Annotated in this window: 102 protein-coding genes, 1 tRNA gene, 1 pseudogene and 1 riboswitch (2 of these 105 cut by a window edge); of the genes and pseudogenes, 57 read left to right on the top strand and 47 right to left on the bottom strand. The window is 61.1% G+C overall.

Features of this window, described 5'->3' with window-relative positions:
* The 7 genes from OKC44_RS07340 to OKC44_RS07310 all read left to right on the top strand — a co-directional run.
* Positions 1 to 532: the 3' portion of a tetratricopeptide repeat protein gene (locus tag OKC44_RS07340; RefSeq protein ID WP_270811924.1), read on the top strand. The gene continues 383 nt to the left of window position 1, outside the view; 532 of the gene's 915 nt are visible here — the last part of the coding sequence; its start codon lies beyond the left edge, outside the window; the stop codon is at positions 530 to 532.
* 206 nt (positions 533 to 738) lie between these two features.
* The gene (locus OKC44_RS07335) at positions 739 to 1278 is read left to right on the top strand and encodes a YbjQ family protein (RefSeq protein ID WP_082189233.1); all 540 of its coding nucleotides are present in this window, start codon (positions 739 to 741) and stop codon (positions 1276 to 1278) included.
* Positions 1279 to 1555: 277 nt separating this feature from the next.
* The gene (locus OKC44_RS07330; RefSeq protein ID WP_100645641.1) at positions 1556 to 2320 is read left to right on the top strand and encodes a DUF4145 domain-containing protein; all 765 of its coding nucleotides are present in this window, start codon (positions 1556 to 1558) and stop codon (positions 2318 to 2320) included.
* A gap of 245 nt (positions 2321 to 2565) precedes the next feature.
* The gene (locus OKC44_RS07325; protein WP_100645640.1) at positions 2566 to 3417 is read left to right on the top strand and encodes a DUF5677 domain-containing protein; all 852 of its coding nucleotides are present in this window, start codon (positions 2566 to 2568) and stop codon (positions 3415 to 3417) included.
* Positions 3418 to 3521: 104 nt separating this feature from the next.
* A complete protein-coding gene (locus tag OKC44_RS07320) occupies positions 3522 to 3785 on the top strand; it encodes a hypothetical protein (protein ID WP_100645639.1) in 264 nt (87 codons plus the stop codon).
* A gap of 21 nt (positions 3786 to 3806) precedes the next feature.
* The gene (locus OKC44_RS07315; RefSeq protein WP_232097894.1) at positions 3807 to 4031 is read left to right on the top strand and encodes a hypothetical protein; all 225 of its coding nucleotides are present in this window, start codon (positions 3807 to 3809) and stop codon (positions 4029 to 4031) included.
* A gap of 145 nt (positions 4032 to 4176) precedes the next feature.
* Positions 4177 to 5235, top strand: a complete 1059-nt coding sequence (locus OKC44_RS07310; RefSeq protein ID WP_158653297.1) for a hypothetical protein — start codon at positions 4177 to 4179, stop codon at positions 5233 to 5235.
* 297 nt (positions 5236 to 5532) lie between these two features.
* Here the strand turns inward: OKC44_RS07310 and OKC44_RS07305 are convergent, their stop codons facing one another.
* From OKC44_RS07305 to OKC44_RS07285, 5 genes are all read right to left on the bottom strand, one after another.
* Positions 5533 to 6015 carry a hypothetical protein gene (locus tag OKC44_RS07305; protein WP_069784805.1) on the bottom strand — a complete coding sequence of 161 codons (483 nt, stop codon included), beginning with the start codon at positions 6013 to 6015 and terminating at the stop codon, positions 5533 to 5535.
* A 402-nt stretch (positions 6016 to 6417) separates the two neighbouring features.
* Positions 6418 to 6675 carry a hypothetical protein gene (locus tag OKC44_RS07300; RefSeq protein WP_069784804.1) on the bottom strand — a complete coding sequence of 86 codons (258 nt, stop codon included), beginning with the start codon at positions 6673 to 6675 and terminating at the stop codon, positions 6418 to 6420.
* Between the two features lie 61 nt (positions 6676 to 6736).
* Positions 6737 to 7765: an AAA family ATPase gene (locus OKC44_RS07295; RefSeq protein WP_100645638.1), complete on the bottom strand. Its 1029-nt coding sequence runs from the start codon at positions 7763 to 7765 to the stop codon at positions 6737 to 6739.
* A gap of 149 nt (positions 7766 to 7914) precedes the next feature.
* Positions 7915 to 8250: a hypothetical protein gene (locus tag OKC44_RS07290; protein ID WP_005301994.1), complete on the bottom strand. Its 336-nt coding sequence runs from the start codon at positions 8248 to 8250 to the stop codon at positions 7915 to 7917.
* Positions 8251 to 8423: 173 nt separating this feature from the next.
* Positions 8424 to 8627 (bottom strand): helix-turn-helix transcriptional regulator, encoded by a 204-nt coding sequence (locus OKC44_RS07285; protein ID WP_158197106.1) that lies wholly within the window; start codon positions 8625 to 8627, stop codon positions 8424 to 8426.
* 412 nt (positions 8628 to 9039) lie between these two features.
* Between OKC44_RS07285 and OKC44_RS07280 the strand changes: the two genes are divergently transcribed.
* The 8 genes from OKC44_RS07280 to OKC44_RS07245 all read left to right on the top strand — a co-directional run bounded on the left by OKC44_RS07280 (position 9040) and on the right by OKC44_RS07245 (position 18804).
* Positions 9040 to 9525 (top strand): YqhA family protein, encoded by a 486-nt coding sequence (locus OKC44_RS07280; protein ID WP_011706364.1) that lies wholly within the window; start codon positions 9040 to 9042, stop codon positions 9523 to 9525.
* A 117-nt stretch (positions 9526 to 9642) separates the two neighbouring features.
* Positions 9643 to 10092 carry a hypothetical protein gene (locus OKC44_RS07275; protein ID WP_024944945.1) on the top strand — a complete coding sequence of 150 codons (450 nt, stop codon included), beginning with the start codon at positions 9643 to 9645 and terminating at the stop codon, positions 10090 to 10092.
* A gap of 4 nt (positions 10093 to 10096) precedes the next feature.
* Positions 10097 to 13081: a YncE family protein gene (locus OKC44_RS07270; protein ID WP_270811891.1), complete on the top strand. Its 2985-nt coding sequence runs from the start codon at positions 10097 to 10099 to the stop codon at positions 13079 to 13081.
* A complete protein-coding gene (locus OKC44_RS07265) occupies positions 13081 to 13899 on the top strand; it encodes an FTR1 family iron permease (RefSeq protein ID WP_076360940.1) in 819 nt (272 codons plus the stop codon). The genes OKC44_RS07270 and OKC44_RS07265 overlap by 1 nt, the downstream gene beginning before the upstream one ends.
* 95 nt (positions 13900 to 13994) lie before the next feature.
* Complete coding sequence (locus OKC44_RS07260) at positions 13995 to 15419, top strand: FAD-dependent oxidoreductase (RefSeq protein ID WP_270811888.1); 1425 nt, start codon at positions 13995 to 13997, stop codon at positions 15417 to 15419.
* A gap of 131 nt (positions 15420 to 15550) precedes the next feature.
* Entirely contained in the window at positions 15551 to 16111 is a 561-nt protein-coding gene (locus OKC44_RS07255; RefSeq protein ID WP_270811884.1) for a hypothetical protein, read from the top strand.
* A 179-nt stretch (positions 16112 to 16290) separates the two neighbouring features.
* Positions 16291 to 17574: a hypothetical protein gene (locus OKC44_RS07250; protein WP_270811881.1), complete on the top strand. Its 1284-nt coding sequence runs from the start codon at positions 16291 to 16293 to the stop codon at positions 17572 to 17574.
* 51 nt (positions 17575 to 17625) lie between these two features.
* Positions 17626 to 18804 (top strand): Bcr/CflA family multidrug efflux MFS transporter, encoded by a 1179-nt coding sequence (locus tag OKC44_RS07245; RefSeq protein ID WP_206817891.1) that lies wholly within the window; start codon positions 17626 to 17628, stop codon positions 18802 to 18804.
* Positions 18805 to 18913: 109 nt separating this feature from the next.
* Here the strand turns inward: OKC44_RS07245 and OKC44_RS07240 are convergent, their stop codons facing one another.
* Positions 18914 to 19381 (bottom strand): DUF4357 domain-containing protein, encoded by a 468-nt coding sequence (locus OKC44_RS07240; protein ID WP_029300466.1) that lies wholly within the window; start codon positions 19379 to 19381, stop codon positions 18914 to 18916.
* 197 nt (positions 19382 to 19578) lie between these two features.
* On the opposite strand from OKC44_RS07240, the gene OKC44_RS07235 reads away from it, so the two are divergent.
* From OKC44_RS07235 to OKC44_RS07225, 3 genes are read left to right on the top strand one after another with little or no spacing between them, the layout of a single operon-like run.
* A complete protein-coding gene (locus tag OKC44_RS07235) occupies positions 19579 to 20259 on the top strand; it encodes an ABC transporter ATP-binding protein (RefSeq protein ID WP_029300465.1) in 681 nt (226 codons plus the stop codon).
* A 21-nt stretch (positions 20260 to 20280) separates the two neighbouring features.
* A complete protein-coding gene (locus OKC44_RS07230) occupies positions 20281 to 22728 on the top strand; it encodes an FtsX-like permease family protein (protein ID WP_270811873.1) in 2448 nt (815 codons plus the stop codon).
* Entirely contained in the window at positions 22725 to 23789 is a 1065-nt protein-coding gene (locus OKC44_RS07225) for a lipocalin-like domain-containing protein (RefSeq protein ID WP_270811870.1), read from the top strand. Before OKC44_RS07230 ends, OKC44_RS07225 begins: the two co-directional genes overlap by 4 nt.
* A 101-nt stretch (positions 23790 to 23890) precedes the next feature.
* Here the strand turns inward: OKC44_RS07225 and OKC44_RS07220 are convergent, their stop codons facing one another.
* Positions 23891 to 24835 (bottom strand): hypothetical protein, encoded by a 945-nt coding sequence (locus OKC44_RS07220; protein WP_333563241.1) that lies wholly within the window; start codon positions 24833 to 24835, stop codon positions 23891 to 23893.
* Between the two features lie 667 nt (positions 24836 to 25502).
* Here OKC44_RS07220 and OKC44_RS07215 point away from each other — a divergent pair.
* Positions 25503 to 25886: a hypothetical protein gene (locus tag OKC44_RS07215; protein ID WP_139348872.1), complete on the top strand. Its 384-nt coding sequence runs from the start codon at positions 25503 to 25505 to the stop codon at positions 25884 to 25886.
* Between the two features lie 190 nt (positions 25887 to 26076).
* On the opposite strand, the gene OKC44_RS07210 is transcribed toward OKC44_RS07215, so the two are convergent.
* Genes OKC44_RS07210 through OKC44_RS07190 form a run of 5 tightly spaced genes read right to left on the bottom strand, consistent with a single transcriptional unit; the run spans position 26077 to position 33431 of the window.
* The gene (locus OKC44_RS07210) at positions 26077 to 28869 is read right to left on the bottom strand and encodes an FAD-binding and (Fe-S)-binding domain-containing protein (protein ID WP_270811864.1); all 2793 of its coding nucleotides are present in this window, start codon (positions 28867 to 28869) and stop codon (positions 26077 to 26079) included.
* Positions 28869 to 29513: a LutC/YkgG family protein gene (locus OKC44_RS07205; protein WP_270811860.1), complete on the bottom strand. Its 645-nt coding sequence runs from the start codon at positions 29511 to 29513 to the stop codon at positions 28869 to 28871. The genes OKC44_RS07210 and OKC44_RS07205 overlap by 1 nt, the downstream gene beginning before the upstream one ends.
* Before the next feature lies 1 nt (position 29514).
* A complete protein-coding gene (locus OKC44_RS07200; RefSeq protein WP_270811858.1) occupies positions 29515 to 30951 on the bottom strand; it encodes a LutB/LldF family L-lactate oxidation iron-sulfur protein in 1437 nt (478 codons plus the stop codon).
* The gene (locus OKC44_RS07195; RefSeq protein ID WP_270812147.1) at positions 30944 to 31720 is read right to left on the bottom strand and encodes a (Fe-S)-binding protein; all 777 of its coding nucleotides are present in this window, start codon (positions 31718 to 31720) and stop codon (positions 30944 to 30946) included. Before OKC44_RS07195 ends, OKC44_RS07200 begins: the two co-directional genes overlap by 8 nt.
* A gap of 13 nt (positions 31721 to 31733) precedes the next feature.
* Positions 31734 to 33431 carry an L-lactate permease gene (locus OKC44_RS07190; RefSeq protein WP_270812144.1) on the bottom strand — a complete coding sequence of 566 codons (1698 nt, stop codon included), beginning with the start codon at positions 33429 to 33431 and terminating at the stop codon, positions 31734 to 31736.
* Positions 33432 to 33491: 60 nt separating this feature from the next.
* On the opposite strand from OKC44_RS07190, the gene OKC44_RS07185 reads away from it, so the two are divergent.
* Entirely contained in the window at positions 33492 to 34469 is a 978-nt protein-coding gene (locus OKC44_RS07185) for a LysR family transcriptional regulator (protein ID WP_270811856.1), read from the top strand.
* A gap of 66 nt (positions 34470 to 34535) precedes the next feature.
* A complete protein-coding gene (locus OKC44_RS07180) occupies positions 34536 to 34850 on the top strand; it encodes a ribbon-helix-helix domain-containing protein (RefSeq protein ID WP_270811853.1) in 315 nt (104 codons plus the stop codon).
* A 77-nt stretch (positions 34851 to 34927) separates the two neighbouring features.
* On the opposite strand, the gene OKC44_RS07175 is transcribed toward OKC44_RS07180, so the two are convergent.
* Positions 34928 to 35323 carry a VOC family protein gene (locus tag OKC44_RS07175; RefSeq protein ID WP_219313272.1) on the bottom strand — a complete coding sequence of 132 codons (396 nt, stop codon included), beginning with the start codon at positions 35321 to 35323 and terminating at the stop codon, positions 34928 to 34930.
* A gap of 153 nt (positions 35324 to 35476) precedes the next feature.
* The gene (locus tag OKC44_RS07170; RefSeq protein WP_005302068.1) at positions 35477 to 36259 is read right to left on the bottom strand and encodes an alpha/beta fold hydrolase; all 783 of its coding nucleotides are present in this window, start codon (positions 36257 to 36259) and stop codon (positions 35477 to 35479) included.
* A gap of 106 nt (positions 36260 to 36365) precedes the next feature.
* On the opposite strand from OKC44_RS07170, the gene OKC44_RS07165 reads away from it, so the two are divergent.
* The 3 genes from OKC44_RS07165 to OKC44_RS07155 are packed head-to-tail and all read left to right on the top strand — an operon-like array spanning position 36366 to position 37598.
* Positions 36366 to 36722 carry an MmcQ/YjbR family DNA-binding protein gene (locus OKC44_RS07165; RefSeq protein WP_016351046.1) on the top strand — a complete coding sequence of 119 codons (357 nt, stop codon included), beginning with the start codon at positions 36366 to 36368 and terminating at the stop codon, positions 36720 to 36722.
* Positions 36719 to 37207 carry a GNAT family N-acetyltransferase gene (locus OKC44_RS07160; protein WP_270811846.1) on the top strand — a complete coding sequence of 163 codons (489 nt, stop codon included), beginning with the start codon at positions 36719 to 36721 and terminating at the stop codon, positions 37205 to 37207. Before OKC44_RS07165 ends, OKC44_RS07160 begins: the two co-directional genes overlap by 4 nt.
* A 55-nt stretch (positions 37208 to 37262) precedes the next feature.
* Complete coding sequence (locus OKC44_RS07155; protein ID WP_024944925.1) at positions 37263 to 37598, top strand: DUF3802 family protein; 336 nt, start codon at positions 37263 to 37265, stop codon at positions 37596 to 37598.
* Between the two features lie 340 nt (positions 37599 to 37938).
* Here the strand turns inward: OKC44_RS07155 and msrA are convergent, their stop codons facing one another.
* A complete protein-coding gene (gene msrA, locus OKC44_RS07150; RefSeq protein WP_024944924.1) occupies positions 37939 to 38571 on the bottom strand; it encodes a peptide-methionine (S)-S-oxide reductase MsrA in 633 nt (210 codons plus the stop codon).
* A 259-nt stretch (positions 38572 to 38830) separates the two neighbouring features.
* On the opposite strand from msrA, the gene argA reads away from it, so the two are divergent.
* Both argA and lysC read left to right on the top strand, forming a co-directional pair.
* Positions 38831 to 40159: an amino-acid N-acetyltransferase gene (argA, locus tag OKC44_RS07145; RefSeq protein ID WP_011706389.1), complete on the top strand. Its 1329-nt coding sequence runs from the start codon at positions 38831 to 38833 to the stop codon at positions 40157 to 40159.
* Between the two features lie 107 nt (positions 40160 to 40266).
* Positions 40267 to 40491: riboswitch (Lysine riboswitch) on the top strand.
* Positions 40492 to 40580: 89 nt separating this feature from the next.
* Positions 40581 to 41933, top strand: a complete 1353-nt coding sequence (lysC, locus tag OKC44_RS07140; RefSeq protein WP_270811844.1) for a lysine-sensitive aspartokinase 3 — start codon at positions 40581 to 40583, stop codon at positions 41931 to 41933.
* Positions 41934 to 42026: 93 nt separating this feature from the next.
* Here the strand turns inward: lysC and OKC44_RS07135 are convergent, their stop codons facing one another.
* Entirely contained in the window at positions 42027 to 43115 is a 1089-nt protein-coding gene (locus OKC44_RS07135) for a hypothetical protein (RefSeq protein ID WP_270811843.1), read from the bottom strand.
* A 254-nt stretch (positions 43116 to 43369) separates the two neighbouring features.
* Between OKC44_RS07135 and OKC44_RS07130 the strand changes: the two genes are divergently transcribed.
* Entirely contained in the window at positions 43370 to 45631 is a 2262-nt protein-coding gene (locus tag OKC44_RS07130; RefSeq protein ID WP_270811842.1) for an LTA synthase family protein, read from the top strand.
* A gap of 89 nt (positions 45632 to 45720) precedes the next feature.
* On the opposite strand, the gene OKC44_RS07125 is transcribed toward OKC44_RS07130, so the two are convergent.
* Positions 45721 to 46734, bottom strand: a complete 1014-nt coding sequence (locus OKC44_RS07125; RefSeq protein WP_270811840.1) for a S66 family peptidase — start codon at positions 46732 to 46734, stop codon at positions 45721 to 45723.
* A gap of 265 nt (positions 46735 to 46999) precedes the next feature.
* Here OKC44_RS07125 and OKC44_RS07120 point away from each other — a divergent pair, with 265 nt between their 5' ends.
* Positions 47000 to 47842, top strand: coding sequence for a patatin-like phospholipase family protein (locus OKC44_RS07120; protein WP_270811837.1), 843 nt, complete (start codon positions 47000 to 47002; stop codon positions 47840 to 47842).
* A gap of 218 nt (positions 47843 to 48060) precedes the next feature.
* On the opposite strand, the gene OKC44_RS07115 is transcribed toward OKC44_RS07120, so the two are convergent.
* Positions 48061 to 48663 carry a hypothetical protein gene (locus OKC44_RS07115; protein ID WP_270811835.1) on the bottom strand — a complete coding sequence of 201 codons (603 nt, stop codon included), beginning with the start codon at positions 48661 to 48663 and terminating at the stop codon, positions 48061 to 48063.
* Between the two features lie 33 nt (positions 48664 to 48696).
* On the opposite strand from OKC44_RS07115, the gene OKC44_RS07110 reads away from it, so the two are divergent.
* The gene (locus OKC44_RS07110) at positions 48697 to 48849 is read left to right on the top strand and encodes a hypothetical protein (protein WP_270811833.1); all 153 of its coding nucleotides are present in this window, start codon (positions 48697 to 48699) and stop codon (positions 48847 to 48849) included.
* An 85-nt stretch (positions 48850 to 48934) separates the two neighbouring features.
* Here the strand turns inward: OKC44_RS07110 and OKC44_RS07105 are convergent, their stop codons facing one another.
* Positions 48935 to 49252: a heavy metal-binding domain-containing protein gene (locus OKC44_RS07105; RefSeq protein ID WP_011706400.1), complete on the bottom strand. Its 318-nt coding sequence runs from the start codon at positions 49250 to 49252 to the stop codon at positions 48935 to 48937.
* Between the two features lie 424 nt (positions 49253 to 49676).
* On the opposite strand from OKC44_RS07105, the gene OKC44_RS07100 reads away from it, so the two are divergent.
* The 3 genes from OKC44_RS07100 to OKC44_RS07090 are packed head-to-tail and all read left to right on the top strand — an operon-like array spanning position 49677 to position 52746.
* Complete coding sequence (locus OKC44_RS07100; RefSeq protein WP_270811830.1) at positions 49677 to 50795, top strand: hypothetical protein; 1119 nt, start codon at positions 49677 to 49679, stop codon at positions 50793 to 50795.
* A gap of 24 nt (positions 50796 to 50819) precedes the next feature.
* Positions 50820 to 51899: an HBL/NHE enterotoxin family protein gene (locus tag OKC44_RS07095; protein ID WP_017408109.1), complete on the top strand. Its 1080-nt coding sequence runs from the start codon at positions 50820 to 50822 to the stop codon at positions 51897 to 51899.
* 46 nt (positions 51900 to 51945) lie between these two features.
* Positions 51946 to 52746: a hypothetical protein gene (locus OKC44_RS07090; protein WP_270811827.1), complete on the top strand. Its 801-nt coding sequence runs from the start codon at positions 51946 to 51948 to the stop codon at positions 52744 to 52746.
* A gap of 105 nt (positions 52747 to 52851) precedes the next feature.
* On the opposite strand, the gene OKC44_RS07085 is transcribed toward OKC44_RS07090, so the two are convergent.
* Both OKC44_RS07085 and ycfP read right to left on the bottom strand, forming a co-directional pair.
* Positions 52852 to 54144 (bottom strand): NAD(P)/FAD-dependent oxidoreductase, encoded by a 1293-nt coding sequence (locus OKC44_RS07085; protein ID WP_044800224.1) that lies wholly within the window; start codon positions 54142 to 54144, stop codon positions 52852 to 52854.
* Positions 54145 to 54222: 78 nt separating this feature from the next.
* Complete coding sequence (gene ycfP / locus OKC44_RS07080; protein ID WP_016351064.1) at positions 54223 to 54762, bottom strand: alpha/beta hydrolase YcfP; 540 nt, start codon at positions 54760 to 54762, stop codon at positions 54223 to 54225.
* A gap of 469 nt (positions 54763 to 55231) precedes the next feature.
* On the opposite strand from ycfP, the gene OKC44_RS07075 reads away from it, so the two are divergent.
* Entirely contained in the window at positions 55232 to 56647 is a 1416-nt protein-coding gene (locus OKC44_RS07075) for a nucleobase:cation symporter-2 family protein (RefSeq protein WP_270811825.1), read from the top strand.
* 53 nt (positions 56648 to 56700) lie between these two features.
* On the opposite strand, the gene OKC44_RS07070 is transcribed toward OKC44_RS07075, so the two are convergent.
* The 3 genes from OKC44_RS07070 to OKC44_RS07060 form a co-directional block, all read right to left on the bottom strand.
* Complete coding sequence (locus OKC44_RS07070) at positions 56701 to 58509, bottom strand: M3 family oligoendopeptidase (protein ID WP_270811823.1); 1809 nt, start codon at positions 58507 to 58509, stop codon at positions 56701 to 56703.
* Between the two features lie 93 nt (positions 58510 to 58602).
* Positions 58603 to 60381, bottom strand: coding sequence for a M3 family oligoendopeptidase (locus tag OKC44_RS07065; protein WP_270811821.1), 1779 nt, complete (start codon positions 60379 to 60381; stop codon positions 58603 to 58605).
* 181 nt (positions 60382 to 60562) lie between these two features.
* The gene (locus OKC44_RS07060; RefSeq protein ID WP_049047786.1) at positions 60563 to 61480 is read right to left on the bottom strand and encodes a DUF808 domain-containing protein; all 918 of its coding nucleotides are present in this window, start codon (positions 61478 to 61480) and stop codon (positions 60563 to 60565) included.
* A 258-nt stretch (positions 61481 to 61738) separates the two neighbouring features.
* On the opposite strand from OKC44_RS07060, the gene OKC44_RS07055 reads away from it, so the two are divergent.
* On the top strand, positions 61739 to 62341 hold the full coding sequence (locus tag OKC44_RS07055) for a DUF924 family protein (RefSeq protein WP_270811817.1): 603 nt from the start codon (positions 61739 to 61741) through the stop codon (positions 62339 to 62341).
* A 64-nt stretch (positions 62342 to 62405) separates the two neighbouring features.
* On the opposite strand, the gene secF is transcribed toward OKC44_RS07055, so the two are convergent.
* The 9 genes from secF to hinT all read right to left on the bottom strand — a co-directional run bounded on the left by secF (position 62406) and on the right by hinT (position 70539).
* Positions 62406 to 63320: a protein translocase subunit SecF gene (secF, locus tag OKC44_RS07050; RefSeq protein ID WP_024944906.1), complete on the bottom strand. Its 915-nt coding sequence runs from the start codon at positions 63318 to 63320 to the stop codon at positions 62406 to 62408.
* A gap of 112 nt (positions 63321 to 63432) precedes the next feature.
* Positions 63433 to 65235 (bottom strand): protein translocase subunit SecD, encoded by a 1803-nt coding sequence (gene secD / locus OKC44_RS07045; protein WP_024944905.1) that lies wholly within the window; start codon positions 65233 to 65235, stop codon positions 63433 to 63435.
* 147 nt (positions 65236 to 65382) lie between these two features.
* Positions 65383 to 65889 (bottom strand): hypothetical protein, encoded by a 507-nt coding sequence (locus OKC44_RS07040; RefSeq protein ID WP_039214529.1) that lies wholly within the window; start codon positions 65887 to 65889, stop codon positions 65383 to 65385.
* Positions 65890 to 65941: 52 nt separating this feature from the next.
* Positions 65942 to 66799, bottom strand: a complete 858-nt coding sequence (locus OKC44_RS07035; RefSeq protein ID WP_043123699.1) for a DUF6279 family lipoprotein — start codon at positions 66797 to 66799, stop codon at positions 65942 to 65944.
* A gap of 61 nt (positions 66800 to 66860) precedes the next feature.
* On the bottom strand, positions 66861 to 67715 hold the full coding sequence (locus OKC44_RS07030; RefSeq protein ID WP_143238993.1) for a choline kinase family protein: 855 nt from the start codon (positions 67713 to 67715) through the stop codon (positions 66861 to 66863).
* Entirely contained in the window at positions 67705 to 68301 is a 597-nt protein-coding gene (gene lpoB, locus OKC44_RS07025; RefSeq protein WP_011706416.1) for a penicillin-binding protein activator LpoB, read from the bottom strand. The genes OKC44_RS07030 and lpoB overlap by 11 nt, the downstream gene beginning before the upstream one ends.
* Complete coding sequence (locus OKC44_RS07020; protein WP_010633660.1) at positions 68301 to 68699, bottom strand: YcfL family protein; 399 nt, start codon at positions 68697 to 68699, stop codon at positions 68301 to 68303. The genes lpoB and OKC44_RS07020 overlap by 1 nt, the downstream gene beginning before the upstream one ends.
* Before the next feature lie 68 nt (positions 68700 to 68767).
* Positions 68768 to 70189, bottom strand: coding sequence for a COG3014 family protein (locus OKC44_RS07015; RefSeq protein ID WP_164927671.1), 1422 nt, complete (start codon positions 70187 to 70189; stop codon positions 68768 to 68770).
* Positions 70189 to 70539 (bottom strand): purine nucleoside phosphoramidase, encoded by a 351-nt coding sequence (gene hinT / locus OKC44_RS07010; RefSeq protein ID WP_010633658.1) that lies wholly within the window; start codon positions 70537 to 70539, stop codon positions 70189 to 70191. The genes OKC44_RS07015 and hinT overlap by 1 nt, the downstream gene beginning before the upstream one ends.
* A 262-nt stretch (positions 70540 to 70801) precedes the next feature.
* Here hinT and OKC44_RS07005 point away from each other — a divergent pair, with 262 nt between their 5' ends.
* A complete protein-coding gene (locus OKC44_RS07005) occupies positions 70802 to 72802 on the top strand; it encodes a methyl-accepting chemotaxis protein (protein WP_270811807.1) in 2001 nt (666 codons plus the stop codon).
* A 75-nt stretch (positions 72803 to 72877) separates the two neighbouring features.
* Here OKC44_RS07005 and OKC44_RS07000 read toward each other — a convergent pair whose 3' ends face one another.
* Positions 72878 to 73762 (bottom strand): 6-carboxytetrahydropterin synthase, encoded by an 885-nt coding sequence (locus OKC44_RS07000; RefSeq protein ID WP_060390287.1) that lies wholly within the window; start codon positions 73760 to 73762, stop codon positions 72878 to 72880.
* A 79-nt stretch (positions 73763 to 73841) separates the two neighbouring features.
* Here OKC44_RS07000 and OKC44_RS06995 point away from each other — a divergent pair, with 79 nt between their 5' ends.
* From OKC44_RS06995 to OKC44_RS06980, 4 genes are all read left to right on the top strand, one after another.
* Positions 73842 to 75185, top strand: a complete 1344-nt coding sequence (locus tag OKC44_RS06995) for a dihydroorotase (protein WP_011706420.1) — start codon at positions 73842 to 73844, stop codon at positions 75183 to 75185.
* 231 nt (positions 75186 to 75416) lie between these two features.
* Positions 75417 to 75493 (top strand) — tRNA-Pro (locus tag OKC44_RS06990).
* Positions 75494 to 75626: 133 nt separating this feature from the next.
* A complete protein-coding gene (locus OKC44_RS06985; RefSeq protein WP_171280715.1) occupies positions 75627 to 76103 on the top strand; it encodes a CC0125/CC1285 family lipoprotein in 477 nt (158 codons plus the stop codon).
* 205 nt (positions 76104 to 76308) lie between these two features.
* On the top strand, positions 76309 to 77568 hold the full coding sequence (locus tag OKC44_RS06980) for a dicarboxylate/amino acid:cation symporter (protein ID WP_180345374.1): 1260 nt from the start codon (positions 76309 to 76311) through the stop codon (positions 77566 to 77568).
* A 75-nt stretch (positions 77569 to 77643) separates the two neighbouring features.
* On the opposite strand, the gene OKC44_RS06975 is transcribed toward OKC44_RS06980, so the two are convergent.
* A complete protein-coding gene (locus tag OKC44_RS06975) occupies positions 77644 to 78099 on the bottom strand; it encodes a methyltransferase family protein (RefSeq protein ID WP_270811798.1) in 456 nt (151 codons plus the stop codon).
* Positions 78100 to 78289: 190 nt separating this feature from the next.
* On the opposite strand from OKC44_RS06975, the gene alr reads away from it, so the two are divergent.
* A complete protein-coding gene (gene alr / locus OKC44_RS06970) occupies positions 78290 to 79516 on the top strand; it encodes an alanine racemase (RefSeq protein WP_011706424.1) in 1227 nt (408 codons plus the stop codon).
* 69 nt (positions 79517 to 79585) lie between these two features.
* Here the strand turns inward: alr and OKC44_RS06965 are convergent, their stop codons facing one another.
* From OKC44_RS06965 to OKC44_RS06935, 7 genes are all read right to left on the bottom strand, one after another.
* The gene (locus OKC44_RS06965; protein ID WP_011706425.1) at positions 79586 to 80530 is read right to left on the bottom strand and encodes a TerC family protein; all 945 of its coding nucleotides are present in this window, start codon (positions 80528 to 80530) and stop codon (positions 79586 to 79588) included.
* A gap of 294 nt (positions 80531 to 80824) precedes the next feature.
* Entirely contained in the window at positions 80825 to 81820 is a 996-nt protein-coding gene (gene oppF / locus OKC44_RS06960) for a murein tripeptide/oligopeptide ABC transporter ATP binding protein OppF (RefSeq protein ID WP_011706426.1), read from the bottom strand.
* On the bottom strand, positions 81821 to 82801 hold the full coding sequence (locus OKC44_RS06955; protein WP_017408089.1) for an ABC transporter ATP-binding protein: 981 nt from the start codon (positions 82799 to 82801) through the stop codon (positions 81821 to 81823).
* Between the two features lie 140 nt (positions 82802 to 82941).
* Positions 82942 to 83853 (bottom strand): oligopeptide ABC transporter permease OppC, encoded by a 912-nt coding sequence (oppC, locus tag OKC44_RS06950; protein WP_011706428.1) that lies wholly within the window; start codon positions 83851 to 83853, stop codon positions 82942 to 82944.
* A gap of 14 nt (positions 83854 to 83867) precedes the next feature.
* Positions 83868 to 84788 (bottom strand): oligopeptide ABC transporter permease OppB, encoded by a 921-nt coding sequence (oppB, locus tag OKC44_RS06945; RefSeq protein ID WP_011706429.1) that lies wholly within the window; start codon positions 84786 to 84788, stop codon positions 83868 to 83870.
* Between the two features lie 97 nt (positions 84789 to 84885).
* Positions 84886 to 86505, bottom strand: a complete 1620-nt coding sequence (locus OKC44_RS06940; protein WP_011706430.1) for an ABC transporter substrate-binding protein — start codon at positions 86503 to 86505, stop codon at positions 84886 to 84888.
* 279 nt (positions 86506 to 86784) lie between these two features.
* Positions 86785 to 87420 carry a YchE family NAAT transporter gene (locus OKC44_RS06935; protein ID WP_270811795.1) on the bottom strand — a complete coding sequence of 212 codons (636 nt, stop codon included), beginning with the start codon at positions 87418 to 87420 and terminating at the stop codon, positions 86785 to 86787.
* Positions 87421 to 87689: 269 nt separating this feature from the next.
* Between OKC44_RS06935 and OKC44_RS06930 the strand changes: the two genes are divergently transcribed.
* The 11 genes from OKC44_RS06930 (at position 87690) to OKC44_RS06880 (ending at position 102494) form a co-directional block, all read left to right on the top strand.
* Positions 87690 to 88322: a 2OG-Fe dioxygenase family protein gene (locus OKC44_RS06930; RefSeq protein ID WP_270811793.1), complete on the top strand. Its 633-nt coding sequence runs from the start codon at positions 87690 to 87692 to the stop codon at positions 88320 to 88322.
* A gap of 295 nt (positions 88323 to 88617) precedes the next feature.
* Entirely contained in the window at positions 88618 to 91281 is a 2664-nt protein-coding gene (adhE, locus tag OKC44_RS06925) for a bifunctional acetaldehyde-CoA/alcohol dehydrogenase (RefSeq protein WP_016351087.1), read from the top strand.
* A 109-nt stretch (positions 91282 to 91390) separates the two neighbouring features.
* Complete coding sequence (locus OKC44_RS06920) at positions 91391 to 92626, top strand: HD-GYP domain-containing protein (protein WP_011706434.1); 1236 nt, start codon at positions 91391 to 91393, stop codon at positions 92624 to 92626.
* Positions 92627 to 92979: 353 nt separating this feature from the next.
* Positions 92980 to 94650 (top strand): sensor histidine kinase, encoded by a 1671-nt coding sequence (locus tag OKC44_RS06915; RefSeq protein ID WP_270811788.1) that lies wholly within the window; start codon positions 92980 to 92982, stop codon positions 94648 to 94650.
* Positions 94651 to 94707: 57 nt separating this feature from the next.
* Positions 94708 to 95412 carry a two-component system response regulator BtsR gene (gene btsR, locus OKC44_RS06910; protein WP_270811786.1) on the top strand — a complete coding sequence of 235 codons (705 nt, stop codon included), beginning with the start codon at positions 94708 to 94710 and terminating at the stop codon, positions 95410 to 95412.
* Between the two features lie 140 nt (positions 95413 to 95552).
* Positions 95553 to 96974 (top strand): carbon starvation CstA family protein, encoded by a 1422-nt coding sequence (locus OKC44_RS06905; protein ID WP_011706437.1) that lies wholly within the window; start codon positions 95553 to 95555, stop codon positions 96972 to 96974.
* Between the two features lie 289 nt (positions 96975 to 97263).
* Positions 97264 to 97602 (top strand): DUF3302 domain-containing protein, encoded by a 339-nt coding sequence (locus tag OKC44_RS06900; protein WP_011706438.1) that lies wholly within the window; start codon positions 97264 to 97266, stop codon positions 97600 to 97602.
* A gap of 3 nt (positions 97603 to 97605) precedes the next feature.
* Positions 97606 to 98643 carry an HlyD family secretion protein gene (locus OKC44_RS06895; RefSeq protein WP_011706439.1) on the top strand — a complete coding sequence of 346 codons (1038 nt, stop codon included), beginning with the start codon at positions 97606 to 97608 and terminating at the stop codon, positions 98641 to 98643.
* A gap of 114 nt (positions 98644 to 98757) precedes the next feature.
* Positions 98758 to 100518, top strand: coding sequence for a DEAD/DEAH box helicase (locus OKC44_RS06890; RefSeq protein WP_270811783.1), 1761 nt, complete (start codon positions 98758 to 98760; stop codon positions 100516 to 100518).
* A gap of 132 nt (positions 100519 to 100650) precedes the next feature.
* On the top strand, positions 100651 to 102087 hold the full coding sequence (gene dacB / locus OKC44_RS06885) for a D-alanyl-D-alanine carboxypeptidase/D-alanyl-D-alanine endopeptidase (protein WP_270811781.1): 1437 nt from the start codon (positions 100651 to 100653) through the stop codon (positions 102085 to 102087).
* Positions 102088 to 102230: 143 nt separating this feature from the next.
* Positions 102231 to 102494, top strand: coding sequence for a GrxA family glutaredoxin (locus OKC44_RS06880; RefSeq protein ID WP_010633640.1), 264 nt, complete (start codon positions 102231 to 102233; stop codon positions 102492 to 102494).
* 57 nt (positions 102495 to 102551) lie between these two features.
* Here OKC44_RS06880 and OKC44_RS06875 read toward each other — a convergent pair whose 3' ends face one another.
* The gene (locus OKC44_RS06875) at positions 102552 to 102764 is read right to left on the bottom strand and encodes a DUF1653 domain-containing protein (RefSeq protein ID WP_017408079.1); all 213 of its coding nucleotides are present in this window, start codon (positions 102762 to 102764) and stop codon (positions 102552 to 102554) included.
* Positions 102765 to 103143: 379 nt separating this feature from the next.
* Between OKC44_RS06875 and OKC44_RS06870 the strand changes: the two genes are divergently transcribed.
* Entirely contained in the window at positions 103144 to 104358 is a 1215-nt protein-coding gene (locus tag OKC44_RS06870) for a pyridoxal phosphate-dependent aminotransferase (protein WP_011706443.1), read from the top strand.
* Between the two features lie 65 nt (positions 104359 to 104423).
* On the opposite strand, the gene OKC44_RS06865 is transcribed toward OKC44_RS06870, so the two are convergent.
* Together OKC44_RS06865 and fabV are read right to left on the bottom strand one after the other, a co-directional pair.
* Positions 104424 to 105899: a YfcC family protein gene (locus tag OKC44_RS06865; RefSeq protein ID WP_011706444.1), complete on the bottom strand. Its 1476-nt coding sequence runs from the start codon at positions 105897 to 105899 to the stop codon at positions 104424 to 104426.
* Between the two features lie 163 nt (positions 105900 to 106062).
* Positions 106063 to 107256, bottom strand: coding sequence for an enoyl-ACP reductase FabV (fabV, locus tag OKC44_RS06860; protein WP_029300362.1), 1194 nt, complete (start codon positions 107254 to 107256; stop codon positions 106063 to 106065).
* 230 nt (positions 107257 to 107486) lie between these two features.
* Here fabV and OKC44_RS22200 point away from each other — a divergent pair.
* A pseudogene (locus OKC44_RS22200) lies at positions 107487 to 108341 on the top strand (PAS domain-containing protein); the annotation flags it as partial.
* A gap of 6 nt (positions 108342 to 108347) precedes the next feature.
* A complete protein-coding gene (locus OKC44_RS22195; RefSeq protein WP_442865710.1) occupies positions 108348 to 108881 on the top strand; it encodes a methyl-accepting chemotaxis protein in 534 nt (177 codons plus the stop codon).
* A 61-nt stretch (positions 108882 to 108942) separates the two neighbouring features.
* Here the strand turns inward: OKC44_RS22195 and OKC44_RS06850 are convergent, their stop codons facing one another.
* Both OKC44_RS06850 and OKC44_RS06845 read right to left on the bottom strand, forming a co-directional pair.
* Positions 108943 to 109140, bottom strand: a complete 198-nt coding sequence (locus OKC44_RS06850; RefSeq protein WP_270811774.1) for a hypothetical protein — start codon at positions 109138 to 109140, stop codon at positions 108943 to 108945.
* A 50-nt stretch (positions 109141 to 109190) separates the two neighbouring features.
* On the bottom strand, positions 109191 to 110087 hold the full coding sequence (locus OKC44_RS06845) for a DMT family transporter (protein ID WP_270811773.1): 897 nt from the start codon (positions 110085 to 110087) through the stop codon (positions 109191 to 109193).
* Between the two features lie 112 nt (positions 110088 to 110199).
* Between OKC44_RS06845 and rsxA the strand changes: the two genes are divergently transcribed.
* The 3 genes in view from rsxA to rsxC are tightly spaced (at most 6 nt apart) and all read left to right on the top strand, a layout consistent with a single transcriptional unit that may run on beyond the window.
* The gene (gene rsxA, locus OKC44_RS06840; protein WP_005302262.1) at positions 110200 to 110781 is read left to right on the top strand and encodes an electron transport complex subunit RsxA; all 582 of its coding nucleotides are present in this window, start codon (positions 110200 to 110202) and stop codon (positions 110779 to 110781) included.
* Positions 110782 to 110785: 4 nt separating this feature from the next.
* A complete protein-coding gene (rsxB, locus tag OKC44_RS06835) occupies positions 110786 to 111349 on the top strand; it encodes an electron transport complex subunit RsxB (protein ID WP_011706450.1) in 564 nt (187 codons plus the stop codon).
* 6 nt (positions 111350 to 111355) lie between these two features.
* A protein-coding gene (gene rsxC, locus OKC44_RS06830) for an electron transport complex subunit RsxC (RefSeq protein WP_270811772.1) crosses the window boundary here: on the top strand, positions 111356 to 113842 show its 5' portion. 69 nt of this gene lie beyond the right edge of the window; 2487 of the gene's 2556 nt are visible here — the first part of the coding sequence; its start codon is at positions 111356 to 111358; its stop codon lies off the right edge, out of view.

Below are 113842 nucleotides of genomic sequence, written 5' to 3'. Positions count from 1 at the left end.
CCTTGGATGGATGTACAACCAAGGCCAAGGTGTTGTGCAAGACCATCAACAAGCCGTGGCATGGTATCGCAAGGCGGCCGAGCAAGGGACTGCCGCAGCGCAATTCTTCCTTGGCCTGATGTACAACCAAGGCCAAGGTGTTGCGCAAGACCATCAACAAGCCGTGGCATGGTATCGAAAAGCAGCAGAGCAAGGAGATGCAGCTGCGCAATTTCGTCTTGGGGGGATGTACGAGATAGGCCTAGGCGTAGGGCAAGACTATAAACAAGCCTTGGCTTGGTATCGTAAAGCGGCAGAGCAAGGGGATGCCGAGGCACAGCGCGCGCTTGGACTGATGTACGCCACAGGCGATGGCGTGGCGCAAGACTATCAACAAGCCTATGCATGGGCCTCATCCGCAGTTGCGAATGATGGTAATGCCGATACGGTGAAGTTGCGTGATTTGATTGCTAAAAAGCTAACACCGAGTGCTTTAGCTCAGGCACAGGCGTTAGGTGGTGAGTATTTTAAAAAATATCGACCTCGAAATTAAGGCTGGACAGCAGTGGCAAACCGTCGCCAAACTCGCCGCAACCGGTGTCCTGATGTGGTTACTACTAGGGAGGGTGCGAATAAGTACCCTCTACAACGAAACTGAACTTTTTAGTTGATTTAATTCAGATAGTTACAGAAGCATGTTTTGATGTTTAGTGACTTATTCGCACCCTCCCTAGGTAATCCTGACAAGTAAGAGAAAAAATGAACAATTACATCATTCTAGTTGGCAAAGGGATACCCGTAGCTGTTGACCTCTTGTCTGAGTCTGCATCCAGCGAAATAGCATCTCTACAGGAACAAGGATTTATTATCGCTTATGACTCTTGCCGAGCTGAAAGTATTGAACATGCATTGAAAACGTGGAAACAGCAGAGGGATGGCACCTATGGCTATGAACACATAATCACTTCTACAACCAACGTACTAGCACAAGATACCAGAGTCATCGAGGTAAAAGGGGTTACTACTGCGACAATTGTGGCCGGAATGAATTTTCTAAGAGACTTCATGGCCTCGATCCGAGACTTCACTGGTGGTAATTCAGGCACCTACATGTCAAAGCTCGATGACCTCAAAACTCAAGCATTGGTACAGCTAAGAAAGCAAGCTGACGAATTAGGTTGCAATGCTCTAATTGGCGTATCAATTGATGTTGACGAGATTTCTGGTGGCGGCAAATCGATGATGATGGTCACTGCAACCGGTACAGCAATTGTTGCGGAAAATAATCAGCATGAGTAATAAAAATCACCAGTTATTCACCACTGAGCAGATCCGCCAACGCCTTGAGGAAAGCTGCGAGTCAGCCCTCTGGTTGGCTCAGGCAGTTGTGTCCTACAATCGGCCAGCAGCACCAGCCCCCAGCCTGTTTGCCTTTTCAACAAAGCTGGACGAAGAAGTTTAGGGGATGTTTTTCAACTGCTGTTGATCCGCAGCAAGCCGGATTGGTCTGATTACCACCTATGAGCCCTGGTGCGCGAGTGCGAGCAGTACCTCACTAATTGATCGGAGAAAATTGATGGATCGTTCATTATACAAATATTCGTTCTCTAGAGAAAATACCCCTGACTGGACGTGCCCAACATGCAAGAAAGGGATTCTTCGTATCATTGATGACTCCTTTAAAAATGTTGAGACACGAGACTCGTTAAGGAATCGAGATCACCCTGAATGGGACCCTTCCGGCGTTGAGTATATTTACTCATGTGTACTCCGATGCAACAACGATAAGTGCCTAGAGATTGTTTCCAGCACGGGCGTAGGTGGTGCTGACATTGAAGGTTTTTACAACAAACATGGCTATCCAGATCAACATTGGGTAGATTATTTCCGCCCAACCTTTTTTGAACCACCTCTTACAATCATTGATATCCCGGAGAACTGCCCCATCGAAGTCGCAGAACAACTGCAAGAGTCATTTCGTCTTTTCTTCTGCTCTCCAGCATCTGCCGCCAATAACGCAAGAGCATCCATTGAGTCCCTTCTAACTGTGCTTGGCGTACCCACTCACGACATGAAATCGCAACGCCTCTCCCTGAAAGCCCGCCTTTCACACCTTCCGGCTGAACATTCCGAATTTAACACTCTATTTGACGCCATTAGACTGTTTGGCAACGATGGTAGTCATCCAGACAGCAAGATTACTACCGATGATGTGATGGATGCTTATGAACTCATAGAACACGTTCTACAAGTGCTTTATAAACCTGCTCCAAAGTTACCCACTGAAATTGTTGAAAAAATGGCAAAAAAATTTGATGTTTGTGCAAAGCGGCAGGTTTAGGCCCCACCCAAGTTAGCCGGATAGCCAAGTAGGCCCCCCCTTGGTGTGACGATTTTTGGGGGGCTGTGTAAGGTTCACTATGATTTGACGATGGTGGTAGCAATGGGTAACCACCCACATGAGCCAGCGCTTAACCTCCACCGAACTCTACTTCGGCGATACAGGCCAGAACATACGACGAGTTGAGGGATAGCGCCCTGCTCAAGCAGGGTTACACTGCACATTTATCTCATGAGGATATTACGTTGGAAGATGAATATATAGGCTACTCGACAGAAGATTTTCACCTTGCACTAAATGCTTTTGATAAAGCTGTATGCGAAGCTTGTGCTGTTAGTAACTTCACTGGTAATCGCTTCGTGGAGCACTATAAGGGATACTCATCCCATGTATTTACCAGAATGTGCCTTCATGCTCATGCCTTAATTTCTGCATTGCCAAAAACAAGATGGGCAAAGCGAGACTATGAGTGCTGGGACTTTAGTCTTATAGCTGCTCATGTGAGAGCCCTGATGGAAGGTTACCTTCTATTTTTTTATTTATCTGAAACACCAACGAGTGAAGATGAGTGGTACGTCAAGCTTAACGTTATGCATCTTAATGATTGCACTCGAAGAGTTAGACTTCACCAAAATATTAGGAGTTCAGAAAATGAGGCTGGCTTTTTAGAACAACAAACTGAAATTAAAGATAGGCTTAACAAAACAAAATATTTTATAGACCTACCATCACCACTTCAGAAGCAGTTGTTGAGTGGTAAATCCCTAATGATACCCTCTCGTGATGAGTTACTTGAAAAACTCAATGTAGACATTGGAGAGTTTAATGCATTTTATGATGTCGTCTCGAACTATACACATATATTACCAATATCATATTATCGAAGTGAAGCTAATGGACGTGGTACGGGCGTTAAAAATAGAACTGACTTATCTTACATCACGCTTTCACTTCTCAAGTCAGAATATTGGTTGAAATGCTCGACTGACAGGATGCTTGAGTTATTTCCTGATGCAGAAGGAGTGAGGAAAGGAAGGAAGTCAAAATTTTCTTTAGGACCTAAAGAAAATACTAAAAATAGAAGCCAACGATTTTAAGAGCGTTGAATTGCCCAAATACCAAGCTGCAATAAACTCCAGTGCATGCAGATGGTCTCTGTTCCTAGGGGCTCCGGTAAAATCCAACAGTTAAGGGAAAAAACATGCCAACGAAAGCACACCAGCATCCCATGAGGGCAAGTGAATTGGATAGGTTTGAACGTAATCTAGAACAATTGTTGAAGCTGGATCCGAAAGAAGCCGCGTATCACAGACTCCAAGGCGGTTTAGAAAGCCAAATTGTGACATTGCAAATTTGTGGCGTGATCACGAGCCAGGGGGCGGTGACGCTTCACACCCGTATGAGCGAAGCTATGCGAGATAAAAACGCCTTTGATGACGCTCAACAGCTGAAAAGTTTAAGCTGATCTGATGTACGAGGAAAAGCGATGAACGGATTAGCCCGAAATACCAAGGGTCACTGGATAGCCACCCACATGGGGCAGCGCGTAACTTTCACCAAACAGCGCTTCGGCGAGGCTGCCGAATTACTGGCCCGCCGTGTTCTGCTGGCAATGCAGGCAGGCACATACGACGAGTTGAGAGATAACGCCCTGCTCAAACAGAGTTACAGCAGGGAACTTGTTGGGTATCCACGTAGGCGAGCTGAATGAATGGCTTCTTAGCGGTGTATTGCGAGGTCAAGAGATATCCCCTCCCCGCCCAGACGACCGGAGAGGGGCACGGAAAATTAGCGGCTATGAACTGGCTATCGTGCAAGATCGCATGAAGGAAAACCGAGTTAATTAAGGAAAAGCTATGTCTGATTTTTGGGATACTCCCTCAGCCCGAGAATGGGCATGTGATGCAGTTAGTCGTTACTCAAACAAGATCTTTGGTAAAGTAACGTATGGGGTTGTTTGGTCAGACGCGCGGGACGCTGATGGTAATCTTCTGGTTCCTCTAGAACCATCAGAGTTGGTTGCAGGAATAAACCGTGAACCCTTTATTCTGACGGATGGTCACGACATCGGAAAACCTAAAGGGCAAGTACTTGAAAGTAAAATGTTTATTAGTGAAGGGGGAAGACGGTTCGTAATCGCCATATTTGGGTATTATGCTGAGGGGGACGTGCTGCTATTTGATAATCTAAATTTCGACACGAGAGCATCTGCACCGACACCACAAAGACTGCCGGAACTACCTGCGGATATGATAATCCAACTTGCAATTGATCCAAGGGAGGTGGATTCACAGTGGCTGGAAAAAATTACAGTCAATTCTGAAGTTCCGATAAAAGTCCTGCCACGTTCAAACAATGCAGCAAACGCTGTATTAGAATGCATAACAGTAGGTTTACCGTACTTAATACTTGTCTGGAATCCATTCGTTACAGCAATCGCCAGTGAGGCAGGAAAATCCACTTATGCAGCTCTTGATAGGTGGCTCTGTAGCCTTCTATGTGCATTAGAATATCGAAAAAATCCCGTTCTTGAGATCCAAGCTCATCATTATGGCTGCCAAGTTTCATTTCTTTTTCGTGGAAAGAGTGTATCAAAACACCTTGTTGCTCATGAATCTCTGAAAAAAGCGTCCGTAAGTGCGGCGCAATTGATTACTAATTTAAATAAACGAGACATGCAGGCACAGAAATTGATCTATGAGTTCGACGATGAAGGACAGTGTTGGTATCCATCTTATGCAATATTGAATGACAAGCGAGTTATCACAAGTAGTGCTGAGCTAATCGCCATTGATAAATTACCGTCTGGGCTGAGTCTTGGCTTTATCGAAGGAAACTTAGTCTCTCCGTTATCTGAGCTGACCGACAACAGCACTATACCTGCCGTTCGCCCCCCAGAACGGTCTGTCAACTGATGGAGAATAAATCATGTTGTTAGCATCAGAAGATGATCTCAAGCATCTCCGTTATTTAATTAATGGGCAAAGCTCAGACAAGCCAGTTAGCAGTGATAACGCATCTAACTTCTATAAGATGCTTTTCCCTCATTGCGCAATGATCTCCCCTTATGATCTCCGACGCTATGCAAACGGCGAAGATCCAATGCCAAAAAGCACCTATGACATGTTAGTTAATCTGAGACTAGGGCTTTGTGACTGATAAGCAAGACACCGGCTTGTTGCCGGTGTCTTGTGATATGTCGAACAGTACACTCAATCAGTTGAAATTTCCTTCATAGCTCTTTCAAGCAATTTTATAGCTTCAACATAATCACCAGGAATGTATTTATAATATTCTTTTTCATCCACTCCCATACTCATAAGAAATTCTTGAGGTGATTTAAATCCAGAGTTTTTATCATATTGTGCTGCATTGCTTTCACACCAGCGCTGATAGATGATTTCAAAGTTTGCCTCAACCCCATCCTCATGCATCTGAGAAATGCTATCCTCATCATACGAGCTCATCAAAGATACATCGTTTAGAGCCTCTGCAATCAACTCAGCATACTCTTTTTTCACGACAATATATTTAGGATAACCATAATTATCATAATCTGCATTGTGATTTTCAATGACCACACACAAATCAAAATCATCTGTATCTACACAGAGTCCTGCTTTCAATGCTTTGAGCGCAATCTCCAATTTATTAATTTCAAGATCGAAAAATTTGCGCTTTTCAAATGCTGACATAATTACTCCTTGAGGTGTATTTTAAAAAACTTGATACAACAATAGACATCACAACATATATAGATGAATCATCATATTAATTATGGCGTCTGCAACAAATTTATATATGCTGTGAATCTACTCTTTTACCAAATGTAAATCAATGCATATCAATAAAAACAATAAACTTAATTTCCCTTGTCATTTTAATTAAAAATCCCCCTGAGGCTATACCCAATCACACCTAATAATAAGATTATAATGGCCGTATATCTAAAGTGAGAGCAAAGGCATTGAACTAATAACCTTAGGTGCAACCATAAATATAAAATGTCATATCTTACAAGATATGTTCACGTTCCAAGTTATGACGGCCAAAACAAGTGAAAATTAAGTGAACAGCAAGAGACTAATTATCCTCATTCAATTGATGAAACCGAGCGCACGAAGCCGCTGAAGAGCCTGATCTTGTGCTTTATTCGAATAGTCAAACTCCTGAGTGAGTCGAGCCAGACGATCAACCAACCTCCTGCCGTTATCATCGAGTTTCACAGACACATCAAGCAATGACACTGCGTAATGAGAGTTACAAGCAGACGCCATAGCGGCTGCAAGTACCCCGCTAGATCCAGTCTGAGGGTGGCTTTCTATCATCGCAAAAATTTCGTTAAAAACTTTCATTTTCTTTCCTTATATAGATAAGTGGAGCGGTATCATCTCGCTCTCATTACGAATCAATCAATTAAACATTTTGAGGATTAACGATGTAAATTTTTTTCGCATCTTCGTCGTCATGGATCAAGCCCTTGCTAGCGAGTTTTTTTAAATCTCGTCCAAAATTTGACGATGCATATTCATTACGCACAGCTATTCTACAGGCCACACCAGAGTCATCATAACGACTAATTATATCCATCAGTTTCCTCATATTACCGATGAGTTTAACTTGGGACTCACGAGAACATCGATTTGTAACAAGAGTGTTTATGGTCTCACCATCCTCATCATATCCTATAAATTCAATTTCATGTTCAAATACCAATTCTTTTTTTTCAGGCCCATCTTTGAATTTTGTACACGTTAAAAGGACGCTATAATCATCCTCATCACCAAATTCCCGCCTAAGATAATACTCGGCATCAAGAGCGGCGTGAAATGAGCTAGAACCACGAGGCCCCTTCGAAGCGTCTTTCCCTGTATGATGAATTAACAGGATTGTTGCCCCAGTCCTTTTACGTATTGTATCAGCCCCTCTAATGAACCCTCCCATGTCCTTCGCTGAGCTTTCATCTCCATCGAGACAGCGAGCAACGGTATCTACAACAATCAATACAACAGGCAGTCCTGTATCATGCCTCGCTCTTTCACACATGAGCCAAATTTGTTCCTGATCCTCCTCATCTGATAAAATGACCCCATCAGTTAAAATCATCATATTACTCAGTGCTATACCGTCATTGTGCCTCGTCTCCCATCCCCTGATACGACCATGGATACCATTTCCACCCTCAGCGGAAATATACAGGACTGCGCCTTTTTTTGTTTTTTGATTATTAAAGTCTTTACCTGCTGCGATATGCGCCGCAGCACTCAGTGCAAGAAATGATTTACAGTGGCCTGACGGGCCATAAATTGCGACTAACGAATCAGCAGGAATGAAATTCTTAATAATATATTGAGTCTGTAAATTGAGGCTGCTCGAACCATAACTCCATGGCATACGAATCCGTCCAAAATCAATAGGCTCACTAGCCAGAACATTATTCTCCATATATTATTTCCTTGTATAAATGTAATAGTAATCCACTACGCTAACGGTTAGTCAACGTTAAATTTTATTTGTTTATAATTTATTGATGGCATAGCGTAGCCATCCATATAATAAATATTTGGATAACCTATTATAAAAAATATAATTATCTATGTTGTTTTACGGCGAGTCTGGGGGAATTGGAGAATATTAGTTTTTTCAGCCGCAATTTGTTCCTGTGAGATCATTAGCATCGAATCCTCGAAGGCATCGATCTCTCCCTGGAGCATCGCAATATTTTCGTCAGTTAGTGAGCCACCACGAATGAGGGTTCGCCGCTTATTAAGCTCACTCAGCAGGGATAGCACAAATGCGGCACGATCCATTAGGGATAGCACAGACAGGGCTGGAACATCGCCTGTGCGGTTTATCTCAATCCCCAGAGACCTGAAAGTTGTGACAAGATTTTTTTTGCTACTAATTTGCTGCCAGTCGTGAAATTTCATCACAATTTCGTCCTACCCGTTGCCTGAACGAGAACGACAATAACAGCTACCCCACGAAAAAGGCAATAGAAATTTCAACATTTTATCATAGCATAGATAATATCAAAAACGAACTATTTTTTTCAAGCATAAAAATAGCCCCATATGCATCCACACATGAGGCCATTTACGAGTCAAGCAGCAAATTTCGAGCAAATCCACTCGTCAACCTGAGAGCTGAGCCAACCGGTTTTTTGCGCAGTTATACGAGTTCCTCGCGGAAATCGTCCCTCACCGATCATGTTATAGATCGTTGATTTTCCTATGCCCAGTTTTTCAGTTAAATCTCTCATCGAAAGGATGCGAATTTCAACTCGATTTTGTTCTACTGTCATCATTACGCTCCTACAGTCGTCCGAAATTGGACATCGATTCGGAGCCATACGCACCCCTTCAAGTGGTGCTATTAACTGCATAGTTGCATTGATTGGTACAATGCGAGGCGCAAAATACCAAACTTTTTCCTGATTACGAAAAAATTTTTGACCGCCTGATGTGACCAAAAAAAATTAGGTACATCATTAGGCCCATCAGGCAGCCGACACAAACAAAAATCATGCATTTACTGGGCTTTAGTTGAGAATATCAAGTCCTGTCGAGGGAGCCACATTCGAAAGCCCAGCCTTATGGCTGGGCTTTTTTCGTTTCCGCTTGCTCTGCCGCCATCAGCCCTCTGTGCGCAAACAGGGATGCCCTCGATGGCGGATCCGCGCCATAATCAGCGCAACCTCACCCTCTTCAGGAGTTTTCATGCGCCGTTTCAACTTCATGCTCAATGGCAGCCGGTTGATGATGTTCCCCTTCTATGTCTGCATTCTGGTCTGCGTGGCCCTGCTGATGGTGAAATTCGCCATGCTGCTTTATGCCCTGTGCATCGACATCGTGGGCATTCACTACATGGACCTCATCACCGGCGTGCTCACCCTGGTGGACTTCGTACTGGTGGCCCAGATGCTGATACTGGTCTCCATCTGCGGCTATGTGCAGTTCATCCAGACCCAGGAGCAGCGCGAGGCGCTCGGCAACAACTGGCTCAGCAAGATCAACTTCGCCTCCCTCAAGCTCATCGTCATCAACTCCCTGGTCACCATTGCCGGGATTGAAGTGCTCAAGGCCTTCCTGGATGACGGGGTCGGCAACGAGGTAGAGATGAAGTGGTCGGTGATCGTGTTCCTCGCCTTCTCCACCGCGGCGCTTATCTACGCGGTGACCGAGCGGCTGGCGGACCACAAATAGCGCCGGTTTTCATTCAGCCTTTATTCATCAAGAGCGGAATTGATAACTCTTTTCATTACCTTTCCTGCATTGTAAACTTGCTCCCCCGGGCTGCACTGCCCGGGCGTTGGAGCACCTATGACAAGCCTTTCCCTCTCACCACGACACTGCTGGCAGTGGCTGGCCTATCACCATCAGGCCGCCGAGGGCTCCCTCTATCTGATGTTCTTCTCCGGCCTGCTGCTGTGGGAACCGCTGACCCCGCTCTGGTCGCTGGCACGCTGGAACCTGTTCCTGCACGTCGCCCTCTCGCTCACCCTGTTCCCCCTGCTGTTTGGCGCGTTCTGGCTCTCCCATCGCAGCCTGCTGCGCAAAAGCCGCAAGCCTTTCCTGCGCACCACAGGCCGCATCATCGAAGCCTTGCTGTTGATTTGTCTGGCCAGCGGGCTGCTACTGGTGCTGCACGGCACCCCGGGCGATGGCCTGGGCAACCTTGCCAGCTGGGCCCACTGGCTGAGCGCGCTCGCGTTGACTCCTCTGGTGCTGCGCCACGCCTGGCGCTGGACCATCTTGAAATGGCGCACCTGATCTTATGTTGAAGTTGTTGTTATCCCTGATGTTGACCGCCCTGCTGCTGGGGACCGCCTCGGCCCAGGAGATGGGCGCCGCCATGATTGCCTATGACGAGGGGAACGCCCCGCGCCTCGTCACCGCCAACCAGAGCGCCGGCTCGGTCACCCTGCTTGAGCGCGATAGCGGCAAGCGGCTGAAAGAGGTGCAACTGGGTGGCGATCTGCGCCAGTTGGCCCGCGCAGACGACGGCACCCTGCTGGTGAGCGATTATCGCGGCGATCGCCTGCTGCTGCTGGATGATGATCTCACCCTGGACAAGGCGATCCCCACCGGCCATCGCCCTTACGGGGTCATCTTCGATCCCAAGCGGAAGTGGTTCTGGGTCACGCTGTTCGAATCCGCTCGCCTGCAAGCCTACGACACGGCGGGCAAGCTGCAGCTGGATGTGGCCACTGCCGATACCCCGCGTGGGCTGGCCTTGACCGACAATGATCGCCTGCTGCTCACCCACGCCATGACCGGCCAGCTCGCCATCTATGATCTCGCCAAACTCGGCAGCGGTGCCAAGGGTGCCTCCCTGCTCGACACCACCCTGCCCAAGCCCAGACTCATCACCCTGGCCGAGACCCACAGCGACACCCCAAGCGACTCGCAAGGCTTGCCGCGCCTGCTGGACGGCATCACCCTCTCCCCCGATGGCAGCGAAGCCTGGCTGCCCCACGTGCTGTGGAGTTTCGACCACCCCTTCCAGTTTCAGAGCACCGTCTTCCCGGCCGTTTCCATCATCGATCTGGATGAAGAGAAAGAGCGGGTGGACGAGCGCAAGCAGCTCTTTTTGCAGATCAACCTGCCCAGCGTCGGCAACCGCAGCCAGATCGTCTCCAACCCATTCGCGGCGCGCTTCGCCGCCGATGGCAAGCGGGTCTACCTGACCCTGGCGGGCTCGGAGGATATGCTGGTATTCGACCTGTCGCGCAGCGGCAAGCAGAACAGCAACCGCCACCGCCGCAAGAAGTTCCAGGGGGGCGCCAAGGCGACCCAGCTCCTTCGCCACCTGCCGGGCCAGAATCCGCGCGACTTGTTTGTAGACGGCGACCACATCCTGGTGCACAACGTCATGGGGCAGGATCTCACCCGCCTCAACACCGGCGGCAGCGGCCCGTTTGCCCGGGTCACCGTGGATGTGCCTCACTTCGCCAAGCTGGTGGAGACGGATCCGCGCCCCGAACCGCTCAAGCGCGGCGAGCGGTTGTTCAACCTGGGCAACACTGCCGCCAACAGCCGTTTCCCCATGGCGGGGGACAACTGGATGAGCTGCAACTCCTGCCATCTGGACGGGTTCAACTTCACCAACCGCTATCTGATGGCGGCCCACCGCCAGCAGAGCGGCGACAACGCCATCAACGGCCACGCCAACCTCGCCAACATGGTGGCGGGGGACTTTATCGGCGAATACCTGCGCATGACCCAGCAGACCCAGGGCGGCATGGGCCATGACACCCGCGATGGCGCCGAGCCGGTTGACCCCGCCAAACCCCAACCTGAGGTGAAGGCGATGATGGAAGATCTGCACGCCTTCGTCACCGCCGATGGCAACCTCCCCTATCTTGCCAACTGGCTCAGGCTCGATGCCCCGCGCAGGGATCCCGCCAAGGCACCGACCACTCATCCCAGGGAGTGGCTCAACTCCGCCTCCTGCCAGAACTGCCACCAACAGGCGTTCCAGGACTGGAGCGAGAGCAACCACCGGCTGATGGGCAACTCCCACCCCTACTACAAGGTGGTGCAGGCGCTGGCCCGCGAAACAGAGGGCGAAGCCTTCGGCCAGTGGTGCCAGGGCTGCCACATGCCCCAGCAGGTGATGAACGGCCAGCAGGATCTGCCCAAGGGCTCCCACATGTTCGAGCAGGGCGGCGCCTCGCTGATCGCGGCCCACCAGAAAGGCGAGCCCGTGGTGGAGGAAGGCACCGGCTGCGTGCTCTGCCATCGCATCACCCGGCTCGAGGATGCCGGCGGCAACAGCGCCTTTACCGTGAATCTGAAAGACCGCGAGAGCTATGTGTTCGAGGATGCCGCCGGCGGCAGCCTCCAGCACTGGCTGGCCGAGCGGCAGATCAACGCCCGCCCCGCCATGCACAAGGCCTCTTACCAGAAGGATTTCTACCGCGACGCCGCCCTGTGCAAGTCCTGCCACAACGAGTTTGCCCCCGGCACCGGCGCCAACATCGTCAACACCTGGGACGAGTGGGAGAACTCCAGCTTCGCCAAGGCGGAGGATCCCGCCAAGCGGCGCACCTGTATCGACTGCCACATGAACCCGGAGCCGGGCAACGGCGGCGCGCCGGTGGCCGGCCAGTCCACCGAAAACGGCACCGTGAAAGAGCGGCTCTATCGCCACAACTTTACCGGCGCCCAGCACCAGCTGGTGGGGCTGAGAAGTGCAACGCTCGAGCAGGAGAGCCTGGCGCTCTTGCGCTCAAGCGCCACCCTCTCGGCCCGGATCGAGCAGGGGCCCGCTAGCCCGCAGCTGGTGGTGCGGGTCGCCAATACCGGCGCCGGCCACGCCCTGCCCACCGGGGTTGCCGATTTCCGCGAACTCTGGCTGGAGCTGACCGTCACCGACGCCAGCGGCAAGCGGGTGCTTGCCAGCGGCCAGCCGGTGGATGGCGCCGTGCCCGACGATGCGCGACTGTTCAGGAAAGTGTTCGGCGATGCCGAGGGCAAGCCGGTGGGGCTCAAGTTCTGGCGTTACGCCAAGCTCCTTGAAGACACCCGCATCCCGGCCGATGGCTGGCGCGATGAAGCCTGGCCGCTGCCCGCAGATGCCCAAGGGCCCTTCAAGGCCGATATCAAACTCAATTTCCGCACCTACCCCAAGTGGGTCAATGATGCGGTGCGCGCCGCCGAGCCGAGCTTGCCGGAGCCACCCATAGTGCAACTCAATCGGCTGCAACTGACCCTGCAGCCCCTCCCCGTCACGCCCGCTACGGAGCCTCAATCCTGATGTTTGCAAGTTTTCTCATTACCCTGCGCGAGGGGCTGGAAGCCTTCCTGCTGGTCGGCATCTGCCTCTCCTACCTCGCCAAGCTGGGGGCGAGCCGCTACAACAAGTTCGTCTATCTGGGGGTGGGGCTGGGTCTTATCGCCTCCCTCGTCGTCGCCTTCCTGTTCCAGGTGGTGGTGAGCCAGTTCGAGAGCGAGCGCTACAACCATTTGCTGATGGCGGGGATCCTGATTTTCGCCACCCTGGTGCTCACCTATATGGCAGTCTGGATGCAGAAGCAGGCCAAATCCCAGGTGGGGGCCATGACGGCGCGCATCGATGCCGCCATCGACGGCGGCAACCTGTTTGGTCTGGTACTGCTCGCCTTCCTGGCGGTGATGCGCGAAGGCTTTGAAACCGTGCTGTTCTTCTCGGCCCTGGTCTACTCCGGACAAGGGGTGGATCTGCACGAGGGGCTGATGGGGGCGCTGGGCGGCCTGCTGCTGTCGGTGGTGCTGGTGTGGGGGCTGCTGCGTTCCACCCGCAAGGTGGCGCTGGCGCCCTTCTTCCGCTGGACCGGCCTGCTCATCATCATCATCGCTGCCGGGCTGCTGTCGTCCGCCGTCAACATGTTGCAGGCGGCCGGGCTCATCACCTTCTGGACGACGCCTGTCTTCAACATCAGTCACATTCTCGACGATCAGGGGGTATTTGGTACCTTCCTGCGCGCCCTGTTTGGCTACAATGCCTCACCAGCCGGCCTGCAGTTGCTGACCTGGGCCAGCTACCTGGTGATCTTCGTCACCGTCTGGCATCGCAACTATCGTCCCCAGCGCTGATCGCCCAGCGCGGCGCAACAGCGGATGACAAGGCGGCTCAGCGGAGCCGCCTTTTCAACGTCTTCTCTTTTGGTCAGCTTTTCGGATAAAGAGTCATGAGCGACAACAACACACAACACATTGCGGTACTGGGCGCCGGCCCTGCCGGTCTGATGGCCGCCTGGCGCCTGCGCCAGGCCGGTTTTGCGGTCACCCTGTTCGAGCAGGAGAGCGTGGTGGGCGGCATGTGCGCCACCCAGACCTTCAAGGGGCGCGACGGCGAGTATCGCTTCGACTACGGCGGCCACCGCTTCATTACCAAGAACCCCGAGCTGCTAGCCTTTATCGACGAACTGATGGGGGACGATCTGCTCCACGCCGAGCGCAAGAGCGTGATCCGCTTTGGCGGGCGCACCTATGACTACCCCTTGAACCTGCCCAACCTGCTCAAGACGGCGCCGCTCGCCCTGATGGCCGGTGCGGTGAAAGACTTGCTGCTGTTGCCCTTTGCCAAGAAGCCCACCGATTTTGCCAAGGCGAGCTTTGCCGAGTGGATCCAGAGCCACTTCGGCCGCACCCTCTATCGCCAGTTCTTCGAGGGCTATACCGGTAAGCTCTGGGGCATCAACCCGGACAAGCTCTCCGCCGACTGGGCCGGTCAGCGCATCAGCCTGATCGATCTCAAAGACGTGGCCCGCCGCCTGCTGCCAAGACGCAACGGCAGCATCTCGGTGCGTACCTATGCCCGCAAGTACCGCTACCCCAAGTACGGTTTCGGCCAGATCTTCACCACCCTGGGGGAGCGGTTGGTTGCCGAAGGGGTCCTGCTGAAAACCGGCGCCACCATCACCCGCCTCCAGCAAACCGATGGCCGCATCGAACGGGTCTATTGGTCACAAGATAATGTGGAGCAGAGCGAGCGCTTTGATCAGGTGATCTCCACCCTGCCGCTGCCGCTCACCTGCCAGCACCTGGGCTTGCCGTGCGATCTGCACTACCGGTCGCTTCGCTTCGTCAATATGCCGCTCAAACAGGAGAATTTGTCGGACAACACCTGGCAGTACCTCTCCGACCCCCATATCCTGGCCACCCGCCTGCAGGAGCCGCGCCGCCGCAGCCCCTTTATGGCGCCAATGGGGCAAACATCCGTGATGCTGGAGATCCCCTGCAATCCGGGCGATGCCACCTGGCAGGCGCCGCTCGCTGATCTGCGCGGCCGGGTCACCGCCGATCTCGCCAGCCTCGGTGTCGACACCCAGAAGCTTGGCGATGAGACCTTCGAGGCCCGCAGCGAGTACGCCTATCCACTGATGGATCTGGGCTATCAGGCCCGCCGCAACGACGCCATCAAGGCGCTGATGCCGATCACCAACCTCATCATGACCGGCCGTCAGGGGACATTCCGCTATATCTTCACCGACACCGCCATGGAGATGGGGATGATGGCCGCCGACATGGTGATCGACGGGGTGGACAGACGTCACGCCATCTTCAATCATCGCAACGAAAATACCGTGATCGAAACCCAGAGCGTGGCCTGATGGCCCCTGAATGTGGTGAACGAAGGAGGTGGACAGACGCCGCAACACCTTCAATCATCGCAACGAAAACACCGTGATCGAGACCCAGAGCGTGGCCTGACCGCGCCATTGGCATAAGTAAGGAGAACAGGATGACCATCCGCCCGGATTTACTCGCCCTCACCCTGCTGCTGACTCTGAGCGGGCAGGCGCAGGCTTACTCCTACGCCGCCGCCGGCAAGGAGCCGCTGATCGATGCCCGCGAGGCACTGCTGGGCGCCGCCACTGACGACAAGGATGCCAGCGCCACCTTGAGCGACATCGCCGAGGAGCTGACCTATCTGGAACAGCACCACAAGGTCGAGTTGCAAGCACCGCTCGCGGCCGCCATCAAGGCCAAAGACGCCGCGGCTACCGCCGCCCTGCTCAACCGGGCTTACAAGGCGGAGATCGAGCGCCGCCTCGAGGGGGCCAGCCAGAATCTCGGCGACTACCAGACCGCCAAGGTGCTGGTGGTCAAGAGCAAGCGCTTCCTCGACTTGATCCTCCCCTCCCTGAGCGAGGGGGATCGCAAGGCCGCCGAACAGGCGCTGGCCAAGGTGCTGGATGCCATCGGCAACCCTGGGGTGTTCGGGGTGGGTGCCAAGCCTGCCGATGCCGCCGCCTTCGCCGAGGCTGAAAAAGCGCTGATGGCCGTGCTGGCGCCGCTTTGATGGCCACCGGCCAATCATTGCGCCAACTCGCTGTGACAAACGGTGGGTTTCGCTGCGCGCTACCCACCCTACGCACGGCCGGCCGATAGATGCACCGGGACGCCGGTTTGCCCCCTTCTCCCCCGGCGGGAGAAGGGGGGCGTCACCACAACCGATTACGCTTCGCGAATCGACCCTACTTGCTTGCCCTGCTGCAACTGGTCTGGCTCGGCTGGCTGCTGACCTTCCCGGTGGCGCTCGATTCCGACGATGCCCTCAACTTTGCCCATGGGGTGGTGCGCTTCAGCGTGCTGGAGTTCTCCCCCCATTTTCCGGGCTACCCCGCCTTTATCTGGCTGGCGCGGCTGATCAATCTGCTGGTGGGCGATCCGGCCCGCGCGGTGCAGTGGGCAAGCCTCTTGGGTAGCAGTTTGCTGGCGCCGCTTGCCGCCTCCCTCGCGGTCAGATTGTGGCAGTGGCCAAGCTTGCTGGCGCCGGTCTGGCTGCTGGTGCTGGCCCTGCCGCTCACCCCGACACTCGCTCTTTCCGGCCTCTCGGACGGGCCGGCGCTGGCCGCCTGGCTCGGCGCGCTCCTGGCTTTGCAACAGCGCAAGATAGCGCTGGCGGGTCTGCTGCTGGGCCTCATGCTGGCGCTGCGTCCCTCCTACTTCGTGCTGGCCCTGTTGCCCCTTTGGCTCGGGATGGCGCAAAAGGGTCAGCGACTTCACTTTCTGCTCCCCATCGTGCTGGTGGGGCTCGCCTGCCTGCTGTTTGTCTGGCAGGCCGATGGCTGGGCCTATTTCAGCGAGGGGCGCCGCTTTACCGACGGTCACTTTACCCTGTGGGGCAACACGGCGGCAGCCCACGGCGATCGGCTGCTCAGCTGGGCCCGTACCTTCAACGAGCAGCTCACCCCGCTCTGGCCGCTATTGATGGGAGCCTTGCTGATACTGCCACTCTGGCAACGGTCAAAGGATCACAATCCAGCTCCTTCCGTGCTCTGGCCCCTCTACTGGCTCGTCTTGCTGCTGTGGACCCTGTTTGGACAGAACCCGGACAATCCCCGCCATCTGGCTCCCATCACCCTGCTCGGCCTCGTGCTGCTGGCAGGCAGGCTGTCGCGCAAGGGCGAGCTGCCAGCCATGCTGGGGGCCCTGTTGCTGCTGCTCTGCACTCTCACCCCGCCGGCGGCGCCAGCCATGATCCGGGCCGCCAAGGTGGCAGAAAAAGCGTGCCCGGCGCTGGTGACCCAGTGGGGAGTGAGGCTGCTGCGCGAAACCACGGCCCTGCCCGTCACCGACGGCTGGTATCAGGGGGATGCCCGCCTTGCATTGGCGCAAGGGGCCTGCCGGCTCAGTCGGCGTCCCCTCGGCCCGGAGGATCTGCCCGCCGGCGGCCAACGGGTCTGGTTTGCCCCCCGCTTTCACGCCGAGCCCGGCCTTTGGCTCGGCATACAGGATCACCCCCGTCACCAAAACTGGTAGACTGGATGTTTGTCACTCCCTGACTTCGCACTCATCAAGACTGGATAGCCTATGCCCCTCTCCCCCCGTTTTCTGTTCATCCTGCTCGGCGCGCTGGCGGGCCTGACCCCGCTCGCGGTCGACATGTACCTGCCCGCCATTCCGGCCATCGCCCGGGATCTGGCCACCAGCATCGACGGTGCCCAGCTCACCATCAGCGCCTTTCTGGGCGGCTTTGCCATCGGCCAGCTGTTCTACGGCCCGCTCGCCGACAGCTATGGCCGCAAGCCGGTGATCCTGGCGGGGTTGGTGATGTTTGCCATCGCCTCGGTGGGCTGCGCCATGGCTGACTCCCTGCCCGAGCTGCTGGCATATCGGATGTTGCAGGCGGCTGGCGGGGCGGCCGGCTCGGTGGTGGTCAATGCGCTGCTGCGCGACCTGTTCGAGAAGGAGGCCTTCTCCCGCGCCATGTCGTTCGTCATTCTGGTGATGACGCTCGCCCCTCTTGTCGCGCCGGTGGTGGGCGGCTACATCAGCGCCCACAGCGACTGGCGGGTGATCTTCTGGCTGCTGGTGGGGATAAGCCTGCTCATCTGCCTGATGATGCAGTGGAAAATTCAGGAGACCCTGAAGCCCGAGCACAAGCAGCCCCTCAACCTCGGCCAGATCCTGAAAAACTACTGGGGCGTGCTCTCCCATCGCGGCGCCATGGGCTACGTGCTGTGCGGCTCGCTCTCAAGCTCGGGCATGTTCGCCTTCCTGAGCGCCTCCCCTTACGTCTACATTGAGTACTTCAAGGTACCGACCGAGCACTACGGCTGGCTGTTTGGCCTCAACATCCTGCTGATGATGGTGGTCACCTTCGTCAACAGCCGGCTGGTGAAGGGGGTGGGCGCCGAGCGGATGCTGCAATACGGCCTGCTGGTGCTGCCCTGTGCCGGCGCCCTGCTCATCTACAACGCCTGGAGCCAGACCGGCGGCCTGTGGGGCATCGTCATTCCGGTGGTGTTGTTCGTCGGCCATATCAGCCTGGTGGGGGCCAACGCCATGACCGGCCTGATGGGCCACTTCCCGCAATCGGCAGGCACCGCCTCGGCACTGGCGGGCACCTTGCGCTTTGGCATCGGCGCCGTGGTGGGGATCCTGGTCAACCTCAATCCCCCCGAATCGCCGCTGCCGATGGCCATCGCCATCGCCGGCTGCGGGTTCGGCTCGACATTGAGCTACTGGCTGCTGACCGGCAAAAAATAAGTCCCGGCCCCGACAAGCAACAAGGCCGCCCACCTGCATCGCAGGGGGCGGCCTTGTGTTATCTGCACCTTGTCAACGCATCCTCTGCCCTGAGAGGAGCCGGCTCAGCCTACTTCTTGCCGAACCCCGAGCGTTTGAGGGTGTAGCCGGCGCTGTTTTGCCAGGCGTCCAGCCCGCTGCGGTTGTTGCCTGCCACCAGGCTGGCGGCCAGGCTCGGGCTGTTGAACAGCTGATCGGCAGTGAAGACGAAGCCCCCTTCGCTGCGCGGGGTCAGGATCCCCTTGCCCAGCAGCTCCTGGCGCAGTTCGATCACCGCCTCGCGCAGGGAAGCCGCATCCTCGCCGTTGGCGGTGGAGCCCGCCAGCACCATGAAGCCGGGGTTCTGCCGCTTGCCCACCGGATAACCGTGCGCCTCGGCCCCCTTGCCGTTGAAGTGGTAAAGCTCGCGCTCGCCCGGCTTGTTGTCGGAGAGCGCCTTTTGCAGGGTCATCAGCTCGTTGTAAATCTCGATGGGGACCACGGCAGCCTGCTTGTTGCCCTTGCTGTCGATGATAAAACTGACTTGCTTGTGTAACATCCTTGCGCATCCTGTGACCCATGGAGGCCCCTATTCTAACCACCACAGGCGAGCGGGATCCAGCCAGGATCCTCACCTCTTTTGCAGCCTTGATCACTAACTGGCACTCTCGCACAAAGGCAAAGCCGCGTGATCATTAGGCAGGGGAGCAACGTACATGGCATGATGAAAGCCATTGACCATCAACCGGTTATCCCATGCTGACCCTGCGCAATCTCGGCAAGAGCTTCGATAACGGCAGCGAACGGCTGCCGCTGTTTCACCACCTTGATCTGGCCCTGGCGGCCGGCGAGATCACCCTGCTGCTGGGGCAGAGCGGCTGCGGCAAGTCGACCCTGCTCAACCTCATCGCCGGCCTCCTCCCCCCGGATGAGGGGGAGATCTGGCTGGGGGAGACCCGCCTTGACAACCAGTCGGCGGACGAGCGGGCCCGCCTGCGCGGTCGCCACTTCGGCATCGTCTATCAGGACTTCAACCTGCTGCCGACCCTGACCGTGGCCGAGAACCTCGCCCTGCCCCTTGCCATCAACCAGCTTGCCCGCGATGAGACACGCATTGACGGCCTGCTGGAGCGCCTCGATCTGGCCCACAAACGCCACGCCTGGCCGGAGCAGCTCTCCGGCGGCCAGCGCCAGCGGGTGGCGCTGGCCCGCGCCCTCATTCACCAGCCCCAGTGGCTGCTCGCCGACGAGCCCACCGGCAGTCTCGATGAACACAACGCCGAGCAGGTGATGGCGCTGATGATGGCGGCGGTGCGGGGCACCGGCGCAGGGCTCTTGCTGGTGAGCCACAACCCCGCCTATGGCGCCCTGGCGGATCGGGTGCTGCGCCTTGAAGGGGGTCAGCTGGTCGAGCTCAAGGGGCGCCGCCATGACTGACGCCCACCACGGAGGGCAGTGATGTTGCCGCTGCCGCTCAAGGCGCTGCTGCGCCTCTATCGCACCCACCCCTGGCTGCTGCTGATGAGCCTGGTCGGGCTCACCCTGGGGGTCTCCCTGGTGGTGGCCATCGAGCTCTTGAACCACAGCGCCCGCACCAACTTCGTCGCCGCCCGCAGCCAGCTGGCGGGGGAAGCGAACTACCGGCTGGCGCCGGACGGCGGGCTGGACGAGCAGCTCTATGTGACGCTGGTGCGCAGCCAACCGAACCTCGACGCCATGCCCCAGCTGCACGGCTGGCTGCAAGATGAGCAGGGGCGCAGTTTTCAGCTGCTGGGGATGGATCTGTTCAACCCCGGCCCCTTGCGCCGGCTGTTTGGCGCCGCGCCGGACAAAGAGCCCACCTTCTCCCTCACCCGCGCCGACAGCGTCTGGCTGGCCACCCCCGAGGCCAAGCGCCTTGGCTGGCAAACGGGCCAGAGCCGGCACTTCGTGCTGGGGGGCGGTGAGGGGGCGTCGCCCCGCCCGCTGACCCTCACTCTGGCCGGCACCTTCGAGCCCGGCGCCGTGCCCATGGAGCGGCTGCTGGTGACCGACATCGGCCTCGCCCAGCCGCTGCTGGGCAAGGAAGGGCGGCTCGATCGCATCGTCTTCAAGCTCAGCGAGCAAGAGACCACGGCCTTGCAACGCGTCCTGCAGGCTGCGCAGGGAACCGGACTCGCCGCCCAGCCCTTGTGGCTTGAGCCCATCAGCCCGGCGCTCGATGCCAGCCAGCTCGGCGATGCGCTGGCGCTGAACCTCACGGCGCTCTCCCTGCTCGCCATGGCGGTGGGATTGTTTTTGGTGTTCAACGCCCAGCGCTTCGTGCAGAGCGTGCGCCGCCCCCAGCTGGCCCAGCTCATCATCCTCGGCATGCCGCCGCGCCGGCTGCTGCGCTGGCTGACCCTGGAGATCCTGATCCTCGCCAGCATCGGCACCCTGCTCGGGCTGCTGCTCGGCAGCCTGTTGGCACTCGCCCTGATGGGGCAGCTCACCCAGGCGCTGGCCGATCTCTATGGCCCCAACCCCATCGATCTGCTGCGCCTCTCCCCCGCCAGCCTTGGCAAGGCGCTGGTGATCGGCCTGCTGGGCACGCTCGCCGCCAACCTGCCTGGCTGGTGGCAACTGCTGCGCCAATCCCCTCTTGAGCTGCGTGAGGACAACAGCCGCCCGCCGGCTCATCCCTGGCAACGTCGGGGGCTCGCCATCGCCATCTTGCTGCTCTGTGCGCTCTGTCTGTGGCGGCCAGAAACCGGGCTGGGCGGCGCCCTCTTCGTGGCCGGCGGCTGGCTGCTGGCCATGGCGCTCGCCCTGCCCGATGTGCTGCGCGCCGTGCTGGGCCGGCTGCGCCGACGCGAGCGCGGCCCCCTCAGCGCCCGGCTCGGGGTGGCCGAAACCCTCTATCACCTGGATCGCACCGCCATCGCGGTGATGGCGCTGCAACTGGCCATCGCCGCGGCCATCGGCATCGGCGTCATGGTGTCGAGCTTTCGCTCGAGCGTGGAGATCTGGCTCGGCCAGCGCCTGGCCGCCGATCTCTACGTCACCGTCCCCAAGGGGGTGGCCGGCAGCAAGGGCACATTGAGCGAGCAGACCCTCAACACCATCCTCGCCGCGCCGGATGTGCGCGCCGCCTCGCGCCGCTCGGTGCACCCTGCCCGCTGGCAGGGGCAGCCCATCGAGTGGGCGCAGATGGACTTTATCCCCGAGCTGAAAGCCGCCTATCCGCTGCTGGCCGGGCGCTGGCCCGACACCCCCGCCGAGGTGCTGGCGAGTGAACCGCTGACGGTGCGCCTCGGGGTCAAGGTGGGCCAGCGCCTCGAGGTGAGCGGCGAGCAGGGGCCACGCACCTTCACCGTCACCGGCGTCTATCAGGATTACGGCAGCGACAAGGGGCAGATACTGCACGCCTTCGAAGGGGGCAAGGTGCAATCCCTGGCCCTCTTCAGCCCGCACGTTGATCGCCTCGCCGATCGCCTGCGGGCCCAGTTTGGCGAGCGGGTGAACCTGTTGCCCGCCCCCGCCATCCACGCCGCCGCCCTCAGGGTGTTCGATCAGACCTTCGTGGTGACCGAGCTATTGAAGTCGCTGATCCTAGGGATCGCCTTCGTCGGCATCGGCTCGGCCTTTATGGTGCTGGGGCTGGCCCGGCGCGGCGAGTTGCAGACCCTGCAGAGCCTTGGCCTGAGCCCCCGCCACTGCCGCCGGCTGCTGGTGTGGCAGGGGGCGGGCCTCGGGCTGCTCACCGCGCTGTTGGCCCTGCCGGTGGGCTATGGCCTTGCCTGGGTGCTGATTGAGGTGGTCAACCCCCGCGCCTTCGGCTGGCGGCTGGCCTTTGAGGCCGCCCCCCTGCACGCCGTCACGGCGCTCCTGCTCGCCCCCGTCTGTGGCGCGCTCGCCTCCTGGTATGCCGCAAGGAGAGTGGTATGAAAACAATCATCTGGCCACTGGCGCTGATCTGCACCCTGTATGGCGCCGGGATCAATGCCAACGATCTGGGCGCCATCCTTGGCGGCGGCAACGATCACTTCAAAAAAGCCCTGCCGGGTCAGTCCATCAACCTGCCCACGGATCACGGTGCCCACCCCGACTACCGCTCCGAGTGGTGGTATCTCACCGGCAACCTGAAAGACCAGCAGGGGCGCAGCTACGGCATGCAGTGGACCCTGTTTCGCCAAGGCATCGAGCAGGAGATAACATCCGACAACCCCTGGCTCACCCCCCAGCTCTGGCTGGCCCAGTTCGCCATCACGGATGTGAGCAAGGGCAGCCACCAGCAGGACGAGCGCACCAGCCGTCAGGGGCCAGGACTGGCCGGTGCCAACGGCGGCCAGTATTGGCTCAAAGAGTGGGTGCTGGCCTCTCAAGGGGAATCGCTTTTTCCCGCCACCCTCAAGGTGCAGAGCAAGGCGGGGGATCTTGATTTGCAAGTGAGCGCCGCCAAGCCGGCGGTACTGCAGGGCAAAGCGGGTTACAGCGAGAAGAGCCCGGGCAACGCCTCCTTCTACTACTCCTACCCGCGCCTGACCATCAGCGGCACCCTGACCCTGGATGGCGAGACCCGTAACGTCAGCGGTGAGGGCTGGTTTGATCACGAGTGGAGCAGCTCGGTATTGGCCCAGTGGCAATCGGGCTGGGACTGGTTTTCGCTGCAATTTGAAGATGGCCGCGAGCTGATGCTGTTTCGCCTGCGCACCAAGGCAGGACGCACCGAGCCAGAGAACCGCTACGGCATCCTGATTGAACGGGACGGCAGCAGCCGGGTGCTGAACCCTGCGCAGATCCGCCTCACCCCCGGCAAGACCTGGCGCGGCCCCAAGGGGCAGCCCTACCCCATCGAGTGGCAGCTTAAGGTCGAGGATCTCAACCTCCGTATTCAGGCACGCCAGCCCGATCAGGCCATGACGGGACGCTTTGACTACTGGGAAGGCGCAGTCTCGGTCTCGGGGGACGCCAAAGGCGTCGGCTATCTGGAGATGACGGGGTATTGAGCCTTGCCCCCTGTTTGTCCCTGGAGACAACCCACCACCATCAAAAACCCCGGCCAAGCCGGGGTAACAACGCAGTGCAGTGACGGGATATCAAGACGGGATCAGGGCTGCTTGTCGCCCACCATCATCAGACCGTGCTGTTCGGGGAAGCCCACCACCAGGGTCGTCTTGCGGGTATCCGGCATCTCGAACGCGGCGACATAGGCCGTTGCCCCCTCTTTGGCCTTGGCCAGGCCCAGCATCCACTTGTTCTCAAGCGGACTGAGATCACTTGATGCCTGGAAGCTGCACTTGCCAAACCCGCTCAGGTTAAGCTTGCTGAGCCCCTTGCCAGACTCTGCACTGCCCTTGCCGGTCAGGGTACAGCCCGCCTTGGGAAATTCGATCTCCAAGGTCAGGGAGCCGCCATTGTTGGTGCTGCGGATCAGCCCCACCATGGCATCGCCAAAGCCGGCGTCCTCTGCCACCTGCCAGCTGTCGTTGGTGATCGTCCGGGTGGCGAGCTTGCTCACGGCAAGGTGGCCGCTCCAGTCGCGATAGAGGGCGGTGCTCTGATCCGGATCCCGGAACTGGGTGCCGGTACGGCTGAAGTCAAAGGTCCAGCGCTTGACCTCCTTGCCAGCCAGATCGGTTACCGCTTTGTCTTGAAAGCTGATGAGGTTGTGGTCGTTGCTCTGGGCATCGAGCCGCTTGCCCCGCACCGAGGTGCGCTCCAGCAGCACCGGATAGATGCCATCCTTGTTCTCCTTCTGGGCCGCCTGCCCCATCCATTGCGAAGAGGTAATCGACTTGCCGTCGTTCTCGACCCAGACGCCCCAGCGCTGCTCGCCATCCCCCTTGGGATAGACCAGCGCCAATCCCTCCACTCCCTTGATCATCTTGAGCGGCCCCTGATCGCCATCGCGGCTGAGCAGGTTTGCCTCATAGACGCCGGCATCGGGCAACGGCAGCGGCGCGCGCTTGGCGATGCTATTGGCCGCCTTCTCGCTGTCACAGGCGGACAGGGCGGCGGTGCAGGCGATGGCCAGCATGGCTTTGTGGTGCATTCTCATGACTCTTGTTCCTTGCAATTGCTTTGTTATGTGAGGTGCATTCAATCGCCGCTGAATTTACTGGAGGAAGGGTTCGCCGGTCGACGCAAGATCTGTAACCAGCTGTTACAAGGCATTGATGAGCAAGAGATAACACATGACTTGGTTGGCCGAGCGATGCAGCACAGTGATATTACAAAAACACAAGTAACAAGGCTCTCAAGAGGGATATATACAACGGGGCATTGCAAGGCGTGACCAGGCACTGCTGCTCAACAAAACCCCACAACTCACTCTAACAGGGCTTTATGTATCTCTTCGTCTCACAGAATACTGTAATAAGGAATGTCAGCGTGATGGCTGAAAATTAGCTGGACCTAAATATACCCATGCTACGATAAATGACCGGCATCCCATTATTAAACAAAACATTTAAATGGCGAACCACACAGATTTTTTACTCTTCTTCCAACAGCATAACTTATTATCCCCCTCCATTCCGAAGCTAATGTCTGCTCACAACACCATCAACTAAAAACACTACCCTCTGCAAAGAAAATTCAATGGATGCCACAGATCACTAAAGATTTAAATAAATTAAATCAATATTCCCCCCCCACATGGGTACTTCACCCACAATTAATCCATCTGTAGCATAACTTATTCACATTGGAGGAAAAACATGAAAAAGCTTTTGCTAATGGTATTGTTTTCAATTCCAGCGTTCGCTAACGCAAATACAAAACTGCCATTCTCATTTATTACTGAATGTAAAAAGGTTTTTAATGTAGGTGAGGTTAAAAGAGCAGACAATAGATATTCTTGGAAAGAGGATGACTGTCAATTCCTGCCTCAAGGACAATGTGTTGGCTCTATTAGTGTGCATAGTATATGTGGTGGAGCGGAGGATGGTGTGACTGTTATGAACCCAAAACAGGCACAAGATATGCCAAATGGTGGAGTCCTATTCTACACCACATATAATAGAGAACCATGTGACTGGGGAACGGGGAAGAGTGCTCATATCGCAGTGGTATATCAATGTTTTACTCCTACCACGAAGTAAACTCTGTTTTCATGAATGGCTTTTCATCCAAAATTGAGAGTCCGATTTCACATGGAATGTCATATGAAATGAAAAGGATGCCCGCATATATTTAAGTCACATTGACCAATAAAAAAGCAACATGAATTACTAAAAACACTCACTCTTCTTGAGATAGCCCCCTGACAGAATATATTCTGCCGGGGGGTATTTATTTCGTCGCCTGATCCACCAGATAGAGGATGCTGTGATAGGGAATGCCGGCGTGCTGGCTGAGCCCCATTTCACAGGTGCGGCTGTTACTGAATCCCTGACGGCAATCGCTGGGCACCTGGGTGGGCAGGCTGGCGAGGGCGGCGGCGTTGAGCTCCGGGGTCATCAGCCCCTTGTCGCCGGCAAAGCCGCAGCACTGGATATGCTCAGGCACGATCACCTCGCGGGCACAGGCGCGGGCCAGCGCCAGCATCTTCTCCCCGAGCCCCATGCGTCGGCTGCTACAGGTGATATGGAGCATGACGGTCTCATCGATGAGGGTCAGCTCAAGGTAGGGCAGCAGGTGTTCCAGCACAAAGGCGGAGGGCTCGAACACCCGAAGGCCCTTGCCGAGCGCCCCTGAAAGCAGTCGCTGCACGCAGGGGCTGGTGTCGAGCAGCACGGGCCAGCGCCCCTGCTCGCTTGCCTGCCACAGCGCCGCCACCAGCTCAGTACGCTTGGCTGCTGCCACCTCGGCCATCCCCTTGCTGTCATAGGGCATGCCGCAGCAAAGCCCCTCAACTCTCGCCGGCACTATGACTCGACAACCCGCCTTTTTGAGCAGGGATAACACCACATCCGGCAGTGACGGGGCATCCTCCTGCTGGCCGAATACCCTGCTGGCGCACGACGGCAGATAGACCACAGCGCGCTCGCTGGATTCGTTATTGCTCCCCTCCCCTGGCGGCCACCGGTAGCGGCTCGGCCCCGGCAGGGTGGGCAGCCAGGCGGGCGTGCGCTGGCCGCTCAGATGGCGAACCCCGTTCACCAATCCTGCCAACGCCTTGTCCCCCAGCAGCTTGCCGGCAATGGCTTTGAGGCCGAGGGCCCCACGGGCGGTGCTGGTAACGCCGGCGAAATGCTCGGCGCTCCAGCGGGCGATGGGCACGAAGCGCCGGTATTTGTCAGTGCGCAGCTTCTTGATGAGCGCACCGGTGTTGATGCCGACCGGGCAGCGATCGGCGCACAGCCCGGTCGCGGCGCAGGTGTCGATGCCCTGATAGTCAAACAGCCGGGCCAGCTGGTTGGAGGGCTCATCGGCACGATTGCGGCGGGCCAGCTCGCGATAGAGCACGATGCGCTGGCGCGGCGACAGCGACAGGGTGCGCGAAGGGCAAACTGCCTCGCAAAAGCCGCACTCGATGCACGGATCGACGATGGCATCGCTCGCCGGCATGGGTTTGAGATGGGCCAGATGGGCCTTGGGGTCGTCGTTGATGATGACGCCGGGATTGAGCAGGCCATCGGGGTCCAGCAGCGCCTTGATGCGGCGCATCAGCGCCATCCCTTCCGGCCCCCATTCGAGCTCCACATAGGGGGCCATGTTGCGGCCGGTGCCGTGCTCGGCCTTGAGGGACCCGCCAAAGCGCACGGCGACGAGTTCGGCCACCGCATCCATAAAGGCGCCGTAGCGGGCCACCTGGGCCGGATCATCGAACCCCTGGGTAAAGACGAAGTGCAGGTTCCCCTCCAGCGCGTGGCCGAAGATGATGGCTTCACCATATTCGAAGCGATCGAACAGTTGCTGCAGCCCCGCCACCCCTTCCGCCAAACGTTCGATGGGAAAGGCGACATCCTCGATGATGACGGTGGTGCCGGTGGTGCGCACCGCCCCCACCGCCGGGAAGAGCCCCTTGCGAATGGCCCACAGGCCGGCGCTGTCACCGGTAAAAGGCACAGAAGCGACCTGAACAAACTCGGCCGCCATGGCCGTCACCTGCTCGCAGCGATCGACCAGCTCCTCTTTCGATTCCCCATGCACTTCGATCAGCAAGGCGCAGGCAGCCAGATCCAGCGCCTTGATAAAGTCCGGCAGGCCGGGCTTGCCCGCGACCGAGCGCAGGGATCGTCCATCCATCAGCTCCACCGCCGCCACCGGGGCGCTTTTCAGGCGCGAGGTGGCCAGACAGGCCTGCTCGGCGTCCCGGAACACCTGCAGGGCCGAGGCCTTGTGGGGGTATTCGGGCACGGTGTCGAGCACCACCTCGGCGATAAAGCCGAGGGTCCCCTCCGAGCCGATCATCAGGTGGGTGAGGATATCGATGGGGTCCTCATGGTCGAGCAGGGCATTGATGGCGTAGCCAGTGGTGTTCTTGAGCCGGTACTTGTGGCGAATGTTGGTGGCAAGCACCTCATTCGCCAGCACCTCGGCGCGCAGGGCCGCGAGCCTCGTGAGCAGCTCCGGGCGCCTGGCCGCAAAGGCGGCGCGGCTGTGGGGATCGCCACTGTCCAGCACGGTGCCATCGGCCAGCAGCAATGTCATGGCGTGCAGGGTGTGATAGCTATTGTGGGCGGTGCCGCAGCACATGCCGCTCGCGTTGTTGGCGGCGATGCCGCCAAGCTTGCAGGCGCTGATGGAGGCGGGATCCGGCCCAATCTTGCGGCCCAGAGGCGCCAGATAGCGGTTGGCATCGGCGCCGATCACCCCGGGTTGCAGGGCGATGCGTGCCCCCTCGTCCAGAATGCGGTGGCCGCGCCAGCTGTCGGTCAGGGTGATGAGCACGGAATCACTCAGGGCCTGCCCCGAGAGGCTGGTGCCGGCGGCGCGAAAGGTGCACGGCAGGTGCAATTCGCGGCACACCTCGAGCACGAAGCGCACTTCATCGAGGGAGTCGAGGCGCACGATGCGCTCGGGTACCAGCCGGTAGAAGCTGGCGTCCGTGCCGTGGGCCAGCCGAAGATCCGGGTCGCTCACCAGCCGCTCAGGCGGGATGCGCGAGAGCATGGCGGCGTCAAACTGGTTCCAGGGCATCAGCAATCCTCCACCAGCACTACCAGCAGGCGGCTCGGGCCGTGGGCACCGTAGGCCAGGGTCTGCTGGATGTCGGCGGTCTTGGAGGGGCCGGAGACCAGCAGCAGGTTGGTGGGCATGGCCTGCTGCCAGCGCCCGCCCGCCACCAGCCCAGCCAGGTTGTCGGCAATGGTGGAGGCCGCCAGCAGGGCGATATGGCAGGGGGGCACCAGGGATAAGGTGCGCGGCTCGCCGCTATCCGGCAGCAACACCAGGGTGCCGGTATCAGCGATGGCCCCCGCGCAGTGGGTGATGCCAGCCTGACAGGCATCGAACAGCTCATCCTTCCAGCCGGCAAACTCCCCCGCCGGGATCAACACTGATCGCCCGGCGCAGGCGGTAGCGACCGCCGCCTGCCAGCGGCCGCCCTGGCCACAGGCCAGACTCGTCACGCCTTCTTCATCCAACCAGGCGCTCAGCTCCCTGGCAAGGGTCGCCTCCTTGACGGTGAGGAGCTCGGCGTGGCTGGCGCTGATCCCGGCGAGGAAGCGCTCGCGCCGCGCGCCATCATCTGCCCCGCGCCAGGGCTGCCAGCCATGGGGGGCGTGGGCCATGGGGGTGGCGGTGCCGCGCAGGCGGCTCAATATGGCCTCTTTGCTCGACATCTCAGGACTCCTTCTTCTTCTGGCGCAGCAGGGCGTGCAGGCTCTGGGGGGCGGGTTTGGGGGCCTCGCGGCACTGGGTCCAGGGGCCCAGATGGTTCGGCATCAAGCCCCGCAGGCGACCGGCCACACCGGTCGCGGCGTGATAGAGGCGCGGGTGGGTGGCGGCAAAGGCAAAGCCCTGCATGGCGAGGGTCTCGAGCCGGCTCTTGGCCACCCCCTGCCCCGCCAGCGGTTCGTGGCCGGGCTGTGCGTCGTGTTTGGCCTCCCGGCGCAGGCGCTGCAACAGGTCGGGAATGGGGATGCGCACCGGGCACACCTCGCCGCAGGCGCCGCACAGGCTCGATGCGGTCACCAGATCCTGGGTGCTCTCCAGCCCCAGCAGATGGGGGGAGATGATTTTGCCGATGGGGCCCGGGTAGATGGTGCCGTAGGCGTGGCCGCCGATGCGGGTGTAGACCGGGCAGTGGTTCATGCAGGCGCCGCAGCGGATGCACTGCAGGGTCTTGCGCAGCTCCTCGTCCCGGTAAGCCTGGCTGCGGCCGTTGTCCAGCAGCACCAGGTGCACCTCGTCCGGGCCATCCAGCGCCCCTGCCCGGCGCGGACCGCTGATGACGTTGAAATAGGTGGTGATGGCCTGGCCGGTGGCCGAGCGGGTCAGGGCGCTATAAAGCGGCGGCACGTCGGATAAAAATTCCACCACCTTCTCGATGCCGGTGATGGCCACATGGACTTTCGGCACCGTGGTGCACATGCGCCCGTTGCCCTCGTTCTCGACGAGGCAGAGGCTGCCGGTCTCCGCCACCGCGAAGTTGACACCGGAGAGCCCCATGCCGGCGCGGCGAAACTCTTCGCGCAGGGCCCGCCGTCCGGTCTGGATCAGCTCGTCCACGTCGGTGGTGGGGGTGAAATCCGCCAGATTGCCGGCGAAGGTGTCGCTCACCTCCTGCTTGTTCTTGTGGATGGCGGGCATGATGATGTGGGACGGGGTGTCGCCGTCGAGCTGGACGATAAACTCCCCCATGTCGCTCTCAAGGCAGCGGATGCCGTGGCGCGCCATCTCGTGGTTGAAGCCCACCTCCTCGCTCACCATGGACTTGCCCTTGACGATGGAACTTACCCGGTGTTTTTGGGCGATACCGAGGATAATGGCGTTGGCCTCGGCCGGCGTCTGGGCCCAGTGCACCCGGATGCCGTTGCGCTCGCAGTTGGTTTCGAGCTGCACCAAAAGATCGGGCAGGCGCGAGAGGCAACGCTGGCGAATGTGCTCCGCCGCATCGCGCACCGCAGCTTCTTCGGCAGGGTCGGCGAAGGCGTCCCGGCGCTTGGCGCGCAGGTAATCCATGGCGCCGCGAAAGTTCTGGCGCAGCACGGGGTCGGCCAGGGCCGCCTCGGCCTGGGGATGAAAGCGGCGCGGCGAATACTTGGCGTGCTCACTCATGATGGGCCTCCTCTTTTTCTGACAACCGCTTGCTGTGGGCGAGCAGGAAGCTGGCCAGGTGCATGGTGGGCAGTGTCTTGCCCTGATAGGCCAGGGAGCCCTTGATATTCAAAAGACACCCCCAGTCCGCGCTCACCAGGGTGTCGGCGCCGGTGGCCAGCAGGTGGCGGGTCTTGTCTTCGACCATGGACTGGCTGATGTGGGGATGACGCACCGAGAAGGTGCCGCCAAAGCCGCAGCACTCGCTCTCGTAGGCCTGCTCATGCAAGGTGACCCCATCGAGCTGACCCAGCAGGGCGCGGGCCCGGCTGTGTACCTGCATCTCGCGCCGCGCCGAGCAGGAGGTGTGTATGACGATGCTCGCCCTCCCCACCCCGTGCCAGCGCACCCGACAGACCTGGGCCAGAAACTCGGTGAGCTCGAACACCCGCTCGCAAAAGGCCGCCACCTCGGGGCTCTCGGGGAAGAGTCGGCGGTAGTGGTGGTGCATCATGCCGCCGCAGGAGCCCGACAGCACCACCACCGGCCAGGGCTCGGGGAAGAGCGCCATCTGGCTTTGCGCCACCTGGCGCGCCTCCTCTTCATGGCCCGAGGTGTAGGCCGGCTGCCCGCAGCAGGTCTGTTTCTCGACAAAGTGCACCCTTATCCCTTCCCGCTCGAGCAGGGCGATGGCATCGAGCCCCGCCACCGGGTCGAACAGGTCCACCAGACAGGTGGCATAGAGATAGACATCGGCCGGCTTGGCCGGATAGACCCGCATTACCTTCATCACTTGCTCTCCTTTACTTCAACTGCAGCAGGACGTCCGAGATGTGGAAGCTGTACATGAGCGCCAGCCCGATAAGGCCGGTGGCCAGCAGGTAGTAGAGGGTTGGCAGCGCGGTCTTGCGCAGCGTCGCCCCCTCACGGCCGAGCAGCCCCACGGTGGCCGACGCCGCCACCACGTTGTGAATGGCAATCATGTTGCCGGCGGCGGCGCCCACGGCCTGCAACGCCAGCATGGCGGCGGTGGAGACCCCCAGGGTCTGCGCCACTTCAAACTGGAACTGGCTGAACATCATGTTCGACACCGTGTTGGAGCCGGCGATAAAAGCCCCCAGCGCACCGATGGTGGCGCTGAGCGCCGGGAAGAACTCCCCCACCAGCCCGGCGGCAAAATTCGCAGTGGTCACCGGCATGCTGGCAAGATCCGCCCCGTTGACGCCGGAGTTGATGAAGATGCGCACCATGGGCACGGTGAAGATCAGCACGAAGCCGGCGCCGATCAGGGTGCGGCTGGACTCCCCCAACGCCCGCCCGAAGGGGGCGAGGGAGCGCGATTGCAGCAAGGTGGCGAGCAGGGCGCAGAGCACCAGCAGGCCGCCCGGCAGGTAGAGCGGCTCAATGGAGGCGCTGACCCCCTTCTCCCCCAGGAGGTCGGTGAAGGCGAGGCTCACCGACAACAGGCTGGCCTTGAACTCCGGGCTCACCCGGCTGGCCACCAGCAAGAGGGCCAGCGCCACATAGGGTAGCCAGGCCAGCAGCAGCGACATGGGGCGGGCGGCGGCCTCTTTGAGATCGAGCTTGAGGGAGCCCAGCCACTCGGCGGGCCACTCCTGCTCGGGGGCGAAATCCCAGCTGGTTTTTGGCACCAGAAAACCGGCTCGCGCCGCAGTCACCACCAGGGCCAGCCCCACCAGCCCGCCGATGAGGGACGGGAACTCGGGACCGAGCAGCATGCCGGTCAGGGCATAGGGCACGGTGAAGGCGAGCCCGGCAAAAATCGCAAACGGCAGGATGGCGAGCCCCTCGGTCCAGCTGCGGTGGCGGCCGAAGAAGCGGGTCAGCATCATCACCATCAGCACCGGCATCAGGGTGCCGACCACGGCGTGAATCAGGGCCACGTTGGTGGTCACCTGCTGCAGGTAGACCTCCCAGCTGCTGCCGCCGGCGCTCAGGGTCTGGCCGATGATCTCGCTGTCGAGCCCCTTGTTGATCCCCACCAGAATGGGGGTGCCCACCGCACCGAACGACACCGGGGTGGACTGGATCATCATGCCGAGCAGCACCGCGGCCAACGCCGGAAAGCCGATGGCCACCAGCAGCGGCGCGGCGATGGCGGCCGGAGTGCCAAAACCGGAGGCCCCTTCGATAAAGGCGCCGAAGCACCAGGCGATGATGATGGCCTGGATGCGCCGGTCCGGCGAGATGTTGGTAAAGCCGCCGCGAATGGCGCTGATGGCGCCGGTGTGCTTGAGGGTGTTGAGCATCAGGATGGCGCCGAACACGATCCAGAGCACGGTCACCGTGATCACCAGCCCCTGCAGGGTGGAGGCAAAGACCCGGGTCGGACTCATCTGCCAGCCCCAGAGGGCGATGAACACGGTCAACAAAAAGGCGACGGGCATGGCGCGCTTGGCGGGCCAGTTGAGGCCGACCAGCAGCACGGCGGCCACCAGGATCGGCGAGAAGGCCACCAGGGCCAGCAGGGTGTCTGTCATCATTGCGTCCTTGTCCGAGCGGTGCAGAGGCGCACCTTGTTGTTGTTTTGTTAAGCGGACGTGACCTTACCCTGTTCCTTTTTCGCGATATATGGAAATAATGAACAACATTCGTTCCAAAAGTTGATCAATATGGCCAGTACCGACGACCTCATCCTCTTCGCCCAGGTGGTGGAGGCCGGCTCCTTCAGCAAGGTAGCTGAACAAAATTCCCTGACAAATTCGGTAGTTAGTAAACGGATCGGGCGCCTTGAAGAAGAACTCGGGGTGCAGCTGCTCTATCGCACCACCCGCCGGCTCACCCTGAGCGAGGCGGGCAAGGAGCTCTATCAGGGTGCCAAAAATGTGAAGGCCGCCGCACTGGACGCCTTCGATGCGGTGGCGGGTTTTGGTGAAAAGGTGAGCGGCCATGTGCGGATGTCGGTGCCTACCATCTCCGGCGAGCTCTTGCTCGCCGATGCGGTGGCCGATTTTTGCCAGCAGCACCCGGGGCTCACGGTGGAGATGTCGCTGGACAACCGCTTCGTCAATCTGGTGGAAGAGGGGTTCGACCTGGTCATTCGCACCGGCTATCTGGATGACTCCAGCCTGATTGCCCGCCACATCCTCGACTCCCAGTGGGTGATCTGCGCCGCCCCCGCCTATGTGCGCCGTTTCGGGGCACCGCGCGAGCCGTCAGAATTGCTCACCCACAACTGCCTGCGCTACGCCTACCAGAGCACGGGGGCCTCGGAGTGGGCCTTCAAGGGGGAAGAGGGCAACTACCTGCTGTCGGTATCGGGCAGTTTTTGCACCGACAACGCCGGCGCCCTGCGCAAGGCGGCGCTGGGGGGGCGCGGCATCGTCTATGTGCCGCGCTGCCTGGTCTATCACGACCTGATGAACGGCGAACTGGTGGACCTCTTCCCCGATCAGGTGGGCAAGAAGCTCGGCATCTACGCCGTCTACCCCTTTACCCGCCAGCCGCCGCGCAAGATCCGGCTGCTGATCGAGCACATCCGCCAGCGCTACCTCGACATCGCCCACTATTTTGGCTGACGGAGGATGGCGCTCATCCCGTATCAACGGGGGGCTTTTTTGACCCGGACGGCAGAGTTGCCTACCATGGCCCTCCCCTTTACCGCTCAGGACCAGTCCATGTGCACCGTCTTCTCCGGCCAGGATCCCAGTCACTACGCTTGCACCACCCGCTCGGTGCGGATCTGCGGCCACAGCACCAGCATCCGGCTGGAAAACAAGTTCTGGACCATCCTGGAGCAGCTCTGTCAGGCCCAGGGGCGCTCCATGGGGCTGTTTCTCTCCGAGCTCTATCAGGAAGCGCTCGGCAACGGCATGGAGATGAGCAACTTTGCCTCCCTGCTGCGCTGCTCCTGCCTGGTTCATCTGGAAACAAGACAGGAGCAGGACGTCGCCGCCTGAGGGGCGGCCTTTTCCTTCCTCATGAAAAAAGGGCCGCAGCACCAGGCTGCAGCCCCTTCCTATTCCACGCTTCAAGCTCAGGCGAAGCGGCCGGCCCGCTCGATGAACTCGATCTGGTAACCGTCGGGGTCGGTCAAAAAGAACAGTCGGGCCAGCAGGGTGCCCTCATGGTGCATCGCCTTGACCGGCGCAGGGGCCAGACCCTGCGCCGTCAGACGCTGATGCGCCGCCTCGATGTCTGCCACCGTCACCGCCAGATGGCCATAGCCGTTGCCATGGCTGTAGGGCTCGGCCTGACCCTGGTTGTGCGTCAATTCGAGTTCGAAACCACTCTGGTCATTGGCAAGGTAGGTGAGGGAAAAACCGTCGAAGGGAAAGTGATCCCGTACCGCCAGCTCGAGGGCCTCGCGGTAGAAACGCACGGATCTGTCCAGGTCGCGAACCCGGATCATGGTGTGGATGAGTTTGGTCATAGGGACTCCTTGGTGATGGGAGTCACAGGGTAACCAAGGGCTCAGCCGGCCGGGTAGTAGTGGACTAGCACCCGGTGATTGGCGGCCAAAACCTGACATGACCTCGCAGGCTCAAGCCACCAGGGCCGCATCAAAGCGGCGGCTGGAGCTAATTCAGCCGGGCTGGGCGGTGAGAAAGGCCAGCGACTGGCGGTTGAAGTGCTCGGGCCGCTCCACGTTGCAGACGTGGCCGCAGCCGTCGATGATCTCGAGCCGGCTGTAGGGATCGCGCGCCACCTGCTCGCGCACCGGCGCCAGGAACATGTGATCCTCCTCCCCCATCACATAGAGGGTAGGAATGGGCAGGGCCCGCTCCTTGAAATAGCGCATCAAGGGGTTCACCTCGGTGGCGAGGCGAAACCAGCGCTTGAACTCTTTTTGGCACAATTTGCGCGCCTCGCGCACGAACAGGTTGCGCGACTCCTGATGGTGCTGACGGGGCATGATGATGAAGGCAAACAGCCGGTAGAGCCACATGTAAGGCAGGATGTGCTGGCCGAGGCGGCCGAGCTGCACCAGCACCCGCGAGCGGATGTCGAGCCGCAAAATGGCGCCGCCCAGCACCATGCTCTTGACCCGCTCGGGACAGAGCTCCGCCAGATGGCGAATGAGGATGGTGCCAAGGGAGATGCCGACGAAGTGGGCGCGGCGAATGTTGAGGTGATCGAGCAGTTGCAGGATATCCTCGGTCACCGCCCGAAAGCTGTAGTGCCCCTTGATCACCTGCTGCAGCTTGTGGGACTGGCCGTGACCGCGCAGGTCCAGCAGCAGCACGTTGAAGTGTTCGCGATAGGCGCGCAGCTGCTTGAACCAGATGGAGGAGCTACCGCCCGCCCCGTGCACGAATACTACCCAATCCCGCTCGGGACCCAGCTCGAAGGTCTTGTGATACAGCATCTTGCGACTCCCTCATCAACGGCATTGGGGTATAGTAGGCGCGCATCTTAGCAGATTTTTTCACCCGACTAATACGTTTGCACCGCAAGCGGCCAGGAGCATGACCATGGAGTTGACCCGTTTGAGATCCTTTCTGCTGACCCTGCCGGGCGCTCAAGAGGATACCCCCTTCGGCCCAGAGATCCTGGTCTATCGCATCGCCGGCAAGATGTTTGCCCTGCTGGACTGGCAGGCCGAGCCGCTGCGGCTGAACCTCAAGTGCGAGCCCGAGCTGGCCCTGCTGCTGCGCGAACTCCACCCCGAGGTCAAACCGGGCTGGCACATGAACAAGCAGCACTGGAACACGGTCACCTTCAGCGACGGCCTGGCCGACGATCTCTGGCAGGGCTGGGTGCATCACTCCTACGAGCGGGTGGTGGCCGGTCTGCCCAAGGCCAAGCGTCCGCAGGCGCCGCAGCGATGAGCTCCGCCATGGCGGCAGAGCCCAGGCTCGTTCAGCTGAACGAGCAACACATCCCCGCCCTTTGCGCCCTGTTCGAGCAGTCGGTGCGAAGGATTGGCCCGCAGCACTACAGCCCGGAGCAGGTGGAGCAGTGGGCCCTCGGCGCCCATCATCCCGGCTTTGCCGGCCAGCTGCGCGAGCACCGCGGCTGGGTGCTGGAGCAAGACGGCGAGCCACTCGGTTTTGTCACCCTGAGCCAGGATGGCCACCTCAGCCTGCTCTATGTGAGCGCCGATCACCCGCGCCGGGGCTATGGCGGCCTGCTGCTGGCTGCGGCCCTCGCCGAGGCAAATCGGCTCGGACTCACACAGCTGACAACGGAAGCCAGCGCCTTCAGCTATGGGCTATTTTTACGGTATGGCTTTGAGCTGACCGGATTGGAGAGCGTAGAGCGCGGCGGGGTCGGTTTTATCCGTTATCGCCTGCACTGCCGCTTGCCAAGCTAGGTCCAGCCACTAAAATACGCACAGTTTTTCCGTATTGTTGAGGATTGAGGCCGCCATGGTTGTAGAAAGCGAAGGCTATATCGCCCTGATTGAGTATCTGGTGGAGAGTCTGGGACTGTTTGAAACCCAGCAACAGAGCAGTGGTGAACAGACCATCGAAGATCTGGTGAGCGGCCGGGTGGCCAGCAACCTGATGGCCATCTGCGAACAGAACCCGCAGCTCGATCCCAAGTTGCGCTTCGTGATCATGCAGGAAGCTGATGCGGTGGTGGCCGATCTGGAAGAGGTGCTCTCCGCCGTCTGGCTGCGCGCCCCGACCCCGGAGCAGAAAGCCTTCCTCGAAGAGTTCATCGATCTTATCAAGAACCTGTTTGACGGCGCCATCAGCTGATCACAATGGCGAACGCCAAGTTCGCCACTCCCTCGCAAATTTTCCGCACCGCAAACATGAAAAGGGCCGCCTTCAACGGGCAGCCCTGCTTGCTATCATTTCAACTCATCAAGCTTTTCAATGACTTTTATGAATTTTCGAGGCAAGAAATGTGTCTGGTCTTAGCCGCCATCCATGGTGGCTACTAGGTTAGGCAAAGCGGGTTCAATTTAGTTCCCGCCCATGACACATTTTTTTATGATTTTTTTCACTCTCCTGACAAAGCCCGACAAAAAGGCCGCAAACGCGGCCTTTTTCTTTTTTCAATCAATGACAAGTCACAGATACCCGTCATCTTCACCTAGCGGTTGAGGCTCGGTGGCAGGCAAACACCGATGCCACCCAGGCCGCAATACCCGTCCGGATTCTTCTCCAGATATTGCTGATGGTAATCCTCGGCGTAATAGAAGGGCGCCAGCGGCAGAATGCGGGTGGTGATGGTGCGCCCGTCACCGCTCGCCGTCATCGCCTGCTGGTAGGCGGCCAGACTCTGCTGGGCAATCGCCTCCTGGGTGTCGTCCCCGAAGAAGATGACGGAGCGGTACTGGGTGCCGATGTCGCCGCCCTGGCGCATGCCCTGGGCCGGATCGTGCTGCTCCCAGAACAGCTTGAGCAGATCGCCGTAACTGATCACCTTGGGATCAAACACCACCTGCACCGTCTCGGCATGGCCGGTCAATCCGCTGCACACCTCCTTGTAGGTGGGATTCTGGGTCACCCCGCCCTGATAGCCGGCGGCGGTGGAGTAGACCCCGGGCTGTTGCCAGAACAGGCGTTCCACCCCCCAGAAGCAGCCCATGCCGAACCAGGCCACCGCCATCCCTTCAGGCCAGGGTCCCTGAGTCGGGTGACCATTGACCGCATGCTGCTGGCCAATCACCATCGCCTCGCGGCGTCCCGGCAGCGCGTCTGCCGGCGAAATAATCTGTTCCATGCACCCTGTCCTTGTATAAAAACCTGTGCGATCGCACAGCTGACGAAAAGGAATATCGAAGATAACAGTTTATGGGCCGGGATCAACCTGAGGCGTACCCTCACACCGCTGACACCCCTGCCCCGCCTGGTGTCGCCGCTGTTCGAACCGCCTGGCCGTCCCGATGACAAAATCACGCCAAATCAATATTTAATCTTGATTTGTGCATTTATTTTCATATATTGAGCCCATTGCTGTTTTTTTATGGAAGAAGCCTCAAGTGCGTGAACGCGAACCTAGCCTGGTCTATGCCTTTCGGCAGTCTACCCCCTACGTCAATGTACACAGAGGCGCCACCTTCGTGCTGATGATGGGGGGGGAAGCCCTCTGCCACCCCAATTTCGCCAACATCGTCAGTGATATCGCCCTGCTGCAGACCTTAGGGATACGCCTGGTGCTGGTGTTCGGCTCCCGTCCACAGAACGACGAGGCACTGGCCCGCGCCGGCATCGAGGCCCAGTACCACAAGCGGATCCGGGTCACCGATGACGAGAGCTTCGCCATAATCAAGCAGGTGTGCGGCGGGTTGCAGTACGACATCACTGCCCAGCTCTCCATGGGGCTCGCCAACACCCCCATGCAGGGTGCCCGCATCAGCGTGGTGAGCGGCAACTTCGTCACTGCCCAGCCGCTCGGGGTGGATGACGGCATCGATTTTTGCCACAGCGGCCGGGTACGCCGCATCGACGTGGAGGGGATCACCCGCCAGCTCGATCAGAAGAGCCTGGTGCTCATCTCCCCCATCGGCTGCTCGGTCACCGGCGAGAGCTTCAACCTGAGTTCGGAAGAGGTGGCCCGCCGGGTGGCGGTAGATTTGAAAGCAGACAAACTCATCTGCTTCAGCAGCACCCAGGGGGTGATGGACAGACACGGCGAGGCCATCTCCGAGCTCTTCCCCGAGCAGGCCGAAGAGTTGCTGGTAGAACTGGAGCAGGCGGGGGAAGAGATGTCCGGCACCGCCCGCTATCTGCGCGCGGCCATCGCCTCCTGCCGCGGCGGCGTGCCCCGCTCCCACCTGGTCAGCTATCAGGATGACGGCGCCATGCTGCAGGAGCTGTTCAGCCGCGATGGCCTCGGCACCCAGATCGTGCGGGAAAGCGCCGAGCAGGCACGCGCCGCCACCATCGAGGACATCGGTGGCATCCTGGATCTCATCCGCCCGCTGGAGGAAGAAGGGATCTTGGTGCGCCGCTCCCGCGAGCAGCTGGAGATGGAGATCGACAAGTTCACCATCATCGAGCGCGACGGCCTCATCATCGGCTGCGCGGCGCTCTACTGCTTCATGGAAGAGGCGATGGCGGAGATGGCCTGCGTCGCCATCCACCCCGACTACCGCAACTCCAACCGGGGGGATCAGCTGGTGGCCAAGGTGGCCGAGCGGGCCAAGCGGCTCGGGATCCGCCGCCTGTTCGTGCTCACCACCCGCTCCATTCACTGGTTCCGGGAACGGGGCTTCGATCCGCTGGAGGTGGAAGATCTGCCGGTGGCGCGCCAGCGCCTCTACAACTGGCAGCGCCGCTCCAAGGTTTTGTCAAAGACAATCGTATAACCCATTGATTTTGCGTTGCCTTGGCTGACTTTTTGAACTTTTTCACAAACTCGATTGACAGTGCAATCCAACGCAAGGTATTTCTAAATGCACTCCACCGCCCTGGTGGAGCCAGAAGAGGAGCGCTGCCCAGGCAGCCCGAGGGAGGACACCAGTGTCCGGTGAACTTGGGTCAGGGGGAGCAGCGCCGAGACATCTGAGGCAACTGGATACCTCAGTGTCGGCTGCGGGGGCTGAATCCCCCGGGTTGTCATCGGTAGTGGTCATCCCCCACCGCGCCCCGTCAGGGGCGGGTACGGGATGGGCTCTGCGGGTGGAGTGCTTCTGGCCGGGATAGCTTCGATCATTCCTGCCATTTTCAGCCTCCTCCTCTCTTTTTGCCCGATGGATCCGGATTTTCATATTAAGACAGGAGTAAGCAATGAGCCCGATCAATGTCGCCAAGTTTGGCGGAACCAGCGTTGCCAACGCGGCAGCCATGAACAACTGCGCCGATGTGGTGCTGGCCAACCCGGCCACCCGGGTGGTGGTGCTGAGCGCCAGCGCCGGCGTCACCAACCTGCTGGTGGCACTGGCTCAGGGCGATCTGGACGAGGCGGGCCAGGAGGCGCAACTGGCCAGGCTCACCGAGATCCAGCAGGCCATTCTGACGGAGCTGGGCGACCCAGGCGATCTGAGCGACCTCATCCACGGCCAGCTCGGCGAGATCCGCACCATGGCACGCCAGGCCCATCTGCACACCGATGCCGAGCTGGCCGACAGGCTCATCGCCTGCGGCGAGCTGATGTCCACCCGCCTCTTTACCGAACTGCTGCGCCAGCGTGGCGTGAAGGCCTGCTGGCAGGATGCGCGCCAGCTGCTGCGCACCGACAGCCGCTTTGGCAAGGCCAGCGTGGATCTGGCCGCCACCCGCGCCCTCTGCCAGACCGCGCTGGGCCCCCTGCTTGGCGACAGCCTCATCATCACCCAGGGCTTTATCGGTGCCGACGGCGATGGGCGCACCACCACCCTGGGCCGCGGCGGCTCCGATTACAGCGCGGCCCTGTTGGCCGAAGCGCTCGGCGCCGGCTCCATCGAGATCTGGACCGACGTGCCCGGCATCTACACCACGGATCCGCGCCTGGTCACCCGCGCCCGTCCCATCCCCGAAATAAGCTTCGTGGAGGCGGCCGAGATGGCCACCTTCGGCGCCAAAGTGCTGCACCCGGCCACCTTGCAGCCGGCGGTGCGCCAGGACATCCCGGTGTTTGTCGGCTCCAGCAAGGATCCGGCCGCCGGCGGCACCTGGATCCGTGCCAGCACTCGCACCAATCCGCTGTTTCGCGCCGTGGCCCTGCGCCGCAATCAGGTACTGGTCACCCTGCACAGCCTCAACATGTTCCACGCCTACGGTTTTCTGGCCGAGGTGTTCGGCATCCTGGCCCGCCACCGCATCTCGGTGGATCTCATCACCACCTCGGAAGTGAGCGTGTCGCTGACCCTGGATCACACCGGCAGCCAGAGCAACGGCGAGCCCATCCTCGGCGACAAGGTGCTGGCGGAGCTTGGCCAGCTGTGCAAGGTGCAGGTGGAAACGGGGCTGGCGCTGGTGGCGCTGATCGGCAACCGGATGAGCGAGGCGGCCGGGGTGGGCAGTCAGGTCTTTGACGCCATTCGCGAGCACAACATCCGCATGATCTGTTACGGCGCCAGCGCCCACAACCTCTGCTTCCTGGTCAAGGAAGACGAGGCGGGCCATATCGTCAACCGCCTCCACCAGGAGCTGCTCGACTGATGTACTGACACAGCATGGAAATAAAAAGAGGGGCCGGCTGGCCCCTCTTTGTATATAGGGTGATATGCAGATGAGATCTAAGTGCGGTTCTCCCTAGCCCACCAGGGTCGGCACCGGCAGCAGGTTGGCCCGGATCTCCTCGCGCAGCCCTTCCAGCCGGCTCAGCAAGACCGCTTGACTTAAGCCCGCCTCGTCGGGGCCCAGGTTGTCCACCAGCTCGGCGAAGTGTTCGGTCACCGCCTGCTGCAACCAGTCGAGCCGGCGCAGGGTGAGCGGGCCGCAGCTCTTGCCGCTGAGATCGTCGGCAATGTCGAGCCGGTGGCTGCGATACATGTCGCGCCACCAGTTGGCAGCCAGCGCTTCCTCGCTGGCCAGCGCCGAACGCCACTCCCCCAGCAGGCTCTGCAAGCGGGCCAGCACGGGCGCGCTCGCCCCCTCCCGGGTCAGGTGTTGCAGCTCCCGCTGCGCCCAATTGATGCACAGGCCGCGCCAGTAGCGAAACTGCGGCAGCGGATCCGGCTCGTCGAGCCACAGGCCCGAAAGGGTGCGGGTCTCCAGCCGCTCCGGCACGTGAAATGCGGGATCGGTGAGGCCGTTGGAGTTGAATTCATGGCGGGGGTCAAAGGGCCACATGTAGCCAAAGTCGAACACGCTGATCTGCTGACCGTCGTCGAGCAGGTTGCCGGGGCTTGGATCCCAGTCGAACCAGCCCCAATGGGCCAGCTCCGCCTGCACCGCCAGCATCTGCGCCAGGTTGCGCTCGTTCAGTTCATGCACCGGCACGCCCCGCAGCCAGGGGGAGACCAGCACGCCGGCCCGGGCCGAGCCAAAACAGGTACAGACCACGTTGGCCAGGATGGTGGGGTGCAACTCCCGCAGGGCCTCTATCTCGCGGCGGCGCTCCAGCTCGGTCAGGAAGGCGGTTCTGCCGTCCACGTTGGCCACCAGGGAGTCGTGCCGGCGCCGCTTCAGACACCAGTGATGTCCCTCCACCTTGAGGTGGAACACCTCGGCGGTGAAGCCGTGACGATAGACCTTGAGCACCGCTGGATGATCCTCCTTGAGTCGCACCAGCTTGGCCACGGACAAGGGACAGTCCTGCTCGCGCCCGATCCGGATCTCCTGTTTGCTCTCCAGCATGCGGAGCAATCTTGCCTGACGTGCCGCTACTTTGGGATTCATACATGTACCTCCATCCATATTGAGAGACTAAGCAGCAAGGCAGAGGCAGGCCAGTGGCAAAGCGCCATGATGACGCTTTCATCACAGAATGAGTGCGGCCCCCGGATCGGGATCACAGTTTGCATGGTTTCACGGTCACGCAATGTTCATTGTCCGGTCATTAAATTGACAACAAGGAACAAGCCCATCACCATCGGGTCAAATTAAATGCAGCAGCCATGTTTCATCGTCACTCGCTCAAAGGATGAGCCCATATGAAAGCCCCCACTTCAGCGCGCTTGTCAGCCAGGGTGCCCGCTCTGCCCTCCGTGCTGCTCGCCATGCTGGCGGCGCTGCTGCTGCTGACCCTGTTGCTGCCGCAGATCAACCCCGCCAGCTGGCTCGGTCGGGCCCAGCCGCTGGTGCTGGGGCCGGCGGACAACCCCATCGCCACCCTCACCCGTCACGCCCTGCTCTACAAGAGCGACAGCCGCGGCCTCTATCTGGTGGTGCGCAGCCAGTGGCAGTTGCGCGGGCCGCTGCAGGAGGGTGACAAGGTCAGGGTGGAGCTGCTCAATGAGAGGGGCGAGCGCATCGATCAGCTGAGCCAGCCGGTGGACAAGCGCCAGCAGTGCCGCAAGGGGCGCTGCACCCTGGATCTCAACAGCACCCTGCGCGCCCCCGACGACGCCCTGGCCAGCCGCTATCAGTTGCGGATCGGCCTGCTGCTCAAGGAGAGACCCGAGAGCGGTGAATTCAGCCAGATCCTGCAGACCCTGCCGGAGCGGGGTTTCAACCTCACCTATCTCTGCACCAGCCTGCTGCTGGTGCTGGCCCTGAGCGCCGCTGTGCTGAAGGTAGTGCTGCCCACCCTCAGGCGCAATCTGCGCTGGCGCATCGCCGGCAGCCTGCTGCTCGGCAACCTCACCTTCGTGCTGCTGCACGGCTTCGTGGTGTTCAAGCTGGGGGAGTTTCTGCTCTGGTCAGGCTTTCGCCCGGAACACTACTACCTGGCCTGGGGCAGCATGGTGCTGGGCTGGAGCCTCTGCGCGCTGGCGGGCTTCAACCTCTACATGGGGCTGGTGTTCACGGCGCTGTCCGGCATCGGGCTGCTGGCGAATTTCATGAAGATCGCCATCTACGGGGTACCGCTCGGGGGGGACGATCTCGGCAACCTGGTGGCGCTGCTGCGCATCCTGCTGGAGCAGCACCCGGTGCTGCCGCTGCTGGGCGGTGCGCTCACCCTCTTCTTGTGCTGGCGCTTCGCCCTGTCGCGCTGGATCCTGCGCACCCTGGCCGCCACCGCCGCCTTCTTTGCACTGTGCGTGTTCGCCACCCAGACCGGCAACAAGCTGCTGGGGCCCAACATTCGCTACGTGGACAGAGCGGTCAACTACCACAGGGATATCATCCGCTCGGGGCCCGGCCTCTATCTGTTCAACCTGGTGGACGAGATGCTGCAAAGCGGCAGTGTGTTTCGCTATCCCTTGCAGATCAACGAGTTTACCCCTCAGCTCAGCCACGTCAGCCTGAGCCAGCCGCCCCGCTTTGATCTGGTGATCGTGCTGCAATATGAATCCCTCTGGCTCGGCTGGCAGGGCAAGATCTGCGCGCCGCCCCCCACCTTGAGCCTGCCGGCCAGCGTGCAGCAGTGGCACAAGACCATCCACTCCCCCACCACCGGCGGCATGACGGTACTGGCGGAGTTCGAGATGAATACCGGCCTGCCGGTGGGGCTGCTCAAACAGGGGGTGGTACCCTACTACTACCTCTCGGAGCAGGTGCCGGGCCTGGCGCAAAGTGCGAAGCAAAGTGGCTACCAGACCCTGTTTGCCCACCCCTATGTGGAGAAGTTCTGGGGCCGCGCCAAGGCGATCCCGGCGCTGGGCTATGAGGAGCGCTGGTTCGATACCCGCTTCTCCACGCTCGAACACAAGGGGCTCTATATCTCGGATGATGCCCTCATCGACCACCTGCTCAAGCGCAGCGAGCAGGATGAGCAGCCGCTGTTTGCCTACGCGGTCACCATGCAGGGGCACGGCCCCTTCGACGGGGATCGCTACCAGGCCCAGCAGCTCGACAAGGCATGCCCGGATCAGAGCGATGCCGACCGTCAGCTGCTCAACACCTACTACACCGGCGTGGTGGATGCCATGGCGTCGCTGGAGCATCTGCTGACCAGCCTGGATCGCTCAGGCAAACGCTACCTGGTGGTGGCGTTTGGCGATCACCAGCCGTTCCTGATGTCCGCTGGCAAGGGCATTCACGGCGACAAGCCGCCCCGCGATGCCAGCTACCAGATCCCCATGATGGCCTTTGCCCGCGCCGATGACTCCCTCAATCTGGCGACCCAGTTTGCCCCGGTACGCCAGCTCTATCAGATGGGCCAGGCCACTCGCCAGCTGCTGGCGGGCGACATGACCCCCATCCCGGATCTGGCCCTGCTCCACCCGGTGCTGGGAGAAGAGAAGGGTTTCGATGTAGCCCCTCTGGTGCCGCAGATCCGCGCCAGCTTCCGGCCCGATGCCCTGCCCTGAGCGCCCCTACCGCAAGACAGATAACAAAGAGGTCGCCCAGGCGACCTCTTTGTTTATTTGCCGCTCCGGCCATGACAGCCAACGCGGGCTCACTCGCCGAGCCAGGGCTCGCACAGGGTGAGACGCTGGGCATCGAGATCCAGCATCGCCTCGATGCCAAGGGGCAGGGTCAGCATGGGGTGGGTGTGGGCGCAGTCATACTCCGCCAGAATGGGGAAGGTCGGCTCCCCCACCACCTCCAGCAGGATGTCGAGCGGCCGCCGGCCGCTGCCCTGACTGTCGAACAACTCGTGTTTGCCGAGCACCAGGGCGCCGATGCGATCAAACACCCCGCACAGCTTGAGGTGGGCAAACGAGCGCTCCACCGTCGTTGCCAAATGGAGGCTATCTTCCAGCAGCAGAATGTCCCCCTGCTCGATGGCCGGCATATAGGGGGAACCCCAGATCCCCGCCATCGTATTGAGGTTGCCGCCGATAAGCCGGCCCCGCACCCGACCGGTGCCCACCGAGATCAGTCGGTTTGGTTGGCACTGCTTGGCCCGGGTCTGGTTCTCCCAGTCAAGCCGCTCCTCGGTCCATTGCGCCGGGGTTGGCACTGTGTGGGGCACGGCGGCGCCACCGGCCTGGCAGATCTGGCGAAAGCCCGCCAGCGTCTCGTCCACCAGCGGCGAGAGCTCGCCGAAAGAGGCCACCAGCGCCGGGCCGTAGAAGGTGACGAGGCCAGTGCGGGCATGAATGCCGAGCAGCAGGGCCGTCACGTCGGAGTAGCCGATGACTATCTTGGGATCCCGCTTGAGCGCATCAAAATCGAGGTAGGGCAGCAGGGAGTTGGAGTTGTTGCCGCCAATCACCGACATGATGCAGCGCACCGCAGGATCGCGAATCAGGGCATTGAGCTCGTCAGCCCGGGCGGCGATGGAGCCGGAACGCCAGTGATCCTGCTGACCGGTGAGGCTGCCCGCCTTGAGTCTGAAGCCCTGCCCCTCCAAAAACGCTCCGGCACGGGCAAAGCGGTTTGGCGCCCAGGCGGTAGCCGCACTGGAGGGAGAAAAAAAGCCGATGGTATCGCCGGGCTTGAGCCCAGGCGGTTTGAGCAGAGCCATGAATTGCGTACTCCCTGACAAAGATGATGGGGCCCCGCTCCCGGGGCCGACGGACAAAAATCGTCTCCATCCTAGTCCAGTTCCAGCGAGCATCACAAGTGGTCACCTTGGGTTGTTTTGTTCATAAAAACAAAACGACTGATTTGAAATTGACAGATATCCCGAACAACAGCCCCTGCCTAGAATGGCCCCACTCCGCTCGTCAGCCCCGCGCTGGCATTTTCGACACGACTCGGCACTGCCGGCTCAGCGATGAGGCCCCCATATGAACAGAACCATCTCTCCCCACGCATTGGTCGTCGAAGGCGGCGCCATGCGCGGCATCTTCGCCAGCGGTGTGCTGGATGCCTTCATCGAGCACGATTACCACCCTTTCGACTTTGCCATCGGCGTCTCGGCGGGCGCCACCAACCTGCTGGCCTATCTCGCCAGCCAGCATGGTCGCAGCCACGACATTCTGACCGAGCTGGCCTGCCGCCAGGAGTTCATGGATCCGCTGCGCTTCGCCAAGGGGGGCAATCTGGTGGATATCCACTGGCTATGGCACACCAGCTGTCGCAAGTACCCGCTGGATGTACACAGCTACCGGCAAAGCGGCATTCCCTTCTACGCGGTGGTGACCAACACCCTGACCGGCAAGGCGGAGTACATCCGGGTCAAACCGGAGAACATGAACGAAGTGCTGCCCGCCAGCTGCGCCATTCCCCTCGCCTCTCGCGAGTATCCGGAGGTACACGGGGTGCCGATGACCGATGGCGGGGTGGCCGACTCCATTCCGGTGATCGAGGCCTACCGGCGCGGCGCCCGTCAGCTGACGGTGATCCTCTCCGAGCCCCTCGGCTATCGGCTCAAGCCGATGCCCTTCCCCTGGATGATCCGCACCCTGCTGAAAACTCGCCCCGCCCTGGCGCAGGCGCTGGAGCAGCGGGATCGCAGCTACAACGAGGCGCTCGATTTCATCGCCCATCCGCCGGCGGACTGCCAGATAGAGGTGATCGCGCCGGCAGACTACTTCCCGGTCTCCCGCTTTACCCGTGATCCCGGCAAGCTGGAGCTCGGTTATGTGATGGGCAAGTGCGCCGGCTATCAGGCCGCCCTGCTCAACTAACACCGACAGAGAGTAATGCAGCCGGGCTACAGACCGGCTCGTCCAACATCGCAACCCAGCCGTAACCTCGTTTGGGGAAGCAGAGCATCAAGGTCGACAACCGGTGGGGATCTGTCGTCGGCCAGCGCGTGGCTCCGCTTCCCCTTTTTTCTTGGCCACACAAAAAAGCGGCGCAAGCCATCGCCTGCGCCGCTGTTACCCTCTAGATGAACTGTCGGTTATTCCAGCGTGATCGGGCCGGTCGAGCCTGCATCCGTATCCTGCCAGCTGCTTTCGCTGCGCACTCGCGGATCGCCCTGCAGGGTATAGAGGATCATCCCCTGACGAAACTGCAGGGCACCGTCGGTGCGCTTGGCCTTCACCTTGACCTCGTTGACCCACACCTGCTCCTTGCCATCGATCCGGATCTCGGCCACGGTCTGACCGGTGCCGCTGTTCTTGGCGGTCCACTTGCCCTGATAGGGAGAGTTTCCCTTGGCCATCGGCAACGCGGCCGCCTTGCCTGCCGACCAGGATTGCACGGTGCAGAGGCCGTTGGCCCGCTTGTCGTGCTTGATGGCGTAGTCGATGCTGGGCTCGCTGGTGGCGGAATCCGAGGTGATGCCGATCATGATCTTGCCGCTCTGGGCCGAATAGGCATTGGGGGCATCGGTTTTCAGGGTAGCCTTCTTGCCGTTGATGTAGACACTTCCCCCTTCTCCCTTGACCTGGATATTCATGGGGCAGCTGGCGCTGAAATTGGGCACGGCCGCCGCAACGCTGCCAGCATGGGCGGTGATGGCCAGGGTGATGATGGTCAACAGAGCTGATTTCTTGTGCATCTTGATTCGCCTTGAGAGAGATGAAATTCATCCATGCCGGATGTCGTCCTGATGGCACACACTCTAGTGCTGACTGCTCACCGCCGCCCAGTTAAAAAATATGAAATCGGCAGCGGGCCATTATTAAAAAATATTAAAGATAACAATCAACAAGTTATGAACATACATCTGCACTTTTCCCGCTGATCGCCAGGGAAGTGGCACCGCCAGCACCCACAAAAAAGCCGATAACCAGGTTATCGGCCTTTGCCACAACAGCAGGGACGCAGGCTTAAACCAGCACGGCGGTTCCGCTGATGCTGACCATCAGCATGCTGCCGCTTTGTCCCACCACCTCATAGTCGATGTCGATGCCGACCACCGCATTGGCCCCCAGTGCCGCGGCGCGCTCCTTGAGCTCGTCGAAGGCAATTTCCCGGGCCCGGGCCAGCTCTTTTTCATAGGCGCCGGAGCGGCCGCCGATGATGTCGCGGATGCCGGCGAACAGATCCTTGAACACGTTGGCGCCGAGAATGGCTTCGCCCACGACGATGCCGCGGTACTCGCGAATGGTCTTGCCTTCCAGGGTGGGAGTGGTTGAGAGGATCATCTTGCTTTCCTTGTGGAGTGTACTGGGGAGACAGCCTAAAGCAGCGCAGAAGACCAGGCAAGCAGGCAGACTCGATACGTGCCAGCCAGACCCTGGCCGATCGTGCCCCATATCCCACAGCCACAGCCCGATGACAGGCCTGTTTACCGGCAGGAGTTATCGACAAAAGACAACACCGGGCCGCCAAGACGCCCCTTTCATTAGCCGATCCGGCTCAAACATCAAGTGACAAAATTGTCAGTTGTGACCCATTTTGCCTTTCCCTAGGGTGAGTCTGTCCCGGCACCAGCGCGGGGACAGACCCACTTCGTCACGAGGAGAGCAGCATGATGCAGCAGGATACCCGACTACCTCACCCCACCCTCGCACTGGGGGCATGTTCCCCCGCCAGCCCGCTCGCCGACACCGCGATGGAGGCCATGTCATGACCACGATCGCCACCCTGGATCTGGGGGATCAAGGTCTGCTGGCCGCCTACCTGTCGGCGACCTCACCCGCCCTGCTCAACCAGACCTATGCGAACTTGCTGTTGATGCAGCAGTCCTTGGCCAACAGCGAGATCGACTCCACCCTCGCGGTAAAAATCGAGGCCTACCAGGCCCAGATGATGAATCAGGCACGCTATTACCAGCAGACCAACCTGTCCGGTCTTATCCACCTGCTGAGCAACGGCTCCAACTTCTACGCCCTGGTCGCCGCGTTCAACCGCCTGCTTGGTCAGGAAGACGACGCCGCCGTTCTCGCGGGCGGGGCCCGGCTGGGGCAGCAACTGACGTCCCTCGTCGATCAGGCCCAGAGCTACCGGCTCAATGCCCAGGCACTCAATACCCGCGTGCAGGTGGCCTGGGGTTCCCTGCGCCCCCTGATGACCCAGTTCAACGGCGTCATCACCCAGCTCGAGCAGGATCTGATGGCCGACGCCAAGCGTCAGACCGAGATCATTGACACCCTCAACAAGGCTATCGCCGCCAATATCCAGGCGATCGTCGATGAGGGCGGCAAGGCCGGTGAAGGGGTCAACCAGCTGGGGCGGGCCATCGTCACCTCGCTGACGCTGGAGCAGAAACCGGCCGACAAGGGGGCCAAACCCGCCACGTCGCAGGAGATAGCCAAAGAGACCGATCAGCAGACCCAGTACATGATCTCCGGCCTCAAGGCGCTCTCCTCAGGCATCGCTGGTTCCAGCCAGGCGGCCCGCGAGCTCAAGACCAACACCGACAAGCTGGCCCAGGCCTACCAGGCGCTGGCCGCCACCAACACCCTGCTGAGCGTGGCCAAGTCGGTGCAGGCGCAAAACCAGCTGTTTGTCGACACCTACAGCCGGGTTGCCGACACCGTCACCCAGTTGCCCGCAGGCTGGCAGAAGGTGGCCGACGCCTATCAAGGGGCCGTGCCCGTGGTCACTGACCTCAACAGCCCCGACGACATACGCCAGCTGCGACGCACCGTGGCGCTCAACACCCAGTCCTGGCAGCTGCTTTCGAGCCAGGTTGACGACATCAAGGCAGCCTACGCCGGCAACGGCATCCTGCCCGACGCTTAATCCCACCACGCAAGGACACGCCAAATGACCAACGCAACAACCATCACCATGGACCAGGGTATGGCCAACCAGGCTTCCCAAGCCATGCAGATCCAGACCTACTGCAACAGCGTCAAGCAGCAGGTGCCGGTGGATTTCAGCCAGTTCCCGAACCTCAAGGACAACCAGACCCAGATCAACCAGGGGCTCGATCTGGCGAAGGGGCACGCCGACCTCTATCTCAATACCATCCAGCCGCAGATCATCACCAACATCAGCAACATCTCCAACTACTTTGCCCTGCAAAACGCCATTCCAGCCGTGCTGCCGCCCGGCTCCACCAAGGCGCAGTGGCTCAGGCAGCTGAGCGTCATCAAGGAGCAGGCCACCGAATATCAGCGGCTCTCCGCCGACACCCGCCTGGTGATCGTCAATCTCAACAACAACCTCATCACCGACTCCAGCAACTTCCAGGGGATCGTGGTGAACCTCAACAGCAAGGTGCAGGGGGATAATGGGGTGCTCGCCCAGCTCAACGGCGACATCGACAAGGTGAACGCGGCCATCGACGGCGCCATCGCCGGCATCGTCGCCGGGGGACTGCTGGTGATTGGTGGTGCCTTCGTCACCGCCATCGGTGCCGTGGCTGACTTCGTGACCGCCGGCACCTCGACCCCGGTGGTCATCGGCGGGGTCGCCATGATGGTCGCCGGGGCCGGCGGCATCACGGCTGGCGCCATTGTGCTGCACAACTCGCTGGGCGCCCGCCAGGATCTGTACCAGAAACGCAGCAGCCTCAACAGCGAGGTGCTCATCGCCACCCAGATCGGCAACGGCTACAAGGGGCTGCAGGTACAAGCGCAAAACGCCGTCACCGCCGCCACCCAGATGAGCAACGCCTGGGACTCCCTCACCTCCGATCTGGGCAGCCTGATCACCGACCTGGACAAGGGGATCACCAGCGGCGACGACATCCGCCAGCTCTGGCTGACCGCCGCCGACACCACGGTCAAGACGGTGCTCACCGACGTGACCACCATCAAGGCCCAGATGGCCGGGGTAAGCCCGCTGCAAGTGCCGCAGACCGACACCATCGCCAACTTCGTGGCGCGCCTGGCCGCCTAAACCACGGGAGGGCGGCCTGGCCGCCCTCTTCCAGCAAGGAGACTCCATGAGCAACGGCATTCTTTCCCAATCCATTGCCAACATGCAGCAGGCCGAAGCGACCATTCAGTCCTTCACTGGTTTGCCGCAAAACGCCGTCAACATCCAGCAGAACGTCGGTGAGGTGGTTGCGGCCCTGCTGCCCCAGGTGCAAACCATGCAGCAGCAGGTCCTGGCATTTGCTGCCCGCCTGGAGCTGCAACTGACCCAGCAGCTGGCCAATACCGGCCCCTTCAACCCCGAGGCGCTCAAGGCGTTCGTCGATCTGGTCCAGCAGGAGATCGCCCCCATCCAGACCCTGACCGCCCAGACCCTGACCGCCAGCCAGACCGCCAACGATCGCATCACGCAAGACAACATCGCGTTGCAACGGATCGGCGTGGAGCTGCAAGCCACCATCGCCGGGCTGCAATCCAACCTGGACGGCGCCCGGCAGGAGCTCGACTCCCTCAACAAGAAAAAACTCTACCTGCTGGGGCTGGGATTGCTGGGGCTGCCGGGTCTCATCGCCCTGGCCGTCACCCTGACGCAGACCCAGAACAAGGTGAGCAGCCTGGAGGGACAGGTGAACCAGATTGAGGGGCAGATCCAGCGTCAGCAAGGCTTCCTCGGCCAGACGACGGCCTTCTCCCAGCAATTCGGCTCCCTCATCGATCGGGTGAGCAAGGTCGGCAACACCATCAGCCTGCTCGGCGGCGACATTGCCAACGTCGCCCGCGATGCCGGGCAAGGAGACCCGGAACTGGCGCGGCTGTTCTTCACCGCTGCCCTCACCGAGGTGCGCACCCTGCAGGTGGATGCCTCCTGATACGCCCGCAACAAAAAAGGAGAGGCCAAGGCCTCTCCTTTTTCATAGTGCGCGTTTCATGGTGCGCGGGAGCATTGCCACCCCGCCACGTTTGCCCCAGGCGGCTTAGTGCAGCTTCAGGGTCGGGCGCAGCACCCGGTTGATGCGGCCCACCAGCATGATGAGGCCGGTTTTGACGTAGCCGTGCAGGGCAATCTGGTGCATCCGGTAGAGCGAGATGTAGACCAGACGGGCGATGTAGCCCTCCACCATCATGGAACCGCGCATCAGGTTGCCCATCAGGCTGCCCACGGTGGAGAAGCGGCTCAGGGACACCAGCGAACCGTGGTCGTGGTAGAGGTAGGGCTTGAGCTCGCCACCGTTCATCTTGGCCAGGATGTTCTTGAACGCCTGGGTCGCCATCTGGTGGGCGGACTGGGCGCGCGGCGGCACGAACTTGCCGTCCGGCTGCGGACAGGCGGCGCAGTCACCGATGACGAAGATGTTCTCGTCGCGGGTGGTCTGCAGGGTCTCTTTCACCACCAGCTGGTTGATGCGGTTGGTCTCAAGACCGGCGATATCCTTCATGAAGTCCGGCGCCTTGATACCGGCCGCCCACACCATCAGGTCCGCTTCAATCAGCTCGCCATCCTTGGTGTGCAGACCTTCGGCTGTCGCTTCGGTGATCATGGTGGCGGTACGCACGTCCACGCCGAGCTTGACCAGCTCCTGGTGGGCAGCGCCGCTGATACGCTCCGGCAGGGCCGGCAGGATGCGGGGGCCCGCTTCCACCAGGGTCACCTTCAGGCTGTCGGTGGTGAGGTTCTTGAAGCCGTAGGCATAAAGCTGCTCGACCGCGTTGTAGAGCTCGGCAGAGAGCTCGACACCGGTGGCTCCGCCGCCGACGATGGCAATCTTCACCTTGTCGCCCGGCTGGTATTCGGTGGCGAACTGCAGGAAGCGGTTCATCATGCTGTTGTGGAAGCGATGCGCCTGGGTGGGGCTGTCCAGGAAGATGCAGTGATCCTTGATGCCCTTGGTGTTGAAGTCGTTGGAGACGGAACCGATGGCCATCACCAGATAGTCGTAGGGCAGCTCGCGCTCGTTGACCACGATGTCGCCGTTATCGTCGACGATCTTCCCCAGCACGATGCGTTTCTCGTCGCGCTTGATGTCGGTCAGGGTACCCAGCTGGAAATCGAAGCCGTGGTTCTTGGCGTGGGACTGGTAGCTCAAGGCGTCGATGCCCGCGTCCATGGAGCCGGTGGCCACTTCGTGCAGCAGGGGTTTCCACAGGTGGGTACGGTTGCGATCAACCAGGGTGATCTTGGCCTTGTTCTTCTTGCCCAGCTTGCGGCCCAGGCTGGTGGCCAGCTCCAGACCGCCGGCACCGCCGCCGACGACAACAATATTGGTCATGGTTAATTACCTCGGTTCCATTAAAGCGAAGGGAGCCATCGGCTCCCTTGATAGTTGAATCCATGACGTGACGATCAATCAGGCTTCTTTGAAAGCCTTCATCTGTTGCAGGTGATGAGAGATGTTCTTGAACTTGTGCGTCTCTCGCTCATCCCACACGATGTTGTAATAATTCTTCAATTCACGCTCAGTTTCGCCATTATCGCGCACTTCATCCTGAACGGAAAGGATGCAGAGGCAATTTCCTGAATTTTTACTACGAAATTCAGACACACATTTGGTGCCGATATCCTCGTACTCTTCCGGTCGGTCGATCTTGCCCTGCATGGTGATTTCGGGGTGCAGGTTGGGGTTGAAGATCACCTGCTTGATGCCGCACAGGAAGCCGATGCGCTCGCTCCAGTACCCACCCAGCCCCACCCCGCAGATGAGGGGTTTGGGATCGGTGCTCATGTCGAGCTGCTTCTTCACTTCCTTGAGCAGGTGGCTCATGTCATGACGGGGGTGAACCGTGCTGTAGTGCACGAAACGCACATCATCATCAATAAACTGCAACTGCAGCACTTTCTCGTGATTGCCCGGGCTGGTGGCATCGAAGCCATGCAGATAGATGATCATGGATAAGACCTCAGGATCTGTGTCGGTTTTATCGAAACTACCCCAGCGGCGGGGCCCTGCGCCACCAAAACATCCTACTTTCTTGCTTTGGATCACGCCCTCGGTTACGGATGAAACCAGACGGCGCGCCGCCGTCCGCTGCCAGCTATCAATCTGAGAGCCCGGCCGACCGAAATGATAACCAGGCTACCAATCTGAAAGCCCGGCCCCATCGACTGGCAAACGATTGTCAGCCATCGGCGCGTGCAAGCGTGATCCCGCCTGCAAAAATACGCATGAACAGGGCCAACAGACACCCATGCCTGCCGGCTGAGCACGGTTCCTGCACTCCTCCTGCGATACCGCGTGAAGGCAACCTTCGCCTGCGCGGCCGGATCCAGGGCGACCCGGACCCCATCCATGAACGGGGCAGCCAGCCTGCCCCATCTTGCCCGGCTCTCGCCGCCGGGTCGCAAGGAGTGATCGGTTCATGAACCAGACCCAGCCCCCCGGGGCGGCCAAGGGCCGCGCCATCGACGAAGTGGAGCGCCTGCTCCCCCCCGGCCAGCTCTTTACCCTCGGCCTGCAGCATGTGCTGGTAATGTATGCCGGCGCCGTGGCGGTGCCGCTAGTCATCGGCGGCAGCCTGGGGCTACCCAAGGATCAAATTTCGTATCTCATCAGTTCGGATCTCTTCTGCTGCGGCATCGTCACCCTGCTGCAGTGCCTTGGCATCGGCCGCTTCGCCGGCATCCGCCTGCCGGTCATCATGTCGGTCACCTTCGCCGCCGTCATGCCCATGCTGGCCATCGGCGCCAACCCGGCGCTGGGGCTCACCGGCATCTTCGGCGCCACCATCGCCGCCGGCATCCTCTCCACCCTGCTGGTGCCCCTCATCGGCCGCTTGATGCCGCTCTTTCCCACCGTGGTGACCGGGGTGGTCATCACCTCCATCGGCATCAGCATCATGCAGGTGGGGATCGACTGGATGGCGGGGGGCAAGGGCAACCCCGAGTACGGCAGCCTGCGCTACATCGGCACCAGCTTTCTGGTGCTGGCCTTCATCCTGCTGGTGACCCGCTTCACCAAGGGTTTTTTCAGCAACATCTCGGTGCTGCTCGGTATCCTGTTCGGCTTCGGGGTGGCCATCGCCATGGGGGAAGTGAGCATGGACGGCCTGAGTGAAGCGGCCTGGTTCGCCCCCATAGTGCCGTTCGCCTTCGGCTGGCCCACCTTCGATCCGATCTCCATCGTCACCCTCACCGTCATCATGCTGATCACCTTCATCGAGTCGATGGGGATGTTTCTGGCGCTCGGCGACATCGTCGGCCACCCGGCCAGCCGGGGCGACATAGTGCGCGGCCTGCGGGTGGATGGCATCGGCACCATCATCGGCGGCATCTTCAACAGCTTCCCCCACACCTCCTTCTCCCAGAACATCGGCCTGGTGAGCGTGACCGGGGTGTCGAGCCGCTGGGTCTGCGTCATGTCGGGGGGGATCCTGCTCGCCTTCGGCCTGGTGCCCAAGATGTCGGTGCTGGTCGCCTCCATTCCCCCCTTCGTGCTGGGGGGCGCCGGTATCGTGATGTTCGGCATGGTGCTGGCCACCGGCATCCGCATCCTGGCCAGGGCCGACTACAACAGCAATCGCCACAACCTCTACATTGTCGCCATCAGCCTAGGCGTCGGCATGATCCCCACCGTCTCCGGCCACTTCTTCCAGCACTTCCCCGCCGCCCTGCAACCGCTGTTTCACAGCGGCATTCTGCTGGCCACCCTCAGCTCGGTAGTGCTCAACCTCTTTTTCAACGGCTACCAGCCGGACCTGCGCCACCAGCCGAGGCCCCTGCTGGTGGGGCCGGTGCGCCCGCCCGCTCAGCCGCAGCCAGGCAAACCCGCCCCATAAAAAAAACCGCCGGGCGGCATGGCTGCCCGGCGGTTTCATTCAGCAAGCCTGTGTTAGCCGCGGGTCTGGGCGAAACGCTCCACCGCCGCTTCCACCAGCGCCAGGCTGCCCTGCCAGAAGGTGCTCTGGCGGATGTCCTGGCCCAGGTGCTTGGCCACCAGATCTTCGGCGCTCATGCGCCCGGTATCGCGCAGCAGGTCGCGATAGGCCTGGGCCACATTCTGTTCCCCCGCCTTCTGGCGATGCATCAGCTGCTGATAGACGCCGAGGCTGAACAGATAGCCGAACAGGTAGGGATAGTTGTAAAAACCCAAGCCCGCGATGGAGAAGTGCGCCTTGGCCGCCCAGAACAGGGGGTGATAACGGCACAGACTCTGCTCGTACCAGCGGCCCCAGGCCTCGTCGGTCAGCGCCTTGAGCCGCGCCGGCGAGACATAGCCCGCCGCCCGCTCCGCCACCAGGGCGCGCTCGAAATCGAAGCGAGCCGGGATATTGACCAGGAAGGTGGCGGCGCCGTCGGCTTCCGCCCAGGCGATGGCCTGCTGCTCTTCGGGAGTCTGCGCCTGCTCGAACAGGGCACTGCGCACCAGGGTCTCGGCGAAGATGGAGGCGGTCTCCGCCAGCGTCATGGGGTAGCTGCGCTGGCTCATGGGCAGATCGCGAATGAGCCAGTTGTGCCAGGCGTGGCCAAGCTCGTGGGCCAGGGTGATGACGTTGTCCATGGTGCCGGCATAGGTGATGAAGACCCGCGGCTCCACCGGCTCGGCAAACTTGGTGCAGTAGGCCCCGGTGCGCCGGTTGGGGGTGGGCTCGGCATCGATCCACCCCTTTTCGGCCATCATGCGGGCAAACTCGCCCATCTCGGGATCAAAACGGGAGAACGCCTCGGCGATGATCTCGATCGCCTCCTCGAACGGGATCTCGCGGCTCACCGCGGCCGGCGGCGGGGCAAACAAATCCTCCGGCCCCAGCTGCTCGATGCCAAGGCGCTCGGCCATCAGCCCCAGCGCCCGCTGACCGAGCCCGCGTGCGCGCCAGGTCTCCTGCATCAGGGTATCCAGGGTCGCCCGCTCGATGTGGCTCTGATGGCAGGAGAGATCGAGCGCATCGAGCTGGCGGCTGCGGCCGCGCTGGCGCGAAAGCTCAAGCCGCCAGCCGTTGATGGCGTTGAGGATGGCGGCCACCGTCTCCTGCTCCCCCTCCCAGCCGGCGCTGATGGCATCGAACGCCTCCCGGCGCAGGGCCCGCTGCGGGCTGGAGAGCAGGTTGCTCGCCTCGGCCAGCCCCATCTCGCGGCCATCGATCACCAGCCGGATCTTGCCCACCAGATCGTTGTAGAGGTTGCCCCAGGCGTGCAAACCATCGGTGCCAAGACCGATCACCAACTGCTCCGCCTCCACCGGCAGGCGTTGATCCTGCAAGCGGCGCTCGTGACGCAGCCGGTACGCCTCCTCCCCCAGCAGGGAGTCGTCCATCAGCTGCTCGAATTCGGGCTCCGGCAGCGCCAGCATCAGATCCTCGACCGGGGCCAGGGTCTTGAACAGATCGGCATTGAGGGCACGGGCACGGGAAGCCAGCTGCTTGGCCTGCTCGTCGCGGGCATCCTGACTGCCCTGACAGGCCGCCAGCACGGCCAGGTTCCAACCGATATTGCGAATGCGCTGGGCCCGCAGCCGCACCTCGCGCAAGAAATCCTGCAGCGCCTGCGCATTGGCCCGCACGGCGCCAAGCCCCTCGAGGAACAGGCCGAGTTCGTCCACACTGGCGCGCGCCAGGGCGAGATCGGCGGCCACCTGCGGGCAGTCGAGGGCGGGATAGATATGCTGGTTTTGCCACTGTTGTGGGTAGATTCGTTGCTGCATCAAATGCTCGTCATCAGGTTGCGGGGCCGAGCCCCTTTGAATGCGCGTGGCGAGCCACAGGGCCCGCCACCAGGATAAAAACCGCCGTGCGGCCTACACCAGCCGCTCGAGGCGGGCGACCGCCTCTTCCACATAATCGAGGCTCTCCTGCCAGAAGGCGGGCTCACGGATGTCGACCCCCAGGTGCTTCTCCACCAGCTCTTCTGCGCTCATGCGGCCGGTGTCGCGCAGCAGCTCCCGATAGGCGTGGACGAACTCGCGCCCCGCCCGCGCCTGCTGGGCATAGAGCCCCAGGCTGAACAGGTAGCCAAACAGATAGGGGTAGTTGTAGAACCCGAGCTCGGCGATGGAAAAGTGGCCCTTGCTGGCCCAGAACAGCTCGTCATATTGACTCAGGGTGTCACCATACCACTGCTGCTGCGCCGATTTCATCATCTGCCGCAGCTGGCCGGCCCCCACGTAGCCCTCCTCCCGCGCCGCCACCAGGGCACGCTCGAAGGTAAAGCGGGCCGGCACGTCGAGCAGCAGGCTGGCGGCCCGCTCCCCGTCCAGCCAGGCGATGGCTCGGCGCTGCTCCATGTTGTCGGTGGCTGCTAACAGGGCATCACGCACCAGCGCCTCGGCAAACAAAGAGGCGGTCTCCGCCAGCGTCTTGGGGTAGTCACGCTGCTCCAGCGGCAACTCCCGCAGCAGCCAGCTGTGCCAGGCGTGCCCCAACTCATGAGCGAGCGTGATGACGTTGTCCAGGGTTCCCTCGAAAGTGAGAAACACCCGCGGCTCGGGCGGATCGGCATACTCGGTGCTGTAGGCACCGCTGCGCCTGTGTTCGCTCGGGGCGGCGTCAATCCAGCCATTGGCCGCCATCATGCGGGCAAAGGCCCCCATCTCGGGGTCAAAGCCGGCGAAGGCGTCGGCCACCAGGGCCAGCGCCTGCTCGAAACTGATAAGGCCGCTCGCCACAGTCGGCGCCGGGGCATAGAGATCCCAGGGGGCGAAGTCGTTGATCTGCTGGGCGCAGGCCATGGCGCGCAGGGCCCGTCGCCCCAGCTCCTTGTGCTCGCCGGCCGCCGTCATCAGGGTCTCCAGGGTCACCCGCTCCAGGTGTCCCTGATGGCAGGAAACGTCGAGCGCATCCCACCTGCGTTCCCTGCCACGCTGGCGGGTCAGCTCGTTGCGCCAGCCGTTGATGGCGTTGAGGATGGCGGCCACCGTCTCCTGCTCCGCCCCCCAGGCAGCCTGGATGGCGTGCCAGGCGGCGGCGCGCCGGGCCCGCTGCGGGTGGGCCAGCAGGTTGTCTGCCTGCGCCAGCCCCATGGGCTGCCCCTCCACCACCGGCCTGAGCCTTCCTACCAGGTTGTCGTAGAGATCCCCCCACCCCTGCAGGCCATCCACGCCCAGCCCCGCGATCAGCTGCTCGCTCTCGAGCGACAACCACTGATCCTGCTGGCGCCGGTCGTGGCGAATGGCGTAGGCGAGCTCGAACAGCTCGGGATCCTGCAGCAGGGCGCGCACCAGCTCCTCGGGAGCGCGCACCCAGAACAGGGTCACCGGCTTGCAAAGCTGGGCCAGGCTCGCCTGCAGTTGCTGGCCACGGGAGAGCAGCACCCTGGCCGCCTCGTCGCGCCCATCCCGGCTGAGCCGGTTGTAGCCGTAGGTCTGGCAGTTCCACTCCAGCCGGCGCACCTCGCGCCAGCAGGCCAGGATGGCCCGAAGCAGATGGCGCAAGGCATTGATGTCGTTGGTCTTGGGCAGTTCATCCAGCAGGGGTGGCAGGCGGTTAAGGGCCTCGCGGGCTCGCTGGAAATCGGCGTCGATCGCCGGGCAGTCGGGGGCGGCATAGATGTGATCATCCAGCCAAACGGGTGGTTTCATGACGTTCCTTGTCTGTTTGCGTCCATGTGGGCTGACCCCGCCTCTGTGAGCGGGTGTCTGCCGGATAGTACGAAGGGGGCAGGCCCTTGCCTAGCCCCCATCCGAGGCAACAGACGAGACAGTCTCTGACGGAATGGCCCTCATCGCAGGGATATGCCCCGCGACGGTCAGCCCGCCGCCACTATTTGGCGGGCTTGAGCTTGCTCACCAGGGTCATGGCCAGCACCAGTACCAACCCGGCCACCACACCGGCCACGGCGTTGAGCAGGGTCGGCGTCACCAGCGCGAGGGCGGCGCCGACCGCAGGCAGAGTAGCCACGGCGGTGGCGGCCCCTTCAATCAGGTGATGCACAAAAGGCCAGCCGTGCACCAGGATGCCGCCCCCCACCATGAACATGGCGATGGTGCCGACCAGTGCCAGCAGGTGCATCAGCCGCGGCGCCGTCACCAGCAGCCCCTGCCCCACCGCCCGGCGCAAGGCACTGCCATCGGGCTTTTGCAGCAGGTGCAGGCCGATGTCGTCCAGCTTGACGATGAGCCCCACCAGACCGTAGACCCCCACCGTCATCAGCAGGGCGATGCCCGCCACCACCGACAGCTGCAGCGCCAGGCTCGCCCCCTGTACGGTGCCAAGGGCGATGACGATGATCTCGGCCGACAGAATAAAGTCGGTGCGAATGGCCCCCTTTATCTTCTGCTGTTCAAACGCCACCAGATCATCGGGAACGGGGGCGGTGTGCGCCTCCCCCTCGCTCGCCTCGTGGGGCAGAAACTTGTGGGCCAGCTTCTCGGCCCCCTCGAAGCAGAGGTAGGCGCCCCCCAGCATCAGGAGCGGCGTGATGAGCCAGGGTACCAGGGCACTGATGGCGATGGCGGCAGGCACCAGGATCAGCTTGTTGCGAAACGACCCCTTGGCCACCGCCCACACCACCGGCAGCTCCCGCTCGGCGCGCACCCCGGAGACCTGCTCGGCATTGAGAGCCAGATCGTCCCCCAGCACCCCGGCGGTCTTCTTCGCCGCCATCTTGGTCATCAGCGCCACGTCGTCGAGCACGCTGGCAATATCGTCGAGCAGGGCCAACAAACTGGTTCCGGCCATATCAGAGAATCCTTATGTCAGTAGAAGAGAGCCTCCCGCAGCACACCACGCCCTTGTTGGCCACATCATCAGCGCCACACCATCGAGTACATTGGCAATGTCATCCGACAGAACCGACCAACCGGTTCCGGCCGAAGGGGGATCCCTATTGCGGGAAAAGATGGCACAGTGTAACGAGAAGCCGCCCGTTCGGCAGCAACCACATCAGGGTCATTTGGCCTTGATTCATCCGGTGCCCGCAGGCCCAAGGAGTATTCCATGCAACCCTGGCAACCGCTGCTCACATTCTGGTTTGGTGAAGAGACCGACGACGTCACCCGCGCCAAACGCCAAGCGCCCCTTTGGTGGGGCAAAAACAGCGACACCGACGCCCTGCTCGCCAGCCGCTTCGGTGAGCTGGCTGCGGCAGCCGCCGCCGGCGAGCTCGCCCACTGGGCCGATTCGGCCGAGGGCCGGCTGGCCCTGATCCTGCTGCTGGACCAGCTGCCGCGCAACATCCACCGCGGCACCCCCGCCGCCTTTGCCCAGGATGCCAAGGCGCGGGATCTCTGCCTCAAGGGGCTCTCGCTGGGGGCGGATCTGGCGCTGCCCTCGCTGGGACGGGTCTTTTTCTACCTGCCGCTGGAGCACGCCGAATCCCGCGAGCAACAGGCCAGAAGCGTGACCCTGTTCGAGGGGCTGGCGGCCGAGCAGGCAGACGGCCCGGCGCGGGAGACCTTCGCCGGCTTTGCCGACTTTGCCCGCCGCCATCAGGTGATCGTCGAGCGTTTTGGCCGCTTCCCCCACCGCAACGCCATCCTGGGCCGCCAGGACACCGCCGAGGAGGCCGCCTTCTTGCTGCAACCGGGCTCGGGCTTTTGAGCCTCATTTCAGCTGCGCATAAAAAAACGGGCCCGAAGGCCCGTTTTGCATGGGAATGGCGGGGTCATGCCGCCTCCGCCAGCTCCTCTTCTTTTTTCTGATAAGCCTGCGGCGAGAGGCCCAGCAGCTCCTGCACGGTGGAGGCCACCGTGATGGAGGAGATGGTGCCCACCAGGATGCCGGCGAACAGGGTGAAGGAGAAACCGTAGAGGGCATCGCCACCGAACAGCAGCAGAGCTCCCACCGTGAACAGGGTGGTGCCCGAGGTGATCATGGTGCGGCTGAAGGTGGCCTTGATGGCCACGTCAGAGCAGTCGTGGATCCCCATCTGGGTGCGCGAGCTGAGCAAGTCCCGCAAGCGGTCGGAGATGACGATGCTGTCGTTGAGGGAGTAGCCGATCACCGCCATCAGGCCGGCGATGACGTTGAGATCGAACTCGATGTTGAACAGCGCCAGCAGCCCCAGTGCCACCAGACCGTCGTGCAGCACCGACACCAGGATGCCGATGGCTTGGCGCCACTCGAAACGCACTGCCAGGTAGGCGGAGATGGCCAGCGAGGCCACCAGCACCGCCAGCATCCCCTGCTGGAACAGCTCGGCGCCCACCTGGGGGCCGACGATGGTGGTGCGCAGCAGCTCCACCGGCAGGTTGAGCTGCTGACCCAGCATCACCGCCAGCTCCTCGGCCGCCCAGGGCAGCTCGTGGGGCGGCAGCTTGATCAGCCACTCGCCGGGCACGCCGGCGCCGTGCAGCTCAACCACGCCCGCCAGGGGGGCCGTCAACAGGGCGTTGAGCTCATGGGCCTCCTTCAGGGTCTGGATGCGAAACTCCAGCAGGATGCCGCCGGTAAAGTCGAGACCGAGGGAGAGGCCGTTGATGGCGAGCACCGCGATGCTCGCCACGGTCAGCAGCACGGAGGCCCACAGGCCGATGTAACGCCAGCGAGTCAGCCCCATGGCAATGATCATTCTCAGCATTGTTGTTCCCTCGACAGCAGATGGCTCTGGCTTCCCGCAGGGAAGCGCGTGACGCGGGCGCGGAGCAGGCTCGAACGCGCGGCGCGATGACACAGGTGGTGGTCAGTCATGGTCACACCCTCAGCAGCTTGGCGCTGCTCTTGCCCCACAGGGGATTGATGATGGCGCGCGTGCCCCAGATGCCGGTCACCATGCTGGAGATGAGGCCCAGGATCAGGGTGATGGAGAAGCCCTGCAGCGGCCCGGAACCGATGGCATAGAGCACCACGGCGCAGATGAGCGTGGTGATGTTGGCATCGAAGATGGTGCGAAACGCCGAGCGGTACCCAAAGTCGATGGCGTTGGCCAACGAACCCCCTTCCCGCAGCCGGTCCTTGATCCGCTCAAAGATCAGCACGTGGGTATCCACCGCCATGCCGACGGTGAGCACCAGACCGGCGATCCCCGGCAGGGTCAGCACCGCGCCCGGCAGCACCGCCAGCATCCCCACCTGCATCAGCAGGTTGGCGATGAGCGCGGTGATGGCGACCCAGCCGAACTTGCGATACCAGGCCATCATGAACAGCATCATGCCGGCCATGCCGAACGCCAATGCGGTGAAACCCGCCTCGATGTTCTGCAGACCCAGGGTCGGGCCTATGCTGCGCTCTTCCAGGATCTTGAGGGGCGCGGTGAGGGCGCCGGCGCGCAGCAGCATGGCCAGCTCCTGGGCTTCCGGCAGGCTACCGATCCCGGTGATGCGGAACTGGTTGCCAAGGGCGGTCTGGATGGTGGCGACGTTGATCACCTCGCTCCTCGCCCGCAGCTTGCCTTCGGCATTGGTCTTGTACTCGGTAAAGACGGTGGCCATCGGCTTGCCCACGTTCTGGCGGCTGAACTGGTTCATCTTGCTGCCACCCAGGCTGTCGAGCACGATGTTGACCTGGGGTTGCCCCATCTCGCCCATGTTGGCGCGGGCATCGACGATGTGCTCGCCGGTCAGCACCGGCTTGCGGGCCAGCCCGACCGCCTGGCCGTTGCGATCCGCCATGAAGAAGCGGCTGTCGGCCTGGGCTTCGTAGAAGGCCAGCGAGGCGGTGGCCCCGATCACCTCTTTCGCCTGCTTGGGATTGTGCACCCCGGGCAGCTCGATGCGGATGCCGTCCTGACCCTGGCGCTGTACCGAGGCCTCGACGATGCCGAGCTCGTTGATCCGCTTTTTCAGGATCGACAGGTTCTGGGTCACCGCGTTGTTGGCCAGCAGGGTACGCTCGGCCTCGCTCATCACCAGCCGCAGCTCGTTGCCGCTGCGCTTGAGGGTCCACTGATCCTGCCGGGTGCCGGCGGAATCCTTGATGATGGTGAGCCAGGGCGCCTGATCGGCCACCTCAGGCAAAATCACCCTCACCTCCCCCTCGCTCACCCGGGCCACGTTGGCGCCGCGCAGGCGCGCCTCGCGAAACTGGGTGCGCAGCATGTCCACCAGGTTTTTGGTCTGGTTGTCGACCACAAAGCTCAGATCGACCCCGATCAACAGCTGGGAGCCGCCGCGCAGATCCAGTCCGAGCTTGATGGGGGCGGCGCCGAGCTGGCTGATCCAGCCCGGGGCGTTGGAGTAGAACTCCAGGGTCAGCGCCGAGCTGTCATAGCCCTGCTGCTCCAGCAGCTGCTTGGCGCGCTGCTGTTCGGCCTGGCTGGCAAACACCAGCTCGACCCGCTCGCCCTGTTGCACCTGTTTGAGTGGCTCGATGCGGTTGTCGGCCAGCAGGGTACGCTGCGCCTCGGTCAGGCTGGTCTGGCCGTGCAGACCGAGGGAGGGCTGCTCACCGAAGAAGGTGGGCAGGGAGTAAAACGCAAAGGTGAACAGCATGAGCAGCAGCAGGGCGTACTGCCACATGTTCATGCGGTTCAAGGTGATACGACTCTTTTTTCTCATGAAATCAGCCTCTGTCAGGAGAAGGCTGCGCACTCGCCACGCAGGCGGCACGCAAGAAAATACGAATGAGACAGCGGCCCGTTCACGCGCGGTGAGCAGGCAGCAGGAGGCGATGAGGTGGTGCGAAAGGACCGGACCCCATCGGGGTCAGGCGAGGTAACTCTGACAGAAACGGTATTGCAGGTGCTGACGTTGCAACCGGTGCCGATGGATGGTGGCAAACCGATCGCGGAAACTGTGTCTGCGATAGAAGAGGGCGGCATAGAACAGCAGGCCGCACAGCAGCAGCAGGATCGCCTGCTGGGACCAGCTCATGATCAGCTGGTACACCACGTTGCCGGGCTGATGATCGCTGCGCAGGGAGTGTTCGAGCCGCAGCAGGTGATTCTGGTGGGAGCTGACGAACTTGACGACCCCGTCGTCGCTGTCGCTGGCACTGTGGATCACCTGGCCGCCATCGGTCGGTGCCACCGTATCCCCCATCAGCTGTACCTGCTGGGTCGACTGCTGGGCTGCGGGCAGCTTGAACCCCTCCACCGAGAGGGTAGAGAACAACAGAGCGAGGGTGATGAGCAGGGTCATCAGCGCCAGTTTCACTTTGTCGGTCAGGCTCAAAAAGTTAATTCCCGCATAATAGAAAGGGCAAACTACCACAGGGGCCCCGCCAGAACAAGGGCATGGGGGCCGGCCGGCCCTCTTGGCACCATTATCCCTCCGACATCTGCCTGAAATCGCGGGCATAGCCCTTGAGCAGGCTGTAGAGGTGGGCACGCTGGGAGATGTCCAGCGACTGGCTGAGATCGCTCAGCCAGTTGACGGTGCGCTGGCGCGACTGATCGGTGTAGCCGGTGAAGCGGCCATCCATCAGGCCGTCCCCCTGTTGCAGCAGGGCGGTGAGCTGAGCGCCGAAGTCCTGGCTCTGGCGCTGCTTCATCAGCCGGTCCAGTTCCTTGGTCCAGGCGGTCTGGAACTCAAGCCAGGGGGCCTGCAGCTCGTACTGCCACTGGGCCCACTGGGCCACCAGCGGGGCCTGGGCCGGTTTCACCTCGCCAATCCAGAACACCAGCCGCTCGTTCATCTTGTCGCGAAACTCCTTGAGCATCTCCTCCCTGGGCTTGTCGGCAAACTCCTTTTCCCGTTCCGCCTGGCGGGTGAGCCTGTCCTTCATGAACATGGCCACCTGCGCCTCGGTCAGGGTGCGCGCCAGCCGCACCGCCCGCGGTACCGTGTTCTCCAGGGTACGGGTCAGGCTCTGCTGGGCCGCATCCAGATGGCGGGAGACCTGGGCCGGGGTCATGGGGCTCGCCACCGCCTTGGCCAGCGCATCGAGATCGTCGGCATAACGGGGCACCTCGCGCTGGCGGTGCCAGGCCATCAGCCCCTTCACTTCGTTGTCCAGCAAGCGCTTCTGGCTGCGATCCAGCGAGAAGTAGTCGTCCAGCTGCCAGACGATGGCCACGTCGAGCCAGTAATAGACGACCCGGGTGGAGCAGCCGGCCAGCAGCAGACAGAGCAGCAGCAGACTCCAGCTACTGGGCTTGCGCCAGGAAAAGGTGGTCACCATGCAAGGCTCCAATGTTGATGAAACAGGGTTGACGCAACGGATGATTCATAATGCCTGATGCCTACTCCAGCCGCTGCCGGTTGAGATCGATCAGCGCCTGGTAGTCGGGCCCCGGCTGCTGCTCGGCCATCAGCAGCGCCCACAGCAGCCCTATGTAATCGACCCAGGGCAAAAAGGCCCGGCTCTGAAAGCCGCGCGGGCCGACCGGCCCCCCTGCCCGCTCGCAGTAGGTCTGCTCCAGTGCCTCGCGCTGGGCATCCTGCCAGCCGTGGGTGCGCTGGATGCTGGCCACCTCGAAACCGGGATGCCCGGCGGCGCCATACTCCCAGTCGATGACCCAGGGCCGGCTCCCCAACAAATTAGCCGGATTGAGATCATGATGGCAAGGGAGCCAGCAATCGGCGGGCTCGCGGCTGGCCAGCAGCCCCCGCTCCAGCGCCGGCAGCCAGGCCGGCACCCGGGCCAGCCTGGCACGATAGCCGGCGCTGTGGGCCCGCACCGCCATCACCACGCTCGGCACCGGCAACCGGTGCAGCCGCGTCAGCACCCCGGCCAGCAGCACTGGCTGCAACGCAGCCGGGGGCGGCGCCGCCAGCCAGTTCGGCTCGTCGCACCAGTCCAGCAGCATCAGGCCGGTGGCGGGATCGCTGTGATGGCAGGGCAAGGCCAGCCCCTGTCCCACGGCCCCCTGATAGAGCTGCCATTCGGTGGCCCGATCGATGCCAAGGCGCACCGGATCGGGGTGGCCCTGGCGCAAAAAGTGACTGCGCCCCGAGGGGAGGCGCAGTCGATAGTTGCAGTTGGTCAGGCCGCTGGCCAATGGCGCCAGCCGGCCCGAGCGCCAGGGCGGCGGCAGGCGGGCCAGCAGGGCCCGCTCGGCGGCCGCCAGAGAGGCCTCGCTCGACTTACCAGCCAAAGGTGGACTTCTTGGCCTGCTTGCGGATCTCTTTCTGGTCTGCCCACAGCAGCTCGCCGTTTTGCAGATCCATCAGGTTCATGGTCATCTGGTAGTAGACATCCTTCACCTTGCCGTTGTCCTTGACGATGCTGGCGAGGTTGCCATAGACCATGTAGCGGGCGCCGGTCTGCTTGCCAAGGCGCACCATGGAGGCAGGATCCACCATGCCGCTGCTCTGCTGGTATTCGAGCTGCTGCTTGACCGCCGCCACCTTGCTCATGTCGACGAAGCGGAACTTGCCGGCGCGCAGCAGCTTGGTACGGATGCTGTCGGTGATGGCCTCGGTGTCGATGTGCTCGGAGGTCTTGTTGCGGATGGAGTCCATGAACATCACCGGACGGCCGCCGGCGGTGATCTCGCTGGTGGCTGGCGACGCCAGCATGGAATCCGCCATCTTGTCGGCGATGGCCTGCAGATCGCTGGAACCGTAATCGACGGTCACCGTCTCGGTTTCGGTCGGATCGCCATAGCTGACGGTGGTGCTGGAGCAGCCGCCCAGCAGCAGGGCGCCAGTCAGGATCAGCAGGGCATGATTCATTTTCATCAGTAGGATTCCTCAATCACTTCGCGTACGTAAATCCGGTAGCCCCGGGCGGCCGGGCTCGGCGCCAGGGCAGACAGGGTACGGGTCTGATAGCCGTGCAGCTTGAGCGGCGTCCAGCCGCGGCCATCGCTGGCCACCTCCTGCCCCGCCTCATCATACCAATAGAACAGGTATTGCAGCTTGTTGTCACCGCGCTGGGTGCTGGCCGCCGCCACATTGACCTGCAACAGGCCGTTTTGTTCGCGCCGGCTGAGCTCGGTCAGGGTGACATTGACGTTTTGATGCTGCTCCGCCACTGGCGCGGCGCCCGCCGCCCCATAGAGCGCCACGCCGGAGGTATTGGTGGCGCAGCCTGCCAGCAGCAGAACCAGGCCCAGAGCCAACCCGTGTGCTTTCATCTTGCTCTCCTTGCCGGCGACCCCGAGGGGCCCGACCGGTCACTCATGTGTATTGCCATCGTTCGCCGTCACAGCGGCATCACCCGGGTCGTCAACCCAGCGCCGAGCCGCTGCACCCACACCAGGGTGGTGCGTCCCTGGTGGATGGTGAGCGGCAATTGCCGCTGGGCAGCACCAGCCCCCAGGGTAAGGTTCACGTCACCCGCAGGCAGCATCCCCTGCCAGCTCGCAGCCTGCGCCGGCAACGTCAGCCAGCTGCGGGTGTCAGCCCGCTCCGAGAGGGTATTGAAGATGCCGACCAGAATGTTGCCCACATCGCCCCCCTCCTTGGCCGCGGTGCGCCGCACCTGCTCCTTGGCCACCAGCCGCAGCGCCTGGCGGGTCAGCATGCCGGGCAGCCGCTCCTGCAGATCTTTGGCCGCCAGCGCCTCCAGCCTGACTAGCTCGCTGGTCTGCTCGACCCGCTTGCCCACCGATACCGTGAGCGGCCCAGTGTCGCTGGCCCGATTATCGTAATAGGGGATAGCGACGGTAAAGGTGCGAAAATCGCCGCCGGAGGTGGCGATGGGCAGCGGCAGAAACAGCTCGCGCCGTGCCGGGATCAGCCCATCTTCAAACAGCACCACCAGCTGGCCCTGATCCTTGGCCAAGGGCGGCGCCTTGCGACCCACCTTTTTCTCGGTTTCGCGGATCTCGTCCGCGGCGCCACGCAGCACAGCCAGACGCAGCAAGGCATCCTGCAGGCTGCGGTTGTCCGGCGCTATCTGGTAACCGCGCTGATAGTCGACCCAGGCATCGTTGAGATCGCCGGCCGCCTCATAGAGCACGCCGGAGAAATAGAAGGTGTAGGCGTTCTGAAAACCGTTCTTGACCCGCCCGATCAGCCGGTCGAGCTCGGGGGCGCCGCGCGACATCAGCTGGCGCATCTCCCCTTCGGCCTCGGCCTCTTCGCTCTTTTGCTTTGCCTTGCGCACCTCGTCGGCCCGCCGTTTGAGGGCCTGCTCCTGCACCTGGTTGGCGCGGCGCACCTCCACCAGAGCGCCCTCGGCATCCCCGCGCTGCAGGTAGTTGAGAGCCAGATAGTGGTGCAGCATGGTGCGCTCGTAATCGGGCGCCCGGTAAACCATGGTCTGGTCGTTGGTGAGCAGGCTGCCCGCCTGGGCCAGCCCCTGGCTGACCCGGTACTCGGCCTGATTGTCTTCCCACGCCAGCCGGCTGTCGGCGGCGGCAAAGGCCTGCTTGCTGGCGGCATCCTGACTCGCCAGCCAGGCGATGCGCCCCTGCTCGAGCCGGTCCAGCACATAGGTATCGTCCCCCGGCGTGGAGTCGCGCACCTCGGGCAGCGCCTCGGCGGCATGACCCAGCAACAGCTGGTTGCGCAGCGGCACCATCTGATCGGAATAGGAGACGAACATGTCTTGCCAGTGGGAGGCACAGCCCCCCAGCAGGGAACCGGCCAGCAGCAGACCGGCCAGAGGAAGGCGCGGCATCACAGGCTGAGCAGGGGTCCCAGCGGCTGGCCACCGACCAGATGCAGGTGGATGTGGTAGACCTCCTGCCCGCCGTGGCGGTTGCAGTTCATGATGAGACGATAGCCATCCTCGGCAATGCCTGCCTCGCTGGCCAGCTTGCGGGCGACGGTGAACATCCGGCCCAGCGCCAGCTCGTGATCCGGCTCCACGTCGTTGACGGTGGGGATCAGCACGTTGGGGATGATCAGGATATGGGTCTTGGCCTTGGGCTGGATGTCGCGAAAGGCGGTCACCAGGTCGTCTTGATAAAGGATGTCGGCGGGGATCTCTTTGCGGATGATTTTGCTGAAAATGGTTTCTTGCGCCATGGATAACTCCTTTATATGAAAAAGAAAATTCAATGCCTGTCTCAAGCGGTTCCAACGCCCGTCATCGAGGCCCGGCAAGTGTGACACAAGCCGACATTTGACACAGCCGTTGTCCCATTCTCTTCAGTTATTGTTAAAAATACCGATAGTCGGAAGACGTCTGCCGACGTTGCTCGCCCACAGTGGTAGCAGGGTATCAAATGGACGGGGTATTCAGGCAAGGGACTTTTGCATATACAGCGGGACAATAATGAAACAAACAATGTCAGACCTCTCCATCTTGCAGAGGGTCTATCTTGGCTTTGCCATCCTGGTGGCCGTGATGGCGGCCACCTCGGTACTCACCTTCCGCAGCCAGAGCGAGCTCAATCAGGCGCTGGATCAGGTCACCCGGCAGACCATGCCGCTGGTGATCGCCAGCAGCCAGACCCAGATCAGCCTGCTCAGCGCCAACAAGTGGCTCACCGACGTGCTGACCGAGCAGGATCTCAAGCAGATCCCGGCCGAAGTGGCCGAGCTGCAGCAGGCCAAGGCGCTGGTCGACCAGACCCTCGCCACCCTCGCCCGGCAGGCGGCGGAACACCCGGAGCTGCAGGGGGAGCTCGGCGCGCTCAACCAGCTGGTCAAGGACTACCTGCAACTGACCGACACCCTGCCCACCGAACACCAGGCCCTGCTCACCCGGCTCTACAAGGTGAACCAGGCCAAGGGCCAGTTCCAGGTCAGCCTGCCCCAGTTCAAGAAGAACCTGGGAGACATGATGATCACCATCGACGACAGCTTCATCAAGATGCTCTCCGAGACCCTGACCACCAAGCTCTCCGCCATTGAACTCTCCACCATGGATGCCCTCAACCAGAGCATCCCCGCCCCCATCGAGGCGGCGCTCAAGCGCAACAAGATGCAGATCGAGGGCTTCAACAGCACCATCAAGGACCTGCAGGGCGAGCTCAAGGATTTTGACAACAACATGGGCCACTACGTGCACGGCTTCGTGCGCGACACCACCGCCAGCGACGGCGTGCTGGCCCAGTACCTGGCGCTGATGCAGCAGCAGGAGCGGATGCGCGAGCAGAGCAAGCAGGCCAGCAAGCTCATCGTCAACATCCAGAGCAAGCTCGAGCAGATCACCGCCCAGAGCCAGCAGCTGATGAACAACAGCATCCGCGCCTCCGGCAAGGTACAGACCCAGAGCACCCTCACCCAGGGGGTGGCGCTGGTCATCGCCATCACCATCGCCATCCTGGTGGCCTACACCCTCGGCAAGGCCATTCGCCGTCCGCTCAAGGAGCTGCTGCGGGTGCTGACCGAGGTGACCCAGGGCGACATGACCCAGCGCATCGGTTTTCGCAGCAACAACGAGTTCGGCAGGCTCGGCAGCCAGGTCAACCTGCTGATCGAGCAGATGGGCGAAGTACTGAGCCAGCTCTCCCAGGCGTCGGCCCAGCTCAACAACGCCGCCCACGACAACCGCCACACCACCGAATCGGTGCGGGCAGATCTGGAGAAACAACGCCAGGAGACCGCCTCGGTCGCCGCCGCCATGACCCAGATGGAGGCCTCGGTGCGCGAGGTGGCCCAGGCCGCCAACCAGACCCTGGAGCGGGTGATGGACGTGGAGAAAGCCTCCGAGACCGGCCGCAAGGTGATGGCTGGCAACATCACCACCACCCACCAGCTGGCGGGCAAGCTGCAGCAGACCGGCAGGGTGATTGGCGACGTCAGTGCCATGAGCGGCCAGATCGGCAACATCCTCGACGTCATTCGCGGCATCGCCGAGCAGACCAACCTGCTGGCCCTCAATGCGGCCATCGAAGCGGCCCGGGCCGGCGAGCAAGGACGCGGCTTTGCGGTGGTGGCCGACGAGGTGCGTAGCCTGGCCGGACGCACCGCCCAGTCCACCAGCGAAATCCAGACCATGATCGAGAACCTGCAGCAGGGGGTCGCCAAGGCGGTCACCGTGATGCAGGAGTGCTCGCGCGAGATGGACAGCTGCATGGATCAGAGCTCCCACGCCAACAACGCCATGGAGGAGGTACAGGGCATAGTGGTGCTCATCAGCGACATGTCGAGCCAGATCGCCTCTGCCGCCGAGCAGCAGCAGGCCACCAGCGCCGACATCGCCACCAACCTCAACCGCATCTCCGACATCTCGGATCTCAACTATCAGGGCATAGAGCGGGTGGCCGAGACCAGCCAGCAGCTCGACTCGCTGGCCGAGCAGCAGGAGAGCCTGGTCAAGCGTTTCCGGCTCAGCGCCTGACGCCCACGCCAGCCCCGGCAACGACAAGGCCCCGCAGATGCGGGGCCTTGTTTTTTACTGGCAAGCGGCGCGGGATCAGGCGTAGGCGATGGCGCCCTTGCCCACCCCTTCATAGGCGACAATCTTGATGAACTTGTCGCCCACGCTCTTCTTCACCTCGCGGGCGATGTAGTGGGCCAGCAGCTCGATGGTGGTGTCGGTGTCGATCATCTCCACCTCCGCCGCCGGCATGGCCAGCTGGAACAGCCCTTGCGGCGCCACATACTTGAAGCCGACATAGTGTTCGCCAGCCTCTTGCAGGATGACCTTGGCCTGCTCGCTCAACGCGAGATCGCCGAGGGCCACCCGATCCTCGTCGGTCCCCAGGTAGATGTCGGCCCAGCGCTCGGCCCAGTTGAGCTCAAGCTCCTGGTCGCGCTCGCCGTCCACGTGGATCTCGATGGGAGAGCGGTGGCCGTGGGCGATGCGCTGGCAGTTGCCGTCGTGCTTCTTGAGGCCGTGGCTGTAGTGATAGAAGGCGCCGTCGATGGCCTCCTGGCGCAGGGTCAGCGACAGATCCTTGATGTTGCCCGGCAGCCGTTTTGCCAGCACCGCCAGCAGATAGCGGGTGACGGACTCCTTGTCCACCTGGGGGGCCGGAATGAAGGCAAAGCCCTGGCTCGGGCAGCGCAGATGAATGGAGCGACCCGGCCGCAGCAGATCGACGGTGCTCTCGTCACCGTCCAGCTGGGCCACCTGCACCAGGGGGCACTCGGTTGGCACCAGCAGCTTGTGATCTACCTCGTCGTCGATGATCGACTTGATCAGTTTCTTGACCCGGCCGAAGTCCAGCAACATGCTCATCTCGTTGAGCTCGCCGCTCATTTCGATGTCCACCAGCCAGCTCTCCCCCACCATACCGCGGCGTTCGCACAGGTAGCTGGAGTCGATCACGGTCAAATCTTTTACAAATAACTTCATCAGTCAGGCCTTGCTACAGAGAAATGGCGGTTTGCGCTATTATGACCCGCGATTATCGGCAAAGGAACTGGAACCCCCCATGAACAAATTGCTTATCAAGAATGCCACCCTGGTCAACGAAGGCCGCATCTATGCCTCCGACGTGCTGATCGAGGGGGAACGGATCGCCCGCATCGCCCCGGATATCCAAGCCCCTGATGCAGTGGTGATCGATGCCGCGGGCCGTCACCTCATCCCCGGAATGATCGATGATCAGGTCCACTTCCGGGAGCCAGGGCTGACCCACAAGGGGACCATCGCCAGTGAATCCCGGGCCGCCGTGGCCGGTGGCACCACCAGCTTCATGGAAATGCCCAACGTCAATCCCCAGACCACCACCCTCGATGCCCTCGAAGCCAAATACCAGATAGCCGCCAACTCCTCCGCCGCCAACTACAGCTTCTACCTCGGCGCCACCAACGACAACCTGGAAGAGATCAAGAAGCTCGATCCCAAACAGTCCTGCGGCATCAAGATCTTCATGGGTGCCTCCACCGGCAACATGCTGGTGGACAATCAGGAGACCCTGGCCGCCATCTTCCGCGAGAGCCCGGTGATGATCGTCACCCACTGCGAAGACACCCCCACCATCAAGGTGCTGGAAGACGAAGCCCGCGCCAAGTGGGGCGAGGATGTGCCGATGCGCGAGCACGGCCGCATCCGCAGCGCCGACGCCTGCTACAAATCCTCCAGCCTGGCGGTCTCCCTGGCCAAACAGTACGGCGCCAAGCTGCACGTGCTGCACCTGACCACCGCCAAGGAGCTGTCGCTCTTCACCGCCACCCCGGATCTGAAGGATCTCAAGGACAAGAACATCACCGCCGAGGTGTGCGTTCACCATCTGTTCTTCAACGAAGCGGACTACGACACCCTGGGCAGCCAGATCAAGTGCAACCCGGCGGTGAAGAGCGCCGCCGACCAGCACGCCCTGCTGGATGCGGTGCGCAATGACGTGCTCGACATCATCGCCACCGACCACGCTCCCCACACCTGGGAAGAGAAGCAGAACAGCTACTTCAAGGCGCCGTCCGGCGTGCCGCTGGTGCAGCACTCCCTGCTGGCCCTGCTGGAGCTCTACCACAACGGGGTATTCTCGCTGGAAACCATCGTCAAGAAGACCTCCCACGCGGTGGCCGAGCGCTTCCAGGTGCAGGATCGCGGCTACATCCGCGAAGGTTACTTCGCCGACCTGGTGCTGCTGGATCTGGGCAAGCCCTACGTGGTCAACGACAGCAACCTGCTCTATCTGTGCGGCTGGTCGCCCTTCAACGGCTATCGTTTCCACAGCACGGTGGAGATGACCCTGGTCAACGGCCAGATCGCCTGGCAAAACGGCCAGGTCACCAACGAGGTGCTGGGCAAGCGGCTCACCTTCACCCGCTGATCCCTCTTCTATGTGCGCTGTCACACTACGCCATCACAGGCCGCCCACCCGGGCGGCCTGTTTTTTTGCAGCCGCTCACGGCCCTGTCATGTGCGGTTTTTCGGCGATTGGCGGCACTTTAGGCGCAGATTGCTCGCAAAGCAGGCGAACGATCCCGGAGTGGAATTTCCACTGTTGACAGGCAGGGTCCATCTCCATAAACTCAGCCCCCGTCAGCCGAGCTGACTCCGTCGGTGTGTAGCGCAGCCAGGTAGCGCATCTGCATGGGGTGTAGAGGGTCGGAGGTTCGAATCCTCTCACACCGACCAAATTCCCCGAGAAAGGCCTTGTCAGATGACAAGGCCTTTTCTTTTTGGCCCGGCGCGCCACCACGCAGCCTGCATTGTGCCGCCGATCGGTTTGTGCTGTAGTGATGCCCTGTGTTGCCAACCGGTGTTCGAGATGCCCTCTCCCCGCCCCTTTTGCCAGCGTCTGCTGTGGCTCGGCCTCTGCGCTCTCCTGCTGCTCGGCTGCGCCACCCCTTATCAGAGCCAGCCATCGTTCTGGAACGGCCAGACCGGTTTCTCCCAGACTAAGCTCGGGCCTGACAAGTGGCAGCTGGAATTTGTCGGCAACGATCTGGTGAGCCGGGAAACCGCTCGCAAGTATGTGCTGAAACGGGCGGGCGAAGTGGCACAAGCCGAAGGTTATCAGTGGCTTGAGGTCAATGAATTGACCCTGCAACGGGACGCGGTCAGGGTGACGCCGAGTCGCCCCCTGTTCGGGTTCGATGACGACGAGCCCGATCCCTTTCTGGATCAGCGCACCGTGGAACACCGCATCTCGGCGTTGCTCATCTTCACCCTCACTCGCAGCGCGAAAAACGACCAAACCATGAAAGCCGATTATCTTGCAAACATTAAAATAAACAGCGATTAATATAGCCAAATTGCAAGATCCATATCACATACAACTAATGACAAGATAAAATTCTGCCACAAGGCGCTGGATTTACCCCCCCGGATTAGGCATGCTGCCAGCACACCGGCTGTCAGGAATCTACGGCTCGGATCACAAAAACGGACTGAAGTGGCACCCTTGCCGCTTGAAACGCTCTGCACTTATCAAAACTGGGACCCACCCCATGAAAATGAACAAATTGACGGTTGCCATCCTCATCGCGATGCTGGTTGGTATCCTGACTGGCCAGGGCTATCGCATGTTTGCCCCTGACCAGGCCGCCGGCTTTGCCAGCGACATCACCCTGTTGACCGATATCTTCCTGCGTCTGATCAAGATGATCATCGCCCCCCTGGTGTTCACCACCCTGGTGGTCGGCATCGCCAAGATGGGCGATACCCGCACCGTGGGCCGTATCGGCGCCAAGACCCTGGGCTGGTTCATGCTGGCCTCCCTGCTGTCGCTGACCCTGGGTCTGGTGATGGTCACCCTGATGCAACCGGGCGTGGGACTCTCCCTCTCCCTGCCTGACGACACCGCCAGCTCCGGCGTGGTTGCCAGCGCCATCTCCCTCAAGGATTTCGTCACCCACGCCATTCCCAAAAGCGTGGTTGAGGCGATGGCCACCAACGAGATCCTGCAGATCGTGGTGTTCTCCCTGTTCTTCGGACTGGCTGCCGCCGCACTGGGTGATGCCGCCAAACCGGTGGTGATGCTGATGGCCAGCGCCGCCGAGATCATGCTCAAAGTGACCGGCTACGTGATGAACTTCGCTCCGTTCGCGGTGTTTGGCGCCATTGCCGCCATGGTCGCCAAGGAAGGGCTCGGCATCCTTGCCACCTATGGCACCTTCATGGCGCAGTTCTACCTGGCACTGGGTTGCCTCTGGCTGCTGCTGATCGCCATGGGCAGCCTGTTTATCCGCCGCCGCATCGTGACCCTGCTGGCGATGATCCGCGAGCCGATCCTGCTGGCCTTCTCCACCGCCAGCTCCGAAGCTGCCTACCCGAAAACCCTGGATCGTCTGGAGAAGTTCGGTTGTGACAAACGCATCGCCAGCTTCGTGCTGCCGATGGGCTACTCCTTCAACCTGGATGGCTCCATGATGTACTGCACCTTCGCGGTGATGTTCATCGCCCAGGCCTACGGCATCGAGCTCTCCATGGCCCAGCAGATCACCATGCTGCTGCTGCTGATGGTCACCTCCAAGGGGATGGCCGGCGTACCGCGCGCCTCCCTGGTGGTGATTGCCGCCACCCTCAACCAGTTCCACATTCCGGAAGCGGGCATCCTGCTGCTGCTTGGCATCGACCACTTCCTCGACATGGGGCGCTCCGCCACCAACGTGCTGGGCAACGCCATCGCCGCCAGCGTGGTCGCCAAGAGCGAAGACAGCCTGGGTGAAACCGAACCTCTGGGTGAGGTGGACACCGCCAAGGCGTGATCCCCGCATCACCCCCATCAAAACGGCCCGCAGACGCGGGCCGTTTTCTTATGTCTCATGGCGACACGGCAAGGCTCAGCACCAACGCCTCACCTGCCGGCAATAATCGGCATAGGCATCGCCAAAGCGGGCCTGCAGCGCCCGCTCCTCCGGCACTATCTGCCAGCGGCTGAGCCAACCCCACAGCAGCAGCGGGCCGAGCCACACCAGCAGCCCGCCCAGATAACAGGCCAGTGCCATCGTCCAGCAGAGCAGCCCCAGGTACATGGGATTGCGGCTGAGGCGATAGAGCCCGCCCGTTACCAGCGCACTGGCCTGCTCCGGGTGCAGCGGCGTCACCGTGGTGCCCTGGCGGCGAAAGCGCAGCACGCCCCCCAAGCCAAACACAGTGCCCAGCACCGCCAGCAACAGAGCAGCCAGCCACCAACCGGCGCCAGAATTGCTCTCTGCTACGCCCCCCCATCCCAGCATGGCCGCCACGATCAGGCCAAACAGCAGCAGCGGTGGCACCCGACACTCAAGACTCATCATCTATTGACTCCTGGAGGGTGCCACGATCGGCACCTTGCGTTACACTTCCCGACGGGAATAGCGCCCTGGAAAATTGTCAAAGTTCATAACAATAACAATGCCTTGGCTACACTTTATCCCATCTGCGTGAAAACGGCCCCCTAGCGACCGTCATGCACCTCAACCCAAACAATAAAAAAGGAACCACCCCATGCACAAGAAGACACTGCTGGCCACGCTGATCCTGGGCCTGCTGGCCGGTCAGGCCGTCGCGGCCCCTTACCTGCCGCTGGCCAGCGATCATCGCAACGGCGAAGTGCAGACCGCCAGCAATGCCTGGCTGGAAGTCGATCTCGGCGCCTTCGAGCACAACATCCAGACCCTCAAGGATCGCCTCGGTGACAAAGGGCCGAAGATCTGCGCCATCATGAAGGCCGACGCCTACGGCCACGGCATCGACCTGCTGGTGCCCTCGGTGGTCAAGGCCGGCATCCCCTGCATCGGCATCGCCAGCAACGAAGAGGCCCGCGTGGCCCGTGAGAAGGGCTTCACCGGCCGCCTGATGCGGGTACGTGCTGCCACCCCGGCCGAAGTGGAACAGGCCCTGCCCTACAAGATGGAAGAGCTCATCGGCAGCCTGGTGAGTGCTCAGGGCATCGCCGACATCGCCCAGCGCCACCACACCAATATCCCGGTGCACATCGCGCTCAACTCCGCCGGCATGAGCCGCAACGGCATCGATCTGCGCCTGGCTGACTCCAAGGAAGACGCGCTGGCCATGCTCAAGCTCAAGGGGATCACCCCGGTCGGCATCATGACCCACTTCCCGGTGGAGGAGAAAGAGGACGTCAAGATGGGGCTGGCCCAGTTCAAACTGGACTCCCAGTGGCTGCTGGAAGCGGGCAAGCTGGATCGCAGCAAGATCACCATCCACGCCGCCAACTCCTTCGCCACCCTGGAAGTGCCGGACGCCTACTTCGACATGGTGCGCCCGGGCGGCCTGCTGTACGGTGACTCCATCCCCTCCTACACCGAGTACAAGCGGGTGATGGCGTTCAAGACCCAGGTTGCCTCCGTCAACCACTACCCGGCCGGCAACACCGTCGGTTATGACCGCACCTTCACCCTCAAGCGCGACTCCTGGCTCGCCAACCTGCCGCTGGGCTACTCCGACGGCTATCGCCGGGCGCTGAGCAACAAGGCCTATGTGCTGATCCAGGGCCAGAAGGTGCCGGTGGTGGGCAAAACCTCCATGAACACCATCATGGTGGACGTGACCGATCTGAAAGGGGTCAAACCCGGTGACGAGGTGGTGCTGTTCGGCCGCCAGGGTGAGGCTGAGGTGAAACAGGCGGATCTGGAGGAGTACAACGGCGCCCTGCTGGCGGACATGTACACCATCTGGGGCTACACCAATCCCAAGAAGATCAAGCGCTAAGCCAGTCTTTGCCATAAAAAAGGGCTCCCGCGGGAGCCCTTGTTGTCAGTGCTTTATAGTCTGCCGCGTTCAAGCGGTTTTTTTGCGGGTCACCCAGAGGCTCAACCCCATGGAGGCCAGCAGGATCAGCGCAACCACGCCCAATGCAATGCCGGTGGGGATCTTGAAGATATCCAGCAGCAGCATCTTGACCCCGATGAACATCAGGATCAGCGCCAGGCCATACTTGAGCAGGGCGAAGCGCTCGGCCACGCCGGCCAGCAGGAAGTACATGGCACGCAGACCCATGATGGCGAAGATGTTGGAGGTCAGCACGATGAAGGGATCCGTGGTCACCGCGAAGATGGCCGGGATGCTGTCCACCGCGAAGATGAGATCGCTCACCTCCACCAGCACCAGAATGAGCAGCAGCGGCGTGGCGTAACGCACCCCATCACGCCAGACGAAGAAGTTCTCCCCCTCCAGCGTCTCCGTCACCTTGAAGCGACGGCGCATCCAGCCCAGCAGCGGGTTGTTGGCCAGATCCGGCTCCTTGTCGGCCGCCCACAGCATCTTGACCCCGGTCAGCAGCAGGAAGGCGCCAAACAGGTAGAGGATCCAGTGGAACTGCTCGATGAGCCAGCTGCCGGCGAACACCATGCCGGCGCGCATCACGATGGCACCCAGTACCCCGTACAGCAGTACCCGGCGCTGCAGCTCGGCCGGAATGGCAAAGTAGCCGAACAGCATCAGCCAGACGAAGACGTTGTCCACCGCCAGCGCCTTCTCGATGAGGTAGCCGGTGAGGAACTCCAGCCCCTTCTGGTTGGCAATTTCACGGCCTGCGCTGTGATCCAGCCAGAACCAGATGGCCAGGTTGAACAAGAGCGCCACGCTGATCCAGATGAGGGACCAGATCCCAGCCTCTTTGAGCGACACCTTGTGCGCCTTGCCACCGCCGACAAAGCGGATATCAATCCATAACAGGACCAGCACTATGCTGAAGAAACCGGCCCACATCCACCATTCACCCATGTTCACTTCTCCCAAAAACGACAAAACCCACGACCGAGAGGCGTGGGTTTGCGTTTGGAGCAGATACACCTTGCCTCTCGGCAAGGTCTCACTTACAGCCGACTTGCGTCAACTGCCCGGCTGCCGGGTGCACTGCAGGATATGGGTGCACCGTAATGACGACAAACCGGCGAGAAGTTACTCCCCTTGTTGCGCGGATAGTAACAGTGGAAAAAGATAACGCCAAGAGGCATCTTCATGCCGGCTGCAAAAAAACAGGGCGCCACCCTGGCGCCCTGTTCTGCCTGTTCATCCTCAGAGTGGATCCGCCTTGAGGCAGGAGACCGCATGGTCGAAGTTGCCTTCGAGCTGAGGCCGGGTCTTGGCACATTCAGGGCCGGCCACCGGGCAGCGGGTACGGAACACGCAGCCTGACGGCGGGTTCATCGGCGATGGCAAATCCCCCTCCAGGATCTGGATGGTCTTGCTGCGCTCCAGATCCGGATCCGGAATGGGCACGGCCGACATCAGCGCCTTGGTATAGGGGTGCAAGGGGTTGGCGAAGATCTCCTTGCGGGTCCCCAGCTCCACCGCATTGCCCAGATACATCACCAGCACCCGATCCGAGATGTGTTTGACCACCGACAAGTCGTGGGCGATGAAGATGAGCGACAGCCCCATCTCCTTCTGAATAGCCTTGAGCAGGTTGACCACCTGCGCCTGGATGGATACATCCAGCGCCGACACCGGCTCGTCACAGATGATCATCTTGGGCTCGAGGATCAGCGCCCGGGCGATGCCGATGCGCTGGCACTGACCGCCGGAGAACTCATGGGGATAGCGGTTGACCAGGTTGGGCAAGAGCCCCACTTTGCTCATCATGGCCCGCACCTTCTCCTTCACCTGATCTCGGGAAAGATCGGGATAGAAGGTGATGAGCGGCTCGGCGATGATGTCGCCGATGGTCATGCGCGGGTTGAGGGAGGCCAGCGGATCCTGGAAAATCATCTGGATCTCTTTGCGCTTCTCGCGCAGCGCCTTCTGGTCGAGCTTGGTCAGATCGTTGCCCAGCCACACTACCTTGCCGTCGGTGGCCGGCACCAGGCCGATCAGCGCCCGGGCAAAGGTGGATTTGCCGCAACCCGACTCCCCCACCACGCCAAGGGTCTCCCCTTCATACAGGCGCAGGGTCACCCCGTCCACCGCCTTCAGGGCGGAGGGTTTGGCCCAGGGCCAGGCCTTGTCACTCTTGATGCTGAAGTGGACCTTGAGGTCGGACACTTCCAGCAGCAGTTTCTTGTCAGTCCCCATTTAGTTCACTCCCTTGATCATGGCATCCGATACCCAGTGGCAGGCCCGCTCCCGGCCGTCATTGAACGGCGTCAGTATCGGCGACTGCTTGCCGCAAATCTCGCTCACCCGGTGGCAGCGCTCCTGGAAGGGGCAGCCGGTGGGCAGACGCAGCAGGTTGGGCGGATTGCCCGGGATGGTGGGCAGCTCTTCCCCTTCGGTGTCGAGGCGGGGAATGGCGCGCAACAGGCCCTCGGTATAGGGATGGCTCGGGCGATAGAAGATATCGTTGACCTTGCCGTACTCCATGGTACGACCGGCATACATCACCAGCACCTTGTCGCAGATCCCCGCCACCACGCCCAGATCGTGGGTGATCATGATGATGGCGGTGTTGAACTCGCGCTTGAGCTCGTTCATCAGGGTCATGATCTGGGCCTGCACGGTCACGTCCAGCGCGGTGGTCGGCTCGTCGGCGATCAGCAGCTGCGGCCGGCACAACAGCGCCATGGCGATCATCACCCGCTGGCGCATGCCACCGGAGAACTCGTGGGGATACATCCCCATCCGCTTGCGCGCTTCCGGGATCTTGACCGCATCCAGCATGCGCACCGACTCTTCGAACGCTTCGGCCTTGCTGACGCCCTTGTGCAGCATCAGCACTTCCATCAGCTGATCCTTCACCTTCATGTAGGGGTTGAGCGAGGTCATGGGGTCCTGGAAGATCATGGCGATCTTCTCGGAGCGGATCTTGTTGAGCTTGTGCTCCGGCAGATTCAGGATCTCGTCGCCCTGAAATTTGGCCGAACCGGTGATGACACCGTTCTTGGCCAGCAGCCCCATGATGGCGAACGCGGTCTGGGATTTGCCCGAACCGGACTCACCGACGATCCCCAGGGTCTCGCCCGCAGCGAGGGAGAAGTTGAGGTCGTTGACCGCCACCACATTGCCGTCCGGGGTCTTGAACTCGACCCGCAGATCTTTTACATCCAGTAATTTCATAAAAACTCCTTATCGATCTTTCGTGACGTTTTCCTGTCGATCCGATGCGCTATCCGCCCGATTGAGCCGCACTCTGCGGCCCTTCGGCGCGTTGTTTCAGCGCTTCTTCGCCGTTCTGTCAGCGATCTTTCGCCGCTTTCTCAGCGATCCTTCGGATCGAGGGCGTCACGCAGACCATCCCCGAGGAAGTTGAAGCAAAACAGGGTCACCACCATGAAACCGGCGGGGAACAGGAGTTGCCAGATGGCCACTTCCATCGACTTGGAGCCTTCATCCAGCAGAGCGCCCCAGCTGGTCATGGGCTCTTGTACGCCCAGCCCCAGGAAGCTCAGGAAGGATTCGAACATGATCATGCCCGGCACCAGCAGAGTGGCGTAGACCGCCACGATACCCAGCACGTTCGGCACGATGTGACGGGTGATGATCTTCCACTTGGAGACGCCGCAGACGTGAGCCGCCTCGATGAACTCCTTGCTCTTAAGGCTCAGGGTCTGGCCTCGCACGATCCGCGCCATGTCGAGCCAGCTCACCGCGCCGATGGCGATGAAGATGAGCGCCAGGTTGCGGCCGAAGAAGGTCACCAGCATGATCACGAAGAACATGAAGGGGAAGGCGTTGAGGATCTCAAGCACCCGCATCATCAGGCTGTCGACCCGACCGCCGATGAAGCCGGAGGCCGCGCCGTAGAGGGTGCCAATGATGACGGCCACCATGGCCCCCATGATGCCGACCATCAGCGAGATCCGCCCGCCGAGCAGGGTGCGCACGAACAGATCGCGCCCCAGGCTGTCGGTGCCGAACCAGTGGCCGGTTTCCATGTCCGGAGCCGCCTGCATGGCGCCCCAGTCAGGATCGTCGAAGGTGTATTGGGACAGATGCGGCCCCACGATCACCGCCAGACCGATGATGGTCAGGATGATGAGGCTGGTGAGCGCAGCCTTGTTGCGCAGGAAACGGCGACGGGCATCCTTCCACAGGGAGCGTCCTTCCACCACTTCCACTTGCTGGGCGAACGCCTCGACGGCTTCGCGTTTTTCAGTTGTGACAACCATGATGTACTCCCGACTTAGTAACGGATCTTGGGATCGATAAAGGCATAGAGAATATCGACCACGGCGTTAAAGGTGATGGTGAGGGCGCCGACCAGAATGGTCAGACCGAGCACCATGGAGTAATCACGGTTGAGGGCACCGTTGACGAACAGCTGGCCAATTCCCGGCAGGCCGAAGATGGTCTCGATCACCACGGAACCCGTGATGATGCCCACGAACGCCGGCCCCAGATAGGAGACCACCGGCAGCATGGCCGGACGCAGCGCGTGTTTGAGGATGATGTGGCGCAGCGGCAAGCCCTTGGCGCGGGCGGTACGAATGAAGTTGGAGTTCATGGTCTCGATCATGCTGCCCCGCATGATCCGCGAGATGGCGGAGATGTAGTACATCATCATGCCGAACACCGGCAGCACCATGAATTGCACCCCGCCGCCCTGCCAGCCACCGGCCGGGAACCAGCCGAGATGAATACTGAACAGCAACACCAGCAAGGGGGCCAGCACAAAGCCCGGGATCACCACCCCGGCCATGGCCGACGACATCAACAGGTAGTCGATGACGGTATTCTGTTTCAAGGCGGCAATGGTGCCGAAGGTGACCCCCAGTGTCACCGCGAACAGAAAGGCAAACGATCCAATCTTGGCCGATACCGGCAGCGCCTGGCTCACCAGATCGTTGACGGTGAAGTCCTTGTATTTGAAGGAGGGACCGAGATCACCCTGCACAAGGTTGCCCAGATAGGTGAGGTATTGCACGCCGATGGGCTTGTCGAGGCCATATTTGGCTTCGATGTTGGCTAGAACTTCCGGCGGCAGGGAGCGTTCGCTGGTGAAGGGGTTGCCCGGCGCGAAACGCATCATGAAGAAGGAGACGGTGATCAAGACCAGCAGAGTCGGGATCGCTTCCAGTAGACGTTTAAAAATGAATTTCAACATAGACAATTCCTGTCCTGTACTGCTTCCAAAGGGTCGCGGTTGTAATAAAGGCCCGCCATCCGGCGGGCCTGCTTTGTTATGCGACGTGTTACTTTACTCAGTGAGCAATGATGTACATGTCTTTGCTGTAGAGGTTGTCCAGCGGGTTGGCCGGGTAGCCGCCCACGTAGGACTTGACCATGCGGGAGGTCACGTACTGATAGATGGGAGCGATCGGCATGTCCTTGGCCAGGATCTCTTCAGCCTGCACATAGAGCTTGTTGCGGGCATCGGCATCCACCTGATTGCGCGACTCGTTCATCAGCTTGTCAAACGCCGGGTTGGAGTATTTGCCGTCGTTGTTGCCGTGCGTGGTCTGCATCAGATCCAGCATGGAAGAGGCTTCGTTGTAGTCGGCGATCCAGCCGGCACGACCCACATCAAACTGACCCTGCTTCTTGGTTTCCAGGTAGGTTTTCCATTCCTGGTTGACCAGGCTCACCTGCACGCCCAGCTTCTTCCACATGGAGGCCACCGCAACCGCCACCTTCTTGTGGTTGTCGTCGGTGTTGTAGAGCAGCTCGAACTTGAGCGGCTTGCCCGGGCCGAAACCAGCTTCGGTCAGCAGCTCTTTCGCCTTGGCATCACGCTCTGCCTGGGTCAGCTTGGACCAGGCCGGTGCCACCGGCTTGAAGCCGTCCACGAAATCAGGCACCAAGGTGTAGCCCGGAGTCTCGCCCTTGCCCATCACCTTGTCGGCGATCACGTTGCGGTCGATGGCATAAGAGAGGGCGGTACGCACCCGCACGTCGTCAAACGGCTTGTGCTTGAAGTTGTACTGGTAGTAGTAGGTACCGACATAGCCGCTCACCTTCACCTCGTTCGGCAGCTCCTTCTTCATCTGCTTGAAGCGCTCGATGGGCATGTTGTAGGTGAGATCCACTTCGCCGGCCAGATAGCGGTTCAGTTCGGCGTTGGTGGACTGGATCGGCAGATAGGTCACCTTGTTGATGACGGTCTTGGCGTTGTTCCAGTAGTTCGGGTTGCGCTCGACGTCGACGCGCTCGTTGACCACCCAATCCTTCAGCACATAGGCACCGTTGGAGACCATGTTGCCGGGCTGGGTCCACTTGTCACCAAACTTCTCGATCACCTTCTTCGGCACCGGGTAGGTGGTGGTGTGGGAGAGCATGCTGACGAAGTAAGGCACTGCCTTCTCCAGCTGCACCTCGAAGGTGTAGTCGTCCACCGCCTTCACGCCCAGGGTGTCGGCCGCTTTCTTGCCGGCGATGATCTCGCTGGCATTGACGATGGTCGGGATCTCCAGATACCAGGAGTAGGGAGACGCCGTCTTGGGATCCACGGCCCGCTTGAAGGCGAACTCGAAATCGTGGGCTGTCACGGGATCCCCGTTGGACCACTTGGCATCTTTGCGCAGGTGGAACACGAAGTGTTTGTTGTCCTTGGTTTCCCAGGACTCGGCCATGGCGGGAAGCACTTCCCCTTTGGGGCCGGAGGCAACGAGACCTTCGAACAGGTCACGCAGAATATTGGATTCAACCGTTCCTTCGGTTTTGTGCGGGTCGAGAGTGGCAGGCTCGGAGCCATTGCCTTTTACCAGCTGCTGAACGTCAGCCAGTTTGGTACCTGCGGGAACATCGGCGGCTTGTGCCGCGTTGACACCGCCGAACAGTGCTGCCACCAAGAGGGTATTAATCATTGTTTTTTTATGAGTCATTTCCATACTCCACAAGAACATTCCATGCAATTTTCCATCAACGGGATAAGTACCCCGCTGCCAGCATAATTCCCTGACATTTCTGATAATGCAATAGATATTGTCAGGCAGGACTGGACTTCATGGTCAAAAAAGCAGCTTTTAACCAATTATTCAGAATTTAAATATCGCGTGATGGACGTTTTTTATACAAACCCGCTCGATTCTAGGAAATGACCAACAAAAAAGAAACAATAAAAAGCCGGTCACGAGGACCGGCTCCAACAAAACAGACCTGAATCACATCAATCCAGGGAAGACCCCCTTGATCCCCGCCACCATGATCTCGATGCCAAGCGACATCATGATGAGACCCATGATCCGGGTGACCACGTTGATGCCGGTGTTGCCCATCAGCTTGAACAGCAGGGGGGCAGCGCGGAAGATGAGCCAGGAGCAGAAGGCAAACACCATCACTACCACCGACATCCCCAGCATCTGGGACCAGGTGCTCTGGCTGGCATAGACAATAGAGGAAGAGATGGCGCCGGGGCCGGCCATCAACGGCAGCGCCAGCGGCACCACAGCGACAGATTCCCGCGCGGCGAGCTCCCCTTTCTCCTGCTTGTTGTGCTTCACCTCCCCCAGCTTGCCCTGCAGCATGGACCAGGCGATCAGGGTGATGAGCGAGCCGCCGGCAATGCGGAACGACGCCAGCGAGATGCCGAAACCATCGAGGATCAGCTGCCCCATGTACATGGAGACCAGCAGGATGATCATCACCGCAATGTTGGCGGTGGTGTTGGTCTTCATCCGCTCTTCCGGCGTTTGATGGCTGGTCAGGCTGACAAACACCGGCAACAGGCCGAGCGGGTTGATGATCGCGAACAAACCGATGAAAAACTTCAGATATAAAGAGACGTCAATTGCTGCCATAGGCGCCATCCAGAAGTAGAACGAGGCCCTGCGGGCCACCCCGATAAACCGTGCGTAAATTTACACCATGGCCGAAACCTTCACCAATCAAATAATCTCACCCTTTCCGTGGCTTTTCAGTTAGTTCCTCTAATGTAACGACGAAATTCAACATATCGAGTTGTTAATAAAGATTGTCGCCATTTAACACTCTGATAAAATCACTTCGAGTTTTATGCGGCCACGGAGTTTTGGCGCAACATTTCATCTTCGTAAAAAAGGATTTTGTAATGATTGATACGGACATCAAGTTGCAATGGCATCTGGATTCACTGCCCGCAGGCAGTGTCGCCCCCCTGCAGGGCTTCTTCGAGCGGCTGCCGGTTGATCCCTATATCCAGGGCCGCTTTCGCGAACGCCGTTACGGCCGGGTTGAAAAAGAGGGCAGCCGCTTTTATCCCCTCGACAACGGCGTCTTCTTTCAGGCGGCCGCCATCAACAAGTTTCTGGGGGACGTGCCCAGAACCTATGCCGAGCTGGATCCCGCCTTCGTCGCCCACCCCACCTTTCAGCTGATGCTGACCCGCTTTGCCCGCCATACCCGGCTGGCGGATGGCCAGGCCATCGGCATTCACCAGATGCGCATCGTCACCGGCGAAGGTGAAAGCGTGCCGCCCGCCCCGGAAGGCGTGCATCAGGACGGCTTTGATTTCATCGGGGTGTTCTTTTGTGGCAGTGACGGGGTCAGCGGCGGCGCCTTGCAGCTCTATCATGGATTAAAAGAACAACCATTTTTTCAACAACAATTAAACGCTGGCGAGTATCTGATCCTGGATGATCGCCGTTTCTATCACAATGCCGCCCCCATACTGCCCCAGGGTCCACACCGGGGACACTGGGACGTAATCGTGCTAACTGCTTGAAAAATGGTGCGTGAGCCCCTGTTCACGCCCCATTCATCCCGCTTCTGGCCCACTCAACAACTGCGCAACATCTGGCAAACATGTATTGTGAAACAAAATTTCTTTTGTTCTTTTGTTACACATGATCCAGATCAAGTTTTTCTGAGTCAGCCCCGCTCTATAATCGACTCAGAAAGCGATTTAGTAAGGCATGTAAATACCCCGTTGTGGTGATTCTGTTCTTGACAGGGCATCTATAATTGCCGGGCATTGCCAACGTCTTACTAAACAGTTTTCAAATCATCAGGAGATAAACATGGCAGTAACCAATATGGCTGAACTGGATGCACTGGTCGCCCGCGTCAAAGAAGCCCAGCGTGAATTCGCCAGCTTCTCGCAAGAGCAGGTAGACAAGATCTTCCGTGCCGCCGCCCTGGCCGCCAGCAATGCCCGTATCCCCCTGGCCCAGATGGCCGTGGAAGAGTCCGGTATGGGTATCATCGAAGACAAGGTTATCAAGAACCACTTCGCCTCCGAATACATCTACAACAAGTACAAAGAAGAGAAGACCTGCGGCATCCTCAGTGAAGATGACGAGATGGGCACCATCACCATCGCCGAGCCGGTAGGTATCATCTGCGGTATCGTACCGACCACCAACCCGACCTCCACTGCGATCTTCAAATCTCTGATCTCCCTGAAGACCCGCAACGCCATCATCTTCTCCCCGCACCCCCGTGCCAAGAACTCCACCAATACCGCTGCCAAGCTGGTACTGGATGCAGCCATTGCCGCCGGTGCACCGAAAGACATCATCGGCTGGATCGATCAACCGACCGTTGAACTCTCCAACGCCCTGATGAAGCACAACGACATCAACCTGATCCTGGCCACCGGTGGCCCGGGCATGGTGAAAGCCGCTTACTCCTCTGGCAAACCTGCCATCGGTGTCGGTGCCGGTAACGTACCCGTTGTCATCGACGAAACTGCCGATGTGAAGCGCGCCGTCGCCTCCATCCTGATGTCCAAAACCTTCGACAACGGCGTGGTCTGTGCCTCCGAGCAAGCCGTCATCGTGGTTGACTCCATCTATGACCAGGTGAAAGAGCGTTTCGCGACTCACAATGGTTATGTGCTGACCAAAGAAGAAGCTGACAAGGTCCGCAAGGTCATCCTGATCAACGGTGCCATGAACGCCAACATCGTGGGCCAGCCTGCGACCAAGATCGCCGAAATGTCCGGCGTGACCGTGCCCCCCACCACCAAGATCCTCATCGGTGAAGGTCTGGAAGTGTGTGAAGAGGAAGAGTTCGCTCACGAGAAGCTCTCCCCGACCCTGGGTATGTTCCGTGCCAAGAACTTCGAAGAAGCCGTCGAAATGGCCTGCACCATGGTCAACCTGGGTGGTATCGGCCACACCTCCGGTCTGTACACCGACCAGGACCGCAACGCCGACCGCATCAAGTACTTCGGCGACAAGATGAAGACCGCCCGTATCCTGATCAACACCCCGACCACTCAGGGTGGTATCGGTGACCTGTACAACTTTGCCATCGCACCGTCCTTGACGCTGGGTTGCGGTTCCTGGGGTGGTAACTCCATCTCCGAAAACGTGGGTCCCAAGCACCTGATCAACAAGAAGACAGTCGCAAAACGGGCAGAAAATATGCTGTGGCACAAACTTCCGAAATCCATCTACTTCCGTCGTGGTTCCCTGCCGATCGCCCTGGGCGACTTGGAAGGTAAAAAGCGCGCACTGGTCGTGACCGACCGCTTCCTGTTCAACAACGGCTACGCCGACGAAGTGGTTCGTCTGCTCAAGGGCCTGAAGATGGAAGTGGAAGTGTTCTACGAAGTAGAAGCCGACCCGACCCTGTCTGTGGTTCGCAAAGGCGCCGAGATGGCCCACTCCTTCAAGCCGGACGTGATCGTCGCGCTGGGCGGTGGTTCACCGATGGATGCGGCCAAGATCATGTGGGTGATGTACGAGCACCCGGAAACCGCGTTCGAAGATCTGGCCATGCGCTTCATGGACATCCGCAAGCGTATCTACAAGTTCCCGAAAATGGGCGTGAAGGCCGAACTGGTCTGTATCACCACCACTTCCGGTACCGGTTCTGAAGTGACCCCGTTTGCGGTCGTGACCGATGACGCCACCGGCATGAAATACCCGCTGGCCGACTACGAGCTGACCCCGAACATGGCCATCGTCGACGCCAACCTGGTCATGGGCATGCCCAAATCCCTGTGTGCTTTCGGCGGTATCGATGCCGTGACTCACGCCATGGAAGCCTACGTTTCCGTACTGGCCAACGAGTACTCCGACGGTCAGGCGCTGCAAGCCCTGAAACTGCTCAAAGAGTACCTGCCGTCCAGCTACCAGAACGGTGCCAACGACCCGGTTGCTCGCGAGAAAGTACACAACGCCGCCACCATCGCCGGTATCGCGTTCGCCAACGCCTTCCTGGGTGTGTGCCACTCCATGGCTCACAAACTGGGTGCTGAATTCCACATTCCGCACGGTCTGGCCAACGCCCTGCTGATCAGCAACGTGATCCGCTACAACGCCAACGACAACCCGACCAAGCAGACTGCGTTCTCCCAGTACGACCGTCCGCAGGCTCGCCGTCGCTACGCCGAAGTGGCCGACCACCTGGGTCTGACTGCCGCCGGTGACCGTACCGCCGCCAAGATCGAGAAGCTGCTGGTATGGCTGGACGAGCTGAAAGCCACCCTGGGCATCCCGGCCTCCATCCGTGAAGCCGGCGTGTCTGAAGCTGACTTCCTGGCCAAGGTTGACCAGCTGGCCGTGGAAGCCTTCGATGACCAGTGCACCGGCGCCAACCCGCGCTACCCGCTGATCAGCGAGCTGAAAGCCATCCTGCTGGACACCTACTACGGCCGTCCCTTCACCGAAGACGCTCAGGTAGCGGCCAAGGTTGAAGCCAAGGTTGAAGGCAAGAAGAAGTCCAAAGCCTGATAAGCTGAACCGACTCGAGAGCCCGCGCACATGCGCGGGCTTTTTTGTTTGTCTATCTGCTTAATTTTGCTAGCTTGTTCATAGGCATTCATGAAATGCGAGCTAGCGTATGGCGCTGATACAAGCCTCCATCGAGCAGTTGCGGGTAGGCCACTATATCCATCTCCCCACGGGATGGACCAACCACCCTTTTATGTTCAATGCATTCAAGATCAAGGATCAGCAGCAACTCGACATCATTCGCCATCTCGATCTCAGCCTGCTGATGGTGGATCCCGACAAGAGCGACCTGCCTATCGAACCCATCTTGCGCGGTGACATCCCTTCCGCCGGGCCTGACCTGTCAATCATCGAAGAGCTGGTGGAGAGCGGCCCTGCCCCGTTTGATGAGAAAGCCTTTCGCCGCTCCCTGCGCGCCGCCGACAAGGCCTTCGGCCAATCCATGTCCGAGCTGCGCGATGCACTGGGGGCACTCAACCTCAAACCGGACGAAGGGCTCGCCAACACGGCGCAGATAGTGCGCAACGCCGCCGCCCGCATCAGCGCCCACGAAGGGCCACTCGGTCTGCACCTCATTCGCAGCCCCCACACCGACATCCTGCTGCAGCACAGCCTGAACGTGGCCTTCATCGCCATGTTGATGGCCCGCGAGCTCGGCATGAACCCCATTGAAATCGAAGAGACCGGGCTGGCCGGTCTGGTGCACGACATCGGCGAGCTGAAGATCCCGACCCAGATCACCCAGAAACGGGGGGAGCTCAACAAGTCGGAACAAAACTTCCTCAACATGCACCCCCAGTACGGGCTGGAGATGCTGACCCAGTTGCAGGCCTTCGAGCCCAAGATCCGCCAGGTGGCCCATCTGCATCACGAGCGCCTCGACGGCAGCGGCTTTCCGCTTGGCATCAAGGGAGGCGAGATCCCGCCGCTGGCGCGGATCATCGGGCTGGTGGATTACTATGACGAGCTGCTGCACCCGCGCAACAGCGCCACGCCGGCGGCGCCGAGCCAGGCCATCAGCCAGCTCTACAAGCTGTCGCAGAAGAAATTCGACCAGGATCTGGTCAAGCTGCTGATCAAGGTGCTGGGGGTCTATCCGCCCGGTTCGCTGGTGATGCTCTCCGACGACTCGGTGGCGCTGGTGCTCTCCACCGAGCCCACCATGCCGCTCAAGCCCAAGGTGCTGCCCTACATCAAGGCGCAGCGGCCGGAAGGGGTGGCGATGATCGACCTGCGGGAAGATGAGCGCACCATCAAATCATTTATCAAGCAGGAAGAGCTGGATGAGGGGCAACGGCTGTTTTTCAACCTGACCCGACGCTTCTGTTACTATTTTGCCTTCTGAGTTATCCCCAGAAGCTGGGGATAACTCATTGGACAAACCTGAATAATCACTCGATTGCCCGCAAAATTGTTCGCCATCCACCATGGATAAAAAACGCCCAGCCAAGGGGCCGGGCGGAGCATGCCACCTCCGTGTGGCGTATCCAGCGGATACATTCATGCTCCATCCAGCAATATCAACCCTTGGGCGATTACACAAATATCAATTTAACATGCTGATTTAATATGGTTTTATTTCACGTTTCTGGCACACTGCGGCCGCAATCCCGCCCTGGCGCCCCGCAGAACAAGATCCTGATCACATTTATTCAAGGTTGCCGCTTTTTTCGGCACGGACTCTGAGGAACGTTTTTTATGCAGTTGGTCCTCTCCCTGCTTCAACAGATGAGCGTCAGCCTGGTCATCGCCTACCTCTTTTCCAAGAGTCCGCTGCTGCGTCCGCTGGCCAACTACTCGGTCAGGCTGCCTCACAAGGTGCTCATCTACATTACCTTCTCCTGCTTCTGCATTCTCGGCACCTACGTGGGGCTGGACATCGACGATGCCATCGCCAATACCCGCGCCGTCGGCGCCGTGCTGGGCGGGCTGCTGGGGGGCCCACTGGTGGGCTTTCTGGTGGGGCTGACCGGCGGCCTGCACCGCTATACCCTGGGTGGCTTCACCGATCTCGCCTGCGCCATCTCCACCACCTGCGAGGGACTGCTGGGCGGGCTGGTGCACTGGCGGCTGATGCGGGCGGGCAAGATGGACGCCTTGTTCGAGCCGCGTATCGCCTTCTTCACCACCCTCTACGCCGAGATCATGCAGATGGTGATCATCCTGCTGGTGGCCACGCCATTCGATAAATCCCTGCTGCTGGTGCGTACCATCGCCACCCCCATGATCCTGGCCAACTCCTGTGGCGCCGCGCTTTTCATCAGCATGATCCGCGATCAGCAGCAGATGTACGAGAAGTTCTCCCGGGTCTTCTCCGCCAAGGCGCTCAATATCGCCAACCGCACCGTCGGCATCATGAGCCAGGGCTTCACCCCAGAGGCCAGCCACAAGATTGCCCGCATCATCCAGGAGGAGACCGGGGTCGGCGCCGTCGCCATCACGGATACCGACAAGATCCTCGCCTTCATCGGCATCGGCGAGGATCACCACCAACCAGGTACCCCCATCACCTCGGCCATCACCATGCAGGCCATCGCCCGCAACAAGGTGCTGTTTGCCGACGGCAACAGCCAGCCCTACCGCTGCAGCATCTCGCCCCAGTGCCAGCTCGGCTCGGTGCTGGTGATCCCGCTGCACGGCGACGAGGGGGTGATCGGCACCATCAAGCTCTATGAGCCCAAGAAGCGGCTGTTTCTCAAGATCAACCACACCCTGGGGGAAGGGATTGCCAACCTGCTCTCCCAACAGTTGCTGACCGGCCGGCTGGAGCAGCAGCAGCGACTGCTGGTGCAATCCGAGCTCAAGCTGGTGCAGGCCCAGATCAATCCCCACTTTCTGTTCAACACCCTCAACACCATCAGCGCCATCACCCGGCGCGAGCCCGAGCGGGCGCGCCAGCTGCTGCTGCACCTCTCCCTGTTCTTTCGCAAGAACCTCAAGCGCCAGAGCGGCCTGGCCACCCTGCAGGAGGAGCAGGAGCACTGCCAGTCCTATCTGGAGATCGAGCTGGCCCGCTTTGGCGACAGGCTGACGGTGCAAAACGAGATCCCGCCCGCCCTCGCTGGCCTCAAGCTGCCGAGCTTCACCCTGCAGCCCCTCATCGAGAACGCCATCAAGCACGGCATCTCCACTCTGCTGGAGCAGGGACACATTCGCCTCTACACCGAGCAGACGGCAGAGCGGGTCACCATCCACGTGGAGGACAATGCCGGCACTTGGCAGGAGAAACCGGCCGGTGACGGGCTCGGCATGACCCTGGTGGACCGGCGTCTCAAGAGCGCCTTCGGCAACCGCTATGGCCTGAGCGTCAGTTGCGAGCCCGACTGCTGGACCCGGGTCTCCGTCACCCTGCCAAGGGAGCTGCCATGATCCAGCCGCCGTCCCACTTCATCTTCACCCACCACCCCAGCCACGCAGGAGAACCCCATGATCCGCACCCTCATCGTCGATGACGAGCTTTACGCCCGCGAGGAGCTGATGCAGCACCTGGCCGCCGAGCCCGATATCGAACTGCTGGGAGCGGCCGCCAATGCCATCGAGGCGCTGCCGCTTATTCAGCGGCTCAAACCCGACGTGGTGTTTCTCGACATCCAGATGCCCAAGCTCAGCGGCATGGAGCTGGTGGCCATGCTCGATCCCCTGCCCCGCATCGTCTTTGTCACCGCCTTTGACGAGTACGCCATCCAGGCGTTCGAGGAGAACGCCTTCGACTACCTGCTCAAACCGGTGGAGCCGGCGCGCCTCGCCAAGACGCTGGCGCGGCTGAGGCAAGATCTCAGCCCCCGCCCCATGACGGCGCTCGCCCCCGCCATTCGCCACATCCCTGGCTACCTGCACAACCGGGTACGGCTGCTGCCCATCGAACAGGTGGAGTACGCCTTCTCCGATCTCGGCGGGGTGCACGTGGCGAGCCAGGGTGAGCTGTTTCATACCCAGCTCACCCTCAAATCGTTGGAGGAGAAGACCCCGCTGCTGCGCTGCCACCGCCAGTATCTGGTGGCCCCGGCCGCCATCTTCGAGATCCGGCTGCTGGAAAACCAGCTGGCGGAGATAGTGACACCGAACGGCGCCCAGGTGCCGGTCAGCCGCCGTTACCTGAAGGAGTTGAAGGAGATGCTGGGGCTGGAGTAAGCCCCACGATGTGAGCCGGATCACGAGCGCCGACCGCTCGGTCCGCCATATGACCGCTCATGTCGTTTTACCTGCCGTCAACAGAGCAAGCCCCTACACTGGCCGCGCACACCCAACAATAACAAAGCAGGAGCGTAGCAATGATCTGGTTCTTCCTCTGTGTCGGCTTACTTGTGGCCGGCTATTTCGTATACGGCAAATTCATCGAACGGATATTCGGCCCCAAGCCGGAGCTGAAAACCCCCGCCATCACCATGGCGGACGGGGTGGACTATGTCCCCATGTCGGACAAGAAGGTCTATCTGGTTCAGCTGCTCAACATCGCCGGCGTCGGCCCCATTTTCGGCCCCATCCTGGGCGCCCTCTACGGTCCGGTCGCCATGCTCTGGATCGTGTTCGGCTGCATCTTCGCCGGTGCGGTGCACGACTACTTCTCCGGCATGCTGTCGGTACGCGCCAAGGGCGCCTCGGTGCCGACCGTGGTCGGTGAACACCTCGGCACCACCGCCAAGCACTTCATGAACCTGTTCGCCGTGGTGCTGTTGATGCTGGTGGGCGTGGTGTTCGTGCTGAGCCCGGCAGGCCTCTTGGCCAACCTCACCTCCACCGACCTGGTCTACTGGATTGCGGCCATCTTCGCCTACTACATCCTGGCGACCATAGTCCCCATCGACAAGATCATCGGCCGTTTCTACCCCATCTTCGGCGCCCTGCTGGTGTTCATGTCGGTCGGCCTCATCATCGGCCTCATCGTCTCCGGCAAAGGCTTCTACAACACCGGGATGGATTTCTCCAACCTGCACCCGACCGAGCTGCCGCTCTGGCCGCTGCTCTTCATCACCATCGCCTGCGGCGCCGTGTCGGGCTTCCACGCCACCCAGTCACCGCTGATGGCGCGCTGCATGCAAAACGAGAGCTCCGGCCGCTTCATCTTCTACGGCGCCATGATTGGTGAAGGGATCATCGCCCTCATCTGGTGCACCCTGGGTCTCTCCTTCTATGACAGCACCGAGGCGCTCAACGCCACCCTGGCCAGCGGCGGCCCCTCTGCCGTGGTGCACGAGGTCTCCACCAGCCTGCTCGGTACCGTCGGCGGCATCCTGGCCATCCTCGGCGTGGTGATCCTGCCCATCACCTCCGGCGACACCGCGTTTCGCAGTGCCCGCCTCATCGTCGCGGACTTCCTGAAACTGACCCAGAAGCCCATGGCCAAGCGACTGCTGATCGCCATTCCCATGTTCATCCTCGGCTTCATCATCTCCAAGGCCGAATTCGGGGTGATCTGGCGCTACTTCGGCTGGGCCAACCAGACCACCGCGGTGATGATGCTGTGGGCGGCGGCGGCCTACCTCGCCAAAGAGGGCAAGCTGCACTGGGTCTGCACCATTCCTGCCATGTTCATGACCGCCGTGGTGTTCACCTACCTGGCCAACGCCCCCATCGGGTTCGGGCTGGAAATGGGCATCTCCACCACAATTGGACTGGCCAGCACCCTGATCGTCACGGTGGCCTTCCTGGTGAAATTCAGGCCCGCGCTGATCAACAAGCCCAGCGAAAGTTGATCCACGCCAACCATGTCAAAAAAGGAGCCGTCAGGGCTCCTTTTTTTGCTGAACATTTCCCTTCAGCAATGCCATACTCCCAGCGTAAGTCCTTGTCATGGATACGACTTTACGGACTTGCCCCCAACAATATCAGCGTCTGTTTTGACGACTTGGAAACTACTTAAGCTTCAGTACAACAAAACAACTTAAGATTTCGGGCCCGACAGGAGGGAAATCAGGTGGCTGACTGCCTTGCAGAGCCCTGATCCCAATGACAATGCGGTGCGTCAAGCCAGCGGAGGCGTAAATGGCACTCGATTATTTTGCTCTTGGTCTGCTTTTTTTTGTGGGTTTGGTCATTTTTTATGGGGTCATCGTCATTCACGACATTCCCTATGAAATAGCCAAACATCGTCAACACCCCCATCAGGACGCCATTCACGTGGCCGGCTGGGTCAGTCTGTTCACTCTGCATGTGCTGTGGCCCTTCCTCTGGATCTGGGCCACCCTCTATCGTCCCGAGCGGGGCTGGGGCTTCAACCAGCGGCTGCAGCAGGATGAAGATGATATCCAGCAGCTCAAACAGGAGCTGGCCGACCTCAAGGCCCGCCTCAATACCATCGAACAGACCGAGCAACAGGGATAAATCATGGACCTGCTACTGATCCTGACCTACACGGCCGTCTGCGTGGCCATCTTCAAAATCTTCCGTATCCCGCTCAACAAGTGGACCGTGCCCACCGCCGCGCTGGGTGGCGTGCTGCTCATCGGCACCCTGATCATGCTGATGAACTACAACCACCCCTACTCCGAGATGGCGCGCAACTACTATGTCTCCACCCCGATCGTGCCGCTGGTCAAGGGCCGGGTCATCGAGGTGCCGGTACAGGCCAACCAGCCGGTGAAGAAGGGCGACGTGCTGTTTCGCCTGGATGCCGCCCCCTTCCAGCTGAGGGCGGACAGCCTGACGGCGCGGGTTGAATCCAACCGCAACCACCTCAAGTCCATCGAGGCCAGGCTGCGCTCCGCCAAGCTCGATCGGGATCGCGCCAGCGACCTGATGCGTCGCGGCGTCGGCAAGCAGCGCGACCTCGACGTCACCCAGGCCAACGTGGATGACATCGTGGCCCAGATCGAGCAGCAACAGGCAACGCTGGAAGATCTGCAGGCCCAGCTCGACGAGGCCAGGTATCAGGTTGAACAGACCGTGGTCTATGCCCCGAGCGACGGCCACGTGGTGCAGCTGGCCCTGCGCCCCGGCATGATAGCCACCCCCTTCATGTATCGCCCGGTGATGACCTTCATTCACAAGGATGAAACCGCCTATGTGGGCTGGTTCTGGCAGAACAGCATGCAGCGCCTGGCGGTGGGCGATGAGGCCGAGGTGGTGATCGACGGCATCCCCGGCAAGATCTTCCAGGGCCAGGTGACCGCCGTGATCCCGGCCATCGCCGCCGGTAACGTGCAGGCCAACGCCGGCCTGCTGGATCAGGCCAGTGCCGTTCAGCCGGGCCGCCTGCCGGTGCTCATCTCCATCACCGACCCCGAATGGCCCAAGTATCAGGTGATCGCCGGGGCCAGCGGCCAGGCTGCCATCTACACCAAGCACTTCCACCATGTCTCGGTGATGCGCAAGGTGCTGCTGCGCATGGCCAGCTGGATGAACTACGTCTTCCCCTTCCACTAAGCGAAGACGTCATCGCCAGCGGGCCGGCACCATGCCGGCCCGCTGTTTTTTGGCGCCAAGATCCCTATAATGGCGCCACCCTGCACCACCCCACATCGACATACCCAAGCCTGCATGTTCGTTCTCAGACCCTATCAGACCGACGCCGTCAACGCCGTGATCAGCCACTTTCGTCAGCACCCGGATCCCGCCGTGGTGGTGCTGCCCACCGGGGCCGGCAAGAGTCTGGTGATCGCCGAGCTGGCCCGCAAGGCGCGCGGCCGGGTGCTGGTGCTGGCCCACGTCAAGGAGCTGGTGGAGCAGAACCACGCCAAGTACGAGGCGTGGGGGCTCAAGGCCGATATCTTCGCCGCCGGCCTCGCCCGAAAGGAGGCGAGCGCCCAGGTGGTGTTTGGCTCGGTGCAGTCGGTGGCACGCAATCTGGCTGCCTTCGACGGGGCGTTTTCGCTGCTCATCATTGACGAGTGCCACCGAGTCTCGCTCGATGACGACAGCCAATACCATCAGGTGATCGACCATCTCAAGACCGCCAATCCGGCCCTCAAGATCCTCGGCCTCACCGCCACCCCCTATCGGCTCGGGCTGGGCTGGATCTACCGGCGCCACTACCACGGCATGGTCAAAAGCCACGGCGAGCGGCTGTTCGGCGACTGCGTATTCGAGCTGCCGCTGCGCTTCATGGTGAAAAACGGCTATCTGACGCCGCCGCGCATGGTAGATGCCCCCATCGTCCACTACGACTTCAGCAAGCTGGTGGCGCGGGAGAATGGCCTGTTCAGCGAAGCGGATCTCAACGGTGAGCTCAAGCGTCAGCAGCGGGTCACCCCCCATATCCTGAGCCAGGTGCTGGAGTATGCGGCCGATCGGCAGGGGGTGATGATCTTCGCCGCCACCGTCGAGCATGCCCGCGAAATTCACTGCCTGCTGGGCACCAGAGGCCAGCAGGCCGCCCTCATCACCGGCGAGACGCCGGGGCCGGAGCGCGACGCCCTCATCAACGCCTTCAAGGCGCGCGAGCTCAAGTTTCTGGTCAACGTGGCGGTGCTCACCACCGGCTTCGACGCCCCCCACGTGGATCTCATCGTGATGCTCAGACCCACAGAATCGGTGTCGCTCTACCAGCAGATCGTGGGTCGCGGCCTGCGCCTCTCGCCTGGCAAGACGGACTGTCTGGTGCTCGACTACGCGGGCAACAACTTCAACCTGTTCGCCCCCGAAGTGGGGGAACCCAGGCCCCACGCCGGCACCGAGCCGGTGCAGGTGCCCTGCCCTGCCTGCGGCTTTGCCAACACCTTCTGGGGCAAGACCGACGAGGATGGCAAGGTGATCGAGCACTACGGCCGCCGCTGTCAGGGGCTGTTTGAAGATGACGAGGGCCATCGCGAGGAGTGCGACTACCGTTTTCGCGCCAAGATCTGCCCCGCTTGCGGCAGCGAAAACGACATCGCCGCCCGCCGCTGCCAGAGCTGCGATCAGCTGCTGGTGGACCCTGACGACAAGCTCAAAGAGGCGCTCAATCTCAAGGACTGCATGGTCATTCGCTGCGCCGGTTTGACGCTGAATGCCGGGCGTGGCAAACAGGGGGAGCGGCTGGAGGTGGTCTATCACGATGAGGATGGTCTCACCCTCAATGAGTACTTCGGATTTCACTCCCAGGGCGCACGGCGCTTGTTTCAACAGGTCTTTGTGCGTCATCATTGGCCCGCTCCGGGTCTGGAACCCGAATTTGCCACCCTGGCGAGCGTGCTGGCGGCACAAAGCCAGTTTCGCCACCCCGATTTCGTCATCGCCCGCAAAGCGGGGCGGTTCTGGCAGATAAAAGAGAAGATTTTTGATTATGAGGGTCGCTATCGCACCGCCAACTCGATGGCGTGATGGCCAGTGGCGACCGGCATAAATCGTATGAATTGCTTTGCCACGGTCGATCCCGCATCGGCGGGTGAAACCAGGTTGAATTGTCAGGGCCGGCGCCACTGCCGGGCCCCTTCGTCACGTTTAGAGGATGTTATGCAGCGGCTGTTGATTGGTTTTTGTGCTCTCTTTTCCCTGGCGGCCCAGGCCGCCCCGCTCACCCCGCCCCAGGGGGGCCAGTACGCCATCATAGTGCAGGGCAACAACGGGGTTGAATTTGCCCGCCATGCGGATCAGATGATCGCCCCCGCCTCCACCATGAAGGTACTCACCGCGCTGGCGGCCCGTCTCGAGCTCGGTGCCGATTTCCGCTTTGCCACCGACGTCCAGGCCCAGCCCGGCGCCAAACAGGGTGATGCCATCAATGGCGACATCTGGATCAACTTCGTCGGCGATCCCACCCTGTCACGGATGGACCTGCTGGCCCTGTTCAAGCAGCTCGGCGTGAACCGCATCAAGGGCAACGTCTACGTCAACACCGGCGCCTACAACGGCTATGAGCGCGGCAACGGCTGGTCGTGGGGGGATCAGACCCTCTGTTTCGCCGCCCCGGTCTCGTCGGTGATCATCGACAAGAACTGCGCCTACGGCACCATCACCGCCACCCAGATCGGCAAACCGGCCACCGGCAACGTGGCCACCGGCGTGCCCATCGGCATCGGTGCCGACAACGTGGAGGTGATGAGCTATGGCGACATGGCGCGCCAGTTCTGCGCACTGGAAGTGGACATGGCCAAGGGCAACTTCTACGAGCTCAAGGGCTGCATCACCCCGAACAAGGAGCCCCAGGGGCTGCGCTTCGCCATCCACGACGTGGAGGCCTGGGGCTGGGACAACATCCGCTGGGCCATGGACAGAGCCGGTATCAAGCATGACGGCCTGCTGCGGGTGACCCACCAGTCCCCGGACAATGCCGAGACGCTGGGCACCCACTACTCGGTCTCATTGCCGGTGATGCTGGCCAAGATGCTGAAGAAATCGGACAACCTCTACGCCGATACCTTCCTCAAGACCGTCGGTCGTCACTACTACAACAAGCCGGGCAGCTATCGCAGCGGCACCATGGCGGTGCGCGCCATCCTGACCAAGAACGGCATCGATCTGGGCAACGCCACCCTGGCCGACGGCTCGGGCCTCTCTGCCCACAACCTAATCAGCGCCCGCCAGATGCTGTCGGTGCTGAACTTCATCCAGAAAAATGATGCCGAGCTTGGCCTCATCAAGCTGCTGCCAAGCTCCCAGGTGGATGGCACCCTGGCGTGGCGACGCAGCGTCACCGCCCCCATGATGAAGAACAAGGTGCATGCCAAGACCGGCACCATCACCGGCACCTCCAACCTGGTGGGCTTCATCGACACCGCCGGCGGCCAGCGCAAGGCCTTCGTCATGTTCCAGCGCGGCCTGTCGCAGGATCCGGCGACCCACGAGCGCTACCGCGCCAGCAAGGCCGCCTGGCCCTGGACCGTGTTCGAGAAGGGAGTGCTGGAGAGCATCTATCAGCAGCAGCCGATCCAGATCGCCGATCAGGGTTGAGCTGCCGCAAGGGGATTGACGATGACGGCCGGCGAGGCGCCGCCTTATCGAAGATGGCGAACGGCCGTATCGACAATTTCCACTTTGACTAGTCACGAGGCGGGGCTATCCTGTCCCCAGCCTCATATGAATGGAGAGAGAACATGTTTGCAGTGATTTTTGGTCGTCCCGGTTGCCCCTATTGTGTCCGTGCCAAGCAGATCGCCGAGCAGCTGGTTGAGCAGCGTGACGATTTCAAATTCCGCTACGTGGACATCCACGCCGAAGGCATCACCAAGGAAGATCTGGCCAAGAGCGCCGGCAAGCCGGTCAATACCGTGCCGCAAATCTTCCTGGACGAGCAGCACATCGGTGGCTGCACCGATTTCGAAGCCTATGCCAAAGAGAACCTGGGTCTCTACCAGTAAGCTCACGTTGTGAAAAAGGCGCCATCAGGCGCCTTTTTTCATGGTCAATGGTCAGCCTTAGCCGGCAACCGGGGTGAAACGGCTCACCACGTCTCCCTGATGCTCGATCCACTCCATGAACATGGCCACCGGGCGGGCATAGACGGCGCCATCCTGCTCGCTCTGGTAGATCACCAGCTGCTCCCCGGTTTCGGTGTGCAGGGCCAGGGTCAACACCTGATAATACCCACCTTTGAAATGGCGGTAGCGACCAACTGCAGGGGCTTGCATGGGAACTCCTTCGATATCGACGCCGGGCGGCGCCAGCATGGCGCGCAGACCACATGCTCTGCTTTTTGGGCCGGCGCCGACAAAAATAATGACATTTTTCACGCAAGCCAATCGTGCCAGCGAGAGTGAATATTTCAACACAGTCGGGTAGCTTTGTTAATCAGCCCCTCATCTTTCACTGGTGAAACTCGGTTAGCACAAACGATCGTGCTGAATTTAACGTTTTGGCAACCCTGTTTCAGGGCTAAAAATCAGGGAATTCTACTAAAAAGAGGATTGTTCTAGCATTCAATTCTGTGAAGAATAGGGGAAAAGAAATTTGATACTAAAAAACGCCTTTTTCGCCAACGCGCCCCCAGGGGAAGGAATCACAGTCACCATGTTCACTATCGACAAGTCGCACAAGCTCGACGATGTCTGCTATGACATCCGCGGCCCGGTGCATAAAGAAGCTCGCCGTCTCGAAGACGAAGGCCACCGCATCATCAAGCTCAACATCGGCAACCCGGCCCCGTTCGGTTTCGATGCACCGGAAGAGATCATCAAGGATGTGATCCTCAACATGCCGCTCAGCCAGGGCTACTGCGACTCCAAGGGGCTGTTCTCGGCCCGCAAGGCGGTGATGCAGTACTACCAGCAGAAAGGGATGCGCAAGGTCGACATCGACGACATCTACATCGGCAACGGCGCCAGCGAGCTCATCGTGATGGCGATGCAGGCGCTGCTCAACAACGGCGACGAGATGCTGGTGCCCTCCCCCGACTATCCGCTGTGGACGGCGGCAGTGACCCTCTCCGGCGGCCATGCGGTGCACTATCGCTGCGACGAAGGGGCCGACTGGTATCCGGACCTCGACGACATCCGCGCCCGCATCACCCCGCGTACCCGCGGCCTGGTGCTGATCAACCCCAACAACCCGACCGGCGCCGTCTACGGCAGCGAGTTTCTGCTGGAGGTGATCGAGATCGCCCGCCAGCACAACCTCATCATCTTCGCCGACGAGATCTACGACAAGATCCTTTACGACGACATCTCCCACACCAGCGTCTGCACCCTGTGCGACGATGTGATGGTGGTGACCTTCAACGGCCTCTCCAAGGCCTACCGCGCCTGCGGCTTCCGTCAGGGCTGGATGGTCATCACCGGTCCCAAGGGCCGTGCCAAGGGCTACATCGAGGGGCTGGAGATGCTGGCCTCCATGCGGCTGTGCGCCAACGTGCCGATGCAGCACGCCATCCAGACCGCCCTGGGTGGCTACCAGAGCATCAACGAGCTGATCCTGCCGGGCGGCCGCCTGCGCCGCCAGCGCGACAAGGCGTGGGAGCTGCTCAACGACATTCCTGGCGTCTCCTGCGTCAAGCCCAAGGGGGCGCTCTACATGTTCCCGCGCCTCGACCCCAAGGTGTACGACATCCGCGACGACCAGAAGATGGTGTTCGATCTGCTGCAGCAGGAAAAATTGCTGCTGGTGCAGGGCACCGGCTTCAACTGGCCGGCGCCGGATCACTTCCGGCTGGTGTTCCTGCCCCGGGAAGAGGAGCTGGAAGAGGCCATCGGCCGCCTCGCCCGCTTCCTCAAGGGCTACAAGCAGTAAGCAAGGCTCATGAAAAAGGCTCCCGCGGGAGCCTTTTTGTTGTCTGTCATTTTCTAGCCGCGCCATCAGCCGTGCAGCAGGGCACCGGCCACCAGCACCGCCATGGTGATGAGGGCTACCCCGATGATGAAGGGCAGCACCCAACGCACGAAGCGATCGTAGGGGATCTTGGCCAGCGCCAGACCGGCCACCAGATGGGCGGCGGTGGGGGCGAACAGGTTGATCCAGCCGGAGGCGGACTGATAGGCGGTGATCACCAGATCCCGCGAGATCCCGGAGAAGTCTGCCAGCGGCCCCATCAGCGGCATGGAGACGGTCGCCAGCCCCGAGGTGGAGGGGATGAAGAAGCTCAGGATGATGTGCACCAGATAGGCCATCAGGATGAACACCGACGACGACAGCCCGCTCACCAGCCCCTCGGCCCAGTGCAGTATGGTGTCGATGATGACGCCATGCTCCATCACCACATAGATGCCGCGTGCCACCGCCACCACCAGCGCCACCCCGATGAGGTCCCGCGCCCCGTTGAGGAAGGTCGCTACGTAGTTGGACTCCGGCATCCGGTTGATCAGCGCGATCAGGATGGAGGCGCTGAAAAACAGGGTGGAGAGCTCGTCGAACCACCAGCCCAGGGTAGGCAACAGGTCGATGCCCAGATCCGACCAGGGCACCACCGCATAGATCATCAGCAGGAAGGTGCCGAAGAAGACCAGCATGGTGAGCTTCTGCTTGCCGCTGAAGGCAAGGTTGCCGCTCTTCATCTGGGAGAACTCGTCGTCATAGGCGATGTCGGCCAGCACGGAGCGGGACTTGTCCTGCTGCACCTGCTTGGCGTAGCGCATCACGAACCAGGAGGCGAAGATCACCAGCAGCAGCCACTGCACAACCCTAAGGCCAATCCCCTCACCGATGGGGATGCCGGCAAAACCGGAGGCGATGCCAGTGGCAAACGGGTTGACGGTAGAGGCGAGCACCCCGACCCCGGAGCCGAGCAGGATGATCCCTGCCGCCACCATGCGATCGAAGCCCGCCGCCATCATCACCGGCACGATCAGTGCCCAGAAGGCCACCGTCTCCTCCGCCATGCCGAAGGTGGAGCCGCCGAGGGCAAACAGGGCGATCAGCACAGGGATCAGCAGCCGCTCGCGCCCGGCAAAACCGCGCACGATGGCCCCCACCCCGGCATCCAGTGCCCCGCTCTGCATGGTCACCGCCAGGAAACCGCCGATGATGAGCACGAACAGCGCCACGTCGGCCGCCTTGTGAAAGCCCTGGATGGGGGCCTTGAGCACATCGAATACCCCCTGCGGTTGGGAGGGGAGCTCGGTGTAGCTGCCGGGCACCGGCAACAGCCGCTCGTCGCCGCTGTAGTCGGCCACAGCCGCCGCCGCAATCGGCTGCTGGGTCTTGGCCGTCACGTAGTTGTATTTGCCCGCCGGCAGCACCCAGGTCAGGGCCGCCATCAGGGCGATGATGATGAAAAGCAGGGTATAGACAGTGGGGAGTTGGCGCTTTTTGGGCGCTTCATGTGGAGTGGTCATAGCTTCCGTACCTCGGCAATGCCGTCATGTGATCCGATCACCGCCAGACTAGCGGGTTTGATATGGGAAAAAGGTGATCGCGGATAATAAAATTCCGCAACTTAGCGGGATTTTTGCCAAAAAAACAGGGCCCCGCGGGGCCCTGTTTTCACTTGGGTCAGACTCAGAGCTCGACCACATCGAATTTTACGTCCGGATTCACATCCGCATCGTAATCGACCTCGTCCAGCCCGAAACCGAACAGGCGCAGGAACTCCTGCTTGTAACCGGTGTAGTCGGTCAGTTCGGAGAGGTTCTCGCTGGTGATGGACGGCCACAGGTCGCGGCAGGTCTGCTGCACGTCTTCACGCAGCTCCCAGTCATCCATGCGGATGCGAGCCTGATCGTCCAGCGCCATGTCGGCAGCGTAGAGACGGGTGCGCATCATGCGGTCCACCTGCTCCATGCAGCCTTCGTGAATGCCCTTCTCCTTCATGATCTTGAAGGCCATAGAGATGTAGAGCGGCATCACCGGAATGGCGGAGGAGGCCTGGGTCACCACGGATTTGAGCACGGCCACGTGGGCGGTGCCGCCCTTGGCAGCCAGATCGCCACGGATGGCGGCGGCGGCGCGGTCCAGATCTTCCTTGGCGCGGCCCAGAGTACCGTGCCAGTAGATTGGCCAGGTCAGGTCGGTGCCGATGTAGGAGTAGGCCACGGACTTGGCGCCGTCGGCCAGCACGCCTGCATCGCGCAGGGCCGCCATCCACAGCTCCCAATCCTGACCGCCCATGACGGTGATGGTGTTCTGGATCTCTTCCTCATTCGCCGGCTCGACGGTGGCGGTGATGATCTGATCCTTGTTGGTATCGATGGCGGTGGTGGTGTAGACCTCACCGATGGGTTTCAGAGCAGAGCGCACCACTTCGCCGGTATCCGGCAGTTTGCGCACCGGCGAGGCCAGGGAGTAGACCACCAGATCAATCTGACCCAGATCCTGCTTGATGAGCTCGATCACCTTGGCGCGGCATTCATTGGAGAAGGCATCGCCGTTGATGCTCTTGGCGTAGAGGCCCGCCTCTTTGGCGGCCTTGTCGAAGGCAGCGGAGTTGTACCAGCCGGCGGTGGCAGTCTTGGTCTCACTGCCGGCTTTTTCGAAGAAGACACCGAGGGTGGCGGCGCCGGAGCCAAAGGCGGCGGCAATGCGGGAAGCCAGGCCATAACCGGTGGAAGCGCCGATCACCAGCACCTTCTTGGGACCATTCTCGATGGTGCCCTTGGCCTTTGTATAAGCGATCTGGCGACGAACATTGGCTTCACAACCGACCGGGTGAGTGGTGGTGCAGATAAAGCCGCGAACCTTGGGTTTGATGATCATATGGGGTCTCGGATCCGTTTAATGGATGAAATCGGGGCATAAGATACCTCATCTTGCCGCGATAAGGTGCTCTGATGTGTTGAATCGCAGGGAAAATGAGCAAAGCGTGGGGCAAATGCCGTCCAAGGGGCCTGCCGTCAGCCTGCCGGAGCGGGACCGGCCTCCCCGCCCCTCTGCACGGCTTGCCGACATGACAAGATCGATAATGACAAAACAAACAATTAACCCTGATGGCTGAGGCGACGACAAAACAACCTGTACTAGTATTCAGCCGGTCGGGTATTGTCATGAAAGGCCTCACCAGGGTCTTAACAAGGAGCTCCGCCATGTTTTGGAATCGCACGGGTAAAAGTGAACAGAGTGAACAAGCGGCACAGATCGCAGAACTTGGCGCCTTTGAGCAGGCCATCCAGTCACAGGTTCCCTATATCGAGTTCACCCCGGAGGGGGTGGTCACCTTCGTCAACGATCGTTTTCTCGCCATCGTGGGCTATGCCCGGGAGGAGGTGATCGGCAAGCACCACAGCGCCCTCTGCTTTCCCGAGGACGTGAAAACCCGCGAATATGAACAGCTGTGGCAGGATCTGCGCAGAGGGGAGTCACGCAACGGCCGTTTCATCCGGCAGACCAAATCGGGCAAGGCGGTCTGGCTCGAAGCCAGCTACTTCCCGATCCTCCTCGATGGCAAGGTGATCAAGGTGGCCAAGGTGGCCTCCAACGTCACCGAACAGCAATCCACCCTGGAGCGCACCCAGGCGCTGCTGGCGGCACTGGACAAATCCCTGGCCGTCATCGACTTCCAGCCCGATGGCACCGTCATCACCGCCAACCAGAATTTCCTGCACTGCTTCGGCTACCGGCTGGACGAGGTGGTGGGCCAGCCCCACCGCATGTTCTGTGACGAGGCCTTCTATCAGCAGAATCCCAACTTCTGGCGGGATCTGGGAACGGGCTCCATCCAGTCGGGGCTCTTCATGCGCCGTGGTCGCCACGGCGAGAAGATCTGGCTGGAGGCCACCTACAACCCCATCTTCAACCATGAGGGCAAGGTGATCAAAATCATCAAGCTGGCGAGCAACATCAGCGAGCGGGTGGAAAAGTCCATCTCGGTGCGCGAGGCTGCCCAGAAGGCCTGCGCCATCGCCGGAGAGACAGTGCTGAGCGCCGCCAGGGGACGGGAGGTGATCGACAAGGTGCTGGAAACCTCGGCCCACATCAACAGCTCGGTCAGTGAAGTCAGCCGGCAGATAGAGAACCTCAACCAGCAATCCAGAAGCATAGAGTCCATCATCTCGACCATCAGCAGCATCGCGGATCAGACCAACCTGCTGGCGCTCAACGCCGCCATCGAGGCGGCCCGCGCCGGCGAGCAGGGCCGCGGGTTTGCGGTGGTGGCCGATGAAGTGCGCCAGCTGGCGGCGAGAACCTCCACCTCTACCGGCGAGATAGTCTCCGTCATCCGGCTCAACTCTGACATCACCTCGAGGATCACCCAGACCGTCTCGGTAGTATCGGACAAGGCGATGGCGAGCCAGGCCCAGGCCGATATCATCGCCGGCGTCATTCAGGAGATCATCGAGGACGCCAACTCGGTGTCGGACACCGTCAAGGGCCTCTCCATCTAAGGGCCTCGCCATCACAACACACGGGGCCAGGCCCCGTGTTTTTTATCTTCCAGTCAAAGCGTCAATCCCGCCCCGACAGATAGTGCCTGGCCTCCTCGTCAGCCTGCTGCAGGGCACACTCCCACAGCTCGGCGATGCAGATCCCCTCCTCGCCCACCGCTTCCTCTTCCAGCGCCTCCAGTGCCCGCGCATCGGCCAGGGTGAAGGGATGGTGGCCAAGCAGCAGTCGCGCCTGTGCCAGTAACCTCATGTCACTCATGATCCCGTTCCTCGCTGCTACCTGCCCTGACTGTAGTCAATTTGTGGCCGTCACGGGCCTGTGGTGGCCGCCGGCATTCGCACACGCCTGGCCGGCAGCTGTCCCACCGCGATCCCCAGCAGCACGGCGCCACAGGCCACCCATTGCAAGGCGTTGAGGGTCTCTCCCAGCAGCAGATAGGCCAGCAGCAGGGTGAACACCGGGATGAGATTGACGTAGGCCGCCGCCAGCGTTACCTTCACCTGGGTCACCGACCAGTTGTAAAGCAGGTAGGCCCCCAGGGTCACGCAGGCGCCGAGAAAGACGATGACCGCCATGTCCTGCCAGACCCAGGCCGTCGGCCAGGGTTCGCCAAAGGCAAAGGGGGCGAAGAAGAGGGTGCCGACGAAGGCCTGCAACGCAGTCAGGGTCAACACGCTGTAGCGGCTGCAGAGCTTCTTGAACACCACCGAGTAGGTGGCGGCGCAGAACATGGCCGCCATCTCCAGGCTGTTGCCAAGCAGGGCATTGGGGGCAAATTCATCCACCCCGCTGCCAAAGCCGAGCAGCGCGATGCCAAAGATGGCGATCGCAAAGCCGAGCAACTGGCGCCGGCTCACCCGCTCGCGGATCAGCACGAAGGCCACCAGTGCCACGATGAGCGGCAACAGGGCACAGACCATGCCGGCCTGACCGGCACTGGTGTAGCGCAGGGCGTTGACCTCCAGCAGGAAATAGAGACAGGGCTCCAGCGCCCCCATCAATGCCAGCCAGCGCCAGTCCCCTTTCTGATAGCGGAAATTGCCGAGATAGCGGTAGCAGCACAGCCAGCAGAGCGCCGCCACGCTCATGCGCATGAACAGCACCTGACCGAAGCCCCAGACCCCCAGCACGTGCTTGAGCGCGATGAAGGAGCTGGACCAGAGCAGCATCGCCAGGGTCAGGGTAAAAATGGGTAAAGGGCGCACGTTTCCTCCATGAAATTGGCCATTTGAATAATAACCATGCGGCCTTGCGGTTGTTAAAAGGCACCTAAAATCAGATAATACCGCCGCCTTCACACCGGATAACCAACCTGCAATGACTGAGTACCTGCTTTTATTGGTCGGCACTGTGCTGATTAACAACTTCGTGCTGGTGAAATTCCTCGGCCTGTGCCCCTTCATGGGCGTCTCCGGCAAGCTGGAAACCGCCATCGGCATGGGGCTGGCGACCACCTTCGTGATGACCCTGGCCAGCGCCTGTTCCTACCTGATGGAACACTATATCCTGATCCCGCTGAACATCGCCTACCTGCGTACGCTCGCCTTCATTCTTGTGATCGCCGTCGTGGTTCAATTTACCGAGATGGTTATCCGCAAAAGCAGCCCCACCCTCTATCGTCTGCTGGGCATCTTCCTGCCGCTCATCACCACCAACTGCGCCGTGCTGGGGGTGGCCCTGCTCAGCATCAACGAGCACCACAATTTCATCCAGAGCATCATCTACGGCTTCGGCGCCGCCACCGGTTTCTCGCTGGTGCTGATCCTGTTTGCCGCCATGCGCGAACGTCTGGTGGCCGCCGACGTCCCGACCCCGTTTCGCGGCGTCTCCATCGCCATGATCACCGCCGGCCTGATGTCGCTGGCCTTTATGGGCTTTACCGGCCTCATCAAGATATAGCGCTATGACTCACATACTCTTTGCCGTTCTGGTGTTGGCGCTGCTGGCTCTGGCCTTCGGCATCATCCTGGGCTTTGCCGCCGTCAAATTTCATGTGGAAGCCGATCCCATCGTCGATCAGCTCGACGCCCTGCTGCCGCAAACCCAGTGCGGCCAGTGCGGCTACCCGGGCTGCAAGCCTTACGCCGAGGCGCTGGCCAATGGCGACCAGATCAACAAGTGCGTGCCAGGTGGCGATGCCACCATGCGCAAGATTGCCGACCTGATGGGGGTCGAACCCCAGCCGCTGGGCGGCGCCGAGGCCGCCGCCCCCATCAAGAAAGTCGCCTTCATTCATGAAGATCAATGCATCGGCTGCACCAAGTGCATCCAGGCCTGTCCGGTCGATGCCATCGTCGGCGCCACCAAGGCGATGCACACCGTCATTGCCGACGAGTGCACCGGCTGCGATCTCTGTGTCGATCCCTGCCCGACCGACTGTATCGAAATGATCCCGGTGCCGACCACGGTCGACAACTGGAAGTGGGATCTGGCCAACGTCGCCATTCCGGTCAAGATAGTGGAATAAGTAACCATGCAGTCCTTACTCGAACGCATCAAAGCCGGCACTCTGTGGGATTTTCACGGCGGCATTCACCCTCCCGAGAACAAAGACCAGTCCAGTCTCACCCCGGTGGTGGACGCGGGTCTGCCGCCCCAGCTCATCATCCCGGTGCGCCAGCACGCGGGCCCGGCCGGCGACCTGCTGGTACGGGTCGGCGACAAGGTCAAGAAAGGCCAGCCGCTCACTCGCCATGACAAGGGGCGTTTCGTGCCGGTGCACGCCTCCACCTCCGGCACCATCACCGCCATCGGTCACCACACGGTGGCCCACCCCTCCGGTCTCGACGATCTCTGCATCACCCTCACCCCGGATGGCGAAGATGCCTGGGGCGAGCGTCAGGGCCGCAGCGACTACTGGAATCTGGAGCGGGGCGAGCTGCTCGAGCGCATCCAGCAGGCCGGTATCGCGGGCCTCGGCGGCGCCGTGTTCCCGACCCACAGCAAGCTTGATGGCCGCGGTCAGCTGACCGAGATCCTGATCGTCAACGGGCTGGAGTGCGAACCCTACATCACCACCGATGACCGGCTGATGCAGGAGTATGCCGACGAGATCATGGACGGCATCCGGGTGCTCAAGCACCTGCTCAAGCCCAAGCTGACCCTGATCGGGGTGGAAGACAACAAGCCGGCCGCCATCGGTGAGCTGACCCGTCATGCCACAGACGAAGACGTACTGGTCAAGACGGTGCCCACCAAGTACCCCTCGGGCGGCGCCAAGCAGACCATCGAGCTGCTCACCGGCCGCCAGGTTCCCAAGGGAGGCCGCGCCGTGGACATGGGCATCATGGTGCTCAACGTGGCCACCGTGTTTGCCATCAAGCGCGCCATCATCGACGGCGAGCCGCTCATCTCCCGCATCGTCACCCTCACCGGCGACGCCTTCAAGAAACCGGGCAACGCCTGGGTGCTGCTGGGCACCCCGGTGCGCTGGCTGCTGCAGCGTTTCGAGCTGCAGCCCGAGGCGGATCAGCGGGTGATCATGGGCGGCCCCATGATGGGCTTCACCCTGCCCCATGCCATGGTGCCGGTAGTCAAGGCCACCAACTGCCTGCTCTCCCCCACCCGGGCCGAGCTGCCGCCGCCCGGTCCGGAGCAGGCCTGCATTCGCTGCAGTGCCTGTGCCGACGCCTGTCCGGCCAACCTGCTGCCGCAAGAGCTCTACTGGTACAGCCGGGCCAAGGAGTACGACAAGGCCGAGGGGCTCAACCTGTTCGACTGCATCGAGTGCGGCGCCTGTGCCTGGGTCTGCCCGAGCGAGATCCCGCTGGTGCAGTACTACAAGATTGCCAAGGATGACATCCGCGAGGCGCGTGCCGAAGCCGAAAAGGCCGAGCGCGCCAAGCAGCGCTTCGAGGCCAAGCAGGCCCGCTTCGAGCGGGAAAAAGCCGCCCGCGAAGCTCGTCATGCCGAGGCTGCCGCCCAGCGTCGCCAGGCCATGACGGCGGCCGGTGGAGAAGATCCTGTGGCCGCGGCACTGGCCCGTATCAAGGCCAAGCAGGACGCTGCGCCGGTCGGTGCCAGCGAACTCGCGCCGGACAACAGCGCCATGATTGCCGCCCGCGAGGCGCGCAAGCAGGAAGCCATCGCCCGCCGCGCCGCCAAGGCGGCCGCCAGCGAGCCCGGCTCGGCCCAACCCGATGCACCGGCAGCGGACGGGCAGGATGCCAAGAAAGCGGCCATTGCGGCGGCGCTGGCACGTGCCAAGGCCAAAAAAGCGGCTCAGGAGCCAGGCGAAGCAGCGGCTGTGGATAGCCCTGCTGCTGCGTCTCAGTCTGACCCCGTTGCCGACACGGATCCCAAGAAGGCGGCCATCGCTGCTGCCATTGCCCGTGCCAAAGCCAAAAAAGCTGCCAGCACGCAAGGTGATGAAGCGGCTGCGGATAGCCCTGTAGGCGCGCCGCAGTCTGACACCGCCGCCGACACGGATCCCAAGAAGGCGGCTATCGCTGCTGCCATTGCCCGTGCCAAGGCCAAGAAGGCCGCTCAGGCGCAAGGGGACGCAGCCACCGAAGGTGAAGAGGCCGCCGTGGCAACTCCTGCCGCAGCGCCGCAGCCTGACTCAGCCGCCAACGCGGATCCCAAGAAGGCGGCCATCGCTGCTGCCATCGCCCGCGCCAAGGCCAAGAAGGCCGCTCAGGCGCAAGGGGACGCAGCCGTGACCGAAGGTGAAGAGGCCGCCGTGGCAGCCCCTGCCGCAGCGCCGCAGCCTGACTCTGCCGCCGAGGTCGACCCCAAGAAAGCGGCCATCGCAGCAGCCATCGCCCGTGCCAAGGCCAAGAAGGCCGCTCAGGAGCCAGGTGAGGAGGCCGTTGCCAAGCCCGCAGAGGTGCATGACGAGGAGGCCACTGCCAAGCCCGAGGTGACCACCGTGGAGGCACCGGCTGCCGATGCGTTACAGCCAGCCGCCGATGCGGATCCCAAGAAAGCGGCCATTGCCGCCGCCGTGGCCCGTGCCAAG

The organism is Aeromonas sp. S41-2, assembly GCF_027705845.1.
GTDB classification, from domain to species: Bacteria; Pseudomonadota; Gammaproteobacteria; order Enterobacterales; family Aeromonadaceae; genus Aeromonas; species Aeromonas hydrophila.
The sequence above is the reverse complement of the archived record's forward strand: the minus strand, read 5'-3'. Positions and strand labels throughout refer to the sequence as shown.

What these genes read in the sequence shown, in the direction of transcription:
- OKC44_RS07015 (WP_164927671.1), bottom strand. Translation starts at nt 70,189, where the DNA reads ATGCCGCGCCTTCCTCTGGCCGGTCTGCTGCTGGCCGGTTCCCTGCTG.
- dacB (WP_270811781.1), top strand. Translation starts at nt 100,651, where the DNA reads ATGCAGCGGCTGTTGATTGGTTTTTGTGCTCTCTTTTCCCTGGCGGCC.
- secF (WP_024944906.1), bottom strand. Translation starts at nt 63,320, where the DNA reads ATGCTGAGAATGATCATTGCCATGGGGCTGACTCGCTGGCGTTACATC.
- OKC44_RS07260 (WP_270811888.1), top strand. Translation starts at nt 13,995, where the DNA reads ATGAGCGACAACAACACACAACACATTGCGGTACTGGGCGCCGGCCCT.
- OKC44_RS07110 (WP_270811833.1), top strand. Translation starts at nt 48,697, where the DNA reads ATGCCGGATGTCGTCCTGATGGCACACACTCTAGTGCTGACTGCTCAC.
- OKC44_RS07115 (WP_270811835.1), bottom strand. Translation starts at nt 48,663, where the DNA reads ATGCACAAGAAATCAGCTCTGTTGACCATCATCACCCTGGCCATCACC.
- OKC44_RS06980 (WP_180345374.1), top strand. Translation starts at nt 76,309, where the DNA reads ATGAAAATGAACAAATTGACGGTTGCCATCCTCATCGCGATGCTGGTT.
- OKC44_RS07120 (WP_270811837.1), top strand. Translation starts at nt 47,000, where the DNA reads ATGAACAGAACCATCTCTCCCCACGCATTGGTCGTCGAAGGCGGCGCC.
- OKC44_RS07330 (WP_100645641.1), top strand. Translation starts at nt 1,556, where the DNA reads ATGGATCGTTCATTATACAAATATTCGTTCTCTAGAGAAAATACCCCT.
- OKC44_RS07160 (WP_270811846.1), top strand. Translation starts at nt 36,719, where the DNA reads ATGAGCTCCGCCATGGCGGCAGAGCCCAGGCTCGTTCAGCTGAACGAG.
- btsR (WP_270811786.1), top strand. Translation starts at nt 94,708, where the DNA reads ATGATCCGCACCCTCATCGTCGATGACGAGCTTTACGCCCGCGAGGAG.
- OKC44_RS06900 (WP_011706438.1), top strand. Translation starts at nt 97,264, where the DNA reads ATGGCACTCGATTATTTTGCTCTTGGTCTGCTTTTTTTTGTGGGTTTG.
- OKC44_RS07245 (WP_206817891.1), top strand. Translation starts at nt 17,626, where the DNA reads ATGCCCCTCTCCCCCCGTTTTCTGTTCATCCTGCTCGGCGCGCTGGCG.
- OKC44_RS07070 (WP_270811823.1), bottom strand. Translation starts at nt 58,509, where the DNA reads ATGCAGCAACGAATCTACCCACAACAGTGGCAAAACCAGCATATCTAT.
- OKC44_RS07235 (WP_029300465.1), top strand. Translation starts at nt 19,579, where the DNA reads ATGCTGACCCTGCGCAATCTCGGCAAGAGCTTCGATAACGGCAGCGAA.
- OKC44_RS06975 (WP_270811798.1), bottom strand. Translation starts at nt 78,099, where the DNA reads ATGATGAGTCTTGAGTGTCGGGTGCCACCGCTGCTGCTGTTTGGCCTG.
- OKC44_RS07275 (WP_024944945.1), top strand. Translation starts at nt 9,643, where the DNA reads ATGACAAGCCTTTCCCTCTCACCACGACACTGCTGGCAGTGGCTGGCC.
- OKC44_RS07300 (WP_069784804.1), bottom strand. Translation starts at nt 6,675, where the DNA reads ATGAAAGTTTTTAACGAAATTTTTGCGATGATAGAAAGCCACCCTCAG.
- OKC44_RS07320 (WP_100645639.1), top strand. Translation starts at nt 3,522, where the DNA reads ATGCCAACGAAAGCACACCAGCATCCCATGAGGGCAAGTGAATTGGAT.
- OKC44_RS06915 (WP_270811788.1), top strand. Translation starts at nt 92,980, where the DNA reads ATGCAGTTGGTCCTCTCCCTGCTTCAACAGATGAGCGTCAGCCTGGTC.
- OKC44_RS07240 (WP_029300466.1), bottom strand. Translation starts at nt 19,381, where the DNA reads ATGTTACACAAGCAAGTCAGTTTTATCATCGACAGCAAGGGCAACAAG.
- OKC44_RS06965 (WP_011706425.1), bottom strand. Translation starts at nt 80,530, where the DNA reads ATGGGTGAATGGTGGATGTGGGCCGGTTTCTTCAGCATAGTGCTGGTC.
- OKC44_RS07205 (WP_270811860.1), bottom strand. Translation starts at nt 29,513, where the DNA reads ATGTCGAGCAAAGAGGCCATATTGAGCCGCCTGCGCGGCACCGCCACC.
- OKC44_RS07305 (WP_069784805.1), bottom strand. Translation starts at nt 6,015, where the DNA reads ATGTCAGCATTTGAAAAGCGCAAATTTTTCGATCTTGAAATTAATAAA.
- OKC44_RS07055 (WP_270811817.1), top strand. Translation starts at nt 61,739, where the DNA reads ATGCAACCCTGGCAACCGCTGCTCACATTCTGGTTTGGTGAAGAGACC.
- OKC44_RS06940 (WP_011706430.1), bottom strand. Translation starts at nt 86,505, where the DNA reads ATGACTCATAAAAAAACAATGATTAATACCCTCTTGGTGGCAGCACTG.
- oppB (WP_011706429.1), bottom strand. Translation starts at nt 84,788, where the DNA reads ATGTTGAAATTCATTTTTAAACGTCTACTGGAAGCGATCCCGACTCTG.
- msrA (WP_024944924.1), bottom strand. Translation starts at nt 38,571, where the DNA reads ATGGAACAGATTATTTCGCCGGCAGACGCGCTGCCGGGACGCCGCGAG.
- hinT (WP_010633658.1), bottom strand. Translation starts at nt 70,539, where the DNA reads ATGGCGCAAGAAACCATTTTCAGCAAAATCATCCGCAAAGAGATCCCC.
- OKC44_RS07085 (WP_044800224.1), bottom strand. Translation starts at nt 54,144, where the DNA reads ATGACCAATATTGTTGTCGTCGGCGGCGGTGCCGGCGGTCTGGAGCTG.
- OKC44_RS07155 (WP_024944925.1), top strand. Translation starts at nt 37,263, where the DNA reads ATGGTTGTAGAAAGCGAAGGCTATATCGCCCTGATTGAGTATCTGGTG.
- OKC44_RS07225 (WP_270811870.1), top strand. Translation starts at nt 22,725, where the DNA reads ATGAAAACAATCATCTGGCCACTGGCGCTGATCTGCACCCTGTATGGC.
- OKC44_RS06875 (WP_017408079.1), bottom strand. Translation starts at nt 102,764, where the DNA reads ATGCAAGCCCCTGCAGTTGGTCGCTACCGCCATTTCAAAGGTGGGTAT.
- OKC44_RS07255 (WP_270811884.1), top strand. Translation starts at nt 15,551, where the DNA reads ATGACCATCCGCCCGGATTTACTCGCCCTCACCCTGCTGCTGACTCTG.
- oppC (WP_011706428.1), bottom strand. Translation starts at nt 83,853, where the DNA reads ATGGTTGTCACAACTGAAAAACGCGAAGCCGTCGAGGCGTTCGCCCAG.
- OKC44_RS06995 (WP_011706420.1), top strand. Translation starts at nt 73,842, where the DNA reads ATGAACAAATTGCTTATCAAGAATGCCACCCTGGTCAACGAAGGCCGC.
- rsxB (WP_011706450.1), top strand. Translation starts at nt 110,786, where the DNA reads ATGACTCACATACTCTTTGCCGTTCTGGTGTTGGCGCTGCTGGCTCTG.
- lpoB (WP_011706416.1), bottom strand. Translation starts at nt 68,301, where the DNA reads ATGAAAATGAATCATGCCCTGCTGATCCTGACTGGCGCCCTGCTGCTG.
- OKC44_RS07135 (WP_270811843.1), bottom strand. Translation starts at nt 43,115, where the DNA reads ATGAATCCCAAAGTAGCGGCACGTCAGGCAAGATTGCTCCGCATGCTG.
- OKC44_RS07195 (WP_270812147.1), bottom strand. Translation starts at nt 31,720, where the DNA reads ATGAAGGTAATGCGGGTCTATCCGGCCAAGCCGGCCGATGTCTATCTC.
- OKC44_RS07065 (WP_270811821.1), bottom strand. Translation starts at nt 60,381, where the DNA reads ATGAAACCACCCGTTTGGCTGGATGATCACATCTATGCCGCCCCCGAC.
- OKC44_RS07020 (WP_010633660.1), bottom strand. Translation starts at nt 68,699, where the DNA reads ATGAAAGCACACGGGTTGGCTCTGGGCCTGGTTCTGCTGCTGGCAGGC.
- OKC44_RS07180 (WP_270811853.1), top strand. Translation starts at nt 34,536, where the DNA reads ATGGCCCTCCCCTTTACCGCTCAGGACCAGTCCATGTGCACCGTCTTC.
- OKC44_RS07280 (WP_011706364.1), top strand. Translation starts at nt 9,040, where the DNA reads ATGCGCCGTTTCAACTTCATGCTCAATGGCAGCCGGTTGATGATGTTC.
- secD (WP_024944905.1), bottom strand. Translation starts at nt 65,235, where the DNA reads ATGAGAAAAAAGAGTCGTATCACCTTGAACCGCATGAACATGTGGCAG.
- OKC44_RS06930 (WP_270811793.1), top strand. Translation starts at nt 87,690, where the DNA reads ATGATTGATACGGACATCAAGTTGCAATGGCATCTGGATTCACTGCCC.
- OKC44_RS07190 (WP_270812144.1), bottom strand. Translation starts at nt 33,431, where the DNA reads ATGACAGACACCCTGCTGGCCCTGGTGGCCTTCTCGCCGATCCTGGTG.
- OKC44_RS07295 (WP_100645638.1), bottom strand. Translation starts at nt 7,765, where the DNA reads ATGGAGAATAATGTTCTGGCTAGTGAGCCTATTGATTTTGGACGGATT.
- OKC44_RS07060 (WP_049047786.1), bottom strand. Translation starts at nt 61,480, where the DNA reads ATGGCCGGAACCAGTTTGTTGGCCCTGCTCGACGATATTGCCAGCGTG.
- OKC44_RS07000 (WP_060390287.1), bottom strand. Translation starts at nt 73,762, where the DNA reads ATGAAGTTATTTGTAAAAGATTTGACCGTGATCGACTCCAGCTACCTG.
- OKC44_RS07005 (WP_270811807.1), top strand. Translation starts at nt 70,802, where the DNA reads ATGTCAGACCTCTCCATCTTGCAGAGGGTCTATCTTGGCTTTGCCATC.
- OKC44_RS06880 (WP_010633640.1), top strand. Translation starts at nt 102,231, where the DNA reads ATGTTTGCAGTGATTTTTGGTCGTCCCGGTTGCCCCTATTGTGTCCGT.
- OKC44_RS07335 (WP_082189233.1), top strand. Translation starts at nt 739, where the DNA reads ATGAACAATTACATCATTCTAGTTGGCAAAGGGATACCCGTAGCTGTT.
- OKC44_RS07170 (WP_005302068.1), bottom strand. Translation starts at nt 36,259, where the DNA reads ATGCTGTATCACAAGACCTTCGAGCTGGGTCCCGAGCGGGATTGGGTA.
- alr (WP_011706424.1), top strand. Translation starts at nt 78,290, where the DNA reads ATGCACAAGAAGACACTGCTGGCCACGCTGATCCTGGGCCTGCTGGCC.
- OKC44_RS07090 (WP_270811827.1), top strand. Translation starts at nt 51,946, where the DNA reads ATGAGCAACGGCATTCTTTCCCAATCCATTGCCAACATGCAGCAGGCC.
- OKC44_RS07075 (WP_270811825.1), top strand. Translation starts at nt 55,232, where the DNA reads ATGAACCAGACCCAGCCCCCCGGGGCGGCCAAGGGCCGCGCCATCGAC.
- OKC44_RS06955 (WP_017408089.1), bottom strand. Translation starts at nt 82,801, where the DNA reads ATGAAATTACTGGATGTAAAAGATCTGCGGGTCGAGTTCAAGACCCCG.
- OKC44_RS06920 (WP_011706434.1), top strand. Translation starts at nt 91,391, where the DNA reads ATGGCGCTGATACAAGCCTCCATCGAGCAGTTGCGGGTAGGCCACTAT.
- OKC44_RS07200 (WP_270811858.1), bottom strand. Translation starts at nt 30,951, where the DNA reads ATGAGTGAGCACGCCAAGTATTCGCCGCGCCGCTTTCATCCCCAGGCC.
- OKC44_RS07125 (WP_270811840.1), bottom strand. Translation starts at nt 46,734, where the DNA reads ATGGCTCTGCTCAAACCGCCTGGGCTCAAGCCCGGCGATACCATCGGC.
- OKC44_RS06890 (WP_270811783.1), top strand. Translation starts at nt 98,758, where the DNA reads ATGTTCGTTCTCAGACCCTATCAGACCGACGCCGTCAACGCCGTGATC.
- OKC44_RS07210 (WP_270811864.1), bottom strand. Translation starts at nt 28,869, where the DNA reads ATGCCCTGGAACCAGTTTGACGCCGCCATGCTCTCGCGCATCCCGCCT.
- OKC44_RS07310 (WP_158653297.1), top strand. Translation starts at nt 4,177, where the DNA reads ATGTCTGATTTTTGGGATACTCCCTCAGCCCGAGAATGGGCATGTGAT.
- OKC44_RS06865 (WP_011706444.1), bottom strand. Translation starts at nt 105,899, where the DNA reads ATGACCACTCCACATGAAGCGCCCAAAAAGCGCCAACTCCCCACTGTC.
- OKC44_RS07315 (WP_232097894.1), top strand. Translation starts at nt 3,807, where the DNA reads ATGAACGGATTAGCCCGAAATACCAAGGGTCACTGGATAGCCACCCAC.
- OKC44_RS06935 (WP_270811795.1), bottom strand. Translation starts at nt 87,420, where the DNA reads ATGGCAGCAATTGACGTCTCTTTATATCTGAAGTTTTTCATCGGTTTG.
- OKC44_RS07230 (WP_270811873.1), top strand. Translation starts at nt 20,281, where the DNA reads ATGTTGCCGCTGCCGCTCAAGGCGCTGCTGCGCCTCTATCGCACCCAC.
- OKC44_RS07270 (WP_270811891.1), top strand. Translation starts at nt 10,097, where the DNA reads ATGTTGAAGTTGTTGTTATCCCTGATGTTGACCGCCCTGCTGCTGGGG.
- OKC44_RS06905 (WP_011706437.1), top strand. Translation starts at nt 95,553, where the DNA reads ATGATCTGGTTCTTCCTCTGTGTCGGCTTACTTGTGGCCGGCTATTTC.
- OKC44_RS06985 (WP_171280715.1), top strand. Translation starts at nt 75,627, where the DNA reads ATGCCCTCTCCCCGCCCCTTTTGCCAGCGTCTGCTGTGGCTCGGCCTC.
- rsxA (WP_005302262.1), top strand. Translation starts at nt 110,200, where the DNA reads ATGACTGAGTACCTGCTTTTATTGGTCGGCACTGTGCTGATTAACAAC.
- OKC44_RS07285 (WP_158197106.1), bottom strand. Translation starts at nt 8,627, where the DNA reads ATGATGACAGTAGAACAAAATCGAGTTGAAATTCGCATCCTTTCGATG.
- OKC44_RS07165 (WP_016351046.1), top strand. Translation starts at nt 36,366, where the DNA reads ATGGAGTTGACCCGTTTGAGATCCTTTCTGCTGACCCTGCCGGGCGCT.
- fabV (WP_029300362.1), bottom strand. Translation starts at nt 107,256, where the DNA reads ATGATCATCAAACCCAAGGTTCGCGGCTTTATCTGCACCACCACTCAC.
- OKC44_RS07130 (WP_270811842.1), top strand. Translation starts at nt 43,370, where the DNA reads ATGAAAGCCCCCACTTCAGCGCGCTTGTCAGCCAGGGTGCCCGCTCTG.
- OKC44_RS07215 (WP_139348872.1), top strand. Translation starts at nt 25,503, where the DNA reads ATGAAAAAGCTTTTGCTAATGGTATTGTTTTCAATTCCAGCGTTCGCT.
- OKC44_RS07290 (WP_005301994.1), bottom strand. Translation starts at nt 8,250, where the DNA reads ATGAAATTTCACGACTGGCAGCAAATTAGTAGCAAAAAAAATCTTGTC.
- OKC44_RS07220 (WP_333563241.1), bottom strand. Translation starts at nt 24,835, where the DNA reads ATGCACCACAAAGCCATGCTGGCCATCGCCTGCACCGCCGCCCTGTCC.
- OKC44_RS07265 (WP_076360940.1), top strand. Translation starts at nt 13,081, where the DNA reads ATGTTTGCAAGTTTTCTCATTACCCTGCGCGAGGGGCTGGAAGCCTTC.
- OKC44_RS07100 (WP_270811830.1), top strand. Translation starts at nt 49,677, where the DNA reads ATGACCACGATCGCCACCCTGGATCTGGGGGATCAAGGTCTGCTGGCC.
- OKC44_RS06850 (WP_270811774.1), bottom strand. Translation starts at nt 109,140, where the DNA reads ATGAGTGACATGAGGTTACTGGCACAGGCGCGACTGCTGCTTGGCCAC.
- OKC44_RS06895 (WP_011706439.1), top strand. Translation starts at nt 97,606, where the DNA reads ATGGACCTGCTACTGATCCTGACCTACACGGCCGTCTGCGTGGCCATC.
- adhE (WP_016351087.1), top strand. Translation starts at nt 88,618, where the DNA reads ATGGCAGTAACCAATATGGCTGAACTGGATGCACTGGTCGCCCGCGTC.
- OKC44_RS07035 (WP_043123699.1), bottom strand. Translation starts at nt 66,799, where the DNA reads ATGGTGACCACCTTTTCCTGGCGCAAGCCCAGTAGCTGGAGTCTGCTG.
- OKC44_RS07095 (WP_017408109.1), top strand. Translation starts at nt 50,820, where the DNA reads ATGACCAACGCAACAACCATCACCATGGACCAGGGTATGGCCAACCAG.
- oppF (WP_011706426.1), bottom strand. Translation starts at nt 81,820, where the DNA reads ATGGGGACTGACAAGAAACTGCTGCTGGAAGTGTCCGACCTCAAGGTC.
- OKC44_RS06870 (WP_011706443.1), top strand. Translation starts at nt 103,144, where the DNA reads ATGTTCACTATCGACAAGTCGCACAAGCTCGACGATGTCTGCTATGAC.
- OKC44_RS07175 (WP_219313272.1), bottom strand. Translation starts at nt 35,323, where the DNA reads ATGACCAAACTCATCCACACCATGATCCGGGTTCGCGACCTGGACAGA.
- lysC (WP_270811844.1), top strand. Translation starts at nt 40,581, where the DNA reads ATGAGCCCGATCAATGTCGCCAAGTTTGGCGGAACCAGCGTTGCCAAC.
- ycfP (WP_016351064.1), bottom strand. Translation starts at nt 54,762, where the DNA reads ATGATCATCTATCTGCATGGCTTCGATGCCACCAGCCCGGGCAATCAC.
- OKC44_RS07105 (WP_011706400.1), bottom strand. Translation starts at nt 49,252, where the DNA reads ATGATCCTCTCAACCACTCCCACCCTGGAAGGCAAGACCATTCGCGAG.